Consider the following 86,044-nt stretch of genomic DNA (forward strand, 5'->3'; position numbering starts at 1 on the left):
GGCGCCCTGCTGGTCGCCGTCACCGGCTATGGCCAGGACAGCGAACGCCAGCAGATCATGGCCGCCGGCTTCGACCACCACCTGGTCAAGCCGGTGGACATGGAGCGGCTCGGGGCGATCCTGGCCACCGTCTAGCGGAGCAGCTGCGTCGGCCCGTGGCCCAGCCGGGCCGCCAGGGCGCGCGCCTGCAGCTGCCGGTGCGCGGCCGCGCCCGCGGCGTTCGCAAGCGCACCTTGGCCTTGCGCGCCGGGCGTGCCGAGGTCGAGGATCGTGAGCTGCTCGAACAGCTGCGTGGCCTTGCCGGTCGAGTCCCTGACGCGCACGACGATGGTGTAGTCGCCGTTGGACGTGTAGGTATGGCTGGCGCGCACCTCGCCCTTGCCCCGGTATTCGCGCAGGCCCACCACCTGGGGGCCGCTGCCGTCGCCCCAGTCGACCGTCGCGCTGTGGGTGTCGCCCACGTTGCGGTCGCGGAAGGACAGCGTGATCTCGAGCGGCTGGTTCAGGCGCGGCTGTGCGTGCCGGATCGGCCCGAGCACCGGCGCATCGGTGCCGCCGCCGTTGGCGCGCAGGAGCACCACCCCGGCGTTGGAGCTGGCCACGATATCGCCGTTGTTCGAGACCGCAAGCGCCGAGTGCAGCACCAGGCCCGTGGGCGGGTTGAGCAGGCGCGTATTCAGGTCGACCGCGCCGCCGCGGGTCCAGCGATACGCGATATTGTCGCCCGGAGCGCGCTGCCCCAGGCCGACCACCACGCCGCGCTCGTTGGCGGCATTGGCTTCGGAGACCTGGAGCCCGCGCGGGTGCAGGTCGACCAGGCCGCGCGCCCGGGAAAACAGGAAGGCGCGGGGCGCGGGGTCGGAATTCCCGCTGACCCTGCGGCCGACCACTTCGCCGTTGCCGTTCAGCCCATGCGTGATGGTGCGCGCGCCGATACGCACCGCGCCCTTGCCCGGACTCCACAGGAAGGCGCTGAGCTCGGGGCTCAGCGTGTCGAGCATCCCGGCGATCTCCCCGCGGTTGTTGCCCGTCGAAGCGAATGCGAAGCGCTTGCCGAAGGGACCGAGGTCCATCGTCCGGCCGGCGGCGTCCCAGGCCAGCACGTTCGGCGCCCCGCCCGCCGCGTCTCCGGACCCGACGGTGACGTTGCCGTCGTTGATGTGGCTGGCATAGGTCGCGCCGATGCCCGCTGGCGCGGGCAGCTGGATCAGGCGGTTCGCCGCGGTCCAGCGCACGGCCCGGTTGGCGCCGTTCTCGGTCGAGAGCGCGGATCGTCCGACGATCTCCGAGTGATTGTTGATGGCCGTGACGAAGGTGGGACCGTCGCTGCTCAGGCTCGGCAAGGGAAGCAGGCCGCGTGACGCCGACCAGCGGAACGGCCGGAACGGGGTGCCTTCAGGCATCGCCGGCTCGACGATGCTGGCCGAGAAGGCGACTTCGCCCTTGTCGTTGAGATCGCCGAGAAAGGCGGTCCGGTTGTTCGGCGGCGAGATGTCGATCACGCGCGCACCGTCGAAATAGCCCACGTGCAGCAGGCCATCGAGGCCGAAGTACTCGAACGCGGCCTGGCCGCGGGCATTGATGTCGGCAACGAAGCCGAAGGTCCCGCCTGCAAGATTGACGATGCCATAGACGTCCCGGCCCTGGCTCCCGGCCTTGTGCGCTTCCTGCTCCCCTGGCGCGGCAAGAGCCTTGCCGCTGTTCTCGCCGGCACGGCTGCCGGCGGCCACCGCGCTCGCCAGCACCACCATGCCTGTTATCGTGGAAAAACGCCCTATCGAGAAATGTCGCATTGTCTGTCTCCGGTAGTGGTCTCATGCGCCTGCATGCGGCAGGACGAATGTAGAACGCCCACCGGGCGGACAGGACGAACTACCGCAAACGCGTTCGATGGCGCGACAGGAATGGACGCCGGCGTTTACAGCCGCGCCAGGGTGGCATCGTCCGGCTCGCCATCGAAATACTTGTCGATGCAGTCCTGGAAGACCGCTTCGTCCGGCGCGACGTCGGCAAACAGGGTCATCGACGAGCGGAACTTGAGGTCGTCGGGGTGGCCAAATATGTCTTCGGCCGTCAGCCCGTCACGCTTGGCCACGATGCCCGCGCACTCGCGCAGGCGCGCGCCCAGCACCGGATGCGCAAGGTAGGCGGCGGCCTCGTCGCTGGACGCGATCGCGTAGCGCTGCGCCATCTCGCTGCGGCCGAGCCCGGCAATCTGGGGAAAGATGAACCACATCCAGTGGCTGTGCTTGCGGCCGGCGCGCAGTTCGGCGAGCACCGTGGCGTACACCGGTTCCTGGGCCTGGACGAAACGTTCCAGGTCGAATTCATTGTCCATTGCAACACCTCCAGCTCCGACCATGCTACAACTTTGAGATTGTTTGCTAAAGTGCGTTCCATAGGACGCGCCAATGGACACCCATCATCTCTCTCTACTGCTCGTGCGCGACATGCCGTACGGGAAATACAAAGGCCACAAGATTGCCGACCTGCCGGGCCACTACCTGGGCTGGTTTGCCCGCGAAGGCTTTCCACGCGGCGAGCTGGGCCAGTTGCTGGCCCTGATGTACGAGCTCGACCATAATAATCTGCGCAGCCTGCTCGACCCGCTTCGTAGCCGCTAAGCAACAGCGCAGGCACCGCAGCAGTGCTTGTCGGATATACTGGCGGCGCCACCGTCTTATCGGAATTCGATGGAAAACGAACACGCTTCCCCTCCCCTCGTGCTGGTCGTCGAGGACGACGAGCACATCGCCCAGGTCCTGCGCTTCATGCTGGAGCGCCAGGCTTACCGCGTCGTCCACCTGGCCGACGGCCGCGCCGCGAGCGAACATTTCCGCGCTGCAGCCGAGCGGCCCGACCTGGTGCTGCTCGACGTCATGCTGCCCTACGTCGACGGCTTCGAGCTGGTACAGCTGGCGCGCGGACGCAGCGACTGGGCCGGCTTGCCGATCCTGATGCTCACTGCCAAGAATACCGAACGCGACACCGTGCGCGCGCTCGACGCCGGCGCCAACGATTTCGTCATCAAGCCTTTCCAGCCGAATGAACTGCTGGCGCGGGTCCGGCGTTTCCTGAAGACGGGCCCATGACCCCGAGCGCCTTGCCCGCAGGCGCCGGCGACACCTTCATTACCGTCGCGGTCTGGACCGGGACGGTCGCCCTCGTCCTGACCCTGTTGCTGGCCTTGCAGATCGTGCTGCTGCGTATCAGCCTGCGGCGGCGCGAACGCCGCGCGGCGCGCGCCGTCGCCCGCTGGCGCCCGCTGCTGAACCAGGCCATCGTCGGGGAAGAACCCGACTTGCCGACCTTGCGGCCGAACGAGCGCCTGCCCTTCCTGCACCTGTGGGCGCACCTGCAGGGTTCGCTGCGCGGCGAGGCCAACGAAGCGCTCAATGGCGTGGCGCGCCGGCTCGGCGTCGACACCCTGGCGCGCGGCATGCTCGCACGCGGCGCGCGCAATGAACGCCTGCTGGCCACCCTGGTGCTGGGACACCTGCGCGACCGCGCCGCCTGGCCGCAGCTGCTGCCGCTGGCCAGCGCCGCCGACAGCGTGCTCTCGCTGAGCGCGCTGTGGGCGCTGGTGCGGGTCGATCCGGAAGCCGCGGCCGACTACCTGACACCGCTGTTCATCGAGCGCGAAGACTGGGCGCTGTCGCACGTGGCCGGCATCCTGCAGCAGGCCAGCGGCCCGGTGGCGCAGGTGCTGGCGCGCATCCTGCCGGGCTTGCCCGAGGATCGGCTGCCGCGTGCATTGCGGATCGCCGAATCCCTGCGGGTCACCCTCCCGGCCGGGGTGCTCGCCGAGGCCCTGCGCAGCCCGTCAAGTAGCGTGGTGATCGCCGCGCTGCGCGGCGTGCTGACACCTGCCACCTTGTCTGAAGTGCGCACCCTGCTCGGCCATGAAGACTGGCAGGTGCGGGTGCAGGCCGCACGCGCCCTGGGCCGGGTCGGCGAGCGCAGCGACGCCGCCCGCTTGACCCGCCTGCTGGGCGACCCGCAATGGTGGGTGCGCTACCGCGCCGCCCAGGCGCTGCGTGAACTGCCGCTGCTGGCGCAGGCCGACCTGGACGCGGTGCGCGCCTCGCTCACCGACCGCTTCGCGCTCGACATGCTGGACCAGGTACTGGCGGAGGAGCAGGCATGACCGATTTCATCACCTGGTTCGTGTTCTGCTACTTTATCGCGCTCAACGGCGGATACCTGCTGCTGAACGCGATCGCGCTGCGGTCCCTGCGCGTCAAGGGCCAGGAACTGTTCATCGCCGACCTGCCGCGCGCCTATTCCGGCCTGGAGCCGCCGGTGAGCATCCTGGTACCGGCCTATAACGAGGAAGCCACCATCGCCGCCTCGGTCCGCTCGATGCTGCAGCTGACCTACGCCGAGTTCGAGATCATCGTCGTCAACGACGGCTCCAAGGACGGCACGCTGGAGGTGCTCAAGCGCGAGTTCGCCCTGCTGCCCTTCCCGGAAGCCTACCGGCGCCAGATCCCGACCGCCGAGGTGCGCGGCATCTACCGCTCGACGCGCTACCCGAACGTGCGCGTGATCGACAAGCTCAACGGCGGCAAGGCGGATTCCCTGAATGCCGCGATCAATGTCTCGCGCTATCCGCTGGTGTGCGGGGTCGACGCCGATTCGATCCTGCAGCGCGACAGCCTGGCCAAGGTCACCGAGCCCTTCCTGCGCGACCCGACCGTGGTGGCGGCCGGCGGCACGGTGCGGGTGGCCAACGGCTGCACGGTCAGCGGGGGCTTCCTCACCAGCGTCGGGCTGCCGAAAAACATCTGGGCCCTGTTCCAGGTGGTGGAATACCTGCGCGCCTTCCTCTTCGGGCGGCTGGGCTGGTCGTCGATGAACGGCATGCTGATCATCTCCGGCGCCTTCGGCGTGTTCCGCAAGGACGCGGTGGTGCTGGCCGGCGGCTACCGGGTCGATACCATCGGCGAGGACATGGAACTGGTGGTGCGCATGCACCGCCTGCTGCGCGAGAAGCGCCAGCCCTACCGCATCGAATTCGTGCCCGATCCGGTGTGCTGGACCGAGGCGCCCGAGGACTACCGTACCCTGAAGAACCAGCGCATCCGCTGGCAGCGCGGACTGGCCGAGAGCCTGAACGCCAACTGGGGCCTGGTCTTCTCGCGTAACGGCGGCGTGCCGGGCTGGGTGGCCTTCCCCTTCATGCTGCTGTTCGAGTGGCTCGGTCCGCTGGTGGAGATCGGCGGCTATGTGTTCATGATCTGGGCTTACTTCAGCGGCATGATTTCCTGGGAGGCCTTCGGCGCCTTCCTGTTCGTCGCCATCGGCCTGGGCATCCTGCTGTCGGCCTCCGGCCTGCTGCTGGAAGAGATGTCCTTCCACATCTACCCGCGCGGCCGGCAACTCTTGATGCTGGGACTGGTGGTGATCCTGGAGAACTTCGGCTACCGCCAGCTCAATTCCATCTGGCGCCTGACCGGCCTGTGGCGTTGGGCGATGCAGAAGGAGTCGAGCTGGGGCACGATGAAGCGCAAGGGCACTTGGCAAAGCCAGGACGGCCAAACGCCAACCGGCAAATGAGCGCGGCAAGCCGGCCGTCGTCGCTACACTGAAGGCCATGTCACGGCTTGCCTTACTTTTTCTCCTGTCGATGAGCGCTCCCGCCCACGCCGCGTTCCTGCACCTGTGTCCCGCGCAGTCGGCACCCGAGGGCGTCCCGTCCGCCAAGGCCCGTGGGGCCGACGGCAAGGAACTGCGCTTCGTCGTCACCAGCGCAGCAGCGCTGCCCGGCTGCCTCTCGCTCGCACTCGGCGCCGCCCAAGTCGAAACCCTGCACGTGCTGGGCGCGGACGCGACGCCGACGCCCACCATCCTGCTCCAGGGCGAAGCCAGGGACGGAGGCTTCGCTGTCAGCGAACAGACCCTGGTGCCTGACGGCGGCGAGCAGCCATCGAAGCCGGCGCCGATGCCGCTGCGGACCAACCTGCTGGACCGGATGCAGGTCCGTACCTATGGGGTCGAAGAACGGGTCCAGGCGCGCCTCGACCAGGGCCGCCTGCGCATCGACTGCCGCGCCGGCTCGCGCCCGGCGGGCGTGCTGCTCACGGGCCCGTGGACCATCCCGCGCCTGCGCGCGCAGCTGGTGGCCAGGCATTCCGGCAAGGGACAGTTCACCTGGCAGGCTGCGGACGCGGCAGGGGCGGCGCGCGAATCGGCGCTCGACATGGGCCAGCTTTCCGCCAAGGGCGGCGCCGGCAGCACACGCCTGGCCCTGCCGGCCGCCCTCGACCGGGGCAACTGGCGCCACTTCGTGCTCGCCTGCCCGGCCGCCGTCGGCAGCCTGGCGCTGGATTCCCTGGTGCTGGAACCGGATGCCCCGGACGCCGCGCCGCGCTCGACCTGGATCTGGGACCGCAGCGCCTGGCTCGAACGCGGCGAGGAACTGCTCGACTGGGCCGCGCGCGAGCGCATCGGCGAGCTGTTCATCGTGGTGCCGCTGGAACAAGGCCGCATCAAGGATCCGGAGCTTCTCTCCGCCTTCGTGCGCCGCGCCGGGCAAAGGGACGTCAAGATCAGCGCGGTGGAAGGCGACCCGCACATGGTGCTGCCGGGCGAGCGCGCCGCCACCGCCGCGCGCGCCCGCGCCTATGCCGCCTACAATGCCGTGGCCGAACCGGCAGCGCGCTTGAAGAGCATCCAGTTCGACATCGAACCCTACTTGCTGCCCGAGCACGTGCTGCCGGCCGCGCGCCTCGATGCAGAGTATGTGGCCACCCTGGCGGCGCTGCGCGAAGCGGCGGGCGGCATGCCGCTCGAGTTCGTAGTGCCCTTCTGGTGGGGCGAGCGGCAGGCGCTGCTGGACGGCCTGGCGCGGCATGCCGATGCGGTCTCGGTGATGGACTACCGCACCGATCCCGAGCAGATCCTCGCCTTCGCCATCCCCTTCCTGGATTGGGGAGCGGCCAGCGGCAAGCGCGTGCGCATCGCGCTGGAAGCCGGCCCGCTGCCGTTCGAGACCCAGCGCCGCTACCGCCGCGCACCGATTGGCGCCGCGAGCGACATGCTGCTGTTCACGATCGAAGGCCAGCAGGTAGCGGTGCTGCTGCGCCAGCCGCTCGCGCATCCGCGCGCCCTGCCCTACCAGTTAATAGATAGCCGCCCGATCGACGGTTCGGCCACCAGCTTCCACAAGAACAAGGACGCGCTGCGCGCCCTGCTGCCCCGCCTGGAGGCCGATTTCGGCGCCTGGCCAGGGTTCGCCGGGATCGCGCTGCACGAGTGGCGATGACGACGACTGATGTCGATCCCAGCCTGCTCGCCGCGCTGCGCGAGGCGCGCAAGCTCATGGTGCTGACTGGCGCGGGGATGTCCGCCGAAAGCGGCATTCCCACCTTCCGCGACGCCTTGACCGGCCTGTGGCGGCAGTTCGACGCGGCCTCGCTGGCCACGCCGGACGCCTTCCGGCGCGATCCCGCCCTGGTCTGGGGCTGGTACGAATGGCGGCGCATGAAAGCGCTGTCGGCCCGGCCGAACGCGGGACACGTCGCGATCGCGCGGCTCGCCAGCCGCATGGAACACCTGTCCCTGTTCACCCAGAATGTCGACGACCTGCACGAGCGTGCCGGCAGCCATGACGTGCAGCACCTGCACGGCAGTCTCCATCATCCGCGCTGTGCCGACTGTGCCCGTCCCTTCTCCCTGCCGGCGGCCGCGCCCGTGGAGCCCGAAGGCGGCCGGCGCCTGGCGCCGCCAAGCTGCCCGGCATGCGGCGGCCCGGTCAGGCCCGGCGTGGTGTGGTTCAACGAAGCGCTTCCCGAAGACGTCCTCGCGCGTGCATTCGATGCATGCGCCAGCTGCGATCTGCTGATCGTCGTCGGCACCTCGGGCACGGTCTATCCGGTGGCGCAGCTTCCCGAGGTGGCGCGCCGGGCCGGCAGCCGGGTCGTCCAGGTCAATCCGTCTGCCAGCGAGCTGGATCGCGTGTGCACGTGGAATGTGCGGGGAAGCGCCGCACAGGTGCTGCCCGCCTTGCTCGGCGGCGCATGGTGAGCGCCGGTTCCGGAGCCCTTCAGACCAGGCCGAACAGGTAATAGGCGCCGATCGCCACCAGCACGGCCGAGGTGCCGATCAGGACCGTGACGATGAAGATGTCGCGGTAGGCCTGCTTGTGTGTCAATCCGGTCACGGCCAGCAAGGTAATCACGGCCCCGTTGTGCGGCAGCGTGTCCAATCCCCCGCTTGCCATGGAAGCGACGCGATGCAGCACCTCGAGGGCAATGCCGGCGCCGTTCGCGGCGGCGATGAAGGTATCCGACAGGGCCGCGAGCGCGATGCTCATGCCGCCCGATGCCGAGCCTGTGATTCCCGCCAGCGCGCTGACACTGACCGCCTCGTTGAGCAGGGGATCGGGAATACGCTTGAGCAGCCCGGTCACGGCGGCGAATCCCGGCAATGCGGCGATGACGGCGCCGAATCCATATTCGGACGCGGTGTTCAGCGAGGCCAGCAGCGCGCCGCCCACGGCGCTGGTGGAGCCTTCCGCGAAACGCGCCGCGACCGGCCGGAACGCGAACAGCATGACCCACAGGATGCCTGCCGACAAGGCTCCCTCCACGGCCCAGATCGCGGCCAGCGGCGTCACCTGCACGGTCAGCGGCGTACCGGAGACGTCGATGGTAAGGGCGCTGCCGAAGTAGCGCGGAATGAGCTGGGTGAACAGCCAGTTCAGCAGGCCGACCAGAAACAGGGGCGAGACTGCCAGCAGCGGATGCGGCAGGCCCGCGCTGTCGATCGCCTCCGGCTCGTTGCGATGGCCGGCGCCGTAGCCCTCGCCGGCCGCTGCGGCGCTGCGGCGCCGGGCTTCCAGGTAAAAAATGCCCAGGACGACGATGAACACCGAGCCCAGCAGGCCGAGCACGGGCGCGGCCCAGGTCGTGGTGCCGAAGAAGCTGGTGGGAATGATGTTCTGGATCTGGGGCGAACCGGGCATGGCCGTCATGGTGAAGGTGAAGGCGCCCAGCGCGATCGTGGCCGGGATCAGGCGTTTCGGGATGTCGCCCTGCCTGAACATCTCCGCCGCGAACGGGTAGACCGCGAACACGACCACGAACAGGGACACGCCGCCATAGGTCAGCAGCGCGCACACCAGGACGATCGACAGGATGGCGCGCTGTTTCCCGACCAGCTGGATGACCGCGCCGACGATCGCCCTCGAGAATCCGGACAGCTCGATCACCTTGCCGAAGATCGCGCCGAGCACGAACACCGGGAAGTACAACTTGACGAAGGCGACCAGGCTTTCCATGAACACCCCGCTGAACATCGGCAGCACCGCCCCCGGATCGGTCAGCAGCACCCCGAGCAACGCGCACAGCGGAGCGAACAGGATCACGCTATAGCCCCGGTACGCGGTCAGCATGAGCAAGGACAGCGCAGCGAGTACGACGAGGATATCCAACACGGCCTCCCTCAAAAAGGACATCGTTCAGCCGTCCAGTATAGACGAGCCCGGGCACGGGACGGCGCCGTGAGATTTGGTGAACTTGTCCGGCCTGTTCAGGGGTAGAGTCGAGGCTTTGCGGCCACCCGAACGCCCGCGAGGCACCGATGCGTACTCCACCTGCCCATCCCCGCGTGGCCACGCGCGCCACGGCGGTACAACTCATGCGCGCCCGCCTGCTGCGCGAAGGCTTCCCGCGCGTCCAGATGTTCATCCTGGTATCGCTGACCGGGCTGGCCGGTTTCGGCGCCTCGGTGGCGATGCTCGCCGCCGGGGTCGACGCGATGGCGCTGCGCTATACGCTGGCGATGGGCGTGGCCTATATCGTCTTCCTGCTGCTCCTGTGGCTGTGGCTGCGCACCAGTGCGGCGGACTACCTCGACCCCGGATGGGTCGGCAATGCCGACGGCAGCGCGGCGGCGAAGGATGGCGCGGCCGACTTCAGCGGCGGCGGCGGCAGCTTCGATGGCGGCGGCGCCAGCGCCAACGTCGACTTCGGCACGAAGGACAGCGCCATCGGCGCCGTCGCGGACAGCCCGCTCGGGCTCGTGGCCGAGGCCGAGGAAGCCGCGGTTCCGCTGGTCGTGATCCTGCTCGCCGTGGGCATCGCGCTGTCTTCCCTGTTCGTGATCTGGTCGGCGCCGATCCTGTTTGCCGAGATCCTGGTGGACGCCCTGCTGGCCGCGGGCCTGTACCGGCGCCTGCGGGTGCTGGAGCCGCAGCACTGGATGCTCGCCGCCGTGAAGCGCACCATCGTCCCCTTCGTGCTGACCACCCTCACGGTGGCGGTCATCGGATGGGGCATGCAGGCCTATGCGCCCGAGGCCAGGTCGCTGGGCGAGGTTCTGTCCAGCCGCTAGGACGCTGCCGGCAGTTCCACCACGAAGCGCGTGCCGCGATCGGGCGCGGTGGTGAAGCCGATGGTCCCGCCGTGCTCCTCGATGATCGCCTTGCTGATCGCCAGTCCCAGGCCGGTGCCGCCGCGCGTGCGCGAGTCGGCCCCGTCGGCCTGGGCGAAGCGCTGGAACACGCGCTGCTGGAATTCCGGCGCGATGCCGGGGCCTTCATCGAGGACCAGCAGGCGGACCTTGCCGGGGGTGTGCGCCAGGCCCAGCGTGACGGACTTGCCCGCCGGGGTGAACTTGATGGCATTCGACAGCAGGTTGGTCAGCACCTGCTCCATGCGGTCGGCGTCGATGCTGGCCGCGATCCCGGCTGCGCCCGCATCCCAGTCGCTCAGCAAGCGCACCCCGGCCTTGCGGGCATGCCCTTCCATCGCCGCCAGCGCGCGCTCGGCCACCGGCAGCAGCGGCTGCGCTCTGGCCTCGAAGTGCATCTGGCCGGCCTCGATCTTCTGGATGTCGAGCAGGTCGTTGACCATGCGCACCAGCCGCTCGCTGCTCTGGCTGGCGATGGTGGTCAGGCGCAAGGCGTCCGGCGGCAGCTCGCCCGCCATGCCGTCGGCCAGCATCGCCAGCGAGGCCTGGATCGAGGTCAGCGGCGTGCGCAGCTCGTGCGAGACGGTCGAGATGAACTCGTTCTTCATCTGCTCGACCCGCTTACGCTCCGAGATATCGTGCAGGAACACGCTGAAGAAGGCGTCCTCGCCCTGGCCGGCCAGGGCCGCCGTCATCTCGATGGTGAACTCGCGCCCCTGGCGGTCGATGACCTTGCGCTCCAGGCGCTGGTCGAGCATGGCCAGGTGGCCGGTCTGGCGGAAGGCATGCAGGGCCTGCCCCAGGCTGGCGCGGTAGCGCTCCGGCAGCACCAGCTCGGACAGCGGCCAGCCCACGGCCTCGTTGCGGCCCCAGCCGAACATGCGCTCGGCCGCCCCGTTCCAGTCGAGGATGATGCCGCGCTGGTCGACCGCGATGTAGGCATCCTGGGCCGCTTCCACGATCGCATTGATGCGCTGCTCGCTGGCCTGCACCGAGGCCAGCGCGCGCTCCAGTTCGCGGGTGCGTTCCTCGACGCGCTGCTCCAGCGTGGCGTTCAGGTCGCGCAGTTCGGCCTGCTTTCGCACCAGGTCGCCCACCAGCCCGTTCAGGGCGGTCGACAGCGCCTGCACCTCGAAATAGTCGTTCGCGCTCGGCGGCAGCTGGAGTGCCTCGCCGCGTCCCAGGCGTTCGGCCGATTCGGCCAGCGCCCCGAGCGGACGGGTGATGCGGCGCGCCACCAGCAGGCCGGCCACGGAGAACAGCACCGCCAGCGCGGCACCGCTCCACAGCGCCTGCTCGCGCAGGCGGCGCACCGGCGCATAGGCATCCTCCACGTCCTGGCGCACCAGCACGGTCCAGCCGAGCCCGGGGTAGATGCCGCGGCCGACGGTGGCGCCGTAGCCGACCAGGTAGGACAGGCCGTCCGGCCACTCTTCGACCAGGTAGCCGGTGCGCTTCTGCTGCGCCAGCCGCAGGCTCTCCAACGCGATCTTCTTGCCCTGCAGTTCCGCGGGGCCGAGCAGAACCACGCCCTGCGCACTGACGATCAGGGCCTGCACCCGGCCGCGCGCCTGGACCGGCGCGATGATCGAGCGCTCGACGTCGCGCGCCCACTGCCAGGACAGGTGCACGCCCAGCACCCCGGCCGTCTTGCCGGCCAGGTCGGTAAACGGGAAGGCGACATCGACGAAGCGGCGCGGTTCGCCGTTCTCGCTCGGGAGCAGCTTGGCGAGCTTGACCGCCTCGTGCACGTCGCCGACGTTGACGCCCTCGAGGGCATTGCGGAACCACGGGCGCTGCGACACGTCCGCGCCTTCCAGCAGGCCGCGCGCCTCGACGATCACGCGGCCGTCGAGGCCGGTCAAGCCGATCCAGTCGTAGTAGCCGTAGGTCTCGCGCATGTCGGACAGCACCTGGCGCCGCTCGGCCGGCGCGATAGTGGCATCGCGCAGCGCGCGGCGCCGCGTCATCAGACTGACCTCGCGGTAACGCTCGGCCATTCCACGGTCGAGCTTGTCCGCGGTCTGGCGCGCCATCTCGCCCAGGTTGTTGCCGATGCTTTCCTTGACCTGTTCGGTCGATGAGCGCTCGATGACCACGACCAGCAGCAGGGTCAGGATCACGGTCAGAAGCGAAAAGGCCAGCGCCAGCCAGGCGCCGAGGCCGAGCCTGCGGTTTCGGGTGGCGGCGGATGGGGAGGTGTCCATGCTGGTTCGATGCTGAAACAATTGCGTCAGCGTAACATACGTCAACTCAACATACTATGAACAAGACCGTGGGCGTCGCACGGGGGAAACGGATTTCCTGTAAACTAGACCGCTACAGATTCGCACCATGCCGCAACAGCAAGAAATACCAAGAGAAACGCCATGCCGACCCCATCCTCCTCCACCGACCAGCTGCTCGATTACGTCACCTCGTGTGCCCTGCCGACCCCGTGGGCGCAGTTCACGCTGCACGCCTTCATCGAGCACTCCACCGGCAAAGAGCACCTGGCGATGGTACTGGGCGACATCGGCGACGGCGAGCCGGTGCTGGCGCGCGTGCATTCCGAATGCCTGACCGGCGACGTGCTGTTCTCGCAGCGTTGCGACTGCGGCGCCCAGCTCGAGGGCGCGCTGCAGCGGATCGCCGAGGAAGGGCGCGGCATCCTGCTGTACCTGCGCCAGGAAGGCCGCGGCATCGGCCTGGTCAACAAGATCCGCGCCTACCGCCTGCAGGAAGCCGGCGCCGACACGGTCGAGGCCAACCTGCAGCTGGGCTTCCATGCCGACGCCCGCAATTACGAGCTGTGCAAGCCGATGCTGGAACAGTTCGGCGTGCGTTCCCTGCGCCTGATGACCAACAACCCGCGCAAGATCGACGCCCTGACCCGACTCGGGATCGCGGTGGCCGAGCGCGTGCCGCTGCTGGTGAACCGCAACGCCTTCAACAACAGCTACCTGAATACCAAGCAGGCCAAGCTGGGCCACATGATGGGCCCGCTCGAGCCGGTCGCCGCGGCGCTGGCCGAGCCGGGCAACAGCTGAGCCCCCCCCCTGCTTCGCGTGATCGGGTCAACGGACCCGATCCCCATAACGCGCGCGCAGCCCCCGCGTCCGGTGGCAAGATAATGCTTCCTTCTTGCCATGATCGGAATGCATGAAACGGACCGCCGCCGCCCTCCTGCTTCTCTGTCTCGCGGCGGGCGCCGCCACGGCGCCGCCGGAACAGGCCAACCGCCCGCCCCCAACGCGCGCCGCCACGGCGCCTGCGCCGCCCCCGCACCTGTCCCCGAGCGATCCGCCCGGGACCACGCCCCCGGCACCGGCACCGGGCGAGGTCGATGCCCAGGACGCCCTGCCGCCGCCCTCCTCGGCCGCCCAGGACCTGTACTCGTCGGCGCGCGGCGACCTGCTGCAGATCCGCATGCTGCTCAAGAACGGCCGCACCCAGTCCACCGTCGGCTCGGGTTTCCTGGTCGGCACCGGGAACCTGGTGGTCACCAACTACCACGTGGTGTCGCAGATGGCGCTCGACCCCGACGTCTACACCGCCGAATACGTCGACACCGATGGCAACAGCGGTCCGGTCGAGCTGCTGGCGGTCGACGTGCTGCACGACCTGGCCGTCCTGCGCGTCAACCGTGAAGGCAGCGGCTTCTTCAAGGTGCCCGAACGCCCGGTGCGCCTGACCCAGGGGCAGCGCCTGTACTCGCTCGGCAATCCCCTCGACCTGGGCTTTGCGATCTCGGAAGGCGCCTACAACGGCGTTGTCACACGCAGCTTCTACGACCAGCTCATGTTCGGCGGGCCGATCAATTCCGGCATGAGCGGCGGGCCCAGCGTGACCGGCAACGGCACCGTGGCCGGCGTCAACGTATCCAAGCGGCGCGACGGCGAGTCGGTCAGCTTCCTGGTGCCGGTCAAGTACGTGCAGGAGCTGCTGCGCAAGGTCGAGAGCCAGCCGGCGCCGCCGAAGGATTTCAATCCCTTGATCGCCGCCCAGCTCTTGGCGCACCAGCGCGCCATGGTCGACCGCCTGCTGGAGGAGCCGCTGGCCATCAAGAGCATGGGACCCTACCTGGTACCGGTGCGCGAATCCGGCCAGTTGCGCTGCTGGGGGCGCTCGAACGTGAAGGCCGAGACCGCGTACACCTCGGACTCGATGAGCTGCGCGATGGAATCGGCGATCTACGTGTCCTCGACCCAGCAGACCGGCCACGTGGCGATGACCCACCAGTACATCCGGTCCGACAACCTGGCCCGCCTGCCCTTCGCGGCACTGAGCAGCCGCCTGTTCGGCGCGGCCAAGCTGGGCAACGCCGGCGACGCGCGCCTGACCAAGCCGGTGTGCACCGAACGCTTCGTGCACACCCGCACCCTGCCGCTGCGCGCCGTGACCTGCGTGCGCGCCTACCGCAAGTTCGAGGGCCTGTACAACTTCACGCTGCTGACCGCCAGCACCAATGCGGCCGAGTCGAGCCTGCAGAGCCGGCTGGACGTGTCCGGGGTCTCGTATGAAAACGGCATGCGCGTGACCCGCGCCTTCCTCGGCTCCTTCGGACGCAACATCCGGCGCGCGCCCGCCGCACCAGGCACGCCGGGAGGCCAGCGATGAACGGCCCCTGGACCGTCGAGATCCTGGCGCGCAACGGCGAGGTGCTGCACCGGCACCGCGCCGCCAGCCTGCCGATCCGCGTCGGCCGCGCCTACGACAACGACTTCATCCTCGACGACGAGTACGCCGCCGCGCACCACGCCGTCATCGAGCAGGGCCCGGATGGCGCGCTCGTGATGCGCGACCTCGGCACCCGCAATGGCTTGAACACCGGGCGCAAGCGGGTGCAGGAACTCACCCTTACGGGCGACACCGTGGTGCGCATGGGCCATACCTCGCTGCGCGTGCGCGCGGCCGATTTCCCGGTGCCGGCGGAACTGCGCGACCGCACCATGCACGGCTGGGAAGGGCTGGTGCCCGGTATCGTCGGCGTGCTGCTGGCCGGGCTGGTGGCCCTGTTCGTCACCTGGCTGTTCGACGCCGAGCCCTTCGAGCTGCTCAACTATGTGCTGGCTCCCGGCGCGGGGATCGGCGTGGCGCTGCTGTGGAGCAGCCTATGGGCCTTCATGAACCGCCTGTTCGGGCGCTATACGCGGCTGGGGCGGCACCTGTTCATCTTCGGCTGCGGCATGGCGGCGCTGGTGGGCTTCCGCCTGCTGGCGGCAGTCGCCGCCTATGCCTGGTCGCTCGAATGGCTCACCCGCTACGGTTCCCACGTGGCGGTGGCCACAAGCGCGGGCATCATCTACTTCCACCTGGCGACCATCAAGCCGCCGCTGCGCCGGCGCCTGCGCGCGATCTGCGCTTGCGCGGCGGTGCTGGCGTCGGGGCTGGTGCTGATCGTGAACCAGCAGCAGCACGGCCGGGTTGCGGACGAACTGTACATGGCGGTGCTGCTGCCGCCGGAGCTGCGCGCCAGTCCCGATGCGACGGTGGCGGAGTACATGGTCGACGTCGAGGCGATGCGCACGCAGCTGGAGGAAGAACGCGGGACTGCGCCTGCGGCGGGCGGAAACTGAGCAAGGCTTTGCAGCTTTGACAAGCAGCGGCGAATGCTGGATCATCGGGCATCTTCAGCCCGGCCAGCCCATGAAACCGACCCGCAGCGCCATCACCGCCGTCATCGCCTGGTTCCTGTTCTGGGCGCTGATGGTGCTGGTCGCCGTCGAGGACTACCGGCGCGACGGCGGCACGGCCTACTGGCAACCGGTGCTCTGGGAGACCTCCTCGGCCTGCGTCGCCACTTTCCTGCTGCTGCTCCAGCGCCGCGCCACCCGGCGCCATGACCACCTGATCGCCACGCCCTGGCGCTGGTTCGCCCTGCAGGCACGCATGCTGCCGCTGTTCTGGCTCGCCTTCGTGCCGCTGGTCTTCGGCGTACGCCATATCGTGTATGCGCTGGCCGGCACCGGTTACGAGCACGAGCCCTGGCTGCAGGTCTTCGTCTACGAGTCGCTCAAGCTCACCGTGTTCATCGGCCTGTTCATCGTGATCGGCTTCGGCCTGCTGTCCTACCGCGAACTGCTCGGCGCGCGTTTGCGGGCCGAACAGGCCAACGCCCTGCTGCGCGAGGCGCAGCTGCAGTCGCTGGCGCGCCAGATGCAGCCGCACTTCCTGTTCAACGCGCTCAATACCATTTCCTCGCTGATGCATACCGACGTGGCGCGCGCCGACGCCACCCTGGTGCAGCTGGCGGACCTGCTGCGCGCCGCCCTGGCGCTGGGCGAACGGCCGCAGGCCACGCTCGAGGAAGAATTACGGCTGGCGCGCGCCTATGCCGGGGTGATGGAAGGACGCTTCGATGGACGCGCCCGGGTCGACTGGCGCATCGACAGTGCGGTGCTGGACGTGCCGCTACCGGCAATGAGCGTGCAACCGCTGCTGGAGAACGTGTTCAAGCACACGGTCGAACGGCGGCGCGCTCCCACCCGCATCACGGTCAGCGCCGCACGCGATGGCGACGATTTCGTCCTGCGCGTCGAGGACGACGGCGGCATGCTCGGCAAGGATGCCGACTGCGGCGCGCCGGGCATCGGCCTGGCCAACCTGCGCGCACGCCTGGCGGGCCTGCACGGCGACGGCGCCCGCGTGACGCTGGCCCAGCTGCTGCCTTGCGGCGTACGGACCGAACTGAGGCTGCCATGCGCATCCTGATCGTCGACGACGAGCGCCCGGCGCGCGAACGGCTGCGCCGCATGCTGGCGCTGGAAGCCGGCATCGAGGCCATTGGCGAGGCTTCCGACGGCATCGAGGCGCTGCGGCAGCTGGCACAGTTCCGGCCCGATGCGCTGCTGCTCGACGTCGAGATGCCGGAGCTGTCGGGCATCGACCTGGCGGCCTCGCTGCCGGCCCCTGCGCCCCTGGTGGTGTTCGTCACCGCCTACGACGAATACGCGCTGCGCGCTTTTGACGCGAATGCCATCGATTACCTGCTCAAGCCCTTCGACCAGGCGCGCCTGCGGCGCTCGCTCGAGCGCCTGCGCGCGCGCCTTGCGGTGCAGTCCCTGGCTGTAGCGGCGGCGCCCGGCCTGCCGCCGCGCCAGCTCCTGGTGTCGGAGCGCGGCGCCACGCGCGTGGTGCAGGTGGCGGAGATCGAATGGCTGGAGACCGCCGACAACTACGTCGTCCTGCACACCCCCGACGGAGCGCCGCTGCTGCGCCAGACCCTGTCCGGGCTGCTGGCGCAGCTGGGCAGCGGCTTCGTGCGCTGCCACCGGCGCGCGGCGGTGCGTCCCGGCGCCGTCCAGCGCGTCAATCCGCTCGACAAGGGCGACTGCGAACTGGTGCTGCGCAGCGGCGCGCTGGTGCCCTGCAGCCGCCAGTACCGGGCCGCGCTCATGGAAGCACTCCAGGCCTGCTAGCCTGGCCCCCTCGGGTCCGATCCGCCCCATCCCGGACCCGCCTCGCCACAAAACGCTCGCCGCCGGCGGGTCGACACGCCATGCTCGCGCCATCACTTCAACAAGAGCGAGCCATGAACCCTCACCTTCCTCCATCCGCCACCCGCCTGTACTTCCTCGACTGGGTGCGCATCCTTGCCTTCTTCGTCCTGATCGTCTACCACGTCGGCATGTACTACGTGAGCTGGGACTGGCACGTGAAGAGTCCCTTTGCCGGCACCGGTCCCGAAGCCTTCATGAAGCTGTCCTCCCCGTGGCGCCTGAGCCTGCTGTTCTTCGTGGCCGGCGTCGGCGCCAGCCTGATGCTGCGCAAGCTCGGCAGCGCGTCCTTCGTGCGCCGGCGCAGCCTGCGCCTCCTGGCGCCGCTGGTGTTCGGCATGCTAATGATCGTGCCGCCCCAGCCCTATCTCGAAGTGGTCGAGAAGCTCGGCTATGCGGACGGCTATGGCGCCTTCATGGGACTGTACCTGCAGGCCTACAACGGTTTCTGCCGCGAGGATTGCCTGGTCCTGCCGACCTGGAACCACCTGTGGTTCGTGGCCTACCTGTGGATTTATACCGTGCTGCTCGGCGGCCTCGTTGCCGTGCTCGGAAGTCGCTTCGACCGCATCGCCGCGCATGCCGGAGCCCTGCTCCACGGCTGGAAACTGATCGCATTGCCGGCCGCACTGCTGGCCCTGGCGCGCATCAACCTGGTCGAGCACTTCCCGACCAATCACGCCGTGGTCGGCGACTGGTACAACCACGCGATGTCCTTCCTGTGCTTCCTGTTCGGGGCGCTGGTGGCCCGGGTGCCGGGATTCTGGACGCGTCCAGCGCTGCTGCGCTGGCAGGCGCTCGGCATCGCCGCCTTCGGGTGGGCGGCGCTGGTGACCTGGAGCGCGGCCTACGAGCTGCTTGCACCGCAGGCGAGAGAGACGCTCCGGCCCCTGATGTATGCGCTGTACGCCGTGCTGGCCTGGAGCGCGATCATCGCCGCCTGCGGTTTCGCCGCGCGCCACCTCGACCGTGACGGCCCTGCGCGGCGTTACCTGAACGAGGCGGTGTTCCCGGTCTATATCCTGCACCAGACGCTCATCGTCGTGCTGGCGCACGGCATGCAGCCGCTACGGATCGCGCCGGGCCTGGAAGCCCTCCTGTTGATCGTGCTGACCCTGACCCTCAGCTTCGGCGCATTCGAACTGATCAGGCGCGTGCGCTGGTTGCGCCCACTCTTCGGGCTGGCGCCCCGCACCCTAGGGACCGCGCCGGCAGCGGCCCCGGCGCCGGCGCAGCCCGCCCATGCGCAGGCCGCCGCCGGCTAGCGTAGAAGCCGGGAGCGTTCAATGGGTCTGGGCGCCCTCCGGTCGGCCGCCCTGGCTGCTGCGGGCTTGCTGCCCGCCTTGCCCCGCGCCCTGCTGCCCGCGCTGTGGCTCGCTGTTGCCGCCCGCCGTGGCGCGCGCCTCGCCGTTGGGCCGTGCAAACGGATCGGCGACGTTGCGCATCGCCTCCTGCTGGTTGCGGATATTGCGCTCGGTTTCCTCGGCGGTGCTGCGCGCCACCTCGTCGACCAGGGCACGCGCGGTGCGCGAGGTGTTCTGCACGTGCTGCTCGGTCACGCGCGCCAGCTCGACCTGGGAGTCGGCGGCCAGGCGCGAGATGTGCTGCTGGTAGGCGCGCAGCTTCTCGGTGGTGGGCTGAGCCCGGGCCGAGGCGGCGCTGAACAGCTCGGTCTGGCGGTCGGTGCTCAGCACCTGCTGGCTCGCCAGGGTGCCCTCCTCGACCAGGGTCTGGACCAGCTGGATGTTCAGGTCGCACATCTGCTGGAAAGAGCGGAACATCGATTTGGACATATCGTTGAGAAACGCGGTCTGCGCCTCCACGTGGGAGCGCACGGCCGGGGTGTGCGGAAAGAAGTACATGCGTTGACCTCCGTATGTGCTTGCAAGGAAAGGCACGCCACGGCCGGCAAAGCGGTCCGTGGCACGAAGGTAGAAGGCTAAAGAGGGGGCCAGGTGCGCGTTTGATGTAAACCAAACGTGCGCTGGCCAGACTTCATCGCCGGGCCGGCGCGGCGGGCAGTTCGGCGCCGCAATCCTTGCAGAAGTGCGCACCGCCCTCATGACCGGTACTGCCGCAGGCCGCGCAGGCGCGCTCGAGGCGCGCCGGACCGTGGCGGCGGTCGACCCGGCGCGCCGTCATCTCGGCGGTGACGATGCCGGTCGGCACTGCCAGGATGCCCCAACCGAGCAGCATCATGAAGGAGGCGATGCCCTTGCCGAGCGTCGTGTGCGGCGTGATGTCGCCGTAGCCGACCGTCGTCATGGTGACGATGGCCCAGTACATGGCGGTCGGGATGCTGGTATAGCCGTGCGCCGGCCCTTCGACCACGTACATTACGGTTCCCATGATCAGCACCACCATCAGCACCACCGACAGGAAGACCATGATCTTGCGCCGGCTGGCCGCGAGCGCCTCGCCCAGGCGGGTGTATTCCTCGATGTACAGGGTCAGCTTGAAGATGCGGAATATGCGCAGCAGGCGCAGGATGCGGATGTCGAGCAGCGCCTGGCTGCCCGGCACCAGCAGCGAGACGTAGGTAGGCAGCACCGACAGCAGGTCGACCAGGCCGAAGAAACTGGTGGCATAGCGCAGCGGATGGCGCACGCACAGCAGGCGTGCGAGGTACTCGGCGCTGAACAGCAGCGTGAAGAACCATTCGAGCACGCGCATGGTCGGCGCGTAAGGCACGCCGATCGCGGGCACGCTCTCGAGCACCACCACCAGGATGCTGAGCAGGATCGCGGCGATCAGCACGATGTCGAAGCGGCGCCCGGAAGGCGAATCGCTGAGGAAGATCAGGTCGTACATGCGCCCGCGCCAGCCGTCCGCGCGGCCGTAGCGCAGCAGCGCCTTGTCGGGGCGGCGAGCCGGCCCCGCCCCGGCTCCTCCGTTCCTTCCCGCTTTCATCGCGCTTGCGGCGCTGCGCCCGTCCCCGGTTCGGCGACATGGTAGGCCGCACCCTTGAGCTCGACGGTATTGCGCTCGGGGTCGAGCAGGTAGATCGAGGGACCGTCGCCTTCGGCGCCGTAGCGCGTTTCGACCGGACCGGCAGCGACCCCGTGCGCCTCCAGGTGGCGCCGGATCGCCGCTTCGTCGAAGGGCTCGACGCGCAGGCACAGATGGTCCAGGTTGCGTCCGCCCACGCCCGGCGCCGCGCCGCCTTCGCGCCCGAGCCGGCTCTCCACCGGCACCAGGTCGATCAGGGAATGGCCAGCGCGCAGCTGGACCAGGCCGATGTCGTCGAGGCGGCGCTCGACCCGGCAGCCCAGCACCTCGCCATAGAAGGCGATCATGGCCTCCAGGTCGGTCACGCGCAGCACGATGTGGTCGAGCCCGCGTACCGGGATCGGGTGATCACTTGGCATGGCGCTCGACCCAGGCGGCGAAGGTGTCGATGAAGGTCTGGAAGAAGGCGCGGCTGGAATCGTCGATGAGCCGCTCGCCCTCGTATTTGCCCGCCACCTGCCCGACATAGGCTTCCGGCGCCGGCATGCAGGGCATGTCCAGGAAAGGCAGCATCTGGCGCAGGTGATGATTGGCGCCGAAGCCGCCGAGTGCGCCGGGCGAGACGCTGACGATCGCGCAGGGTTTGCCGGTCCAGGCCGCCTTGCCGTAGGGGCGCGAGCCGACGTCGACCGCATTCTTCAGGGCGCCCGGCACCGAGCGGTTGTATTCCGGGGTGCAGAACAGGATGCCGTCGGCCTGCCGGATGCGGTCGCGGAAGGCGGTAAAGGCGGCAGGCGGGTTGTCGGTCTCGTCGTCCTGGTTGTAGAGCGGCAGGTCGCGGATGTCGACGATCTCCATGTTCAGGCTGCCTGGGGCCAGCTCGATCATCGATTGCGCTACCTTGCGGGTGAACGAGTCCTTGCGCAGGCTGCCGACGATGATGGCGATGTTCCGTGTGCTCATGTTCTTCCTTTCGGGTTCGGTCACAAAACCTGATGTTAACCAGTTTTGCACGATCCCGCAGAGCGAGCCGCCTGGGTATTAGATACGCAGGCGCCTGCGCTCTTCCAGGAAGCGCTTGAGCTGGGCCGGTTTCATCACGACCACCGGATCGCCATGCCATACGAACAGGAAAGGCTCGCCGCCCAGGCGGTCGGTGAGCTTGGCCGACACCAGGAAGTGCGTGCCGACCGGATAGCGTTCAGGATCGCTGAGCGCGCGCGCGCATTGCACGCGCAGGGAGGTCGCGTAGGCCTGCCCCGAAACCGGACGGATGCGTACCCGGCCGCTGCGCGGATCGACAGCCGACTCGACGGCCACCTCGCGATAGGTCCAGGCTTCGCGCGCCATCCGCTCAGCCTTTCGCGGCCGCCGGCGCCGGGCGTACTAGCTTCGCCTCGCGGATCGGCAGGTTGATGAGCGCGGCCGCCAGCGCCAGCAGGATGTCGGCGTACCACATCCAGGTGTAGTCGCCGAAGCGCACGAACGACAGGCCGCCCAGCCAGGCGCCGAAGAAGCCGCCGATCTGGTGCGACAGCAGGGTCATGCCGAACAGCGTCGCCAGGTAGCGCATGCCGAACAGCTTGCCCACCAGGCCGGCGGTGGGCGGCACGGTGGCCAGCCAGGTGAAGCCGAGGGCGCCGGCGAACAGGTAGAAGGTCGGCGCCGTCTTCGGGGCCAGCAGGTAGAGCACGATCAGCACGGCGCGGCTGGCATAGATGATGGCCAGCAGCGACTTCATGCGATAGCGGCTGGCGAGTATGCCGGCGGCGAGGCTGCCGCCAATGTTGAACAGGCCGATCAGGGCCAGCGCGGTAGCCGAAACGCCCGCGGGCAGGCCGCACAGCGCGACTTCCTGCGGCAGGTGGGTGACCAGGAAGGCGATGTGGAAGCCGCAGGTGAAGAAACCCAGGTGCAGGCACAGGTAGCTGCGGTCGGCCATGGCCTGGCGCAGCTGCTGGCCGAGCGTGATGCCCGGGGCCGACGGGGCGGCCGCTGCGGCGGCGTGGCCGGCAGCCGGCAGCGCAAGCGCGGGCTTGCGGCGCATGCCGAGCGCAAGGGGAATCGTCAGCAGGGTCGCCGCCGCCATCGTCAGCATCGCCATCACCCAGCCGGCGCCGGCGATGATCGCCCCCATCAGCGGCGCGAACACGAACTGGCCGAAGGAGCCGCCCGCATTGATGAAGCCGGACGCGAAGGCGCGGCGCTGCGCCGGCAGGCGCTGGGCGGTGGCGCCGATCAGGATCGAGAAGCTCCCTGCCCCTGCCCCGGCGGCGGACAGGATGCCCATGGTGAGCAGCAGGCCCCACTCGGAATCCATGAAAGGCGTGGCGGCGGTGCCCGCGGCGAGCATGATGCCGCCGACGACGATGACCCTGGCTGCGCCGTACTTGTCGGCGATGGCGCCGAACACGGGCTGGGAAGCGCCCCACATGAGCTGGGCCACGGCCATCGCGAAGCTGATGCTGGCCACGCCGAGGCCGGTGGAAGTGTTGATCGGCGACAGGAACAGGCCCGTGGTCAGGCGGGCGCCCATCGTGATCATCAGGATGGTGCTGGCGGCCAGGATCAGCATCCAGGCCGCGCGCGGCGTCATCGTCTCTTGGTTCATGTGCGCCTCCTCGGCCGGGCGAAATGCCCACCGAAAGGATTATAGTGCATATGCACGCACATGTCAGAGATGCATTAGATCAACCCGGTTCGACGGCGCGGATCAGCATCGCGACCGCCTCGGCCGCCATGCCCTCCTCGCGCCCGAGGAAGCCCAGCTTCTCGTTGGTCTTGGCCTTGATGTTGACCTGCTGCGGCGACACACCCAGGTCTTCGGCGATACGCGAGACCATTTGCGGGATGTGCGGCGCCATCTTCGGCTGCTGGGCGATGATGGTGGCGTCGATGTTGCCGATCGTGTAGCCGGTGGCCACCACGCGGTGCGCCACTTCGCGCAGCAGCGTGCGCGAGTCGGCGCCGGCGAACATCGGGTCGGTGTCCGGGAAATGCTTGCCGATGTCGCCCAGGGCCGCCGCGCCGAGCAGCGAATCGATGATCGCGTGCAGCAGGACGTCGGCGTCGGAATGGCCGAGCAGGCCGAGGCGGTGCGGGATGGTCACGCCGCCGACGATGAGCTTGCGCCCTTCGACCAGCGCGTGGCAGTCGTAGCCGGTTCCGATGCGGAACGGCGGGGTGGGATTCCAGGATGCTTGTGTCATGGTCGTTCAGTTCGCTTCGTTGTTTGGATCGGTTCGGTAGGCTGCCAGGTACATCTCGGCGATCCGGATATCGGCAGGCAGCGTGACCTTCAGGTTGCGGGGATGTCCTTCCACCAACTTGGGGGCCAGTCCCAGCGCTTCAACCGCGCTGGCGTCATCGGTAATCGCCGACGGGTCGGTCGCCGCATCGAGCGCCCGCAGCAGCAGCTGGTAGCGGAACATCTGCGGCGTCTGCGCCAGCCAGAGTCCGTCGCGCGAGACCGTCGCAAGGGATGAAGCCCCCGCGCCCGCGCTGCTGCGCTTGACCGTGTCGACCACGGGCAGGGCCAGCAGTCCGCCGGCCGGATGTTCACCCGTTTCGACGATCAGGCGCTCGATCAGTTCCGCATCCAGGCCGGGCCTGGCCGCGTCGTGCACCAGGATCCAGTCGTCGAGCCCGATGCTGCCGTGCAGTGCGCGCAGGCCGTTGCGGATCGACTCCATGCGGGTGGCGCCGCCGCAGCGCAGGACGGTCACGCCGTCCTGCGGCACGACCGCATCGATGAACGGGTCGTCGGCGCTCACGACCACATAGGTATGCGCGATCAGGGGACTCGAGCGGAAGGCGTCGAGCGTGTGGCGCAGCATCGGCTTGCCGCCGATCTGCAAGTATTGCTTGGGACTGTTCGCGCCCATGCGTGCGCCGACCCCGGCCGCGGGGAGCAAGGCGAAATAGCGTTGCGGATACTCTGACGGTGTTGCTACTGCCGGGTTTGTCATTTTTGCTTGCTTCGTTGTAAAGGGCCAAGCAAAGACTGTACCTCACCTCCGCAAACCTTGCCGAGACGGGCATATTCCTGCGGCGAGTCGATTGCCGCCTGCAAGGCCTCGACCTTCGCCATCTCGCTTTTAATATAGGGCATCCAGCCGCGGTCGATTTCGCGCTGGAGCAGGCTTTTTGCCTGGCCGATGCGCGCATACAGGGGCTTGTCCTCGAAACGCCGCGCCAGCGCCAGGCGCACCCGGGCCTCGGCCTTGGGCAGGTAGTCGAGGTAGGCGTTCAGGTGGCGCATCTCGTGCGCCAGCACTTCTTCGTAGGCGCAGGAGCCGGGCCGGAACTCGCGGCTGATGTAGACCACGATCGGCGGGTAGTAGAGCTTGATGTCGATGTGCGGCGCGATGCATTCGTAACCGCTGGCCTCGTCGGCCAGCAGGCGCCCGCCGACATGGATGCTCACGCGCGACTCGGTGCGGGTCAGGCCCAGCACCAGCTGCCCGGGTCGCGCCCGGCCCTTCATCGCCGTCAGCGCACGCGCGCCGACGGTGTTGTCGATCCGAAAACCGTTCTGGGTGCCGGTCAGCACCGACAGGCTTTCCCCGATCGTGTCCTCGCAGCGCGCCTGGAACTCGGTACGCGCCGCGGCCGTGGCCGCCAGCGCCCAGCACCACAGCACCAGCGCCAGCAGAGCTCGCATATCTCAGGCGGGACTCCAGGTGCCGGACAGGATCTTCTCGAGCCAGAAGCTGCCGATGATGGTCTTCACGTCGGTGATCTCGCCGCGCCTGACCATCTCGAGCAGCTCGGGCACGGTGACGCTGAAGGTTTCGAGGAACTCGCCCTCGTCCAGCTTCTGTTCCCCGGCGCTCAGGTCTTCGGCCAGGAACAGCTCGAGGTGCTCGTCCGAATAGGCGATGGCGTTGTGGATGGTGCAGACGAAGCGCCATTTGGCGGCCGTGTAGCCGGTTTCTTCTTCGAGCTCGCGCTTGGCGCAGGCCAGGTGGTCCTCGCCCGGGTCGATCTTACCGGCCGGGAATTCGATGAAGACCTGGGAGTTCGGATAACGGAACTGGCGCTCCAGCAGCACGCGGCCGTCGGGCAGCAGCGGCAGGATGACCACTGCGCCGGGATGGCGGATGAATTCGCGCTGGGTGATGGAACCGTCGGGGAGCTTGATGCGGTCGTTCTCGACCTTCAGGAAGTGGCCGTCGTAGACGACGCCGCCGTCGATGCGGGTCTCGCGTAAATCTGACACCATGCGGTCTCCAGTCTGGTACTGCGGTACGGGAAATCAGGCGCGGCGTTTGCGCAGGTAACGGAAGACGAAACCGGGGAACGCCAGCACCAGGAACAGGCAGCCGGTGATCGCATAGAACTCCCAGTTCTGCGCGAACACGCCGCCGATCCGGGATTCCAGCATGCGAGCCAGGAAGCCGACGACGAAGTATAAAACAATTAACTCTAACAGGCGCAGCGGGAAGGACTTCGTGCGCGGGCCGTCACCGGCGGTGCTGGTCTTCAGGGGTACAAGACCGAACACGCGCTCGGTGAGGAAAGGCAGGTTGGCGGCCGCGAGCGAGATCGCGACCACCAGCCAGGCAGCGAGGGAGGAATCCACCCGGCTTGCCTGATTACTTGGCGAGGGTTGCCTGCATCGCGGTGTAGCACACCGCCAGCAGCCAGCCCGGGACGATACCCAGCACCACCACGGCCACGCCGTTGATCGACATCACGGCGCGCATGTCGGCCGAGGTGTTGATCGGGGCGGTGTCCGCTGCCTCGTCGAACCAGATGGTCTTGACGATGCGCAGGTAGTAGAAGGCGCCGATCAGCGAGAACAGCACGGCCACGACCGACAGCCACACCATGCCCGCGTTCACGACAGCCTGCAGGACCGCCCACTTGGCCATGAAGCCGACCATCGGCGGCACGCCGGCCAGGGAGAACATCAGGACGGTCATCACGACCGCGAACCATGGCGAACGCTTGCCCAGGCCCTTGAAGTCGGCGATGGTCTCGGCCTCATGGCCGGCACGCGCCAGCATCATGATCAGGCCGAAGCTGCCGACCGTGGTCAGGACGTAGGTGATGGTGTAGTACATCGCGGCGCTGTACGAGGCGGCGGCATTGCTGCTGTCGCCGTCGACGATGCCGGTCATCATGGCCAGCACCACGAAGCCCATCTGGGCGATGGTCGAGTAGGCCAGCATGCGCTTGATGTTGGTCTGCGCGATCGCGGTGATGTTACCCACGGCCAGCGACAGCACGGCCAGCACCAGGAGCATCTGCTGCCAGTCGAAGGCCATGCTTGGGAGGCCTTCGACCAGGATGCGAATCACCATGGCGAAGGTCGCCAGCTTCGGTGCGCCGCCCAGCAGCAGGGTGACGGCGGTCGGGGCGCCCTGCACCACGTCCGGGACCCACATGTGGAACGGGACCACGCCGAGCTTGAAGGCCAGGCCGGCAACGACGAACACCAGGCCGAACACCAGGATGTTGCGGTTCGCATCGACCGCGGCGCTGGCCTGGTTGATGGCGGTCAGGTCGAGCGAGCCGGTGGCGCCGTAGATCATCGACATGCCGTACAGCAGGAAGCCCGAGGACAGCGCGCCCAGGATGAAGTACTTCATCGCGGCTTCGGTCGAGATCGCGTGGTCGCGGCGCAGTGCCACCAGCGCGTACAGCGACAGCGACATCAGTTCCACGCCCAGGTAGATCGACAGCATGCTGTTGCCCGAGATCATGATCATCTGGCCAAGCATCGAGAACAGCGCGAGCACGTAGAACTCGCCGCCCAGGTTACCGGACATCATGGCGCGGTCTTCCGCGTACTGGCGCGAATACACCAGGGTCATCGCGGTGGCCACGTAGGTCACCAGCTTGAGCAGGTTGGACATCGGGTCCGACACGTACATGCCGTTGAAGGTGTACACGGTCGCGCCGGTACCCATGTTGGCGAAGGTCAGCACGCCACAGCCGGCGATGGCCATCAGGCTGAGCGCATACGTCAGGTTGCGCTTGCCCGCCTTCATGTACATGTCGATCAGCAGGATCGCGGAAGCCGCGATCAGCAGGAAGATTTCGGCATAGACCGGCGCCAGGTTGGCGTCGGTTGCCGCTAACATTGTGGAGTTCATTTCGTTCATGTCAGTTTATTGAGGCAGTTTGCCGGCTGCGACGTGCTGCAGCAGGTCGGTGACCGACACCTGCAGCGTCTCGGCGATCGGCGCCGGATACAGGCCCATCACCAGGGTAGCGATGGCCAGCACGCCGAGGATGGCGAACTCGCGGCCGTTCAGGTCGGTCAGCTCGGCCACGTGCTTGTGCACGATGGGGCCGAACACGACGCGCTTGACCATCCACAGCGAGTAGGCGGCGCCCAGGATCAGGGCGGTGCCCGAGGCCACGCCGGTCCAGAAGTTGAACTCGACGGCGCCCAGGATGACCATGAATTCGCCGATGAAGCCGGAGGTGGCCGGCAGGCCGGCGTTGGCCATCGAGAACAGCACGACGAAGGCGGCGAACTTCGGCATGGTGTTGACCACCCCACCGTAGTCGGCGATTTCACGCGAGTGGACGCGGTCGTACAGCACGCCGATGCACAGGAACATCGCGCCCGACACGAAGCCGTGCGAGATCGACTGCATCAGGCCGCCCTGCACGCCAAGGTCGTTGAACATGAAGAAGCCCAGGGTGACGAAGCCCATGTGGGCGATCGACGAGTACGCGACCAGTTTCTTCATGTCCTTCTGCACCATCGCCACCAGGCCGATGTAGATCACGGCGACCAGGGACAAAGCGATGACGACCGGCGCCAGGTACTGCGAGGCGTCCGGGGTGATCGGCAGCGAGAAACGCAGGAAGCCGTAGGCGCCCAGTTTCAGCATGATCGCGGCCAGCACCACGGAACCGCCGGTCGGCGCTTCCACGTGGGCATCCGGCAGCCAGGTGTGCACCGGCCACATCGGAACCTTCACGGCGAAGGCCATGAAGAAGGCGATGAAGATCAGGATCTGCTCGTTCATCGTCAGCGGCAGGCGGTGCCACTCGAGGATGTCGAAGCTGCCCGACTGGTTGTACAGGTAGATGATCGCGACCAGGGTCAGCAGCGAGCCGAAGAACGTGTACAGGAAGAACTTGAATGCCGCGTACACGCGGTTCGGGCCGCCGAACACGCCGATGATGATGTACATCGGGATCAGGGTGGCTTCGAAGAAGAAGTAGAACAGCAGGCCGTCCAGCGAGGCGAACACGCCGATCATCAGGCCCGACAGGATCAGGAAGGAACCCATGTACTGCGCCACGCGCTCTTCGATCACCTGCCATGCCGCCAGCACCACGATGATGCTGATGAAGGCGGTCAGCGGGATGAACCACAGCGACAGGCCGTCAACGCCCAGCTTGTAGAACACGTTGAAGCGTTCGATCCAGGCGGCCGACTCATAGAACTGCATGCCGTGGGTGGCATTGTCGAAGTTCATGATCAGCGGCAGCGTCGGCAGGAAGCTGACGACCGCGCCGACCAGGGACAGCAGGCGTACGAAACCGGCGTTCTTGTCACGGCCGACCGCCAGCACGATCATGCCGAACAGGATCGGGAGCCAGATCGACAGGCTCAGGTAAGGAGGAAATGTAGAAATTGACTGCATCATTTTTCGCTTTTCGCTTTTTCTCTTATCTGTGCCTGCATTAAGCGCGCCAGAACGGGAAGAACCACAGCAACGTTGCCAGCACGCCGACGATCATCACGAATGCATAGTGATAGATATAGCCCGTCTGGAAGGTACGGGTGATCGTCGAGAACCAGCCCACCAGTTTGGCCGAACCGTTGACCAGCAGGCCGTCGATCAGGCCGCGGTCGCCCACTTTCCACAGGCCGCCACCGACGGCGCGCGCGCCACCGGCGAACACGACTTCGTTGAACTTGTCCATGTAGTACTTGTTGTCCAGCAGGGTGTGCAGGAACTTGAACTTGGCATAGAACCAGGCCGGAACGCGCGGGTTGACCATGTAGCAGTAGTAGGCAGCAACGACGCCCGCCAGTGCCAGCCAGAACGGTGCGGTCTGCAGGCCGTGGATTGCCATCGCGCCGGCGCCATGGAACATTTCGTTCAGCTCGGCCATGGCCGGATGGCTCGGGTTGACGTAGATCACGTCCTTGAAGAAGTCGCCATGCAGCATCGGGCCGATGGCCAGGTAGCCGATGATGACCGACGGGATCGCCAGCAGGATCAGCGGCAGGGTCACGACCAGCGGCGACTCGTGCGGCTTGTCGCCCGGCTGCAGCCCGTGGTGATGGTGGTCGTCACCATGCTCGTCTTCCTCGTGGTGCGCATCCGAATCGTGGCCTTCGCTATGCGGTTTCGGGTTGTTCCAGCGCGATTCGCCATGGAACACCAGGAAGTACATGCGGAACGAGTAGAAGGCGGTCACGAACACGCCGGCCAGCACGGCGAAGTTGGCGAAGCCGGCGCCCGGCAGGTTCGAGGCGTGCACCGCTTCGATGATCGAGTCCTTCGAGTAGAAGCCCGAGAAGAACGGGGTACCGATCAGGGCCAGCGAGCCCAGCAGCGAGGTGATCCAGGTGATCGGCATGTACTTGCGCAGGCCGCCCATGTTGCGCATGTCCTGGTCGTGGTGCATGCCGATGATGACCGAACCCGCGCCGAGGAACAGCAGCGCCTTGAAGAAGGCGTGGGTCATCAGGTGGAACACGGCCACCGAGTAGGCCGACACGCCCAGGGCGACGGTCATGTAGCCCAGCTGCGAAAGCGTGGAATAAGCAACAACGCGCTTGATGTCATTTTGAATGATGCCCAGGAAGCCCATGAACAGCGCGGTGATCGAGCCGATCACGATGATGAACGAGAGTGCGCCGTCCGACAGTTCGAACAGCGGCGACATGCGCGACACCATGAAGATGCCGGCGGTAACCATGGTTGCCGCGTGGATCAGCGCCGAGATCGGGGTCGGGCCTTCCATCGAGTCCGGCAGCCAGACGTGCAGCGGGAACTGCGCCGATTTACCCATCGCGCCGATGAACAGGCAGATGCAGGCGGCCGTCAAGAGAGGCCAGCCGATGCCCGGAACCGTCATGCCGGCCAGCTTGTCGGCCTGGGCGAACACCTCGGTGTACTGCATGGTGCCGGAAGCGGCCAGCAGCAGGCCGATGCCCAGGATGAAGCCGAAGTCGCCCACGCGGTTGACCAGGAAGGCCTTCATGTTGGCGAAGATCGCGGTCGGACGGGTATACCAGAAGCCGATCAGGAGGTACGAGACCAGGCCCACCGCTTCCCAGCCGAAGAACAGCTGCAAGAAGTTGTTGGACATGACCAGCATCAGCATCGAGAAGGTGAACAGCGAGATGTACGAGAAGAAGCGGTTGTAGCCTTCGTCCTCGGCCATGTAGCCGATCGTGTAGATGTGCACCATCAGCGAGACGGAGGTCACCACGCACATCATCATTGCCGACAGCGTGTCGATCTGGAAGCCGACGGCCAGCTTGAGCGTGCCGACGGTCATCCAGGTGTAGATGTCTTCATTGAAGGTCGCGCCATCGAGCACGGCCATCAGGGTCTGGACCGAGATGATCAGCGCGATCAGCACGCCCAGGATGGTCGCCGTATGCGACACCTTGCGGCCGACCACATTGCCGAAGAACTTGGTGCCGAGCAGGCCGGCGATCGCCGAGCCCGCCAGCGGCGCCAGAGGCACCGCCAGTAACATTGAGGAAGAGAGTTGCCCCGCCATTGTTGAACCTTAATCGTTATTGTTAATCAGCCGAGACCATCAGCCCTTCAGGCTGTCGAGGTCTTCCACATTGATCGTGTCCAGGTTACGGAACAGGACCACCAGGATCGCCAGGCCGATTGCCGATTCGGCGGCCGCGACGGTCAGAATGAAGAACACGAAGATCTGCCCCGCCGCGTCTCCGAGGTAATGCGAGAACGCGACGAAGTTCAGGTTCACCGCCAGCAGCATCAGTTCGACGGCCATCAGCAGGATGATGATGTTCTTCCGGTTCAGGAAGATGCCGATCACCGAGATCGCGAACAGGATCGCGCCCAGGATCAGGTAATGTGCGAGCGACAAAGTCATGGTGCCTCCTTCGGTGCAGCTGCTGCCGCTGCTGCCGCTGCTTTTTCCGCGGCGGCTGCATCGATGGCGCGCTGGTTGACCGCATCCATCTTGACGATGCGCAGGCGGTCGTTACGCTTGACGCGGACGGCGGCGCCCGGGTCGATTGCTTTGGTGTCCTTGCGCTTGCGCAGGGTCAGGGCGACTGCGGCGATGATCGCCACCAGCAGGATCACGGCGGCGATCTCGAAGCCGTAGATGTACTTGGTGTAGATCAGGAGGCCCAGTTCCTTGGTGCCGCCGATGTTCAGGGCGGCAGCCTCGGCCGACAGGTCGGTCTGGCTGTACGAACGGTACAGCACGGCAGCCATCTCGAGCACGATCAGGGCGCCGATACCCGACGCCAGCGGCAGGTAACCCCAGAAGCCCTCTCGCATGCGGTCGATATTAATGTCGAGCATCATCACGACGAAGAGGAACAGCACCATCACGGCGCCGACGTAGACCAGCACCAGCACGATGGCCAGGAACTCGGCCTTCAGCAGCAGCCAGATGCCGGCCACGTTGAAGAAGGCCAGCACCAGGAACAGCGCGGCGTGGACCGGGTTCTTGGTGGTGATGACGCGCAGTGCGGCCAGCACCGTGATGGCCGCGAACGCGTAGAACAGGAAAGTGGTGAATTCCATGAATTGACAGCCTCTTCTTATCGGTACTTCGCGTCCGCTTCGCGGGCGGCGGCGATGTCGTTTTCGTAGCGGTCACCGACGGCCAGCAGCATCTCTTTGGTGTAGTAGAGATCGCCGCGCTTCTCGCCGTGGTATTCCAGCACGTGGGTTTCCACGATCGAGTCGACCGGGCAGGACTCTTCGCAGAAACCGCAGAAGATGCACTTGGTCAGGTCGATGTCGTAGCGCGTGGTGCGGCGGGTGCCGTCCTCGCGCTGCGCCGATTCGATCGTGATCGCCATCGCCGGGCACACTGCCTCGCACAGCTTGCACGCGATGCAGCGCTCTTCCCCGTTGGGGTAGCGGCGCAGGGCGTGCAGGCCGCGGAAGCGGTTCGACATCGGCGTCTTCTCTTCCGGGTACTGGACCGTGATCTTGCGCGACAGCGCGTACTTGCCGGTCAGGGCCAGGCCCTTGAAGAGCTCGGACAGCATCAGGCTGCCGACAATTTCTTTAATCCGATTCATTTTCGTTTGATTCCTTACTTCACAGGCATCCAGATGTTCCACGGCGAGTGCATCCAGATCGCGACCACCACCAGCCAGAGCAGGGTCAGCGGGATGAACACTTTCCAGCCCAGGCGCATGATCTGGTCATAGCGGTAGCGCGGGAAGGTGCCGCGGACCCAGACCATGGTCGATACCAGCATGAACATCTTCAGGAACAGCCAGAAGAAGCCGCCGATGGCGCCGAATTCCAGGAAACCGAACGGTGCCGACCAGCCGCCCAGGAACAGGATCGCTGCCAGGGTCGAGATCAGGATCATGTTCGAATATTCGGCCAGCATGAACATCGCATAGGACATGCCCGAGTACTCGACCATGTGACCGGCGACGATCTCCGACTCCCCTTCCACCACGTCGAACGGGTGGCGGTTGCACTCGGCCAGGCCGGACACGAAATAGATCACGAACAGCGGCAGCAGCGGCAGCCAGTTCCACGACAGGAAGTTCAGGCCCATGTCGGCGAAGCTGCCCATCTGCTGGCTGATGACGATGTCCGTCATGTTCAGGCTGCCGGTCACCATCAGCACCACGACCAGCACGAAGCCGATCGGGATTTCATAGGAGATCATCTGTGCCGAGGCGCGCATCGCACCCAGGAACGAGTACTTCGAGTTCGAAGCCCAGCCCGCGATGATGATGCCGTAGACTTCCATCGAGGTGATCGCCATCAGGAACAGCAGGCCGGCGTTGACGTTGGCCAGCGCGGCTTGCGGACCGAAGGGCACCACCGCCCAGGCGGCCAGCGCCGGCATGATGGTCATGATCGGGCCGATCACGAACAGGCTGCGGTTGGCCTTGGTCGGGATGACGATTTCCTTGAGCAGCAGCTTGACCGCATCGGCGATCGGCTGCAGCAGGCCACCTGGGCCGACGCGGTTCGGGCCCTGGCGGATGTGGATCCAGCCGATCAGGCGGCGTTCCCACAGCGTCGCGTAGGCGACCAGGCCCATCAGCGGCAGGAGCACGCACAGGATCTTGATCAGGTTCCAGACCAGCGGCCAGACCGGGCCGAGCAGGTCAGCTCCGCCGGCGTTCAGCGTATCGATAAAACCGGGCGTTGCCATTATTTGCCCTCTCCTGCTTTCTCAACATTGATCGAACCGAACATCGCGCCGAGCGTAGCGACGGCCGGGTGGCCGGCGGCCACGCGCACTGCGTTCGACGGCAGGCGTGCGTCCACGTTGGCGACCAGCACGGCGCTGCCCGAACCCTGCGACACGCGCACCGAGTCGCCGGCGTTCACGCCGATCTGCTCGGCCACGGCCTTGGACAGGGTCACCAGCGGCGCATTCGCGTCGGCGGTGCGCTGCAGCGGTTCCGAACGGCGCGCCAGCGCGTCGGTGAAGTAGATGCCGACGTCGGCGACGCGCTCGATCTGGCCGGCCGGGGCATACGAACCAGCGGCCGGCGCCAGGCGCGCGACGTTGTTCAGCTTGGCGGACAGGTCGGTGACGCCCTTGCCGATGGCTTCGTCGCGGATCGATTCCGAGGTCTCGTAGTCGAAGCCCGACAGGCCCAGCAGGTTGCCCAGCACGCGCAGCACTTTCCAGGCGGGACGGGTCTCGCCCAGCGGCTTGACGGTGCCGTTGAAGCTCTGTGCGCGGCCTTCGCAGTTGACGAAGGTGCCGGCGGTCTCGCTGAACGGCGAGATCGGCAGCAGCACGTCGGCGAAGTCCATGCCGTGCTTGAAGGCCGACATGGCGACGACCATTTCGGCGCCGTCGAGGGCGGCCCTAGCCTGCTGCGGGTTGGCCGCATCCAGTTCCGGTTCCGCGTTCAGCAGCACGTAGGCCTTCTTCGGCGATGCGAAGACGGCTTCGCCCTTGCCCGTCGCGCCGACGATGTGGCCGCCGACGGTGTTGGCGGCGTCGACCAGGTAGCCGAAGGAGCAGCCGGTCTGCTCGGCGATCCACTGCGCGGCGGCGTGGATCTTCGAGGCTTGCGGGTGGTAGGAAGCAGCGTTACCCAGCAGGACGGCGCCCGGGGTATCGACGCCGACCAGGGTCGCGGCGATGGCCTTGCCGCCTTCGCTCGGTTCGACATTCCCGAAGCCGGCCGGGGCGGCGACGTCCTTGGCCAGGGCCACGGCAACGACGACTTCCGACAGCGCGGCCAGCCAGTCGCTCGGTGCGGCAACCATCTTGTTCGCCACCGGCATCAACAGGTCGTCGTCGCTCGCGCCCAGCAGCGACAGCTTGGCGCCGCCCTTGGTGGCGGTACGCAGGCGGGTCGCGACCAGCGGATGGTCCTTGCGCAGGTTGGAGCCGATGATGAAGGCGCGCTTCAGCTGCGAGAAGTTCGCGATCGGCATGCCCAGCCATGGGGTGACCTGGCCGTCCAGGGCGAAATCGGTCTGGCGCAGGCGGAACTCGATGTTGTCCGAGCCAATGCCGCGGGTCATCTTGTTCAGCAGGTACAGTTCTTCCAGGGTCGAGTGCGGAGTCGCGACGGCGGCGATGCTGTCGGCGCCATGCTCGTGGCGGATGTTACGCAGGCCGTGGGCCACGTATTCCAGCGCGGTCTGCCAGTCGGTTTCCTGCCACACGCCACCCTGCTTGATCATCGGTTGGGTCAAACGGTCGGCATTGTCCAGCGCCTCGTAGGAGAAGCGGTCCTTGTCCGACAGCCAGCATTCGTTGATGGCTTCGTTCTCCAGCGGCAGCACGCGCATGACCTTGCCGCCCTTGACCTGGACGATCAGGTTCGAGCCGAGCGAGTCGTGCGGTGCGATCGACTTGCGGCGCTGCAGTTCCCACGGACGGGCCGAGTAGCGGAACGGCTTGCTGGTCAGGGCGCCGACCGGGCACAGGTCGATCATGTTGCCCGAGACTTCCGAGTCCACGGTCTTGCCGACGAAGGTGGTGATCTCCGAGTGCTCGCCGCGGCCGACCATGCCGAATTCCATTACGCCGGCCACTTCCTGGCCGAAGCGCACGCAGCGGGTGCACTGGATGCAGCGCGCCATCTCTTCCATCGAGATCAGCGGGCCGGCCTCTTTCGGGGCCACCACGCGCTTCTCTTCTTCGTAGCGCGAGTTGCTCTTGCCGTAGCCGACGGCCAGATCCTGCAGCTGGCATTCGCCGCCCTGGTCGCAGATCGGGCAATCCAGCGGGTGGTTAATGAGGAGGAACTCCATCACCGACTTCTGTGCCTGCACTGCCTTGTCGCTGTGGGTGCGCACGATCATGCCCGGCGAGACCGGGGTGGCGCAGGCCGGCAAGGGCTTGGGCGCCTTCTCGACTTCGACCAGGCACATGCGGCAGTTCGCTGCGATCGACAATTTCTTGTGATAGCAGAAGTGCGGGATGTAGGTCCCGAGTTTGTTTGCGGCGTCCATCACCATGGAACCTGGTGCGACTTCGACTTTTTTGCCGTCTAATTCAATTTCAACCATTTGATCGTTACCTGACCTGGTTTAAAGGTATGCGGGCACGAGGCAGTGCTTGTGCTCGATGTGATATTCGAATTCCTCGCGGAAGTTCTTGATCATCGCTTCCACCGGCATCGCGGCGGCGTCGCCCAGCGCGCAGATGGTGCGGCCCTTGATGTTGCCCGCGATGTTGTTCAGCAGGTCCATGTCTTCCGGACGACCCTTGCCGTTCTCGATGCGGTGGACCATGCGGTACATCCAGCCGGTGCCTTCACGGCACGGGGTGCACTGGCCGCAGGATTCTTCGTAGTAGAAGTACGAGAGGCGCAGCAGCGACTTCACCATGCAGCGGGTCTCGTCCATGACGATCACGGCGCCCGAACCCAGCATCGAGCCGGCCTTGGCGATCGAATCGTAGTCGAGGTCGGTATCCATCATGACCTCGCCGCGGATCACCGGCGCCGACGAACCGCCCGGGATGACCGCCTTGATCTTCTTGCCGCCGCGCATGCCGCCGGCCAGCTCCATCAGCTTGGCGAACGGGGTGCCCAGCGGAACCTCGTAGTTGCCCGGACGCTCGACGTCGCCCGAGATCGAGAAGATCTTGGTGCCGCCGTTGTTCGGCTTGCCGAGGGCCATGTAGTTTTCCGGGCCCATGTTCAGCAGGAACGGAACCGCAGCGAAGGTCTCGGTGTTGTTGATCGTGGTCGGCTTGCCGTACAGGCCGAACGAGGCCGGGAACGGCGGCTTGAAGCGCGGCTGGCCCTTCTTGCCTTCGAGCGACTCGAGCAGCGCGGTTTCTTCGCCGCAGATGTAGGCGCCGTAGCCGTGGTGGGCATGCAGCTGGAACGAGAAGTTCGAGCCCATGATGTTATCGCCCAGGAAGCCGGCGGCGCGCGCCTCTTCCAGCGCTTCCTCGAAGCGCAGGTATTCCTGGAAGATCTCGCCGTGGATGTAGTTGTAGCCCACGGTGATGCCCATCGCGTAGGCGCCGATGGCCATGCCTTCGATCAGCGCGTGCGGGTTGTAGCGGATGATGTCGCGGTCCTTGAAGGTACCCGGCTCGCCTTCGTCGGTATTGCAGACGAGGTATTTCTGGCCAGGGAACTGGCGCGGCATGAAGCTCCACTTCAGGCCAGTCGGGAAACCGGCGCCGCCGCGGCCGCGCAGGCCCGATGCCTTCAGGTCGGCGATGACCTGTTCCTGGGTGACGCCGCCTTCGAGGATCTTGCGCAGGGCCGAATAGCCGCCGCGCTTGACGTAGTCTTCCAGATGCCAGTTTTCGCCGTTCAGATCCTTGAGGATCAGCGGATTGATGTGACGGTCGTGCAGGCTGGTCATTTGTTCAGTTCCTCAAGCAGGGCGTCGATCTTCTCGTCGCTCATGAACGAGCACATGCGGTGGTTATTCACCAGCATCACCGGTGCGTCGCCGCAGGCGCCCATGCACTCGCCTTCCAGCAGCGTGAACTTGCCGTCGGCGGTGGTTTCGCGGTAGTCGATGCCGAGCGCGTCCTTGATGCGCTGGCCGGCGCGCTCGCCGCCCGACAGGGCGCACGGCAGGTTGGTGCAGACCGTGATCTTGGCCTTGCCGACCGGCTTCAGGTTGTACATGTTGTAGAAGGTCGCGACTTCCTGCACGGCGATGGCCGGCATGCGGATGTAGTCGGCGATTTCCTGCATGGTTTCCGGCGACAGCCAGCCCAGTTCGACCTGGGCGTGGGCCAGCGAGGCCATCACGGCCGACTGGCGTTGATCGGCTGGGTACTTGGCCAGCTCGCGATCGATTTTCTTGTAGGTTTCCTGCGATAACATAATTCTTTCCTACCCTCTTAGCGGTCGATACTGCCGAACACGATGTCCTGGGTGCCGATGATGGCCACGGCGTCGGCGATCATGTGGCCGCGCGACATCTCGTCGAGGCTCTGCAGGTGGACGTAGTCCGGGGTGCGGATCTTCAGGCGGTACGGCTTGTTGGCGCCGTCCGACACGATGTAGATGCCGAACTCGCCCTTCGGGTGCTCGATCGCCGCAAACGCCTCGCCTTCCGGCACGTGGAAGCCTTCGGTGAACAGCTTGAAGTGGTGGATCAGCGATTCCATGTTGGACTTCATGTCCATGCGGTTCGGCGGCACGATCTTGTGGTTGTCGATCATGACCGGACCCTGGTTCACGCGCAGCCAGGCGATGCACTGCTTGATGATGCGGTTCGCCTGGCGCATTTCCTCGATGCGCACCAGGTAGCGGTCGTAGGAGTCGCCGTTGGTGCCGACCGGGATGTCGAACTCGACCTTGTCGTAGGCCGCGTAGGGCTGCTTCTTGCGCAGGTCCCAGGCGATGCCCGAGCCGCGCAGCATCGGGCCGGTAAAGCCCATGGCCAGTGCGTCTTCCGGCGAGACCACGCCGATGCCGACGGTACGCTGCTTCCAGATACGGTTGTCGGTCAGCAGGGTTTCGTATTCGTCGACATAGCCGTCGAAGCGCTTGGTGAAGGCTTCGATGAAGTCGAGTACCGAACCCTGGCGGTCGCGGTTCAGCTCGTCGATCGCCTTCTTCGAGCGGATCGGCGATTCGCGGTGCTGCGGCATGCGGTCCGGCAGGTCGCGGTACACGCCGCCCGGACGGTAGTAGGCCGCGTGCATGCGCGCGCCCGAGACCGCCTCGTACACGTCGAACAGGTCTTCGCGGTCACGGAAGGCGTACAGGAAGGGACCCATGGCGCCGATGTCGAGCGCGTGCGCGCCCAGCCACATCAGGTGGTTCAGGATACGGGTGATCTCGTCGAACATCGTGCGGATGTACTGCGCGCGGATCGGCGCTTCGACGCCCAGCAGCTTTTCCACTGCCAGCACGTAGCCGTGCTCGTTGCACATCATCGACACGTAGTCCAGGCGGTCCATGTACGGGACCGACTGCAGGTAGGTGCGGGTCTCGGCCAGCTTCTCGGTGCCGCGGTGCAGCAGGCCGATATGCGGGTCGGCGCGCTGGATCACTTCGCCGTCCAGCTCCAGCACGAGGCGCAGCACGCCGTGCGCTGCCGGGTGCTGCGGACCAAAGTTCAGGGTGTAATTCTTAAGCTCAGCCATTATTTCGATGTCCCGTAGGTTTCTTCACGGATCACGCGCGGGATGTTCTCGCGCGGCTCGATCGTCACCGGTTGGTAGATCACGCGTTTCTGTTCAGGGTCGTAGCGCATTTCGACGTAGCCCGTGATCGGGAAGTCCTTGCGGAACGGGTGGCCGATGAAGCCGTAGTCGGTCAGGATCCGGCGCAGGTCGCCGTGGCCGTCGAACAGGATGCCGAACAGGTCGAAGGCTTCGCGCTCGAACCAGTTGGCGGCGCGCCAGATCGGCGTGATCGACTCGACCATCGGCATGTCGTCGTCCGCGCAGAAGGTGCGCACGCGCACGCGCCAGTTGTTGGAAACCGACAGCAGGTGGACGACCACCGCGAAGCGCGGACCGTCCCAGGTGCCTTCGCCGTACTGGGAATAGTCGACGCCGCACAGGTCGATCATTTGTTCGAAGCGGAGCGCCGGGTCGTCGCGCAGCGCCTTCATCGTCTTGATGTAGTCGGCGGCCTTGACCACCACAGTCACTTCGCCCAGCGCCTGCTTGATGGCAGCGCCCTCGCCCAGTGCATTTTTCAGGGCGAGTTCAAGGGTTTCGAGTTTCGTCGTCATGGTGTTTCGCTGTTCTTAGCGCGCGATGGTGTTGGTGCGCTTGATCTTGTTTTGCAGCTGCATGATGCCGTACAGCAGTGCTTCCGCGGTCGGCGGGCAACCCGGCACGTACACGTCGACCGGCACGATGCGGTCGCAGCCGCGCACCACCGAGTACGAGTAGTGGTAGTAGCCGCCGCCGTTGGCGCAGGACCCCATCGAGATCACCCAGCGCGGTTCGGCCATCTGGTCGTACACCTTGCGCAGGGCGGGAGCCATCTTGTTGCACAGCGTGCCGGCGACGATCATCACGTCGGACTGGCGCGGCGACGGGCGGAACACAATGCCAAAACGGTCGAGATCGTAGCGGGCAGCGCCCACATGCATCATCTCGACCGCGCAGCATGCCAGGCCAAACGTCATCGGGAACATCGATCCCGTGCGGGCCCAGTTGATCAGCTTGTCGGCTGTGGTGGTAATGAAACCTTCGTTTAATACGCCTTCAATTGCCATGGCTTATTCCCAATCAAGGGCACCTTTCTTCCAGATGTACCAGAAGCCCACGATGAATTCGGCGATGAACACCATCATCGTGATGAAACCGGTCCAGCCCAGTTCGCGCATCGAGACGCCCCATGGGAAGAAGAATGCCGTTTCCAGATCAAACAAAATAAACAGGATCGCCACCAGGTAGTAGCGAACGTCGAACTTCATGCGCGCATCTTCGAAGGCTTCGAAGCCGCATTCATACGGGGACAGCTTGGCTGCGTCGGGACGGTGCGGACCAAGGATGCGGCCGAGCACCTGCGGAGCGACACCGACGCCGATGCCAACCAGGATAAAGAGAAGAACGGGGAGATAATTTTCGAGGTTCACGTGAAGCCTATTTGAACGATCGGTTAATGAAACACTGCAGGGCTGCAGCGCCGAGTCGCGCGAACCTGGCCGGAGGGGAACTCCGTTGAATGCCACCAGGACCGTACAACTGATCCTCGTGAAAAAGCCAGCTCAGGCAGGAGAGCGATCGCTCATGCGCCCTTGCTGGCTCTTTCGTATATTGGTGCCGACGGCGAGACTCGAACTCGCACAGCTTGCGCCACTACCCCCTCAAGATAGCGTGTCTACCAATTTCACCACGTCGGCTGGAGACCAGTATTTTACCCTGCTTTAGCACTACTTTTCAATGCACAAATTGCGCTATCACAAGGAAATTACGCAATTACTCAACATTTCTTTTGATGCTAGCCATCTTACGGCAGGGTTGGCAGCATAGAGGGCTACCCATCCTTTACAACAATGCGTCCCTGCCCGATAGCGAGGCGCATTCTACTCCTAATCTGAAACGGGCGTGCGGCCCGTATCCGGATTACTTGGTCGGAGCCGGTGCAGGTGCGGCAGGCGCAGCTGCGGCCGGGGCCGGAGCGGCTTCGCCCGGCGCCGCAGGAACGGCAACGCCCGGGGTCTGCGGGATGTCGTTGGCCGGAACGGCGGTGGTCGGGCCCGCGTTCGGGCCTGCGCCCGGGACGTCGCTCGGAATGCCGGTGGCCGGCGCCTGCGAGGAAGGCACGGTGACGCGCTCCATCACGCCGCCATCGGTGCCGGCGGCGGTGCTGCCATTGCTGTGCCAGGCCAGCGCCAGGGTCGATGCGAAGAACACGGCGGCCGCGACGGCGGTCGACTTCGACAGGAAGTTCGACGAGCCCGAGGCACCGAACAGGCTGCCCGAGGCGCCCGAGCCGAAGGCCGCGCCCATGTCGGCGCCCTTGCCGTGCTGGACCAGCACCAGGCCGATGATGGCCAGGGCAGAAATAACCTGCACAACAATAATCAGATTGAACACGGTGTTCATTGCAATTCCATTTCCAAGTTAAACGACGTCGATTGACTGCTTTGTGAATGCTTTATCTCTAAAGCTTTTACTTCTTTTGAAACTGTGAATCTCTCAATTCGCTGAGCGAATGATGCCGAGGAAGTCTTGCGCTTTCAGCGCCGCACCACCGATCAGCCCGCCGTCGATGTCCGGCTGCGCCATCAGGTCCGCAGCATTATCCGGCTTCATGCTGCCGCCGTACAGCACCAGCGTGCGTTGCGCGGCGTCGGCGTTGCAAGCGCGCAGTTTTTCGCGCACGGCTGCGTGGACTTCCTGGGCCATTTCCGGGGTGGCAGTCTTGCCGGTGCCGATCGCCCACACCGGCTCGTAGGCCAGCACGAACTTGTCGACAGCATCGGCGCCGACCGCTTCCAGCACGGCTTCCAGCTGAGCATTGACCACGTCCATGGTCTGCCCCGCTTCGCGCTGCTCCAGGGTTTCGCCGATGCAGACGATCGGGGTCAGGCCGGCTTCCAGCGCAGCCTTGGTCTTTTTCGCCACCAGCTCGTCCGTCTCGCCGTGATAGGCGCGACGCTCCGAGTGGCCGACAATCACGTATCGGCTGCCGAAATCCTGCAGCATCGACATGCACACTTCGCCGGTATAGGCCCCGACCGGATGGCAGGACACGTCCTGCGCACCCCAGGCGATCGGGGAATCCTTGAGAATTTCTTCGCACTGGAACAGGTAAGGCGCCGGCACACAGACCGCGACCTGGGCCTTGGCATTGCCGAGACCTTCGAGGATGCCGGTCAGGAGCGCGGCATTGGCAGCGCGGCTGCCGTTCATTTTCCAGTTACCTACGACGAGCTTGGGACGCATAGAACCCCATCTTTTAATTTAACCCGCTATTCTAGCGGTCGAATATGTGGCGGTCAAACAATGGCTGAGCCATTCTTCGAACGCCTCTTCCCTTTTTGATTCAATCTCTTAGATCACTTCGAGGACGATCTTGCCCACGTGCGTGCTCGACTCCATCAAAGCGTGTGCCTCGGCCGCCTGGGCCAGCCGGAAGGTCTTGTAAATGACCGGCTTGAGTTTGCCCTGTTCGAACAGCGGCCACACGCGCTCGCGCAAGCTGCGCGCGATCGCGGCCTTGAAGGCGACCGGACGCGGGCGCAGCGTGGAGCCGCTGATCGAGAGGCGGCGGCGCAGCACCTGGCCCAGGTCGATCTCGGCCTTGGCGCCGCCCAGCAACGCGATCAGGGCAATGCGGCCGTCGTCGGCCAGGCAATCGATCTCGCGCGGGATGTAGTCGCCGGCGACCATGTCGAGGATCACGTCGACGCCCTTCCCGCCCGTCAGCTCTTTCACTACGGAGGCAAAGTCTTCGCTCCGGTAATTGATGCCGCGTTCGGCGCCGAGCTGCTCGCAGGCGCGGCATTTCTCGCTTGAGCCTGCGGTGGCGAACACGCGGTGCCCCAGGGCCGCGGCCAGCTGGATCGCGGTGACGCCGATGCCCGAGCTGCCGCCCTGCACCAGCAGCGACTCACCCGGCGCCAGTCGCGCGCGGTCGAACACATTTGACCAAACGGTAAAAAAAGTCTCTGGCAGCGACGCCGCTTCCAAGAGGCTCAGGCCTTTCGGGACCGGCAGGCATTGCTCGGCGGGCGCGGTGCAATATTCGGCATAGCCGCCGCCCTGCACCAGCGCACAGACCATGTCGCCCTTGGCAAAACCGGCGGCCGCGTAGTCGCCGTCGACGATCTCGCCGGCCACTTCCAGGCCCGGCAGATCGGAGGCGCCCGGCGGCACCGGATATTTACCGAGCCGCTGCAGCACGTCGGGACGGTTGATGCCCGCCGCGTGCACCTTGATCAACACCTCGCCGGCCCTCAAGACCGGCACAGGCCGCTCGCACAGTTGCAGGACGTCCGGCTTGCCGGGCTGCGTGATTTCGATGGCGCGCATGGGAACTCCCGTGTTGAAAAAACCACAATTGTAAGGGAGCCGGGGAAAAGCTGCGCGCCTCGCCTCGCGTCACCCGGCGCGTCGCGTGCTGCGCGTACCCCGGAATTCTTCGTGCGGCGTACAGTAGCCGCGATCCTGGCGGACGAACACGCGGCCATCGCGGGACTGCAGGCGCAGGCTAGCCCGGAAGTCGGCGCCGTACTTGTGGTCGGAGGGGTAACTGGGAAGTTTCGGCATCGGCGCCAGTCCGAATTCGAGGGACAGCGTCACTGCCGTCAGCGCGTCCGGCGCAATGCCATGCCGGCCAAGCGCTTCGCGCAGGTTCGGCACCCAGGCCTGCGCCACGCTGGTGCATGCAGGGAGATCCGGCTGTGCCACGCCGTGAAGCGTATCGATCTCGACCCGGCTGCCGGAAGCACGCGTTTCCGTATACATCACACCGAGGGCCCAGTAGCCGTCGATGTCGTTGTAGCGGGTGAGAAACTTGGAGAGAAGCCCTGCGGTGATGTGATTGAACTTGCGTCTGGCAATCATGCCCATGCCCCTATCGATCGCCGGATGCCTGGCATCACGCGGCAGATCGACCAAGATGGAAGGGCCAGGGAGTCAGATTAGCACAGTTACGAACTCAGGCGCGCGTGCGCCGCTCCGGCTCCTGCATGACGCTGACACCCACCAGGGTATCGCGCCGCAGGCGCACGCGGGTATGCGGGGTGCGGATCCCGGCGCACATGCCCCAGGCCGCGGCCCAGCGCAGCGCCCGGTCCGTTTCCGGTCCGAAAGGCCGCGCTGCCGAGGCCCGGTTCAGCGCGGCCGACATACGCTGCATCGCGTAAAGCTTTTTCATCGAAACAATCTTGGCCATGGGACCAAGATAAAGTTTCAGGCCGGGACTGACCGTTCCCTACCTAACTCAATGGCGATGCCGATGGCGATGGTGATGGCAATTCGCGCGGCACGAACAGCGGACTCAGGCCGGCGTCCACGGCCTGCAGCGCCTGCAGCGCCATCGCATACGCGCCCTCGTAGGATTTTGCCGCGGCAATGAAGCGCCCGTTGTGGCAGAACTTCGCATCGGGCACGCCGGTCACCGCCGCCAGGTCGGCGTCGCGCAGGCCGGCCCAGCTTTCCGGCAGGTCGGCGCGGGCATCGAAGGTGTCGGTCGTGGCCGGCACGGTATGCAGCATGTAGCGGTCTTCCGACAGGCTGTGGCTGAGCACGAAGAGCACCTTCGGCATTTCCTTGCGCACCACCGAGCTCCACGGCAGCGCGGCATTCTTCAGGAACAGCAGGCGGCCATTCTCCAGCACCTGCGCCTGGCGCACCTGGGCCAGCGCCAGGATGGCGCCGACACGGTACTTGACCGAATTGACGATCACCTCGGTGAGGAAGTCCATCGCCTTGCGGAACTGGGCCAGGCGGTAGGCATCGGCCCGCTCGCCGTAGCCCAGGCGCTGCTCGTCCATCCAGTTCGGGTTGAAGCCGGACACCACGGCCGACATGCCGTAACCGCCCGGCGCGTTCTTGGCCGCGCCCACGTCCGACAGGTCGAGGTACTGGACGATGTCGGCATCGATGGCATAGGCCATCTGCTGCGCCGTGTCCTCATCGAGCCCGTAGCCGGTGTGCTGCATGGCCAGATGGGCGACGCAGCGCGCGCCGTACTCGCGCCAGACCAGGCCGGCGCTGGCATAAGGCACGCCGCTCGTGCGGGCGCCGTCGAAGCCCTTCTGGTGATGGTCGAAGCGGCCCGCAGCCGGATCCCAGATGCCGCCGACGTCGACCACGAAATCGGCGGCCTCGATGATGGCGGGCTCGCGCGTCCTGACGATGTCGGCGTCAGGAAACAGGATGTGCAGGACGGCCACCGCCCATGCGTCGTCCGCATGGAACTTGCCGTTGTGGGTCACGATGACCATTGTCGCTCCAATACTTGAAAATCAGGAGCGCATCATACAGGGTTCACCCCGGCGGCTTCACACCGCTTCCGGCGCGAGCCGTTGCGGATGGCTGTACAGCACATGGCGCCCTCCCCGCACGAAACCGGCCAGCGTCAGCCCTGCCCGCTCGGCCACCTGCACCGCCAGCGCGGTCGGCGCCGAGACCGCGGCCAGCAGCCCAAAGCCCGCGCGCGCGGCCTTCTGCACCATCTCGAAGCTGGCGCGGCTGGTCACCACCGCGAAGCCGCTTCCCGTATCGGCCCTGGCGCGCGCCAGCGCGCCGACCAGCTTGTCGAGCGCATTGTGGCGGCCGATGTCTTCGCGCACGCACGACAGCTCACCGCTGCGATCGGCCCAGCCGGCCGCGTGCACGGCGCCGGTCGCATGGTGCAGGTCCTGGCGCGCCGCCATCGCCGCCATCGCGCGGTGCAGGGCGTCGGGTGCGAAGCTCACCTGGGTGCTGCCTCGCAGGTCGGCGAAGGCTTCGTCGTCGAAGCAGTCCAGGCTTTCGACACCGCACAGGCCGCAGCCTGTTTTCCCGGTGCGGGCGCGGCGCGTCTGCTTCAGCCGCATCATGGCGCCGGCCGCGATGCGCATCTCGATGGCGATGCCGTGCGGCGCCTCTTCCACCTCGATGTCGTGGATGTCGCGCGCGTCGCGCACGATGCGCTCGCCCAGCGAAAAGCCGAGCGCGAAATCTTCCAGGTCCCGGGGCGAGGCCAGCATCACCGCATGGCTGATGCCGTTGTAGCTGAGTGCCACCGGCACCTCGTCCGCCACCAGCTCGGTCGCGCTTTCCAGGTGCCCGTCGCGCCAGCGCCCGGCCGGCAGCCAGGAGGCACCTTGCGGCGCGAAGAAGCCTTCGCCCGCGTTCACGATGGCCTCCCGCCGCGCTCGAGGATCACATCGATCGCCTTGGCCGCCGGCACCTTGCTTTCCTTGGCGTGGTGCCACAAGGGGATCAGGGCATTGAGCTCGGGGTAGTAGCCGGCGATGCAGCCCTCGGGCACGTCGTAGGGCACCACCGCCAGCCCGCCGACGCGGCGTTCGACGCCATCGTCCGCCGCGGTGCGCAGGCCCACCAGTTCCCCTTCCGCCAGCGCGTGCTTCGCCATGTCGGCGCGCGCCATGAACAGCACCATGCGGCTGCCCTCCACGCCGCGGAAGTGGTCGTCGTAGTTGTAGATCGTCGTGTTGAACTGGCCGTCGCTGCGCACCGTGAACAGGCGCAGCTTGCCGGGGCCGCCCTCGAGGTCGGGATTGCCTTCCAGCGCCGACGGCGCGGTGAACGCGGCCTTGCCCGTGTCGGTTTTCCAGACCCGGTGCGCCGCGCCCAGGGGACGCCGGAAGCCGCCCGGTGTCCACATGCGCGCATTGAAGTCGTGGAAGATGTCGGGATAGGTCTCGGCGATGGCCTCGCGCACCAATCCGTAGTCGGCCACCCAGCGGTCCCAGTCGACGCGCGGATTTGGGTCCAGCGTGGCCTTGGCGATGCCGGCCACGATGGCCGGCTCCGACAGCAGCGTCGCCGCCACCGGCTCGGCCCTGCCGCGCGAGCCGTGCATGCAGCCGGTGCTGTCCTCGATCGTGACATCCTGCTCTCCCCCGCGCTGGCGGTCGATCTCGATCCGGCCCAGGCAGGGCAGGATGTAGGAAGCCTTGCCGTGGATGACGTGGTTGCGATTGAGCTTGGTGGCGATCTGCACCGTCAGCGGCAGCTCGCCCCAGGCCGCTTCCATGAGGGTGCGTTCCGGCACCGCCCGGACGAAATTGCCGCCTAGGCCAATGAATGCCTGCAGCTTGCCCGCCAGGATCGCCTCGCAGGCTTCCACCGTGTTCATGCCGGTCTTGCGCGGCGGCTCGAAGCCATACTGCTCCTTCAGCTTGTCGAGCGGCGCCAGCTCCGGCTTCTCGGTAATGCCGACGGTGCGCTGGCCCTGCACGTTGGAATGACCGCGCACCGGGCACACGCCGGCGCCCGGCTTGCCGATGTTCCCGCGCAGGAGCAGCAGGTTGACGACCATGGTCACGTTCTGCACGCCTTCGCGGTGCTGGGTCAGGCCCATGCCGTAGATGGCCATCACGGCCGATGACTTGCAGTACACGTCGGCAGCCAGTTCGAGCGCGGCACGCGCCAGGCCCGACTCGCGTTCGATCGCCGGCCAGTCGCAAGCGCGCACCGCGGCTTCGAAGTCCTCGAAGCCATGGGTGTGTTCCTGGATGAAGGCGAGGTCGAGGATGCGCTGTTCGCCGGCGGCCAGCGCCGCGTCATCGAACGCGAAGATCGCCTTGCACAGGCCCATGATCGCGGCGGTGTCGCCGCCGGGCTTGACTTGCAGGTACTGCGTGCTGATCGGCGTTTCGTGCCCGGTCAGCATCTCCACCGGGGATTGCGGGTTGGTGAAGCTGACCAGGCCGCGCTCGCGCAAGGGATTGAAGGTGATGATCGGCACCCCGCGCATGCGCGCTTCGCGCAGCTGGTGCAGCATGCGCGGACTGTTGGTGCCGACGTTCTGGCCGAAGAAGAAGATGCAATCGGTCTGCTCGAAGTCCTGCAGCACCACGGTGCCGACCGGCACGCCGAGGGTTTTCTGTAATCCGACCGAGGTACTCTCGTGGCACATGTTGGAGCTGTCCGGCAGGTTGTTATTGCCGTACATGCGCGCCAGCAGCTGGTACATGTAGGAGGTTTCCAGCGAGGCGCGGCCGGAGGCATAGAACACCACCTGCTCGCGCTGTTCGCCATCCAGAGAGCGCAGCGCGGCGCCGATTTCGGCGAAGGCCTTGTCCCAACCGATCTCGCGGTATTTGTCGGTGCCGGGGTCGTAGCGCAACGGCACGGTCAGGCGGCCCTGGTCTTCCAGCGTGTGGTCGTCCCAGGCTTCCAGTTCGGTGACGGTGTGGCGATCGAAGAAATCGGCGCCGATCGTCTTGCTGGTCGTTTCCCAGGCGGTGGCCTTGGCGCCGCTCTCGCAAAATTCGAAAGGGTGCGGATTGGCCGGCTTGGCCCAGGCACAGCTCACACAGGCGAAGCCGTCCGGCTTGTTCTGCTTGAGCAGCAGGCGGCTGTCCTTGATGGGCACCCGCTGGCCCAGCAGAGCCGTGGATACCTTGGCCAGGGATCCCCAGCCACCCGCCGGCATGGTCGCCTTGCCGATCTTAACATTTCCCGCACGCTTGCTCATGGCCGCTCCTCCCAGATAGAGCCGTCAACGCTAGTCCGTTTTTCGGCGTCGTTCGGTGCGCCTTCCCACAATGGCGCCACATGGACGGGTCAGCTGCGAGACAAGCTTGCTTCCGACAATCGGTAAGTTCTTGCAGGAATTTCAATCTTTCTCACCTTCGACTTCGCGCAAGCTTCGCGATTCTTGCCTTCTTGTCCACGCTCCCCGGGCTCGCTACAGTGGTCAGACGAGCTCATGCATATCGCATGGCACCCTCCAAGGAGCCGACCATGAAACGCTTCCTTCCCCTTCTTTTCGATGCCGCCCGGCGCTTCAAGAACGGCATCGCCCTCTCCACCGCAGGCATGAATCCGCCGCGCCGGCGCCTGCTGCTGGGCAGCGCCATGCTGGCCGCGGCGATCGCCCTGCCGCAGCCGGGCGCCGCCCAGCCCTGGACCACGGAAAACTGGACCGGCACCTGGGGCACGGCCCCGGCCGGTCCGCCGCCGGTCGGCCTACCGCCCGACCCCAGCGTGCAGACCTTCACCGACCAGACCCTGCGCCTGATCGTCAACACCAGCACCGGCGGCAACCGCGTGCGCATCCGGCTGTCCAACGAGCTGGGGGCGACACCTTTGACGATCGGCGCCGCCCGCATCGGCCTGCGCGCCGGGGGCTCGGACGTCGCCGCCGGCACCGACCGCGCGCTCACCTTCGGCGGACGCAGCTTTGTCACCATCCCGCCCGGCGCACCGGCGCTCTCCGATCCGGTGGAGCTGAACGTGCCGCCGTTATCAAGCCTGGCGGTGAGCCTCTACCTGCCCGGCACGGTACAGGCGACCACCGTGCACCAGCTGGCCCTGCAGACCAACTACGTGTCGCTGCCCGGCAACTTCACGGCCGCCGCCACCCTGCCGGTGCAGCGCACGATCCAGGTCTGGCCCTTCCTGACCGAGGTCGATGTCGACACCAGCGGCCCCACCATCGTCACCCTGGGCGACTCGATCACCGACGGCACCCGCAGCACGCCCGACACCAACAACCGCTGGCCCGACTGGCTGGCGCGCCGCCTGCAGACCGAGCGCGACCCGGTCCTCGGCATCAACGCGCGCTTCGGCGTGGTCAACCGCGGCATCAGCGGCAACCGCCTGCTGGGCAATTCGCCGAACACCCTGGCCGGGCGCAGCGCGCAGGAGCGCTTCGACCGCGACGTGCTGGCCACCGCGGGCGTGCGCTACCTGGTGGTCCTGATCGGCATCAACGACATCGGCAACAGTTCGGCCACCAGCCCGGTGACGGCCGAGGACCTGATCGCCGCCTACCGCCAGCTGATCCAGCGCGCGCATGCCAAGGGCATCAGCGTGATCGGCGCCACCCTCACGCCCTTCGAAGGCGCGGCCTATTACTCGCCCGAGAAGGAAGTCGTGCGGCAGGCGGTGAACAACTGGATCCGCAATAACGACGAGTTCGACGCCGTGATCGACTTCGACCGCGTCACGCGCGATCCGGCGCGGCCGAGCCGCTTCCTGCCGGCCTACGACAGCGGCGACCACCTGCATCCGAACGACCTGGGCTACCAGGCGATGGGCAATGCGGTGCCGCTGAGCTTGTTCCGTAGCGCCGCGAAGGCGCCGGTCATCGCCAAGTGATGTAAAAAACCGCCGGTCGAGGCCGGCGGTGTTTGATCAGGAATTGTTCCCCGTGCGCGAACTCGTCGGCAGCGGCCGGCCCGGCCGCCAGGTGCGCGACATCGCCTGCGCCTCCTCGATCTGCTCCTGCGTCATCTGGCGCGAGATGGCCGCGCGCTGCTCGACCGCATTATGGTTGCCGCCGGCTGCCGCCAGGTTCCACAGCATATAGGCCAGCACCTTGTCTTGCGGCATGCCTGCCTGGTGGTAGCGGTACATCAGCCCGAGCGCGTGCTGGGCCTCGGCATGGCCCTGCTCGGCCGCCTTGCGGAACCAGCCCACGGCATGGCGCTGGTCCTGCGGCACGGCGTTGCCGGTGTAGTACATGGCGCCGACCACGTACTGGGCGTCGGCCTTGCCCTGCTGGGCCGCCTTGTAGTGCCAGGCGAAAGCCTGCTTGTAGTCGCGCGCGACGCCGCGGCCCATGTAATACATCAGGCCCAGCAAATGCTGGGCATCCGCATGGCCGGCCTTGGCGAGCGGGACGATCTCTTTCAGTGCCAGCGCGTAGTTGCGCGCGTTATACGCGCTGGCCCCTTCCGCGAAGCCCGCATGCGCACTGGCCTGCAGGCCCAGCACGAATGCGATCGCTATCAATAGTTTTTTCATGTCTCGACCATGGAATCAGGGTCTCTGCGTACCCTTGGTCCTCGTGATGGACTCAATGTTGGTTCGTGTCGTTGTTCTTGTTCTGGTCCTGCTTATTTCCAGTTGACCTTGCCCAGGCCGTCGACGCTCACTTTGCGGTTCTGCGGCTTGCCGTGCACCGTCACCGAGCCAAGGCCCGACAGCGTCAGGTTGGCGCTGTCCTTGGCGGTCACGGTCGCGTTGCCCAGGCCCGACAGCTCGAGGGTCACGTTCTCGGCCGAGAATGCCTGGGCGTCCAGGCCGCCCAGTCCGCCCAGCTCGGCCTTCAGCATGCGGCTGCGGCCCGACAGGGTCACGTAGCCGGCGCCGCTGAGGTTCAGCTCGACGCTCTCGCTGTTGATGCTATGTATCTTCATGCTGCCGACACCGCCCAGGTTGGCGGTCATCACCTTGTAGTTACATGATACATTCATTGAGCCGGCCCCATCGAGGTTGAGCTCGAGCTCGTCACCCGAGAAACCGGTAATGGCCGTGCCTCCAACGCTTTCGGAACTGACTTCACGCAGGTTTGGCAGCGTCAGCTCGGCATGCAGGCCCATGCTGCGGCCGAGGTTGATGCTGACGCCCTTGGTCTCGGTGCCGATGCTGATGGTGTCGCCGCTTTGCAGCGTGGTGGTCTTGCCGAGCAGGCGCGGGTCGCCGCTCAAGACCAGCAGCGGCGTGCTGCCCTGGCGGATCTTCAGGTCCACCACCCCGTCGAGCTTGACCCGCACCACGCGCGCATCGACCTGGCGCGTCTCGGTCGCCACGTCCGGCGCCGCCCTGGCCATGCCCATGCAGGTCAACAGCCAGGTACACAGTGCGGCGACAGCGAAGCCGGCCTTGGAAAGCTGATTCATACCATTCTCCGAATACATGTTCGTGTTGTCCGTGGGCCGCCTTGTGGGTGAACCAGTGTGCAACAGCTCAAAATTATCATGTTGCAACTATATCCGTTCGGGTCGCCATCGCCCACCAATCTGCGATGAACTGCAAAAATGGCACCCTGGAGCGGCGTATGCACCGATGGCTGGACTGTGGCGCAAGGTGGACATGAGGCCGGGCTTCCCGATAAAAAGATTACTTATTGGCATGCCATTGAGCTAAGATGCAGCGCATGACGGCCCCGCCGTCAGTACAGTTCCTTTCCGTACTTTTTCGAGGTCAACCAATGCGCATGCGCCAATTACCAGTATTGCTGGCCGGGCTCACGTTCTCGCTGTCGGCGTTCGCCGCCTCCGCGGACCAGTGGACCCTGCCGATCGCCGTCAAGAAGCTCGACAACGGCCTGACGGTCATCGTCACCGAAGACCGCAGCTCGCCCACCGTGGGCGTGTCGGTCGTCTACAAAGTGGGCATGCGCCTGGAGCCGAAGAACCGCACCGGTTTCGCCCACCTGTTCGAACACCTGATGTTCCAGGGCACGCCGAACGCCAAGAAGGGCGTGTTCGACACCACCATCACCGCCGGCGGCGGCCGCAACAACGGCTCGACCCGCGCCGACTACACCAACTACATCGAGACCGCGCCGCGCTCGGCGCTCGAGCCGATCCTGTGGCTGGAAGCGGACCGCATGAAGACGCTCGACTTCAACCCGGCCACGCTGAAGAACCAGCAGGACGTGGTGAAGGAAGAGATCCGCGTGAACGTGAAGAACCAGCCTTACGGCGGCTTCATGTGGATCGACATCGGCCAGCACGCCTTCCAGAAGTGGGAGAACAACCATGACGGCTACGGCAGCTTCGAAGACCTCGAGAACGCCAGCCTCGACGACGTGCGCGCCTTCCACCGCGACTACTACGGCCCGAACAACGCCGTGATCGCGATCGCCGGCGACATTACCCCGGCCCAGGGCTTCGCGCTGGCCGAGAAATACTTCGGCAAGATCCCGGCCCGCCCCACCCCGAAGCCGACCGACTTCAGCGAAGGCCTCAACACCCAGGAAAAACGCCTGGTGCAGAGCGACGCCCTGGCCCAGGTGCCGGCGATCGCCGCAGCCTGGAAGATGCCGCCGCGCGGCCACCGCGACCAGGCCGCGATGGCCGTGCTGGGCGAACTGCTGGCCGGCGGCGACGCCTCGCTGTTCTACCAGGGCCTGGTGAAGGGCCGCGAGATCGCGCTCAACGTCGATTCCCTGTTCGGCCTGACCGGTCCCTTCGAATACGACGGCCCGACCCTCCTGACCGTGTTCGCCCTGTACAAGCCGAACAGCAGCGCCGACGCCATGCTCAAGGCCATCGACGAGGAACTCGCCAAGGTCGCGCAGAACGGAGTGGACGACGCGACGCTGGGGCGCGTCAAGACCCGCATGCTGGCCAACTGGAACAACCAGCTGGAAAGCTTCATCAACCGCGCCGACATGATGGCCAAGATGCAGGTGATGTGGGGCGACGCCAACGTGGTCAACAAGGTCCCGGGCCTGATCGAAGGCGTGACGTCGGAAGACATCCAGCGCGCGGTGCGCACCTACATGGTGCCGACCAACCGTACCGTCATCGACCGCAAGCCGGCCGCGATGCTCGCCGCCCCAGCCACCCCCGCTGCCGCAGCCGCACCGGCCGCCGGCGCAAACAAATAAGGAGCGCATCGATGAAAAAACTGATGCTCGCATTCGCCGTCTCGGTCGCCTTTGCGCCGATGGCCGCCTTTTCCGCCACCTCCGCGCCCGCCGCGGACAACCTGCCGATGCCGGCCTACGGCAAGGACAATCCGATCCCGGTGCCGAAGATCACCAAGAAAACCCTGGGCAACGGCCTGACCGTCTGGGTCGTGCCGCGCAAGGGCCTGCCGCGCGTGGACTACGTGCTGGCGGTACGCGGCGCCGGCTTCGCGGCCGACGCGCCGCAGTCCCCGGCCTTCGCCAACATGCTGGCCGGCCTGCTCAACGAAGGCACCGCCAAGCGCGACTCGCGCGCGATCGCCGAAGCGGCCCAGGGCATGGGCGGCGAAGTCGGCGCCAGCGCCACCTCGGACGGCATCGTGGTGTCGGCCAATGCGCTGGTCTCGCAGGCCGCGCCGATGATGCAGCTGCTGGCCGAAGTGGCGCGTACCCCGTCCTTCCCGGAAAGCGAAGTGGCGCTGGCCAAGGCCAATGCGCTGCAGTCGCTGCGCGTGTCCGAGACCCAGCCGGGTTTCCGCGCCGAACGCGCCATCAGCCGCGCGGTCTACGGCGACCATCCTTACTCGCGCACCACCCCGACGGTGGAAGCCATCAACGCGGTGACCCAGGACATGCTGCGCCTTGAGCACGGCAAGCGCCTGCGCCCGGACCGCGCCTTGCTCGTGATCACCGGCCCGGTCAAGGAAGCGGACGCGCTCAAGCTGGCCGAACAGGCCTTCGGCGATTGGAAGGCCAGCGGCCCGGCCCTGCCGGAAACCGCCGCCGCCCCGGCCAATGCCAAGCCGGCGCGCATCCTGCTGAACCGCGACAAGAGCGTGCAGTCGGCGGTGCGCCTGGGCAGCCCGGGCATCGCGGCGAGCGCGCAGGACCAGATCCCGCTGCGCCTGGCCAGCACCATCCTCGGCGGCGGCTTCTCGAGCCGCGTCAACATCAAGCTGCGCGAGGAAAAGGGCTATACCTACGGCGCCTCGGCCGGTGCGCGCATGAACCGTGCGGGCGGCGCGATCGTCGGCGGCGCCGACGTGCGCAACGAAGTGACCGGCGCGGCGCTGAACGAATTCTTCTCGGAGTACAAGCGCATCGGCACCGAACCCGTGCCGGCCAAGGAAATGGAAATGAACAAGCGCTACGTGGCGGGCGGCTACATGATCAGCAACCAGCTGCAGCGCTCGGTCGCCGCGACCCTGGCGCAGAACTGGCTGGTCGGCCTGCCGGCCGAGTTCCTGGGCGAGTACGTGCCGCGCATCCAGAAGGTCACGCCGGAACAGGTGCGTGAGGTGGCGAAGAAGTACTTCAATCCGGAGAACCAGTCGATCGTGGTGGTCGGCGATCCGAAGGCGGTGGGCGAGCAGCTCAAGGCCTTCGGCGAGTTCACGGTCACCGACAAGTGATCCTGCTTGCTTGATGTGGAAAGCCCCGCTGACGCGGGGCTTTTTTCAATCTCCAGCCATCTTCATCAACACCAGCCCCGACACGATCAGCACCGCCGCCACCACGCGCATGGTGTTGAGCTGCTCCCCGAGCACCGCGACCCCGACCACGAAGGCGCCGACGGCGCCGATCCCGGTCCAGATGGTATAGGCGGTGCCCAGGGGAATGCTGCGCATTGCCCAGGACAGCAGCAGGAAACTGGCGATGCTGCCGACCAGGGTGATGATGCTGGGCCAGAGCCGGGTGAAGCCATGCGACTGCTTCATGGCCACCGCCCACACCACTTCGAAGAGTCCCGCCAACAACAACAATATCCAAGCCATTCGGCCATCCTCTCAAAAAGCCGGGCCGGCCCGGTCGTAGCCCTCCCACGACGGGGAAGGCAGTTTCTCAAAAGGGCGCTATTCTACCCTTTCAGCGCTTTTTCCAGGTCCGGCAGCTCGGCCGGCTTGACCAGGTGGGCGTCGAAGCCGGCCTCCATCGCGCGCCGGCGGTCTTCCGGCGAGCCGTAGCCGGTGTGGGCCACCAGGCGGATGTTCGACAGCGCCGAATTCTTCTTGATGCGGCGCGCCACTTCGTAGCCGTCGATGCCCGGCAGGCCGATGTCGAGCACGATCACCTGCGGCTTGTGGCGCAGCGCCAGCCCCTCGATCTCGGCGGCGTCCGAGGTGGTGCAGGTCTCGTAGCCCATCTCGGCCAGCAGGAAGCCCATCATCTCCATGGCGTCGACGTTGTCGTCCACCAGCAGCACGCGCATGCCGCTGCCGCCCTGCTTGGAGGCCTCGGAATGATCCAGGCCCGCCGCGCCTGCGCTGACGCGCAGCAGCGGCAGCTCGACCGTGAAGGTGCTGCCCATGCCGATGCCCGGGCTCTGGGCCGACAGGCGCCCGCCATGCAGCTCGATCAGGTGCGACACCAAGGACAGACCGATGCCCAGGCCTTCCGGGGCGCGGTCCGGCGGCACGTCCACCTGGGCGAACATGCCGAAGATGCGCGGCAGGTTGTCCTCGGCGATGCCGATGCCGTTGTCGCGCACCGCGATCTGCACCCGTTCGTTCTCGAGCAGGGAAACGCGCACCGACAGCTCGCCGCCCTTCGGCGTGAACTTGGCCGCATTGTGCAGCAGGTTGCCCACCGACTGGGCCAGGCGCACCGGGTCGCCCATCACCCACACCTGCTGCTCCGGCAGTTGCACGTCCAGGTGGTGGCCGCGCGCCGCGATCAGGGGGCCGGCGGTCTCGATCGCTTGGGCGACCACGGCGCCCAGGTCCACCTCTTCGGTGCGCAGCACGATCTTGCCTTCGGAAATGCGGGCGACGTCGAGCAGATCGTCGACCAGGTGGGCCAGGTGGTCGACCTGGCGCGTGATGACTTCGCGCGCGCGCGCCTGGCGCTCGGTATTGCCGTCGCTGTTCGCTCCCAGCAGCGCGGCCGCGTTGCGGATCGGGCTGAGCGGGTTGCGCAGCTCGTGGGCCAGCGTGGCCAGGAACTGGTTCTTGTTGCGGTCGGCCGCGCGCAGCAGCGCTTCCATCTCCTTGCGCGCGGTGATGTCGCTGGTCACGCGCGCCACCCGGTACACTTCGCCACGCGCATTGCGGACCGCAAACAGACGGTCGCGCACCCAGTGCGTGCGCCCGTCCGGTCCGAGGATGCGGAACTCGTCGTCGTAGTGCGGCGCCTGCTCCAGCTGGCGCCAGCGCTGCGCGATGCGCTCGCGGTCCTCCGGATGCACGGCGTCCAGCCAGCTCCCGGGCCGCTGGCGCAGCGCATCCAGGCTGCCGCCCCAGACGTCCGAATACGCCGGACTGACGTACTCCAGGTCGCCTTCCGGCACGGCGAACATCCAGAACACGTCGTCGATGTTGTCGGTGATCTGGCGAAAACGCTCTTCGCTGTCGCGCAGCTGGACCTGGGTCTGGTGCATGCGCAGCAGCGCATTCACGTTGGCAATCAGCTCGTCGGCCTCGATCGGCGCCGCCAGGTAGTTGTCGGCGCCCCCTTCCAGCCCGCGGATCTTGTCGGCGCGACCGGTCAGCGCCGCCGATGTCTGCAGCACCAGCACCATGGCGCTTTCGGGATTGGCCTTGATGCGGCGGCAGACTTCGATGCCGTTGATGTCCGGGAGCTTCACGTCGAGCAGCACCAGCGCCGGGTTCAAGCGCTTGACGATCTCCAGCGCGTCGGTGCCGTTGGTCGCCTCTACCACCTCGAATCCCGCTCCCTGCAGGATGCGGTTCTTGGCGTAGCGGGCGCCGTCGTTATCGTCAACGTTGAGGATCAGGGTGGAATTGGCTTTCATGATTCGGTTCCATCGTGGCTGGGCTGCGGAAAGCGCCGCGGCAAGGTCAGCGTGAAGGTCGAGCCTTCTCCGACCGTGCTCTGCACGTCGACGCGCCCATGCAGCAGTTCGGCCAGCTTGCGGCACAGCGGCAGGCCCAGGCCCGTGCCCTTGCTGCGCCGCTGGAGCGGATGCTCGATCTGGCTGAACTCTTCAAAAATCAGTTGCAGGTTGTCCGGGCTGATGCCGATCCCGGTGTCGGCGACCGCAAAAGCGATCGTATCGAGCTGTGCGTCGTAGGTGGCGGACACCCGTACGGCGCCATGCTCGGTGAACTTGAGCGCATTCGAAATGAAGTTGCGCAGGATCTGGGAGATCTTGCCCTCGTCCGAATCGAAGGGCTGGGTGAAGTCGCTCGGCTCGAAGATCAGTTCGACCCGCCCTTCGTCGACCAGCGGCCGCATCATGCCCTTCAGTGCACGGAACAGGTTGTCGACCACCACAGGCGCCAGCTGGACCTCGACCTTGCCGGCCTCGATCTTGGCCAGGTCGAGCAGGTCGTTGACCAGCTCGGACAGATCATTGGCGGCCTTGGCGATGAACTGCACCTGGCGCTCCTGCTCCGTGGTCAGGTCGCCGTCCATGCGGTCCAGCAGCAGCTGGGCCAGGGCGCGGATCGAGGACAGCGGGGTGCGCAGTTCGTGACTGGTATTCGACAGGAAGCGCGACTTCATCTCGTCGGCGCGGCGCAGGCGTTCGGCCTTGTCCTCGATCTCGGCGTACAGCGCGACGATGCCGCGGTTGGTGTCTTCCAGCTCGCGCGTCAGCGACAGCAGGTCTTCCTGGCGCTCTCGCAGCTCGGCCAGGGTGCCCAGCAGCTCGTGGTTCTGCAGCTGCAGTTCCTGCAGCATGTTCGAGACCGGGCTGCCGGCCAGGCGGTTGCTGATCTCGGCCAGGCGCGCGCTGTCGACGATGGCTTGCGGCGGCAGCGTCTTGCGCATGGTGACCGCGGTGACCATGCCATCCTCCGGCTCGACCTCGCAGGAATCCATGAGGCGGTGCGCGCTGATCACGGCCAGTTCCGGCAGCGTTCTGCTGAAGCCCGCGTCGCGTGCCGCCGGCGTGGCGGAGCGGCGCTCGCCGGTGCCGGGATTGATCGTGACCTCCAGGTACTGGCGCCCGAAGTTCCGGCCCAGCAGGAAGGCGGCGCGTCCTCCCGAGCCCAGGTGGCACGCGGCCCGGGCGATTTCGGACACCGCGGTGGCCACGCGCACCTGGTCCTGCTGCGAGAACCCGAGCAGCTCCGATACCTGGCGCGCGCGCTGGCGCACCACGACCACGTCCTGGTCGCTGTCCAGCGCCACGTTGAGGATGCGGTGCAGGCTCATGTCAGCTCCCATGCCGGCGCACGACCAGCACCATGGCGTCGTCGCGGCGACGGATGAAATCGCGCATCAGGATGGCCGCGATCAGCACCGGGCTGCGCCCGGCCAGTCCCGGGTACTTGTCCAGGTCCCACTGCGTCTGGATGCCGTCCGAGTGCATGATGCACGTCGCCCCCGGCGGGAAGGGCTGCGCGAACTCCTGCACCTTGCGCATGTTGTGCCCGACGATGCCGTTGTGCGACACCAGCGCGCGCCGGCTGCCGTCGATCACGCAGCCGGCGATGTTGCCCACGCCGGCAAAGCGCAGCTCGCCGGCGTCGAAATCGATGCGGGCGGTCGCCAGCGCCGCGCCGCGCGTCGGGCGCAGGGCGTCGTGGGCAGCCTGCATCAGCTCCCCTGCCCCTACGCCCTTGCGCGCTTCCAGTGTGCGAACCGCGGCGGCGGCGGCGCGCGCCGCCTCCGGACCGTGGCCCAGGCCGTCGGCAGCCAGCAGGGTCGCGCCCCTGCCGTCGCAGCGCACCGCCCAGCCGTCGCCGCATTCCTCCTCGCCGGCCATCGGCGCCCACAGGGCGCCGATCTCGACGCCGCAGGGTTCGGGCGCCGGCACATCGCGCCAGATGCGCATGAAGAAGGCCGTGCCGCCGCCGGGCTTGGTGTACACATCGAACTCGTCGGACAGGCGGCGCAACGCGCCCAGTCCGGTGCCGGCCGTGCCCGTGGTGGACATGCCGTCGACCAGGCTGGCGTTCAGGTCGAGAATGCCCGGGCCGTTGTCGACCGCGAGCACGTCGACGCCCACGCCGGCGCTCGATTGCGCCGGCCCGACGTGCATCTCGCCCTCGCCCGCATGCTTGAGGATGTTGGTGGCGGCCTCGGTGATGATCAGCGCCAGCTGGCCGGCGCGGGTCTCGCTGAAGCCGAGCGCATCGGCCAGTTTCTGGCCGCTGCGCCGTACCGCCGCCACGTCGCTCGCGTGGGTGATCGCGAAGACTTCCTGCTGCGTGAGTGAACTGATCAGCGCTTCCATTTCACCACCAGCACGGCAGTGCCCTCTCCGGGACGGCTTTCGATGTCGAATTCATCCGCGAGGCGCCTGGAGCCGCCTAGGCCGAGGCCAAGGCCTCCGCCGGTGGTGAAGCCGTCGCGCAGCGCGGTATCGATGTCCGGGATACCCGGACCGGCATCGACGAACAGCAGCCCGATGCCCTTGCGGATGCCGTCGGTCAGGCTGTCGAGGTGGACTTCGCCGCCTCCGCCGTATTTGATCGTGTTACGTGCCAGCTCGCTCGCGGCTGTGACCAGCTTGGTCTGGTCGACCAGGGACAAGGCAATGGCCACCGCCCGCTCGCGCACCTGCTTGCGCAGGCCTACAACGTCCTCATCCGACTGCAGGCGCAAGGTCACGCGTGCGGTGCGATGCTGGCGGTGGCGGTCCAGCAGCGCGGTCTCGAACAGGACTGCGTCGGTTTGCGCGCCGTTCATTATTTATAGCTCTTTCCCAACAGGGCCATGCCCTTTTCAACGTTGAGAGCGGTCTTCACGCCATGCAGCGTCAGGCCCAGCTCCACCAGGGTGATCGCCACCGCCGGCTGCATGCCGACCACCACGGTGCGCGCATCGAGCACGCGTGCCATGGCGGCGGTATTGCTGATCATGCGGCCGATGAAGGAGTCGACCAGGTCGAGTGCGGAGATATCGATCAGGACGCCCTTGGCGCCATCGCTCACGATGCGTTCGGTCAGGTCGTCCTGCAGCTGCATGGCGAGGCGGTCGTGCATGTCGACCTGGATCGTGACGAGCAGCAGGTCGCCCATGCGCAGGATAGGAATGCGTTCCATGGTCTCTGCTTACGCCTTCTGCACGACGGCGGTGCCGGTGCGCTCGAGCGCGACCAGGAAGGCGTCGGCCAGGGTGGCCTTGGTGATCACGTCTTCCAGGTTCACGCCGAGGTGCACGATGGTCTGGGCGATCTGCGGGCGGATGCCGCTGATGATGCAGTCGGCGCCCATCAGGCGGGCGGCGGCGATGGTCTTCATCAGGTGCTGGGCCACCAGGGTGTCGACGGTCGGCACGCCGGTGATGTCGATGATGGCGATGATGGCGCCGGTGTCGACGATCTTCTGCAGGATGTTCTCCATCACCACCTGGGTGCGCGCCGAGTCCAGGGTGCCGATCAGCGGCAGCGCCAGGATGCCGTTCCACAGCTTGACGACCGGGGTCGACAGCTCGAGCAGTTCCTGCTGCTGGCGCACGATGATCTGGTCCTTGGTCTTCTGGAATACCTCGATGGTGTACAGGCCCAGCTTGTCGAGCAGGGTGCTGATGGTCCAGGAGGCGGCAGCGACGCCTTCGGGATCGCCCTCGAAGCCCTGGCGCAGGTGACCGAACAGCGGCTGCTTCAGCGAGAAGACGAAGGTCGCGGTTTCGCTCGGGGTGGAGCCGGCCTTGGCGCGGGTCGAGGAGATCTCGGCCAGCAGGTCACGCACTTCGTCCCAGGAACGGTGCTCGATGTTCTCCAGTTCGCCGCCGCGGCTCGCGCTGGCCAGCGCTGCAATGAATTGCTGGCAGTGGCTGCGCAACTGCTCTCTCGAGCTCGAGGTTCCGCGCACGGTCAGGGCTTCCAGCTGCGCGATCCACTCCGCGCCAATCTCGGCTTGGTGTTCCTGGATGAGCTGGCTGATACGGGCGGCGTAATCCTTCGTGGTCATCTGTCGATTCCTAGATTTGGATGGTTGAAATCAGTGGGGGCTACGCGGAACACGGGCGTGCGATCCCATGGTTAAGTAAATAAATAACTATAACACTTATTGCATTATGGTCACGACACAGTTGTGCAGTGCGCACAAAGGCAAGCCTGCCAATTTTTCAAAGTTGCAATGTTAATTGCATACTCGAAATGTGTCGAATGTGACATATGCATCTCGGCTAGAATGCGGCCCCTTTGTCGGAGAAACCTGGGTCGCGTGATAAGAGAAGCATTGGGCAAGATGCCCGCGGAGAATCGAGAACGCAGCAAGCAGTTTGTCCTCATCGATCTGCTCAAAGGCGGCGCAGCCCAGCTGATCGTCCTGCACCACCTGGCCTTCTATGGACCGATGTCCGACCACGCCCGGCGCATCCTGCCCTCGCTGGTCGACTGGCTCTACGACCACGCCCGGATCGCGGTCCAGGTCTTCCTGGTCATTGGCGGCTTCCTGGCTGCGAAATCGCTGTCGCCCGACGGCCTGCCGGGAACGAAGCATCCCCTGCAGCTGATCCAGCGCCGCTACCTGAAACTGGCTCCGCCCTTCATTGCGGCGATGCTGCTGGCCGTCCTCGCATCCGCCTGGGCCGGCAGCTGGATGCACCACGACTCGATCTCGCCGCCGCCGACCCTGGTCCAGCTGGGCGCGCATGCGTTGCTGCTGCACGGGGCATTCGGCATTGAATCACTGTCCGCGGGCGCCTGGTATGTCGCGATCGATTTCCAGTTGTATGCCTTGCTGACGCTGCTGGCCTGGTTCTCGGGTCGCCTGGGAGGACAGCCGCGGCCGTGGTTGATGCCGGGCCTGGTGGCGGTGGGCGTCGCGGCCTCGCTGCTGCACTTCAACCGCGACGCGGATTGGGACGTGTGGGCGCCCTACTTCTTCGGCAGCTACGGCCTGGGGGCGCTCGCATGGTGGGCGAGCGCCCCTGGCCGCCGGCCGCGCTCCCTCGCCCTGTTGCTGGCCGCGCTGCTGCTTCTGCCCGGCATTGCGCTGCTGCTGGACTTCCGCAGCCGCATCGCGCTGGCGCTGGCCGTGGCTTGCCTGCTATTCCTGTTCGGCCGCCGTCGGCCCGCTTCGCGTGCCGGCAATGGGCTGGCTGTCATCCATTACGCCAGCAAGATCTCGTTTTCGGTCTTCCTGGTCCACTTCCCGGTTTGCCTGCTCGTGAATGCCGCGTTTGCCCGCTTCGTGCCGGAGCAGGCGCATGCGCAGGCCGTCGGGATGCTGGTCGCGTGGATCGCCAGCCTGCTGGCAGGTAGCGTATTCTTCCGGTGGGTGGAGACGCCGCTGGGCGATGTGTTCTCGCGGCCTCGTAGCGTCGTGCATGCTCCGCTTAGTGCGCCGGCCGTAACGCGACCTCGACACAGCGGCCGGTGATCCGGTCGATCCTGAACACCAGCAGCTGTTCCCTGCCTGCGCTGCCGTTCGATCCGGACTGGGCGACCAGGTAGGCCGGGTCCTCGAAGTCGGCATAGGCGCTGGGCTCGCCCAGCCATAATTTGATCTCCAACACGGACATTCCTACCGGATGATACTTGTCGAGGAAGGAGGACATCATGCAGCCGCGTCCGATCCGGTCCGCCTGCTCCCAGCGCTGACGGTCGAAGTCGCAGGAACCCCATTCGAAATAGAGGGCGACGGAGGTGTTGCCGCCGCAGGCGTGCAGGCAGAGCGACAGGGAGATGGCAGGAATCAGGGAACGCATGCTTGGCCCGCTCAATAGGACACTAGCTTACGATTGTCGGATTATGCTTCCGGCACTCGTTGTGCCGCCGCAAACCGGGGTACGGTAAGCGCTCCTATCTTGTGACTTCAGGCACTAGCCGGGCCTTTACAACCCGGCCAGCACGCTTATCCGTCACGAATATCAACAAGTAACCTTTTCCGTATTCGCTCTGGACAGTTGGCGGCCCAAGCACATAGGCCGGGTCCTCATCGTAGTCGGCGTAGCCGGTAGGTGGGCCGAGCAGTTGCTTCACGTCTGAGGCTGTGAGCTGATCGACTGGATGCTTGGCAAGGAACGAGGCCAGCATTTCGCCGCGCTCGATCTGCGACGCCGCCGCCCAAGCCTGTGGCGAGAATTCCCGGTCTCCCAGCATGCGTGCCTGCTCGGTCAAGGAAGGACGACTACACCCACAGACAAGGCACAGCAGGATGAGAGAGATAAATGAGCGGCGCATCGTCACTGGGCTATGACCTGCAGCTTTCCTGCGCGAAGTGCAGACATGCATCTGTCACTCAGCGTGCTATTTGACCCACCCTGGCGTCCGATATTCAAGCCTACCCGATTGTTGTGCAAATCCATGCGTTTCTCGTCCATTTTGTTCCCTGAGAATGACTCATGCGCCGTCGTGAATGCAAGTCCGTTATTGAAGCCCACATCACGTGCAAGGAGTGCAGACCAGAAGCAATGGCGAAATGCGTCTGACTGATCGTTATGCCCATTTTTGCCAAAGCGCCGCACGGTCTCCGCAAACGCTGCCGTGCGCGCATCATTGATTGTGAGTACATGATGCGGATGGCGCCGCAAGTATGCCTGTTCAGACTCAGTTAGTTGCTCGTATTGATCGTAGACTGTGGTCATTCGCGCTCCTCACAAGTTCCAATTCCTCACGTGGCTTGGTCACGACAGATGCGCTGCAATCATTAAGGCTAGAGCACAGGCATCAGTTGGCGCAGCGCAAGCAATATCCACGGAACCTGGCTAACCTTGACCTCGTCGAAATCGGACGGCCATAACAAAAAACCGCCAGGCTCACGCACTGGCGGTTTTCGTAGGCTTAAAGCCGCGATGCTTACTGCGCCGCGCCTTCCACCGGATCAGCAGCCTTCATCGACAGCTTCAGGCGGCCGCGCTCGTCGGTCTCGAGGACCTTCACGCGCACTTGCTGGCCTTCCTTCAGGTAGTCGGCCACGGCGTTGACGCGCTCGTTGGCGATCTGCGAGATGTGCAGCAGGCCATCCTTGCCCGGCATGACCTGGACGATGGCGCCGAAGTCCAGCAGCTTGAGCACGGTGCCGTCGTAGGTCTTGCCCACTTCGACCGATGCGGTCAGCTCTTCGATGCGGCGCTTGGCTTCCTGGCCGGCGGCGGCATCGACCGACGCGATGGTCACGACGCCTTCGTCGGTGATGTCGATCTGGGTGCCGGTTTCTTCGGTCAGCGCGCGGATGACGGCGCCGCCCTTGCCGATCACGTCACGGATCTTTTCCGGGTTGATGCGGATGGTGATCAGGCGCGGTGCGAAGTCCGACAGCTCGGTCTTCACGCTTGGCACGGCCTTCTGCATCTCGGCCAGGATGTGCTGGCGGGCTTCCTTGGCTTGCGCCAGCGCCACCTGCATGATTTCCTTGGTGATGCCTTGGATCTTGATGTCCATCTGCAACGCGGTGATGCCTGCCGGGGTACCGGCGACCTTGAAGTCCATGTCGCCCAGGTGGTCTTCGTCACCCAGGATGTCGGTCAGGACGGCGAACTTGCCGCCTTCCTTGATCAGGCCCATGGCGATGCCGGCGACATGCGCCTTCATCGGCACGCCGGCGTCCATCAGTGCCAGGCAGCCGCCGCACACCGATGCCATCGACGAGGAACCGTTCGACTCGGTGATTTCGGAAACCAGGCGCACCGAGTAGCTAAACTCGTCCGCCGACGGCAGCGCAGCGACCAGCGCGCGCTTGGCCAGGCGGCCGTGGCCGACTTCGCGGCGCTTCGGGGTGCCCACGCGACCGGTTTCGCCGGTGGCGAACGGAGGCATGTTGTAGTGCATCATGAAGTCGTCGGTGTACTCGCCCATCAGCGCGTCGATCTTCTGGCTGTCGCGCGCGGTGCCGAGGGTAGCCACCACGAGTGCCTGGGTTTCGCCGCGGGTGAACAGGGCCGAACCGTGGGTACGCGGCAGCACGCCGGTGCGGATCGCGATCGGACGCACAGTGCGAGTGTCGCGGCCGTCGATACGCGGCTCGCCGTCCAGGATCTGGGTGCGCACGACCTTGGCTTCCATGTCGAACAGGATGTTGCCGACTTCGGCCGCATCGGCTTCGACGCCCTGGGTTGCCAGGCCGGCCATCACTTCAGCCGAGATCGACTTCAGCTTCTGCTGGCGCAGCGACTTTTCGCGGGTCTGGTAAGCGTCGCGGATGCTTGCTGCGGCCAGGTCGCTCACGCGGGCGATCAGTTCTTCGTTCTTCGGCGCCGGGCTCCACTCGACTTCCGGCTTGCCGCCCTCGGCCACCAGGTCGTGGATCGCGTCGATGACGGCACGCATCTGGTCGTGGCCGAAGACGACCGCGCCCAGCATGACTTCTTCCGACAGCTGCTGCGCTTCCGATTCCACCATCAGCACGGCGGTTTCGGTGCCTGCCACGACCAGGTCCATCTGCGAGGTCTTGAGCTGGGTGGTGGTCGGGTTCAGGATGTACTGGCCGTTCGCGTAGCCGACGCGCGCTGCGCCGATCGGGCCGTTGAACGGGATGCCGGCGATGCACAGCGCAGCCGAGGCGCCGATCATGGCCGGGATGTCCGGGTCGATTTCAGGGTTGACCGACAGGACGTGGATGATGACCTGGACTTCGTTCAGGTAGCCTTCCGGGAACAGCGGGCGGATCGGACGGTCGATCAGGCGCGAGGTCAGGGTTTCCTTTTCCGAAGGACGGCCTTCGCGCTTGAAGAAGCCGCCCGGGATCTTGCCGGCTGCGTAGGTTTTCTCCATGTAGTCGACGGTCAGCGGGAAGAAGTCCTGGCCCGGCTTGGCGTCCTTCTTGGCGACCACGGTGGCCAGGATGACGGTGTCTTCGACCGACACGACGACGGCGCCGCTTGCCTGGCGCGCGATTTCACCCGTCTCCAGGGTGACCGTGTGTTGACCGTACTGGAAGGTTTTCGAAACTTTATTAAACATGGGTAATCCCTTTCTATTTGCCGACAGATTTTCAGGAGCTGTCGTTCACCTCACCACGGGTGGTTCGTCAGAACCACCATTACTCAACAACAACGAACAACAGAAACAAAAAATGCCCGCGACAGGTATCTGGCGCAGGCATTTCGTGACTAAATCGTCTTGACCAACGATTACTTACGCAGGCCGAGCTTGGCGATCAGGTCGCGATAACGGTTTGCGTCCTTGCGCTTCAGGTAAGCCAGCAGGCTCTTGCGACGGTTGACCATCATGATCAGGCCACGACGCGAGTGGTGATCTTTCTGGTGTGCCTTGAAGTGGCCGTTCAGCTCGTTGATGCGTGCGGTCAGCAGTGCGACCTGGACTTCCGGCGAACCGGTATCGTTCTGGCCACGTGCGTTGTCCGCGATGATCGCGGCTTTGTTGATGTTTTCTACGGTCATGATGTTACCTTTCACATGCGGTGCATGAGTCGAAACCCAGCGCACCGTGATTGACGAATCGCCTGCCCAAAATGGACAGACCCGCCAGTATAGGGGAAAACGGGGCATGGGGCCACTGTTTGCATCGTCCGGAAGGCAGATTTTGGAGATGTTGGCGCGTTTGGAGGGCCAAATGATGAACAAATTGATCAGATTTACAACATTCGTGGCGCTCGTCTTGCTCGGCGGCTGTGCCGGGATGCTGCGCGAGGCGCCCACCATCGGCGACCCGGAAGACCTGGTGCAGAAGAAGATGGGGCCGCCCACCAGCATCTATGGCGCCGGCAACGACCGCATCTTCGAGTACGCAACCGGGCCGATGGGCCAGTTCACCTGGATGGCGCGCATCGGGGCGGATGGGCGGCTGGCGTCCTACGAGCAGGTGCTCACTGGAGAGAAGTTCGCCACCATCAAGATCGATGGGGCGGACAAGGAAGAGGTGTTGCGCACGATCGGGCGGCCGGCCGAGAAGTCCACCGTGGCGATGAGGGGCTACGAGGTGTGGTCGTACCGGTACAAGGAGGCAGGTGTGTGGAATTCCATGATGCACGTGCACTTCGACCAGCAAGGGATCGTGCGGCAGATGCTCAATGGACCCGATCCGATGTACGAGCCGCGGGACAGGATGGGGTGGTGAGGCCGATCCCGGCGAAGACGGGACCGCCCCGGGCAGGCGCGCTTATACGCCCTGCGGATTGACGCGTTCGACCTTCGAATGCAGCTTGTTCAGCCCGGAGAGGTAGGCCTTGGCCGAGGCCACGATGATGTCCGGGTCCGCCCCCACGCCATTGACGATGCGCCCCGAGTGCGACAGGCGGATGGTGACCTCGCCCTGCGATTGCGGCCCGTTGCTGATCGCATTGATCGAAAACAGCACCTGCTCCGCCCCGCTTTTCACCACGCTCTCGATCGCAGTGATCACCGCATCCACCGGTCCGTCGCCCGAGGACTCGGCCGATACTTCCTTGCCGTCCACCGCGAACACCACCTTCGCATGCGGCAGCGCGCCGGTCTCGGAGCGCTGCGACAGCGACACCAGGCGGTAGATCTCGCCGGCCTGCTCATGGTCCGCGCTGGATGCCAGCGCCATGATGTCCTCGTCAAAAATCTCGGCCTTGCGGTCCGCCAGCTCCTTGAAGCGGGCGAAGGCGGCGTTCACTTCAAGCTCCGATTCCAGCTCGATGCCCAGTTCCTGCAGGCGCGACTTGAAGGCGTTGCGGCCCGACAGCTTGCCCAGCACGATCTTGTTGGTGGTCCAGCCCACGTCTTCGGCGCGCATGATCTCGTAGGTTTCGCGCGCCTTCAGGATGCCGTCCTGGTGGATGCCGGAGGCGTGGGCAAACGCGTTCGCACCCACCACCGCCTTGTTCGGCTGCACCGCGAAGCCGGTGATCTGCGAGACCATTTTCGAGCTTGGGACGATCTGCGTGGTGTCCACACCCACAGTCAAGTTGAAGTAGTCCTGGCGGGTGCGTAGCGCCATCACGACTTCTTCCAGCGAGGTGTTCCCGGCCCGCTCGCCCAGGCCGTTGATGGTGCATTCGATCTGGCGCGCGCCGCCGATGGTGACGCCGGCCAGCGAGTTCGCCACGGCCAGGCCCAGGTCGTTATGGCAGTGCACCGACCAGATGGCCTTGTCGGAATTGGGCACGCGCTCGCGCAGGCGCAGGATGCGGCGGCCGAATTCCTCGGGCACGGCGTAGCCGACCGTGTCGGGGAAGTTGATGGTGGTCGCGCCTTCGGCGATCACGGCCTCCAGCACGCGGCACAGGAAATCCTCTTCCGAGCGGCTGCCGTCTTCGGGCGAGAACTCGATGTCGTCGGTATGGTTGCGCGCGTAGCGAATGGCGAGCTTGGCCTGTTCCAGCACCTGCTCCGGCTCCATGCGCAGCTTGACCTGCATGTGCAGGGGCGACGTGGCGATGAAGGTGTGGATGCGCTTGCGCGCGGCAGGCGCCAGCGCCTCGGCGGCGCGGGCGATGTCGCGGTCGTTGGCGCGCGACAGGGAGCAGATGGTGGATTCGCGCACCGCGCTCGAGATCGCGCGGATGGCTTCGAAGTCGCCCGGCGAGGCAGCAGCAAAGCCGGCTTCGATGACGTCCACCCGCAGGCGCTCGAGCTGGCGCGCGATGCGCACCTTCTCATCCCTGGTCATGGATGCGCCGGGCGATTGCTCGCCGTCGCGCAGGGTGGTGTCGAAAATGATGAGGCGGTTCGGGTCAGGCATTGCAGGCTCCGTATGCTAATTGAATTAGCGGGCGCCCTGCCCGACCCGAAGGTCCGCGCTAGCGGCGCACGCCGTCGTCCGGCTCGTCGTCGAGCGGGATGATGCTCACCGGCTTGCCCTTGGCTGCGCGCCAGGCGAACACGGCATATCCCGACAAGCCGTAAATCACAAAAATCGGCCACAGGACTTTCGGTGGGTCGATCGCCAGCAGCGCGAAGCCGAGGGCAATCAGGAACACCACGATGAACGGGACCGACTTGCGGAAGTTCACGTCCTTGAAGCTGTAAAACGGTATGTTCGACACCATCGTCAGGCCGGCAAACACCGCCAGGCCCCAGCTCACCCAGTCCACCTGGCGCGAGCTGACGTTGATGTCCGGGTCGGTCATCATCATGATGAAGCCGACGATCAGCGCCGCAGCTGCCGGACTCGGCAGCCCCTGGAAGAAGCGCTTGTCCACCACCTCGATGTTGGTGTTGAAGCGCGCCAGGCGCAGCGCGGCCCCCGCGCAATAAATGAAGGCCGCGATCCAGCCCAGCTTGCCCAGCCCGCGCAGCGACCATTCATAGATCACCAGCGCCGGCGCCGCCCCGAAGGACACCATGTCCGACAGCGAGTCGTACTGCGCACCGAACTCCGACTGGGTGTTGGTCAGGCGCGCAATGCGCCCGTCCAGCCCGTCGAGGACCATGGCGATGAACACCGCCCAGCAGGCGTGCTCGAAGCGCTGGTTCATCGCCATGACGATCGCATAGAAGCCGCAGAACAGCGCGCCGGTCGTGAACGCGTTCGGCAGCAGGTAGATGCCGCGGCCGCGCTCGCCCTGGACACGGTCTTCCGTCCTGCGCCCGAAGCGTTTCAAACGGGAAAATCGTGGCGCCTTGGGCGCGGCTCCAGGTACTCGGCGTCGTGGGAAATTGGGCATAGTGGTCCGTCAAAAAATAATGCTGTTGTCAGCATTATAAAGGCGTGAACCCCTGCTTAGCGAATGATCACTGTTGTGTGAGCATTCATTTAAAGCGAACCTTTCCCACAAGACGCATCTGGAGCGTGGTTTCTCCCGGTTCAAAGCTTGGTTCCGGCATCTGGTCAGCCGCTTCCTTCATGGCGCTGGACCGCATCATCATTGGCGCCGGCGCCCCCTGGCCATCGCCCGCATAGTTGCCCGAGCCCTCGAAATCGACAGTGTCGAGCATGGCCTCGGCCGGCTTGCGGCCCATCGCATTGGCGATCGACGCGATGCGTTCGTTCAGGTTGCGGTAGGTGGCGGCGATGCGCTGGTCATCGAGGCGCTTTTCCAGTTCCGGACTGAGTCCGAAGCTCACATTGTTGATTTGCAGAACTTTCTGGGCTGCGGCGGCGGTCTTCGGCAGGTCTGCCAAGTTGGTGGTCTTCACCTCCAGGTACTGGCCGACGCGCCAGGCGATCGGCACCGGTTTCACGGGCGTGCGCAAGGCCGGTTGCGGCATCGGTGGCACTTCCGGATAGACCGGATAGGTGTAGTAGCCCATCGTCTTCAGCTCGGCCTTCGGATCGGCGCGGCGCACGACCTCGGTTCCCTCCTTCATCTTGCGGTTCACGCGTGCCGCGGCGGCATTCTTGTCCTTGTCATGCTCTTCGACAGCGAAGGTGACGGTGGCCTGGTCGTTGGCATGCTTCACTTCGCCGAAGGCCGGGACCACGACCAGCGTGCCGGCGGTGGACGGGGCGGTCTGCGCCTGGGCCTGGGTGTGGAAGGCCAGCACCAGTGCGGCGGCGACGAGCGATTTGGAAAGTTTCATTGTTGTTCTCCAGTAGTTGCGACGGATGTCTGCGTCACTTATACGATACTGGCTTCACAACTTCCTTCGTAGTTTTGTAATGAACCGTTGCAACTGTCTTTAATTGTCGTGTGGGCGGCTTAGCCGCCCACACGACGTAACGCTTAGTTCTTCGACTGGTCGACCAGCTTGTTCTTGGCGATCCACGGCATCATCGCGCGCAGCTTGGCGCCGACTTCCTCGATCTGGTGCTCCGAGGTCAGGCGGCGGCGCGAGATCAGGGTCGGGGCGCCGGCCTTGTTCTCGAGGATGAAGCTCTTCGCGTATTCGCCGGTCTGGATGTCCTTCAGGCACTGGCGCATCGCGTCCTTGGTCGCCGAGGTGACGACTTTCGGGCCGGTGACGTACTCGCCGTATTCCGCGTTGTTCGAGATCGAGTAGTTCATGTTGGCGATGCCGCCTTCGTAGATCAGGTCGACGATCAGCTTCAGTTCGTGCAGGCACTCGAAGTAAGCCATCTCCGGTGCGTAACCCGCCTCCACCAGGGTCTCGAAGCCGGCCTTGATCAGCTCGACGGTACCGCCGCACAGCACGGCCTGCTCGCCGAACAGGTCGGTCTCGGTCTCTTCGCGGAAGTTGGTTTCGATGATGCCGGCGCGGCCGCCGCCGTTGGCCATGGCGTAGGACAGCGCGATGTCGCGTGCCGAGCCGGATTTGTCCTGGTAGACCGCGACCAGGTGCGGCACGCCGCCACCCTGGCGGTAGGTGCCGCGCACGGTGTGGCCCGGGGCCTTCGGCGCCACCATGATCACGTCGAGGTCGGCGCGCGGCACCACCTGCCCATAATGCACGTTGAAGCCGTGGGCGAAGGCCAGCACCGCGCCCTGCTTGGCGTTCGGCTCGACGCTGTTCTTGTAGACCTCGGCGATGTTCTCGTCCGGCAGCAGGATCATGATGACGTCGGCGTTCTTGACCGCTTCATCGACCTCGGCGACCTTCAGGCCGGCCGCTTCCACCTTGTTCCAGGAAGCGCCGCCGCGGCGCAGGCCGACGGTGACGTTGACGCCGGATTCGCTCAGGTTCTGGGCGTGTGCATGGCCCTGCGAGCCGTAGCCGATGATGGCAACGTTCTTGCCTTTGATGAGGGAGAGGTCGCAGTCTTTGTCGTAGAAAACTTTCATGGTCATTCCTTAATAATTTTTAAATGTGTGAATACGCTTGTGTCGTTGAGCTACGACTTCAGACTTTGAGGATGCGTTCGCCGCGGCCGATGCCCGAGCCGCCGGTACGGACGGTTTCCAGGATCGAGGCACGGTCGATGGCGTCGATGAAGGCGTCGAGCTTGCTTTTGGCGCCGGTCAATTCGATCGTGTAGGTCTTCTCGGTCACGTCGATGATCCGGCCGCGGAAGATGTCGGCGGTGCGCTTCATCTCTTCGCGCTCCTTGCCGACCGCGCGCACTTTAATCAACATCAGCTCGCGCTCGATGTGATGGCCTTCGGTGAGGTCGACCACCTTCACCACCTCGATCAGGCGATTCAGGTGCTTGGTGATCTGCTCGATGATGTCGTCCGAGCCGCTGGTGACGATGGTCATGCGCGACAGGGTCGCGTCTTCGGTCGGCGCCACGGTCAGGGTTTCGATGTTGTAGCCGCGCGCCGAGAACAGCCCGACCACGCGCGACAGCGCGCCGGCTTCGTTCTCGAGGAGGACGGAAATGATGTGTCGCATTACAGGTCCTCCGAGCCGAGCAGCATTTCATTCAGGCCCTTGCCGGCCTTGACCATCGGCCAGACGTTCTCGCTCTGGTCGGTGATGAAGTTCATGAACACCAGGCGATCCTTCATGGCGAAGGCTTCGCGCAGCGAGCCCTCGACGTCGCCCGGCTTCTCGATGCGCATGCCGACGTGGCCGTAGGCCTCGGCCAGCTTCTCGAAGTCCGGCAACGAATCCATGTAGGACTCGGAGTAGCGCGAACCGTAGTCGATCTGCTGCCACTGGCGGACCATGCCGAGGAAGCGGTTGTTCAGCAGGATGATCTTCGGCGTCAGGTGGTACTGCTTGCAGGTGGCGAGCTCCTGGATGCACATCTGGATCGAGCCTTCGCCGGTGACGCAGGCGACGGTCGCATCCGGGTTGGCCATCTGCACGCCCATCGCGTACGGCAGGCCGACGCCCATGGTGCCCAGGCCGCCCGAGTTGATCCAGCGGCGCGGCTTGTCGAAGCCGTAGTACTGCGCGGCCCACATCTGGTGCTGGCCGACGTCCGAGGTGATGAAGGCGTCGCCGTCCGTGACCTTGTACAACTGCTCGATGACCGATTGCGGCTTGATCAGTTCGTTCGAGGGCGCATAGGCCAGGCAATCCTTGCCGCGCCATTCGGCGATCTGCTTCCACCATGCCTGCAGCGCATTGGTATTGGTCGCGGCCTGGCTGGCGTCCAGCTGCGAGAGCAGCTCGACCAGCACGTCCTTGACGTTGCCGACGATCGGGATGTCGACTTTGACGCGCTTCGAGATCGACGAGGGGTCGATGTCGATATGGATGATCTTGCGCGGGTGGGTGGCGAAGTGCTTGGGGTTGCCGATCACGCGGTCGTCGAAACGCGCGCCGATCGCGATCAGGACGTCGCAGTGCTGCATCGCCATGTTGGCTTCGTAGGTGCCGTGCATGCCCGGCATGCCCACGAAATGCGGGCTCGAGGAGCGCGAGGCGCCCAGGCCCATCAGCGTGTTGGTGACCGGAAAGCCGGTCTTGTCGACCAGGCGGTTCAGTTCGTTCGATGCATTGGCCAGGATGACGCCGCCGCCCGCATAGATCATCGGGCGCTCGGCGCCCTGCAGGAGCTGGACGGCCTTGCGGATCTGGCCGGTGTGGCCCTTGTCCACCGGCTTGTACGAGCGCATCTCGATCTCGCGGGGATACTCGAAGGCGCACTTGTGCATCGTGATGTCCTTCGGGATATCGACCAGCACGGGACCGGGACGGCCGGTACGGGCGATGAAGAAGGCTTTCTTGATGGTCGATGCCAGTTCGCGGACGTCCTTGACGAGGAAATTGTGCTTGACCACCGGGCGGGTGATGCCGACGGTGTCGCATTCCTGGAAGGCATCCTGGCCGATCGCATGGCTCGGCACCTGGCCGGAAATGACGACCATCGGGATCGAATCCATGTAGGCCGTGGACAGGCCAGTGACGGCATTGGTCACGCCCGGACCGGAGGTCACGAGGGCAACGCCGACGGTATTGGAGCTGCGCGAATAGGCGTCTGCGGCGTGGACCGCGGCCTGTTCGTGGCGGACGAGGACGTGCTGGAACTTGTCCTGCTTGAAGATGGCGTCGTAGATGTAGAGGACTGCCCCGCCGGGATATCCGAAGACGTGCTTGACGCCCTCTTCCGCGAGACAACGCACCACTATTTCAGCACCCGTGATCGGGGCCGATGTTTCGTTACTCATGTACATTCCTTTCAAGACCCAATGGGAGTTTGATCGGATGCCCGTTCCTAACGAAATGCGATGTGCGCAACGACCCTCATGCTTCCCTTCTCTCTGCGGTCGCGACTGTGGTTCGGGACACCGTAGGGTCCTTACGCACGGGCGCTGGGCGCAACTCGTTCGGCTTGAGTGTCTGTAGCGTTTATACGCATCTCTCGCGCTTGTGGCGCGGGTCGGAGCAAACTGCCTACAAATGAAAGCGCGTCAATCCGGAGATGGCTTGTGGGCCTTCACCGGGTGACCGGAGAGCTTCGGGGGTGCAAAGCGTTCAAACACATTACTGCGTTGCACCATTTTGGTCAAGCCAAAAGCGTGATTATTTTTGCTCGACCAGAATGGTGCACCTGGATGGTGCGATGCGGATGGTTTTACCGCTGCATGCCCCAGCGTCGCACAGTCACCCGTTCGAGGGTTTGGAACACGAGGTGTTCTACAGCCAGGCCGATGAGGATGACGGCGGCCAGGCCGGCGAAGACCTTGTCGGTGAAGAGTTCGTTGCGGCTCTGGAAGATATACCAGCCCAGTCCGCCCTGCCCCGAGGTGCTGCCGAACACCAGCTCGGCGGCGATCAGGGTGCGCCATGCAAAAGCCCAGCCGATTTTCAGTCCCGACAGGATGGCGGGCAGCGCGGCCGGGATCAGGATCTGCAGCACCATGCGCAAGCCGCCCAGGCCGTAGTTACGGCCAGCCATGCGCAGCGTGTCCGGCACCGAGCGAAACCCGGCGGTGGCGCTCAGGGTCAGCGGCCACAGTACGGAATGGACCAGCACCATCAAGAGGCTGCCCTTGCCCAGGCCGAACCACAGCAAGGCGAGGGGCAGCAGCGCGATCGCCGGCAGCGGATTGAACATCGAAGCCAGCGTATCGATCAGCTCGCGCCCGACCTTGCTCGACACCGCGAGCCAGGTCAGCAGGAAGGCGCCAAAGACGCCCAGGGTGAAGCCCTGGGTCAGCACCCGCAGCGAGACGCTCACATAGCCCCACAGTTCGCCCGAGGCCAGGCCCGCCGCGAAGGCTTTACCCGCCTGGATGGCGCCAGGCAGCAGCAGGTCGTTGTCGAACCAGCGCGCCAGGGCTTCCCAGATCAGGGCGATGACCAGCAGCATGCCGAGTTTGCGCAGCCAGCCGAGGTCCGGCAGCGAAAGTTTTACCGATTGGTCAAAAACCGTCGGCGCCGTGGCTTCCAGCACGTATTCAGGCCGGATCGGCGGATTAACCATGGACGACCTCCGTAGGGTGGACGGCTCTGCCTTCCGCGCGTTCAACCGGCTCCTGCGCGCCGAATAACAAACCATGAATCCGCTGCGTCGCCGCCTGGAACTCGCTGCTCCCCGCGCTGGCCAGACTGAACTGATGACTGTTCAATTCCGCCCTCACCCGCCCCGGGTGCGGCGACAGCAGCAGGATGCGATTACCCACCACCAGCGCCTCTTCGATCGAGTGCGTCACGAACAGCATCGTGAAGCCGATCTCGTCCCACAGCGCCTGCAGCTCTTCCTGCATGGTCCGGCGCGTGAGCGCATCGAGCGCCGCAAAAGGCTCGTCCATCAGCAGGATGGCCGGCTGCATCGCCAGCGCCCGCGCGATCGCCACGCGCGCCTTCATCCCGCCCGACAGCGTGTGCGGATAGGCATCGGTAAAGCGCGCCAGCCCGACCTTGCCGAGCCAGTGGCGGGCCCGAAGGTCTGCTTCCTTGCGCTTGACGCCATTGGCGAGCATCGGGAACATCACGTTCTCGCGCACCGTCTTCCAGGGCGGCAGCTGGTCGAACTCCTGGAACACGACGATACGGTCCGGCCCGGGCTTGGTGATCGCCTTGCCTGCCAACGTGAGGCTGCCCGCCTGCGGCGCGATGAAGCCGCCCACCGCCTTCAGCAGGGTCGACTTGCCGCAGCCCGAAGGCCCCAGCAGCACGAACCGATCGCCCCGGTATACGTCGAAGCTGACGTTCTCGGTAGCGCGCACGATGCCGCGTTCGCCCCGGTATTCGAGCGTAACGTGCTCGGCGCGCAGCAAGGGTTCGGGCGGCGGGACCAGGTTCAGTGGGCTCATGTCAGCTCCCTTTATCCAGCGCCGGGTGCACGAAGAAGTAGTCGCGCCAGCTCGCCGGCCTGGACTTGATGGCGCCGACCTCGTGCAGGAACTGGGCAAGGCCGAGCGTATTCTGCGGCGCCACTTTGAACTGCACCTGCGGATTCTTGATCACCTTGAGCAGCAGCGCGCGGTCGATGTTGCCCTTGTTGACGCGCAGGTAGGCGTCGGCCGCCGCTTCCGGGTTGCTGGAAGCCAGCTGCGCCGCCTCCACCAGCGCATCGATGAAGGCGCGGTAGGTCTTCGGGTTCTCCTTGACGTACTTTTCGGTCGCATACAGCACGGTGGCCGAGCTCGGCCCGCCGAGCACGTCGTAGGAATTCAGCACGACGTGCGCCTGCGGATTGCCGGCCAGTTCCTGGTCCTGGAAGGGCGGGTTGCCGAAGTGGGCGTTCAATTCCGTCTTGCCGGCGATGATGGCGGCCGCGGCATCCGGGTGCGGCACGGTCTGGGTGATCGGGTCGAGCTTCTTGAATTCGGCCTTGCCCCACTGCTTGGCGGCGGCCATCTGCAGGATGCGCGCCTGCACCGACACGGTGACGGCCGGCAGCGCGATCCGGTCCTTCTGGCTGAAGTCGGCGATGGTCTTCACCGCCGGGTTGGTGCTCACCAGATAGTACGGGAAGTTGCCGAGCGAGGCGACGGCGCGCACGTTCTGACGCCCGCTGGTGCGGTCCCAGATGGTAAACAGCGGCCCGAGGCCGGCGCCGGCCACGTCGATGGAGCCCGAGAGCAGCGCATCGTTGACCGCCGATCCGCCCGACAGCTTGACCCAGTCGACGTCGATATCGACGCCCTGCTTCTTGCCGTGCTTCTCGATCAGCTTCTGGTCCTGGGCCACGTTCAGCAGCATGTAGACGATGCCGAACTGCTCGGCGATGCGGATCTTGCCTTCGGCCTGCGCCGTCGAGGACGCGCCCAGGGCCAGCGCGGCGGCCGCGGCCACGAGTTTCATCTTCAGTAACATGGTTTTCCTTGGTTCAGAACGGGACATCGCCCTCGATGGTGGTGCGGTACAGCTTGCGGTGCTGGTCTTGCGGGAAAGGCGTGGCCAGGTGCATCACGGAGCGGTTGTCCCAGAACACCATGTCCTTGGGTTTCCACTGGTGGCGGTAGACGAATTCCGGCCGGGTGCTGTGCTCGAACAGCCCGCCCAGCAGCTCGCGGCTGCGCGCTTCCGGGAGGTCGAGGATGCGGGTGGTGAAATGCTCGCTGACGAACAGGGCGCGGCGCGCCGTCTCCGGATGGGTGCGCACCACCGGGTGCACGGCCGGCACCACTTCATCGATCTGCTCCTGGGTCAGCTTCGGGCGCCAGGGGTTGCGCTGGCGCAGCTCCTCGTACTTGGCCAGGTAGCTGTGCTCGGCGCGCAGGCCGGCGATCTCGCGCTTGAGCTTGCCCGGCAGCGCGTCGTAGGCGGCGTGCTGGTTGGCGAACAGGGTGTCGCCGCCCTCCGAGGGCAGCTCCTGCGCATGCAGCATCGAACCCAGGCTCGGCACTTCCTTGTACGACAGGTCCGAGTGCCAGAAATGGCCGGCGTCGCCCAGGCCGATCGGCTGGCCGTTCTCGCGGATGTTCGAGATCACCATGACTTCCGGGTGCCCGCTGAGTGCGAACTGGCGCAGCACGTGGATCTGCAGGCGGCCGAAGCGGCGGCTGAACTCCACCTGCTGCTGCGGGGTGAAGGTCTGGTCGCGGAACACCAGCACGTGGTGCTCGAGGTGGGCAAGGTAGAGGCGGTCGAAGTCGTCGATGCTGAGCGGGCGGGCAAGGTCGAGGCCGAGCACTTCCGCGCCGAGCGGCTGGTTGACGAAGGGGCGGATGTCGAAATCTTGGCGGGTCGAGTCGAGCGGCATGATGAACCAGTAATGTTGAGTGAACCTGATTCCAGAATAGCCACGCACGACAGGCCCAACAACGAATCATTTCGACTAACTTCATGCAGTTTTTGTCATCGAGGGGGCCTGCACAATAAGTGGGCACTGCGCGATTTCGATGCGTTGAACATGGTTTTTTGCTAGGATTCGATAGTTTTCCTTACGGCATTCGCACCAAACGCCCTTTCAAGCACGCATGGCCACAGACAAAGAACTCAACGACTTCCTCGAGAATGTCGAACGGCGTGCGTTCAAGCAGGCGGTATATGCGGTTCGCAAGGACGAATCGGCGCTCGACATCGTGCAGGATGCGATGATCAAGCTGGCCGAGAAATACGGCGACAAGCCGGCCGCCGAGCTGCCGATGCTGTTCCAGCGCATCCTGCAGACGACCATCCTCGATTACTTCCGCCGCGAAAAGGTCCGGAACACCTGGGTCAGCCTGTTCTCCGGCTTCAGCCGGCAGGATGGGGACGATGAAGAATTTGATATACTTTCTTCCTATGAAGCGGAGGAAGGAACGGCCGCTGCGGAGTCGAGCGCCGACCAGTATGAGCGCACACAAACGCTGCGCATCATCGAAGAAGCGGTAGAAAAGCTCCCACCGCGTCAACGGGAAGCCTTCCTCATGCGTTACTGGCAGGACATGGACGTGGCAGAGACGGCCGAAGCGATGGGTTGCTCCGAGGGAAGCGTCAAGACGCACTGCTCGCGCGCCACCCACGCCCTCGCCGAGGCGCTCAAGGCCAAGGGAATCAAGCTATGAACACGGACGACATCAACCTCGCGTACAAGATACGCCATGCCCTGACCGAGAACCTCGACGCGCTGCCGGCCTCGACGACCGACCGGCTGGCCGTCGCGCGCGCGCGCGCCTTGTCGCGCAAGAAGCCCGACGCGTCGCGCCAGGTCCAGGCCGCCCCGCGTCCGCTGTTCGACCTCAAGGGCCTGTTTAGCGGCCCGGCCCTGGCGCGCTTTGCCGTCGCGGCGCCGATGCTGGCGCTGGTCATCGGCATGGGCGGCGTCTACCAGTACGAGCAGCAGCAGCGCCTGGCCGCCCTGGCCGAGGTCGACGCCGCCGTGCTCGCCGACGAGCTGCCGCTGACCGCCTACCTCGACCAAGGTTTCAACGCCTACGTGGAGTCGCAACAGCGCCAGCAATGACGAAAACCGCGCCGAAGCCCCGCATCGCCGTTGTTGCAACTGCGGCAGCGGTCTTGATTGCCGGGGCCGCGACCTGGGCGGTCTACAACAAATCCGAATCGACGGCGCCGGCCGCGCGCGGCGCAGGCAATCCCCCGACGGTCGCCGCCGGCGCCAAGCCGCCTGCCAAGACCCTCGACAGACCGCTCTGGCGCGAACTGACGCGCAGCCAACGCACCGCGCTCCAGCCCCTGCAGCCCGAATGGGACGCCATGGACGGCGTCCGCAAGCGCCGCTGGCTCGAACTGTCGGCCCGCTTCGCCTCGATGAGCCCGGACGAGCAGGCACGCGTGCACGAGCGCATGCGCCAGTGGATGCGCCTGACCCCGGCCCAGCGCAACCTGGCGCGCGAAAACTTCAGCAAGACCCGCAAGCTCGACCCCGGCAAGAAGGCGGCGACCTGGGAAAGCTACAAGCAGCTGTCCGAGGAAGAAAAGCGCCGGCTGGCGCGCTCGGGCAACAAGCCGCAGGGCGTGCCCTCGCTACCGCATTCGCCGATCATCGACACGCCGACCAGCTGCCCACCGGGCGCCACGCGCCGCGGCACCTCCTGCATCATGCCGCCGACGGCGCCTGCGGTGGCAACGGGCACCGCGACGGCGCCGGCCACCGTGACGCCGACGCCGCCCGCCGCCGCACCGGCGCAGGCGCCTGTCGCACCCTCACCCGCTGCCCCAACCGCTCCGAGTGCAAACAATGCAAGCAATGCAAGCAACATCGGCACCGCCAGCAACTAAGCCGGCGCCGGTCGCTACCCCGACCATCCTGCGCCGCGTGACCGTGATGCTGTACGAAGCGCTGCTCCTGTTCTCGGTCGAGATGCTGGCGATCGCCTTCTACATGCTGGTGACGCTGAACAGCCAGCATCCGGTGGCCAAGGAAGGCATGAAGGCCTGGCTGTTCCTGGTGACGGCCGCCTACTTCATGTGGTCCTGGATTAACACCGGCAACACGCTGGCCATGAAGACCTGGCGCATCAAGGTCGTCAAGCTGGGCCATCACAAACTGCCCTTCGGGACGGCCGCCCTGCGCTTCCTGCTGGCCTGGGGCTGGTTCCTGCCGGCCCTGCTGGTGTGCTGGGCCTTCGGGCTGCACGGCAAGGGGCAGATCGCGATCGCCCTGCTGGTCGGGGTTGCGGCCTGGGCGATGACGGCGCTGTTCGACAAGGACCGCCAGTTCCTGCACGACCGACTGGCCGGCACCCGGCTGATCGCCCTGCCGAAGGTCAAGCGCTAGGACAGCTTGCTTGCCTTGCGGCATTCGAACGCGGCAAGAATCCAAACAGCGGAATAATCGACAGCTTCACATCTCGTCTTTCCAGAAAGGTGGACCATGAAGCTTTCGAACATGCGCGTCGTCATCATGGGCGCATCGAGCGGTATCGGCGCCGCCACGGCCCTCGCTTTTGCCCGCGAGGGCGCGCAGCTGGTGCTGGGCGCGCGCGGCAAGGAGGGGCTCGACGACATCGCCCGGCGCTGCCGGCAGGCCGGCGGCAGCGCCGAGACCCTGGTCGTGGATGCGATCGATGCCGACGCGGTCGCGGCCTTCGCGCAGCGGGCGCGTGCGATCCTGGGCCGGATCGACCTGTGGTTCAGCAACATCGGCGCCGGCGTGGTCGGCAAGTATGCCGAGGTGCCGATGAGCGACCACCGGCGCATCATCGAGACCAACCTCCTCACCCACATGAACGACGCCCATGCCGTCGTGCCGATCTTCCTCGAGCAGGACCACGGCATCTGGGTCAACATGATCTCGGCCGGCGGCTTCGTCGCCTCGCCCTACGCCGCGGCCTACGCGGCCAGTAAATATGGCCTGCGCGGCTTCAGCGAAGCCCTGCGCGCGGAGCTGGTCAAGCGGCCGCGCATCCGCGTCTGCGACGTGTATCCTACTTTCGTGGACACGCCGGGCATGCGCCACGCGGCCAATTACACCGGCGCCAGGCTGTCCATCCCGCCCGGCGCGCTCACGCCTGAAAAGGTCGCCGCGGCCATCGTCGACCTGGCGCGGCATCCGCGCGACTCGACCGCCGTCGGCGCACCGGCCTCCCTGTTCAGGCTGAGCAATGCGCTCGCGCCCAACCTGCTCGCTGCCGGCATGAACCGCTTCCTGGATGGGTGGGCGAAGCGCGGGGAGCGCGCGCCGGATACGGTGGGGACGCTGTATGCGCCGCAGCATGGCGCCAGCGGGATCCACAGCGGGGAACGCCGGCCGCAGCAGACAGGCAACAAGGCGCTGGCGCTCGGGGCCGCGGCGCTCCTTGCCGCCGTCGGCGTGCAGCTATTGCGGCGCCGCGGAGGCTAGAAGCGCTCGTAGTCGAGCAGGTAGCGCCACTGTCCGGCCTGCAGGCCGGCCATCGGCACGCGCCCGATGCGGATGCGGCGCATCTCGACGATCTCCAGGCCCACTTCGCGGCACATGTGGTCGATCAAGCCCGGGCGCACGTCCTTCAGTGCGAAGCGCAGCCGGTGCTCGCTCTGCCAGCTCACCTTCATCGGCGCCAGCGGCTTGCCGTTGAAGTTCAAGCCGTGGTTCAGCAGCGCCAGTCCGCCTTCCTTGATCGATCCGGCGACGTCGACGATGTATTCCTGCTCGACGCGCGCGGCATCGTCCACCAGCTTGCGCGCCACCCGGAAGTCCTGCGTATAGACCACCAGCCCGCTCGCATCCGTCTCCAGCGGCGAAGTCAGGGTGAGCTTGTGCAGGTGGCGCTTGAGGAAGCGCGGCTGGCCGTGTCCCTGCGCCAGGGATTCCGGCAGCAGGCAGCCCAGGGCCGGTTCGCCACGGGCGCCGACACCGGAATTCAAGCCGGCCGGCTTGTGCAGCAGGATGGTGACCGGCGGCGCTTCTTCGCTCGATGCACCCGGCAGCAGGCGCACATCCTGCGAAGGCAGGACCCGGCTGGCGGGATCTTCGACGACGGCGCCGTCTACCTTGACGCCGCCGCCGGCGATGTAGCGCTCCGCCTCGGCGCGCGAGCAGCCGAGCTGCGCGGCGACGCGCTTGGCCAGGCGGATGCCCTCCTCGCTCATCTTGTCGCTCATTGGCTGCGCCAGTCGGCGAAGAAGGCCTGGAACACCTCGACGGTGCGGGCCACGTCCGCAGCGCTCACGTCCAGGTGCGTCACCAGACGGGTACGCGGACCGATCGAGGCGCGGATCTGCGCACGCGCCAGGTACTGGCGCAGCGGTTCGCAGGCGGCCGCCGGCATGTCGAGCCAGAAGATGTTGGTCTGCGGGGTGCCCACGTTCAGCTGTTCGATCTGCGCCAGGCCCTGCGCCAGCGCGGCGGCGTTGTCGTGGTCATCAAGCAGGCGCTGCACGTTGTGCTCCAGCGCGTACTGCGCCGCTGCCGCCAGCACGCCGGCCTGGCGCATGCCGCCGCCCAGCATCTTGCGCCAGCGCTTGCCCTGCTCGATGAAGGCCTTCGGCCCCAGCAGCACGGAGCCGACCGGCGCGCCCAGGCCCTTCGACAGGCAGACCGAGACGGTATCGAAGCCTTGCACCACCTCGCGCAGGCTGATGCCCTGCTTCACCGCCGCGTTGGCGATGCGGGCGCCGTCGAGGTGGGTGGCCAGGCCGCGGCTATGCGCGAGATCGGTGGCAGCTTTCACGTAGTCCTGCGGCAGCACGCGGCCGCCGATGGTGTTTTCCAGCGCCAGCAGGCGGGTACGGGCGAAGTGCATGTCGTCGGGCTTGATGTAGGCCTCGATGTCCGACAGCAGGATCGAGCCGTCCGGCTGGTTGACGATCGGCTGCGGCTGGATCGAGCCCAGCACCGCGGCGCCGCCGCCTTCGTACTTGTAGGTGTGCGCTTCCTGGCCGACCAGGTACTCGTCGCCGCGGCCGCAGTGGGTCATCAGCGCGATCAGGTTGGTCTGGGTGCCCGAGGGGGCGAACATGCCGGCTTCAAAGCCGAACAGCTCGGCCGCATACTCCTGCAGGCGGTTGACCGAGGGGTCGTCGGCGTACACGTCGTCGCCGACCTCGGCCGCCGCCATCGCGGCGCGCATCGCCCTTGAGGGCTGGGTGACGGTGTCGCTGCGCAGGTCGATCCAGTTCTGGTTGGTGTCGCTCATCTCGTTCTCAGTCTGCTGTGACAGGTGTATAAAAGCGCTGCTTCATTTCGTCGAGCCCCAGTTCGGCCATCACTTCCTGAAGGCGTTCGGACGGCCGGCGGCGCGGCAGGTTCTTGTAGGTAGCGACGATGAGTTCATTCTTCATCGAGTGCTCCCAGCCCACCAGCTCGGTCACGGTCACCTGGTAGCCGTGCGCTTCCAGCTGCAGGCAGCGCATGACATTGGTGATCTGGCTGCCGAACTCGCGGGTGTGGATCGGGTGGCGCCAGATCTCGGTCAGCGCGCTGCGGCCCAGGTCCTTGCCCTTGTTCTTGCGCAGCACGCTCGCCACTTCGGCCTGGCAGCACGGCACCAGCACCATGTGCCTGGCCTTCTTCTTGAGGGCGAAGTCGATGGCGTCGTCGGTCGCCGTGTTACAGGCATGCAGTGCGGTGACGATGTCGATGGTGGGCGGCAGTTGGCTGGACGTTGTCGATTCCGCCACCGACAGCGGCAGGAAGGACATGCCCGTGAAGCCCAGGCGCGCGGCCAGCTCGGTCGATTTGCTTACCAGCTCGTCGCGGGTCTCGATGCCGTAGATGTGCGAGCCCGCTTCGAGTCCCTTGAAGAACAGGTCGTACAGGATGAAGCCGAGGTAGGACTTGCCGGCGCCGTGGTCGACCAGGGAGACGCTTTGCTTCTCCTCGAGCACGCTCTTCAGCAAGGGCTCGATGAAGTTGTACAGGTGGTAGACCTGCTTGAGCTTGCGGCGGCTGTCCTGGTTCAGCTTGCCGTCGCGCGTGAGGATGTGGAGTTCCTTCAGCAGCTCGACCGACTGGCCGGGACGGACTTCCGGCGGCAGCGCCGCCGGGATGTGGTTGGTTTGCTTAGCGTGCTTCATCGATCCATGCCGCCTGAATGGCTTCCAGTACGCGTTCCCCGCCGCGCGCACGGTCGTCGTCGAAGCCTTCGAGGGCGACGACCCAGTTGTGCAGGTCGACGAAGCGCACGGTGACGGGGTCGACCTCGGGGTACTTCTCGTACAACGCCTCGGCAATGGCCGAGACCTCAGTCCACTTCATGGCAGCCTCCGTTCAGTGGCTTTCTCAGTGACTCTTCTCTGCGGCGTGGTTGATCGTGTACTTCGGGATCTCCACGACCAGGTCTTCCTCGGCGACGATGGCCTGGCAGGACAGGCGCGAATTCGGCTCCAGGCCCCAGGCCTTGTCGAGCATGTCTTCTTCTTTTTCTTCCTGTTCGTTCAGCGAGTCGAAGCCTTCGCGCACGATCACGTGGCAGGTGGTGCAGGCGCAGACGCGGTCGCAGGCGTGTTCGATCTCGATGTCGTTTTCCAGCAGGACGTCGCAGATCGACTTGCCGGCCGGGGATTCCAGCACGGCGCCGTCAGGGCAGAAGACTGGGTGGGGGAGGATGACGATTTGTGGCATTTTAATAATCTCGTGTGTGTTTTTCGTAGGGTGGGCGTCTCGTAAATCGGGCCACTGGCCCGATTTACCCCACGCGTTCAATTATCGGAAGCGTCGTCGCAAATCATGCCGGAGCTGAACGCGGGGGGGGGGGGGCCCCCCCCCCCCCCCCTAAAAAAAGGTCCCAACCCCCCCCCCCCCCTTTTTTTTTTTTTTTTTTTTAGAAACGCCCCCCCCCCCCCCGCCAACAGCAACCCCCCCCCCCCCCCCGCCCCCCCCCCCCCCCCCGGCGCGAGGGGCTGGGTGTCGGCGTGGCCGGCCTCCCACGTCGCGGCGAGGGAGCGGATTCGCATCCTCCCGACCGCGGCCACTAGGATGGGGGGTACCACCGCTGTGTCATGTGCCTCGTCAGGACTCCGAGTCGCGTCGCGTCTCGGGTTTCGAGCAGTGTCTCGAGACGGCAGGGCAGGGCGGCGGTGGAATTCGCGTGTCCCATGCCGGCCCGCCTCGCACCCTCCCTGGGTCGATGCGCCAGCCGGGGTACGTCGCCGAGGTCCGCTCCGTCCCGGGGCGGTGGTGACGACCGGGGCACCAGGCGCTCCACCCGCATTCCCGCGGCGGGGCGATGAACCGGAACGAACGAGAAGGAGACCTCGGCATGGCCGTCGTCACCATGCGCCAGCTCCTCGAGAGCGGCGTCCACTTCGGGCACCAGACCCGTCG

The 86,044-nt window shown here is 65.9% G+C and carries 89 protein-coding genes and 1 tRNA gene; 23 read left to right on the top strand and 67 right to left on the bottom strand.

Annotated features, from left to right (window positions below; all coding sequences use genetic code 11):
- Positions 1-131 precede the first annotated feature (131 nt).
- On the bottom strand, positions 132-1,793 hold the full coding sequence (locus B2R83_RS14875; protein ID WP_292042763.1) for a PKD domain-containing protein: 1,662 nt from the start codon (positions 1,791-1,793) through the stop codon (positions 132-134).
- A 125-nt stretch (positions 1,794-1,918) separates the two neighbouring features.
- Complete coding sequence (locus B2R83_RS14880) at positions 1,919-2,338, bottom strand: DUF1810 domain-containing protein (RefSeq protein ID WP_209586005.1); 420 nt, start codon at positions 2,336-2,338, stop codon at positions 1,919-1,921.
- A 73-nt stretch (positions 2,339-2,411) separates the two neighbouring features.
- Between B2R83_RS14880 and B2R83_RS14885 the strand changes: the two genes are divergently transcribed.
- From B2R83_RS14885 to B2R83_RS14910, 6 genes are all read left to right on the top strand, one after another.
- Positions 2,412-2,624 carry a DUF3820 family protein gene (locus B2R83_RS14885; RefSeq protein ID WP_027863848.1) on the top strand — a complete coding sequence of 71 codons (213 nt, stop codon included), beginning with the start codon at positions 2,412-2,414 and terminating at the stop codon, positions 2,622-2,624.
- Positions 2,625-2,693: 69 nt separating this feature from the next.
- Positions 2,694-3,092, top strand: coding sequence for a response regulator transcription factor (locus B2R83_RS14890; protein WP_292042769.1), 399 nt, complete (start codon positions 2,694-2,696; stop codon positions 3,090-3,092).
- The gene (locus B2R83_RS14895; protein ID WP_292042770.1) at positions 3,089-4,147 is read left to right on the top strand and encodes a HEAT repeat domain-containing protein; all 1,059 of its coding nucleotides are present in this window, start codon (positions 3,089-3,091) and stop codon (positions 4,145-4,147) included. The genes B2R83_RS14890 and B2R83_RS14895 overlap by 4 nt, the downstream gene beginning before the upstream one ends.
- Entirely contained in the window at positions 4,144-5,559 is a 1,416-nt protein-coding gene (locus tag B2R83_RS14900; protein WP_292042772.1) for a glycosyltransferase family 2 protein, read from the top strand. The genes B2R83_RS14895 and B2R83_RS14900 overlap by 4 nt, the downstream gene beginning before the upstream one ends.
- A gap of 37 nt (positions 5,560-5,596) precedes the next feature.
- The gene (locus B2R83_RS14905; protein ID WP_292042774.1) at positions 5,597-7,267 is read left to right on the top strand and encodes a hypothetical protein; all 1,671 of its coding nucleotides are present in this window, start codon (positions 5,597-5,599) and stop codon (positions 7,265-7,267) included.
- Complete coding sequence (locus B2R83_RS14910) at positions 7,264-8,028, top strand: SIR2 family NAD-dependent protein deacylase (protein WP_292042775.1); 765 nt, start codon at positions 7,264-7,266, stop codon at positions 8,026-8,028. Before B2R83_RS14905 ends, B2R83_RS14910 begins: the two co-directional genes overlap by 4 nt.
- Before the next feature lie 19 nt (positions 8,029-8,047).
- Here the strand turns inward: B2R83_RS14910 and B2R83_RS14915 are convergent, their stop codons facing one another.
- Complete coding sequence (locus B2R83_RS14915) at positions 8,048-9,436, bottom strand: GntP family permease (protein ID WP_292042777.1); 1,389 nt, start codon at positions 9,434-9,436, stop codon at positions 8,048-8,050.
- A gap of 149 nt (positions 9,437-9,585) precedes the next feature.
- On the opposite strand from B2R83_RS14915, the gene B2R83_RS14920 reads away from it, so the two are divergent.
- Complete coding sequence (locus B2R83_RS14920; protein WP_292042778.1) at positions 9,586-10,338, top strand: hypothetical protein; 753 nt, start codon at positions 9,586-9,588, stop codon at positions 10,336-10,338.
- Here B2R83_RS14920 and B2R83_RS14925 read toward each other — a convergent pair.
- Positions 10,335-12,623, bottom strand: coding sequence for a sensor histidine kinase (locus B2R83_RS14925; protein ID WP_292042779.1), 2,289 nt, complete (start codon positions 12,621-12,623; stop codon positions 10,335-10,337). The two genes, B2R83_RS14920 and B2R83_RS14925, sit on opposite strands and share 4 nt — an antisense overlap.
- Before the next feature lie 162 nt (positions 12,624-12,785).
- On the opposite strand from B2R83_RS14925, the gene ribA reads away from it, so the two are divergent.
- The 6 genes from ribA to B2R83_RS14955 all read left to right on the top strand — a co-directional run bounded on the left by ribA (position 12,786) and on the right by B2R83_RS14955 (position 19,159).
- Positions 12,786-13,445, top strand: a complete 660-nt coding sequence (gene ribA, locus B2R83_RS14930; protein ID WP_292042782.1) for a GTP cyclohydrolase II — start codon at positions 12,786-12,788, stop codon at positions 13,443-13,445.
- Positions 13,446-13,557: 112 nt separating this feature from the next.
- Positions 13,558-15,015, top strand: a complete 1,458-nt coding sequence (locus B2R83_RS14935; RefSeq protein ID WP_292042783.1) for a S1 family peptidase — start codon at positions 13,558-13,560, stop codon at positions 15,013-15,015.
- Positions 15,012-15,974, top strand: coding sequence for an FHA domain-containing protein (locus tag B2R83_RS14940; protein WP_292042785.1), 963 nt, complete (start codon positions 15,012-15,014; stop codon positions 15,972-15,974). Before B2R83_RS14935 ends, B2R83_RS14940 begins: the two co-directional genes overlap by 4 nt.
- Before the next feature lie 70 nt (positions 15,975-16,044).
- The gene (locus B2R83_RS14945; protein WP_292042788.1) at positions 16,045-17,109 is read left to right on the top strand and encodes a sensor histidine kinase; all 1,065 of its coding nucleotides are present in this window, start codon (positions 16,045-16,047) and stop codon (positions 17,107-17,109) included.
- Positions 17,097-17,816 carry a LytR/AlgR family response regulator transcription factor gene (locus B2R83_RS14950; protein ID WP_292042790.1) on the top strand — a complete coding sequence of 240 codons (720 nt, stop codon included), beginning with the start codon at positions 17,097-17,099 and terminating at the stop codon, positions 17,814-17,816. The genes B2R83_RS14945 and B2R83_RS14950 overlap by 13 nt, the downstream gene beginning before the upstream one ends.
- A 113-nt stretch (positions 17,817-17,929) precedes the next feature.
- The gene (locus B2R83_RS14955) at positions 17,930-19,159 is read left to right on the top strand and encodes an acyltransferase family protein (RefSeq protein WP_292042792.1); all 1,230 of its coding nucleotides are present in this window, start codon (positions 17,930-17,932) and stop codon (positions 19,157-19,159) included.
- An 18-nt stretch (positions 19,160-19,177) separates the two neighbouring features.
- Here B2R83_RS14955 and B2R83_RS14960 read toward each other — a convergent pair whose 3' ends face one another.
- From B2R83_RS14960 to B2R83_RS15125, 34 genes are all read right to left on the bottom strand, one after another.
- Positions 19,178-19,756, bottom strand: coding sequence for a phasin family protein (locus B2R83_RS14960; protein ID WP_292042794.1), 579 nt, complete (start codon positions 19,754-19,756; stop codon positions 19,178-19,180).
- A gap of 133 nt (positions 19,757-19,889) precedes the next feature.
- Positions 19,890-20,804 (bottom strand): ion transporter, encoded by a 915-nt coding sequence (locus tag B2R83_RS14965; RefSeq protein ID WP_414674431.1) that lies wholly within the window; start codon positions 20,802-20,804, stop codon positions 19,890-19,892.
- Complete coding sequence (locus B2R83_RS14970; RefSeq protein WP_292042797.1) at positions 20,801-21,262, bottom strand: VOC family protein; 462 nt, start codon at positions 21,260-21,262, stop codon at positions 20,801-20,803. Before B2R83_RS14970 ends, B2R83_RS14965 begins: the two co-directional genes overlap by 4 nt.
- Positions 21,252-21,806 carry an NADPH-dependent FMN reductase gene (locus tag B2R83_RS14975; RefSeq protein WP_292042800.1) on the bottom strand — a complete coding sequence of 185 codons (555 nt, stop codon included), beginning with the start codon at positions 21,804-21,806 and terminating at the stop codon, positions 21,252-21,254. Before B2R83_RS14975 ends, B2R83_RS14970 begins: the two co-directional genes overlap by 11 nt.
- Positions 21,807-21,884: 78 nt before the next feature.
- Positions 21,885-22,193, bottom strand: a complete 309-nt coding sequence (locus B2R83_RS14980; RefSeq protein ID WP_292042802.1) for a hypothetical protein — start codon at positions 22,191-22,193, stop codon at positions 21,885-21,887.
- A gap of 4 nt (positions 22,194-22,197) precedes the next feature.
- Positions 22,198-23,454: an MFS transporter gene (locus B2R83_RS14985; protein ID WP_292042805.1), complete on the bottom strand. Its 1,257-nt coding sequence runs from the start codon at positions 23,452-23,454 to the stop codon at positions 22,198-22,200.
- 79 nt (positions 23,455-23,533) lie between these two features.
- The gene (ispF, locus tag B2R83_RS14990; RefSeq protein WP_292042810.1) at positions 23,534-24,052 is read right to left on the bottom strand and encodes a 2-C-methyl-D-erythritol 2,4-cyclodiphosphate synthase; all 519 of its coding nucleotides are present in this window, start codon (positions 24,050-24,052) and stop codon (positions 23,534-23,536) included.
- Between the two features lie 6 nt (positions 24,053-24,058).
- Positions 24,059-24,811, bottom strand: coding sequence for a 2-C-methyl-D-erythritol 4-phosphate cytidylyltransferase (gene ispD, locus B2R83_RS14995; RefSeq protein WP_292042812.1), 753 nt, complete (start codon positions 24,809-24,811; stop codon positions 24,059-24,061).
- Positions 24,808-25,506: a hypothetical protein gene (locus B2R83_RS15000; protein WP_292042814.1), complete on the bottom strand. Its 699-nt coding sequence runs from the start codon at positions 25,504-25,506 to the stop codon at positions 24,808-24,810. The genes ispD and B2R83_RS15000 overlap by 4 nt, the downstream gene beginning before the upstream one ends.
- A 3-nt stretch (positions 25,507-25,509) precedes the next feature.
- A complete protein-coding gene (locus B2R83_RS15005; protein ID WP_292042817.1) occupies positions 25,510-26,067 on the bottom strand; it encodes an NUDIX domain-containing protein in 558 nt (185 codons plus the stop codon).
- Positions 26,068-26,100: 33 nt separating this feature from the next.
- Positions 26,101-26,427 carry a DUF2818 family protein gene (locus B2R83_RS15010; RefSeq protein WP_036205815.1) on the bottom strand — a complete coding sequence of 109 codons (327 nt, stop codon included), beginning with the start codon at positions 26,425-26,427 and terminating at the stop codon, positions 26,101-26,103.
- A gap of 13 nt (positions 26,428-26,440) precedes the next feature.
- Entirely contained in the window at positions 26,441-27,934 is a 1,494-nt protein-coding gene (nuoN, locus tag B2R83_RS15015) for an NADH-quinone oxidoreductase subunit NuoN (RefSeq protein WP_292042824.1), read from the bottom strand.
- 27 nt (positions 27,935-27,961) lie between these two features.
- On the bottom strand, positions 27,962-29,461 hold the full coding sequence (locus B2R83_RS15020) for an NADH-quinone oxidoreductase subunit M (protein WP_292042827.1): 1,500 nt from the start codon (positions 29,459-29,461) through the stop codon (positions 27,962-27,964).
- A gap of 37 nt (positions 29,462-29,498) precedes the next feature.
- The gene (nuoL, locus tag B2R83_RS15025; RefSeq protein WP_292042830.1) at positions 29,499-31,559 is read right to left on the bottom strand and encodes an NADH-quinone oxidoreductase subunit L; all 2,061 of its coding nucleotides are present in this window, start codon (positions 31,557-31,559) and stop codon (positions 29,499-29,501) included.
- Between the two features lie 39 nt (positions 31,560-31,598).
- A complete protein-coding gene (gene nuoK / locus B2R83_RS15030; protein WP_027863874.1) occupies positions 31,599-31,907 on the bottom strand; it encodes an NADH-quinone oxidoreductase subunit NuoK in 309 nt (102 codons plus the stop codon).
- Positions 31,904-32,572 carry an NADH-quinone oxidoreductase subunit J gene (locus B2R83_RS15035; RefSeq protein ID WP_036205808.1) on the bottom strand — a complete coding sequence of 223 codons (669 nt, stop codon included), beginning with the start codon at positions 32,570-32,572 and terminating at the stop codon, positions 31,904-31,906. The genes nuoK and B2R83_RS15035 overlap by 4 nt, the downstream gene beginning before the upstream one ends.
- Before the next feature lie 17 nt (positions 32,573-32,589).
- Entirely contained in the window at positions 32,590-33,078 is a 489-nt protein-coding gene (nuoI, locus tag B2R83_RS15040; protein WP_027863876.1) for an NADH-quinone oxidoreductase subunit NuoI, read from the bottom strand.
- 14 nt (positions 33,079-33,092) lie between these two features.
- Positions 33,093-34,181: an NADH-quinone oxidoreductase subunit NuoH gene (nuoH, locus tag B2R83_RS15045; protein WP_036205805.1), complete on the bottom strand. Its 1,089-nt coding sequence runs from the start codon at positions 34,179-34,181 to the stop codon at positions 33,093-33,095.
- A complete protein-coding gene (nuoG, locus tag B2R83_RS15050) occupies positions 34,181-36,511 on the bottom strand; it encodes an NADH-quinone oxidoreductase subunit NuoG (RefSeq protein WP_292042838.1) in 2,331 nt (776 codons plus the stop codon). The genes nuoH and nuoG overlap by 1 nt, the downstream gene beginning before the upstream one ends.
- 21 nt (positions 36,512-36,532) lie before the next feature.
- Positions 36,533-37,828 (bottom strand): NADH-quinone oxidoreductase subunit NuoF, encoded by a 1,296-nt coding sequence (gene nuoF / locus B2R83_RS15055; RefSeq protein ID WP_036205801.1) that lies wholly within the window; start codon positions 37,826-37,828, stop codon positions 36,533-36,535.
- Positions 37,825-38,301, bottom strand: coding sequence for an NADH-quinone oxidoreductase subunit NuoE (gene nuoE / locus B2R83_RS15060; RefSeq protein ID WP_036205799.1), 477 nt, complete (start codon positions 38,299-38,301; stop codon positions 37,825-37,827). Before nuoE ends, nuoF begins: the two co-directional genes overlap by 4 nt.
- Positions 38,302-38,318: 17 nt before the next feature.
- Entirely contained in the window at positions 38,319-39,572 is a 1,254-nt protein-coding gene (locus B2R83_RS15065) for an NADH-quinone oxidoreductase subunit D (RefSeq protein ID WP_036205797.1), read from the bottom strand.
- Positions 39,572-40,168 carry an NADH-quinone oxidoreductase subunit C gene (locus B2R83_RS15070; RefSeq protein WP_292042845.1) on the bottom strand — a complete coding sequence of 199 codons (597 nt, stop codon included), beginning with the start codon at positions 40,166-40,168 and terminating at the stop codon, positions 39,572-39,574. The genes B2R83_RS15065 and B2R83_RS15070 overlap by 1 nt, the downstream gene beginning before the upstream one ends.
- Before the next feature lie 15 nt (positions 40,169-40,183).
- Positions 40,184-40,660, bottom strand: coding sequence for a NuoB/complex I 20 kDa subunit family protein (locus B2R83_RS15075; RefSeq protein ID WP_020654624.1), 477 nt, complete (start codon positions 40,658-40,660; stop codon positions 40,184-40,186).
- Positions 40,661-40,663: 3 nt separating this feature from the next.
- Positions 40,664-41,023 carry an NADH-quinone oxidoreductase subunit A gene (locus B2R83_RS15080; protein WP_027863883.1) on the bottom strand — a complete coding sequence of 120 codons (360 nt, stop codon included), beginning with the start codon at positions 41,021-41,023 and terminating at the stop codon, positions 40,664-40,666.
- A gap of 182 nt (positions 41,024-41,205) precedes the next feature.
- Positions 41,206-41,290: transfer RNA gene (locus B2R83_RS15085), tRNA-Leu, on the bottom strand.
- A 223-nt stretch (positions 41,291-41,513) separates the two neighbouring features.
- Positions 41,514-41,996, bottom strand: coding sequence for a preprotein translocase subunit SecG (gene secG / locus B2R83_RS15090; RefSeq protein ID WP_292042857.1), 483 nt, complete (start codon positions 41,994-41,996; stop codon positions 41,514-41,516).
- 93 nt (positions 41,997-42,089) lie between these two features.
- Positions 42,090-42,839 carry a triose-phosphate isomerase gene (gene tpiA, locus B2R83_RS15095; RefSeq protein WP_292042860.1) on the bottom strand — a complete coding sequence of 250 codons (750 nt, stop codon included), beginning with the start codon at positions 42,837-42,839 and terminating at the stop codon, positions 42,090-42,092.
- Between the two features lie 108 nt (positions 42,840-42,947).
- Entirely contained in the window at positions 42,948-43,928 is a 981-nt protein-coding gene (locus B2R83_RS15100; RefSeq protein ID WP_292042863.1) for an NAD(P)H-quinone oxidoreductase, read from the bottom strand.
- A 69-nt stretch (positions 43,929-43,997) separates the two neighbouring features.
- Positions 43,998-44,468: a hypothetical protein gene (locus B2R83_RS15105; protein ID WP_292042865.1), complete on the bottom strand. Its 471-nt coding sequence runs from the start codon at positions 44,466-44,468 to the stop codon at positions 43,998-44,000.
- Between the two features lie 88 nt (positions 44,469-44,556).
- The gene (locus B2R83_RS15110; protein ID WP_152570790.1) at positions 44,557-44,775 is read right to left on the bottom strand and encodes a hypothetical protein; all 219 of its coding nucleotides are present in this window, start codon (positions 44,773-44,775) and stop codon (positions 44,557-44,559) included.
- Between the two features lie 61 nt (positions 44,776-44,836).
- The gene (locus B2R83_RS15115; RefSeq protein ID WP_292042872.1) at positions 44,837-45,847 is read right to left on the bottom strand and encodes an MYG1 family protein; all 1,011 of its coding nucleotides are present in this window, start codon (positions 45,845-45,847) and stop codon (positions 44,837-44,839) included.
- A gap of 57 nt (positions 45,848-45,904) precedes the next feature.
- Positions 45,905-46,744, bottom strand: coding sequence for a formate dehydrogenase accessory sulfurtransferase FdhD (gene fdhD, locus B2R83_RS15120; RefSeq protein WP_292042874.1), 840 nt, complete (start codon positions 46,742-46,744; stop codon positions 45,905-45,907).
- On the bottom strand, positions 46,741-49,053 hold the full coding sequence (locus tag B2R83_RS15125) for an FdhF/YdeP family oxidoreductase (RefSeq protein WP_292042878.1): 2,313 nt from the start codon (positions 49,051-49,053) through the stop codon (positions 46,741-46,743). Before B2R83_RS15125 ends, fdhD begins: the two co-directional genes overlap by 4 nt.
- A 269-nt stretch (positions 49,054-49,322) precedes the next feature.
- Between B2R83_RS15125 and B2R83_RS15130 the strand changes: the two genes are divergently transcribed.
- Complete coding sequence (locus B2R83_RS15130) at positions 49,323-50,681, top strand: SGNH/GDSL hydrolase family protein (RefSeq protein WP_292042879.1); 1,359 nt, start codon at positions 49,323-49,325, stop codon at positions 50,679-50,681.
- A gap of 36 nt (positions 50,682-50,717) precedes the next feature.
- On the opposite strand, the gene B2R83_RS15135 is transcribed toward B2R83_RS15130, so the two are convergent.
- Complete coding sequence (locus B2R83_RS15135; protein WP_036205779.1) at positions 50,718-51,329, bottom strand: tetratricopeptide repeat protein; 612 nt, start codon at positions 51,327-51,329, stop codon at positions 50,718-50,720.
- A gap of 92 nt (positions 51,330-51,421) precedes the next feature.
- Positions 51,422-52,207 (bottom strand): GIN domain-containing protein, encoded by a 786-nt coding sequence (locus B2R83_RS15140; protein ID WP_292042882.1) that lies wholly within the window; start codon positions 52,205-52,207, stop codon positions 51,422-51,424.
- A 317-nt stretch (positions 52,208-52,524) separates the two neighbouring features.
- Here B2R83_RS15140 and B2R83_RS15145 point away from each other — a divergent pair, with 317 nt between their 5' ends.
- Together B2R83_RS15145 and B2R83_RS15150 are read left to right on the top strand one after the other, a co-directional pair.
- On the top strand, positions 52,525-53,925 hold the full coding sequence (locus B2R83_RS15145) for a M16 family metallopeptidase (RefSeq protein ID WP_292042884.1): 1,401 nt from the start codon (positions 52,525-52,527) through the stop codon (positions 53,923-53,925).
- A gap of 11 nt (positions 53,926-53,936) precedes the next feature.
- Positions 53,937-55,358: a M16 family metallopeptidase gene (locus B2R83_RS15150; RefSeq protein WP_292042887.1), complete on the top strand. Its 1,422-nt coding sequence runs from the start codon at positions 53,937-53,939 to the stop codon at positions 55,356-55,358.
- A 45-nt stretch (positions 55,359-55,403) separates the two neighbouring features.
- Here the strand turns inward: B2R83_RS15150 and B2R83_RS15155 are convergent, their stop codons facing one another.
- The 7 genes from B2R83_RS15155 to B2R83_RS15185 all read right to left on the bottom strand — a co-directional run bounded on the left by B2R83_RS15155 (position 55,404) and on the right by B2R83_RS15185 (position 61,769).
- The gene (locus B2R83_RS15155) at positions 55,404-55,721 is read right to left on the bottom strand and encodes a DMT family transporter (RefSeq protein WP_036213926.1); all 318 of its coding nucleotides are present in this window, start codon (positions 55,719-55,721) and stop codon (positions 55,404-55,406) included.
- Between the two features lie 83 nt (positions 55,722-55,804).
- Positions 55,805-57,697 (bottom strand): response regulator, encoded by a 1,893-nt coding sequence (locus tag B2R83_RS15160; RefSeq protein WP_292042891.1) that lies wholly within the window; start codon positions 57,695-57,697, stop codon positions 55,805-55,807.
- Positions 57,694-59,064 carry a sensor histidine kinase gene (locus B2R83_RS15165; RefSeq protein WP_292042894.1) on the bottom strand — a complete coding sequence of 457 codons (1,371 nt, stop codon included), beginning with the start codon at positions 59,062-59,064 and terminating at the stop codon, positions 57,694-57,696. The genes B2R83_RS15160 and B2R83_RS15165 overlap by 4 nt, the downstream gene beginning before the upstream one ends.
- 1 nt (position 59,065) lies before the next feature.
- On the bottom strand, positions 59,066-60,088 hold the full coding sequence (locus tag B2R83_RS15170) for an ATP-binding protein (protein ID WP_292042897.1): 1,023 nt from the start codon (positions 60,086-60,088) through the stop codon (positions 59,066-59,068).
- Complete coding sequence (locus tag B2R83_RS15175) at positions 60,076-60,543, bottom strand: anti-sigma regulatory factor (RefSeq protein ID WP_081926036.1); 468 nt, start codon at positions 60,541-60,543, stop codon at positions 60,076-60,078. The genes B2R83_RS15170 and B2R83_RS15175 overlap by 13 nt, the downstream gene beginning before the upstream one ends.
- Positions 60,543-60,899 (bottom strand): STAS domain-containing protein, encoded by a 357-nt coding sequence (locus B2R83_RS15180; RefSeq protein WP_027867697.1) that lies wholly within the window; start codon positions 60,897-60,899, stop codon positions 60,543-60,545. Before B2R83_RS15180 ends, B2R83_RS15175 begins: the two co-directional genes overlap by 1 nt.
- 9 nt (positions 60,900-60,908) lie before the next feature.
- A complete protein-coding gene (locus tag B2R83_RS15185) occupies positions 60,909-61,769 on the bottom strand; it encodes an STAS domain-containing protein (RefSeq protein WP_036213917.1) in 861 nt (286 codons plus the stop codon).
- A 279-nt stretch (positions 61,770-62,048) separates the two neighbouring features.
- Here B2R83_RS15185 and B2R83_RS15190 point away from each other — a divergent pair, with 279 nt between their 5' ends.
- Entirely contained in the window at positions 62,049-63,185 is a 1,137-nt protein-coding gene (locus B2R83_RS15190; RefSeq protein WP_292042968.1) for an acyltransferase family protein, read from the top strand.
- Here B2R83_RS15190 and B2R83_RS15195 read toward each other — a convergent pair.
- The 5 genes from B2R83_RS15195 to rpsO form a co-directional block, all read right to left on the bottom strand.
- Positions 63,142-63,513, bottom strand: coding sequence for a hypothetical protein (locus B2R83_RS15195; protein WP_292042904.1), 372 nt, complete (start codon positions 63,511-63,513; stop codon positions 63,142-63,144). The two genes, B2R83_RS15190 and B2R83_RS15195, sit on opposite strands and share 44 nt — an antisense overlap.
- A 94-nt stretch (positions 63,514-63,607) precedes the next feature.
- Positions 63,608-63,907: a hypothetical protein gene (locus B2R83_RS15200; protein ID WP_292042907.1), complete on the bottom strand. Its 300-nt coding sequence runs from the start codon at positions 63,905-63,907 to the stop codon at positions 63,608-63,610.
- Between the two features lie 83 nt (positions 63,908-63,990).
- Positions 63,991-64,392, bottom strand: coding sequence for a DUF6973 domain-containing protein (locus B2R83_RS15205; protein ID WP_292042909.1), 402 nt, complete (start codon positions 64,390-64,392; stop codon positions 63,991-63,993).
- Positions 64,393-64,603: 211 nt separating this feature from the next.
- Positions 64,604-66,706: a polyribonucleotide nucleotidyltransferase gene (gene pnp / locus B2R83_RS15210; protein WP_036213911.1), complete on the bottom strand. Its 2,103-nt coding sequence runs from the start codon at positions 66,704-66,706 to the stop codon at positions 64,604-64,606.
- Between the two features lie 170 nt (positions 66,707-66,876).
- On the bottom strand, positions 66,877-67,146 hold the full coding sequence (rpsO, locus tag B2R83_RS15215; RefSeq protein ID WP_027867691.1) for a 30S ribosomal protein S15: 270 nt from the start codon (positions 67,144-67,146) through the stop codon (positions 66,877-66,879).
- Between the two features lie 175 nt (positions 67,147-67,321).
- On the opposite strand from rpsO, the gene B2R83_RS15220 reads away from it, so the two are divergent.
- A complete protein-coding gene (locus B2R83_RS15220) occupies positions 67,322-67,822 on the top strand; it encodes a hypothetical protein (RefSeq protein WP_292042913.1) in 501 nt (166 codons plus the stop codon).
- A 42-nt stretch (positions 67,823-67,864) separates the two neighbouring features.
- Here the strand turns inward: B2R83_RS15220 and B2R83_RS15225 are convergent, their stop codons facing one another.
- From B2R83_RS15225 to B2R83_RS15270, 10 genes are all read right to left on the bottom strand, one after another.
- Complete coding sequence (locus B2R83_RS15225) at positions 67,865-69,412, bottom strand: 2-isopropylmalate synthase (protein ID WP_292042916.1); 1,548 nt, start codon at positions 69,410-69,412, stop codon at positions 67,865-67,867.
- A 58-nt stretch (positions 69,413-69,470) separates the two neighbouring features.
- Positions 69,471-70,337: a CDP-diacylglycerol--serine O-phosphatidyltransferase gene (pssA, locus tag B2R83_RS15230; RefSeq protein WP_292042925.1), complete on the bottom strand. Its 867-nt coding sequence runs from the start codon at positions 70,335-70,337 to the stop codon at positions 69,471-69,473.
- Positions 70,338-70,422: 85 nt separating this feature from the next.
- Positions 70,423-71,193, bottom strand: a complete 771-nt coding sequence (locus B2R83_RS15235; protein WP_292042927.1) for an SIMPL domain-containing protein — start codon at positions 71,191-71,193, stop codon at positions 70,423-70,425.
- Between the two features lie 143 nt (positions 71,194-71,336).
- Complete coding sequence (gene ilvC, locus B2R83_RS15240) at positions 71,337-72,353, bottom strand: ketol-acid reductoisomerase (protein ID WP_036213902.1); 1,017 nt, start codon at positions 72,351-72,353, stop codon at positions 71,337-71,339.
- A gap of 58 nt (positions 72,354-72,411) precedes the next feature.
- Positions 72,412-72,903, bottom strand: coding sequence for an acetolactate synthase small subunit (gene ilvN, locus B2R83_RS15245; RefSeq protein ID WP_292042930.1), 492 nt, complete (start codon positions 72,901-72,903; stop codon positions 72,412-72,414).
- The gene (locus B2R83_RS15250) at positions 72,903-74,630 is read right to left on the bottom strand and encodes an acetolactate synthase 3 catalytic subunit (RefSeq protein ID WP_292042932.1); all 1,728 of its coding nucleotides are present in this window, start codon (positions 74,628-74,630) and stop codon (positions 72,903-72,905) included. Before B2R83_RS15250 ends, ilvN begins: the two co-directional genes overlap by 1 nt.
- Positions 74,631-75,037: 407 nt before the next feature.
- On the bottom strand, positions 75,038-75,889 hold the full coding sequence (locus B2R83_RS15255; RefSeq protein WP_292042935.1) for an ABC transporter permease: 852 nt from the start codon (positions 75,887-75,889) through the stop codon (positions 75,038-75,040).
- Positions 75,882-76,721 (bottom strand): ABC transporter ATP-binding protein, encoded by an 840-nt coding sequence (locus B2R83_RS15260; RefSeq protein WP_292042942.1) that lies wholly within the window; start codon positions 76,719-76,721, stop codon positions 75,882-75,884. Before B2R83_RS15260 ends, B2R83_RS15255 begins: the two co-directional genes overlap by 8 nt.
- Position 76,722: 1 nt before the next feature.
- Positions 76,723-77,727 carry an ABC transporter substrate-binding protein gene (locus B2R83_RS15265; RefSeq protein WP_209585951.1) on the bottom strand — a complete coding sequence of 335 codons (1,005 nt, stop codon included), beginning with the start codon at positions 77,725-77,727 and terminating at the stop codon, positions 76,723-76,725.
- A gap of 13 nt (positions 77,728-77,740) precedes the next feature.
- A complete protein-coding gene (locus B2R83_RS15270) occupies positions 77,741-78,616 on the bottom strand; it encodes a TauD/TfdA dioxygenase family protein (protein WP_292042944.1) in 876 nt (291 codons plus the stop codon).
- 217 nt (positions 78,617-78,833) lie between these two features.
- Here B2R83_RS15270 and B2R83_RS15275 point away from each other — a divergent pair, with 217 nt between their 5' ends.
- The 5 genes from B2R83_RS15275 to B2R83_RS15295 all read left to right on the top strand — a co-directional run bounded on the left by B2R83_RS15275 (position 78,834) and on the right by B2R83_RS15295 (position 82,141).
- On the top strand, positions 78,834-79,403 hold the full coding sequence (locus B2R83_RS15275; RefSeq protein WP_027867680.1) for an RNA polymerase sigma factor: 570 nt from the start codon (positions 78,834-78,836) through the stop codon (positions 79,401-79,403).
- Positions 79,400-79,801: a DUF3619 family protein gene (locus B2R83_RS15280; protein ID WP_292042945.1), complete on the top strand. Its 402-nt coding sequence runs from the start codon at positions 79,400-79,402 to the stop codon at positions 79,799-79,801. The genes B2R83_RS15275 and B2R83_RS15280 overlap by 4 nt, the downstream gene beginning before the upstream one ends.
- The gene (locus B2R83_RS15285) at positions 79,798-80,577 is read left to right on the top strand and encodes a DUF3106 domain-containing protein (RefSeq protein ID WP_292042947.1); all 780 of its coding nucleotides are present in this window, start codon (positions 79,798-79,800) and stop codon (positions 80,575-80,577) included. The genes B2R83_RS15280 and B2R83_RS15285 overlap by 4 nt, the downstream gene beginning before the upstream one ends.
- On the top strand, positions 80,546-81,076 hold the full coding sequence (locus B2R83_RS15290) for an RDD family protein (protein WP_292042948.1): 531 nt from the start codon (positions 80,546-80,548) through the stop codon (positions 81,074-81,076). Before B2R83_RS15285 ends, B2R83_RS15290 begins: the two co-directional genes overlap by 32 nt.
- Before the next feature lie 96 nt (positions 81,077-81,172).
- Positions 81,173-82,141 carry an SDR family oxidoreductase gene (locus B2R83_RS15295; protein ID WP_292042950.1) on the top strand — a complete coding sequence of 323 codons (969 nt, stop codon included), beginning with the start codon at positions 81,173-81,175 and terminating at the stop codon, positions 82,139-82,141.
- On the opposite strand, the gene B2R83_RS15300 is transcribed toward B2R83_RS15295, so the two are convergent.
- From B2R83_RS15300 to fdx, 5 genes are read right to left on the bottom strand one after another with little or no spacing between them, the layout of a single operon-like run.
- The gene (locus B2R83_RS15300) at positions 82,138-82,881 is read right to left on the bottom strand and encodes an rRNA pseudouridine synthase (RefSeq protein WP_292042951.1); all 744 of its coding nucleotides are present in this window, start codon (positions 82,879-82,881) and stop codon (positions 82,138-82,140) included. The genes B2R83_RS15295 and B2R83_RS15300 overlap by 4 nt on opposite strands.
- The gene (gene ltaE, locus B2R83_RS15305; protein WP_292042952.1) at positions 82,878-83,915 is read right to left on the bottom strand and encodes a low-specificity L-threonine aldolase; all 1,038 of its coding nucleotides are present in this window, start codon (positions 83,913-83,915) and stop codon (positions 82,878-82,880) included. Before ltaE ends, B2R83_RS15300 begins: the two co-directional genes overlap by 4 nt.
- Positions 83,916-83,922: 7 nt before the next feature.
- Positions 83,923-84,795, bottom strand: coding sequence for a class I SAM-dependent methyltransferase (locus B2R83_RS15310; protein ID WP_209585941.1), 873 nt, complete (start codon positions 84,793-84,795; stop codon positions 83,923-83,925).
- Positions 84,782-84,976, bottom strand: coding sequence for a Fe-S cluster assembly protein IscX (gene iscX / locus B2R83_RS15315; protein WP_292042953.1), 195 nt, complete (start codon positions 84,974-84,976; stop codon positions 84,782-84,784). Before iscX ends, B2R83_RS15310 begins: the two co-directional genes overlap by 14 nt.
- Before the next feature lie 24 nt (positions 84,977-85,000).
- Positions 85,001-85,342, bottom strand: coding sequence for an ISC system 2Fe-2S type ferredoxin (fdx, locus tag B2R83_RS15320; protein ID WP_027867671.1), 342 nt, complete (start codon positions 85,340-85,342; stop codon positions 85,001-85,003).
- Positions 85,343-86,044 lie beyond the last annotated feature (702 nt).

This window comes from Massilia sp. UBA6681, assembly GCF_002454935.1.
Lineage (GTDB): Bacteria > Pseudomonadota > Gammaproteobacteria > Burkholderiales > Burkholderiaceae_D > Telluria > Telluria varians.

What these genes read in the sequence shown, in the direction of transcription:
- B2R83_RS14875 (WP_292042763.1), bottom strand. Translation starts at nt 1,793, where the DNA reads ATGCGACATTTCTCGATAGGGCGTTTTTCCACGATAACAGGCATGGTG.
- B2R83_RS14880 (WP_209586005.1), bottom strand. Translation starts at nt 2,338, where the DNA reads ATGGACAATGAATTCGACCTGGAACGTTTCGTCCAGGCCCAGGAACCG.
- B2R83_RS14885 (WP_027863848.1), top strand. Translation starts at nt 2,412, where the DNA reads ATGGACACCCATCATCTCTCTCTACTGCTCGTGCGCGACATGCCGTAC.
- B2R83_RS14890 (WP_292042769.1), top strand. Translation starts at nt 2,694, where the DNA reads ATGGAAAACGAACACGCTTCCCCTCCCCTCGTGCTGGTCGTCGAGGAC.
- B2R83_RS14895 (WP_292042770.1), top strand. Translation starts at nt 3,089, where the DNA reads ATGACCCCGAGCGCCTTGCCCGCAGGCGCCGGCGACACCTTCATTACC.
- B2R83_RS14900 (WP_292042772.1), top strand. Translation starts at nt 4,144, where the DNA reads ATGACCGATTTCATCACCTGGTTCGTGTTCTGCTACTTTATCGCGCTC.
- B2R83_RS14905 (WP_292042774.1), top strand. Translation starts at nt 5,597, where the DNA reads ATGTCACGGCTTGCCTTACTTTTTCTCCTGTCGATGAGCGCTCCCGCC.
- B2R83_RS14910 (WP_292042775.1), top strand. Translation starts at nt 7,264, where the DNA reads ATGACGACGACTGATGTCGATCCCAGCCTGCTCGCCGCGCTGCGCGAG.
- B2R83_RS14920 (WP_292042778.1), top strand. Translation starts at nt 9,586, where the DNA reads ATGCGTACTCCACCTGCCCATCCCCGCGTGGCCACGCGCGCCACGGCG.
- B2R83_RS14925 (WP_292042779.1), bottom strand. Translation starts at nt 12,623, where the DNA reads ATGGACACCTCCCCATCCGCCGCCACCCGAAACCGCAGGCTCGGCCTC.
- ribA (WP_292042782.1), top strand. Translation starts at nt 12,786, where the DNA reads ATGCCGACCCCATCCTCCTCCACCGACCAGCTGCTCGATTACGTCACC.
- B2R83_RS14935 (WP_292042783.1), top strand. Translation starts at nt 13,558, where the DNA reads ATGAAACGGACCGCCGCCGCCCTCCTGCTTCTCTGTCTCGCGGCGGGC.
- B2R83_RS14940 (WP_292042785.1), top strand. Translation starts at nt 15,012, where the DNA reads ATGAACGGCCCCTGGACCGTCGAGATCCTGGCGCGCAACGGCGAGGTG.
- B2R83_RS14945 (WP_292042788.1), top strand. Translation starts at nt 16,045, where the DNA reads ATGAAACCGACCCGCAGCGCCATCACCGCCGTCATCGCCTGGTTCCTG.
- B2R83_RS14950 (WP_292042790.1), top strand. Translation starts at nt 17,097, where the DNA reads ATGCGCATCCTGATCGTCGACGACGAGCGCCCGGCGCGCGAACGGCTG.
- B2R83_RS14955 (WP_292042792.1), top strand. Translation starts at nt 17,930, where the DNA reads ATGAACCCTCACCTTCCTCCATCCGCCACCCGCCTGTACTTCCTCGAC.
- B2R83_RS14960 (WP_292042794.1), bottom strand. Translation starts at nt 19,756, where the DNA reads ATGTACTTCTTTCCGCACACCCCGGCCGTGCGCTCCCACGTGGAGGCG.
- B2R83_RS14965 (WP_414674431.1), bottom strand. Translation starts at nt 20,804, where the DNA reads ATGAAAGCGGGAAGGAACGGAGGAGCCGGGGCGGGGCCGGCTCGCCGC.
- B2R83_RS14970 (WP_292042797.1), bottom strand. Translation starts at nt 21,262, where the DNA reads ATGCCAAGTGATCACCCGATCCCGGTACGCGGGCTCGACCACATCGTG.
- B2R83_RS14975 (WP_292042800.1), bottom strand. Translation starts at nt 21,806, where the DNA reads ATGAGCACACGGAACATCGCCATCATCGTCGGCAGCCTGCGCAAGGAC.
- B2R83_RS14980 (WP_292042802.1), bottom strand. Translation starts at nt 22,193, where the DNA reads ATGGCGCGCGAAGCCTGGACCTATCGCGAGGTGGCCGTCGAGTCGGCT.
- B2R83_RS14985 (WP_292042805.1), bottom strand. Translation starts at nt 23,454, where the DNA reads ATGAACCAAGAGACGATGACGCCGCGCGCGGCCTGGATGCTGATCCTG.
- ispF (WP_292042810.1), bottom strand. Translation starts at nt 24,052, where the DNA reads ATGACACAAGCATCCTGGAATCCCACCCCGCCGTTCCGCATCGGAACC.
- ispD (WP_292042812.1), bottom strand. Translation starts at nt 24,811, where the DNA reads ATGACAAACCCGGCAGTAGCAACACCGTCAGAGTATCCGCAACGCTAT.
- B2R83_RS15000 (WP_292042814.1), bottom strand. Translation starts at nt 25,506, where the DNA reads ATGCGAGCTCTGCTGGCGCTGGTGCTGTGGTGCTGGGCGCTGGCGGCC.
- B2R83_RS15005 (WP_292042817.1), bottom strand. Translation starts at nt 26,067, where the DNA reads ATGGTGTCAGATTTACGCGAGACCCGCATCGACGGCGGCGTCGTCTAC.
- nuoN (WP_292042824.1), bottom strand. Translation starts at nt 27,934, where the DNA reads ATGTTAGCGGCAACCGACGCCAACCTGGCGCCGGTCTATGCCGAAATC.
- B2R83_RS15020 (WP_292042827.1), bottom strand. Translation starts at nt 29,461, where the DNA reads ATGATGCAGTCAATTTCTACATTTCCTCCTTACCTGAGCCTGTCGATC.
- nuoL (WP_292042830.1), bottom strand. Translation starts at nt 31,559, where the DNA reads ATGGCGGGGCAACTCTCTTCCTCAATGTTACTGGCGGTGCCTCTGGCG.
- nuoK (WP_027863874.1), bottom strand. Translation starts at nt 31,907, where the DNA reads ATGACTTTGTCGCTCGCACATTACCTGATCCTGGGCGCGATCCTGTTC.
- B2R83_RS15035 (WP_036205808.1), bottom strand. Translation starts at nt 32,572, where the DNA reads ATGGAATTCACCACTTTCCTGTTCTACGCGTTCGCGGCCATCACGGTG.
- nuoI (WP_027863876.1), bottom strand. Translation starts at nt 33,078, where the DNA reads ATGAATCGGATTAAAGAAATTGTCGGCAGCCTGATGCTGTCCGAGCTC.
- nuoH (WP_036205805.1), bottom strand. Translation starts at nt 34,181, where the DNA reads ATGGCAACGCCCGGTTTTATCGATACGCTGAACGCCGGCGGAGCTGAC.
- nuoG (WP_292042838.1), bottom strand. Translation starts at nt 36,511, where the DNA reads ATGGTTGAAATTGAATTAGACGGCAAAAAAGTCGAAGTCGCACCAGGT.
- nuoF (WP_036205801.1), bottom strand. Translation starts at nt 37,828, where the DNA reads ATGACCAGCCTGCACGACCGTCACATCAATCCGCTGATCCTCAAGGAT.
- nuoE (WP_036205799.1), bottom strand. Translation starts at nt 38,301, where the DNA reads ATGTTATCGCAGGAAACCTACAAGAAAATCGATCGCGAGCTGGCCAAG.
- B2R83_RS15065 (WP_036205797.1), bottom strand. Translation starts at nt 39,572, where the DNA reads ATGGCTGAGCTTAAGAATTACACCCTGAACTTTGGTCCGCAGCACCCG.
- B2R83_RS15070 (WP_292042845.1), bottom strand. Translation starts at nt 40,168, where the DNA reads ATGACGACGAAACTCGAAACCCTTGAACTCGCCCTGAAAAATGCACTG.
- B2R83_RS15075 (WP_020654624.1), bottom strand. Translation starts at nt 40,660, where the DNA reads ATGGCAATTGAAGGCGTATTAAACGAAGGTTTCATTACCACCACAGCC.
- secG (WP_292042857.1), bottom strand. Translation starts at nt 41,996, where the DNA reads ATGAACACCGTGTTCAATCTGATTATTGTTGTGCAGGTTATTTCTGCC.
- tpiA (WP_292042860.1), bottom strand. Translation starts at nt 42,839, where the DNA reads ATGCGTCCCAAGCTCGTCGTAGGTAACTGGAAAATGAACGGCAGCCGC.
- B2R83_RS15100 (WP_292042863.1), bottom strand. Translation starts at nt 43,928, where the DNA reads ATGCGCGCCATCGAAATCACGCAGCCCGGCAAGCCGGACGTCCTGCAA.
- B2R83_RS15105 (WP_292042865.1), bottom strand. Translation starts at nt 44,468, where the DNA reads ATGGGCATGATTGCCAGACGCAAGTTCAATCACATCACCGCAGGGCTT.
- B2R83_RS15110 (WP_152570790.1), bottom strand. Translation starts at nt 44,775, where the DNA reads ATGAAAAAGCTTTACGCGATGCAGCGTATGTCGGCCGCGCTGAACCGG.
- B2R83_RS15115 (WP_292042872.1), bottom strand. Translation starts at nt 45,847, where the DNA reads ATGGTCATCGTGACCCACAACGGCAAGTTCCATGCGGACGACGCATGG.
- B2R83_RS15125 (WP_292042878.1), bottom strand. Translation starts at nt 49,053, where the DNA reads ATGAGCAAGCGTGCGGGAAATGTTAAGATCGGCAAGGCGACCATGCCG.
- B2R83_RS15130 (WP_292042879.1), top strand. Translation starts at nt 49,323, where the DNA reads ATGAAACGCTTCCTTCCCCTTCTTTTCGATGCCGCCCGGCGCTTCAAG.
- B2R83_RS15135 (WP_036205779.1), bottom strand. Translation starts at nt 51,329, where the DNA reads ATGAAAAAACTATTGATAGCGATCGCATTCGTGCTGGGCCTGCAGGCC.
- B2R83_RS15140 (WP_292042882.1), bottom strand. Translation starts at nt 52,207, where the DNA reads ATGAATCAGCTTTCCAAGGCCGGCTTCGCTGTCGCCGCACTGTGTACC.
- B2R83_RS15145 (WP_292042884.1), top strand. Translation starts at nt 52,525, where the DNA reads ATGCGCCAATTACCAGTATTGCTGGCCGGGCTCACGTTCTCGCTGTCG.
- B2R83_RS15150 (WP_292042887.1), top strand. Translation starts at nt 53,937, where the DNA reads ATGAAAAAACTGATGCTCGCATTCGCCGTCTCGGTCGCCTTTGCGCCG.
- B2R83_RS15155 (WP_036213926.1), bottom strand. Translation starts at nt 55,721, where the DNA reads ATGGCTTGGATATTGTTGTTGTTGGCGGGACTCTTCGAAGTGGTGTGG.
- B2R83_RS15160 (WP_292042891.1), bottom strand. Translation starts at nt 57,697, where the DNA reads ATGAAAGCCAATTCCACCCTGATCCTCAACGTTGACGATAACGACGGC.
- B2R83_RS15165 (WP_292042894.1), bottom strand. Translation starts at nt 59,064, where the DNA reads ATGAGCCTGCACCGCATCCTCAACGTGGCGCTGGACAGCGACCAGGAC.
- B2R83_RS15170 (WP_292042897.1), bottom strand. Translation starts at nt 60,088, where the DNA reads ATGGAAGCGCTGATCAGTTCACTCACGCAGCAGGAAGTCTTCGCGATC.
- B2R83_RS15175 (WP_081926036.1), bottom strand. Translation starts at nt 60,543, where the DNA reads ATGAACGGCGCGCAAACCGACGCAGTCCTGTTCGAGACCGCGCTGCTG.
- B2R83_RS15180 (WP_027867697.1), bottom strand. Translation starts at nt 60,899, where the DNA reads ATGGAACGCATTCCTATCCTGCGCATGGGCGACCTGCTGCTCGTCACG.
- B2R83_RS15185 (WP_036213917.1), bottom strand. Translation starts at nt 61,769, where the DNA reads ATGACCACGAAGGATTACGCCGCCCGTATCAGCCAGCTCATCCAGGAA.
- B2R83_RS15190 (WP_292042968.1), top strand. Translation starts at nt 62,049, where the DNA reads ATGCCCGCGGAGAATCGAGAACGCAGCAAGCAGTTTGTCCTCATCGAT.
- B2R83_RS15195 (WP_292042904.1), bottom strand. Translation starts at nt 63,513, where the DNA reads ATGCGTTCCCTGATTCCTGCCATCTCCCTGTCGCTCTGCCTGCACGCC.
- B2R83_RS15200 (WP_292042907.1), bottom strand. Translation starts at nt 63,907, where the DNA reads ATGCTGGGAGACCGGGAATTCTCGCCACAGGCTTGGGCGGCGGCGTCG.
- B2R83_RS15205 (WP_292042909.1), bottom strand. Translation starts at nt 64,392, where the DNA reads ATGACCACAGTCTACGATCAATACGAGCAACTAACTGAGTCTGAACAG.
- pnp (WP_036213911.1), bottom strand. Translation starts at nt 66,706, where the DNA reads ATGTTTAATAAAGTTTCGAAAACCTTCCAGTACGGTCAACACACGGTC.
- rpsO (WP_027867691.1), bottom strand. Translation starts at nt 67,146, where the DNA reads ATGACCGTAGAAAACATCAACAAAGCCGCGATCATCGCGGACAACGCA.
- B2R83_RS15220 (WP_292042913.1), top strand. Translation starts at nt 67,322, where the DNA reads ATGAACAAATTGATCAGATTTACAACATTCGTGGCGCTCGTCTTGCTC.
- B2R83_RS15225 (WP_292042916.1), bottom strand. Translation starts at nt 69,412, where the DNA reads ATGCCTGACCCGAACCGCCTCATCATTTTCGACACCACCCTGCGCGAC.
- pssA (WP_292042925.1), bottom strand. Translation starts at nt 70,337, where the DNA reads ATGCCCAATTTCCCACGACGCCGAGTACCTGGAGCCGCGCCCAAGGCG.
- B2R83_RS15235 (WP_292042927.1), bottom strand. Translation starts at nt 71,193, where the DNA reads ATGAAACTTTCCAAATCGCTCGTCGCCGCCGCACTGGTGCTGGCCTTC.
- ilvC (WP_036213902.1), bottom strand. Translation starts at nt 72,353, where the DNA reads ATGAAAGTTTTCTACGACAAAGACTGCGACCTCTCCCTCATCAAAGGC.
- ilvN (WP_292042930.1), bottom strand. Translation starts at nt 72,903, where the DNA reads ATGCGACACATCATTTCCGTCCTCCTCGAGAACGAAGCCGGCGCGCTG.
- B2R83_RS15250 (WP_292042932.1), bottom strand. Translation starts at nt 74,630, where the DNA reads ATGAGTAACGAAACATCGGCCCCGATCACGGGTGCTGAAATAGTGGTG.
- B2R83_RS15255 (WP_292042935.1), bottom strand. Translation starts at nt 75,889, where the DNA reads ATGGTTAATCCGCCGATCCGGCCTGAATACGTGCTGGAAGCCACGGCG.
- B2R83_RS15260 (WP_292042942.1), bottom strand. Translation starts at nt 76,721, where the DNA reads ATGAGCCCACTGAACCTGGTCCCGCCGCCCGAACCCTTGCTGCGCGCC.
- B2R83_RS15265 (WP_209585951.1), bottom strand. Translation starts at nt 77,727, where the DNA reads ATGTTACTGAAGATGAAACTCGTGGCCGCGGCCGCCGCGCTGGCCCTG.
- B2R83_RS15270 (WP_292042944.1), bottom strand. Translation starts at nt 78,616, where the DNA reads ATGCCGCTCGACTCGACCCGCCAAGATTTCGACATCCGCCCCTTCGTC.
- B2R83_RS15275 (WP_027867680.1), top strand. Translation starts at nt 78,834, where the DNA reads ATGGCCACAGACAAAGAACTCAACGACTTCCTCGAGAATGTCGAACGG.
- B2R83_RS15280 (WP_292042945.1), top strand. Translation starts at nt 79,400, where the DNA reads ATGAACACGGACGACATCAACCTCGCGTACAAGATACGCCATGCCCTG.
- B2R83_RS15285 (WP_292042947.1), top strand. Translation starts at nt 79,798, where the DNA reads ATGACGAAAACCGCGCCGAAGCCCCGCATCGCCGTTGTTGCAACTGCG.
- B2R83_RS15290 (WP_292042948.1), top strand. Translation starts at nt 80,546, where the DNA reads ATGCAAGCAACATCGGCACCGCCAGCAACTAAGCCGGCGCCGGTCGCT.
- B2R83_RS15295 (WP_292042950.1), top strand. Translation starts at nt 81,173, where the DNA reads ATGAAGCTTTCGAACATGCGCGTCGTCATCATGGGCGCATCGAGCGGT.
- B2R83_RS15300 (WP_292042951.1), bottom strand. Translation starts at nt 82,881, where the DNA reads ATGAGCGACAAGATGAGCGAGGAGGGCATCCGCCTGGCCAAGCGCGTC.
- ltaE (WP_292042952.1), bottom strand. Translation starts at nt 83,915, where the DNA reads ATGAGCGACACCAACCAGAACTGGATCGACCTGCGCAGCGACACCGTC.
- B2R83_RS15310 (WP_209585941.1), bottom strand. Translation starts at nt 84,795, where the DNA reads ATGAAGCACGCTAAGCAAACCAACCACATCCCGGCGGCGCTGCCGCCG.
- iscX (WP_292042953.1), bottom strand. Translation starts at nt 84,976, where the DNA reads ATGAAGTGGACTGAGGTCTCGGCCATTGCCGAGGCGTTGTACGAGAAG.
- fdx (WP_027867671.1), bottom strand. Translation starts at nt 85,342, where the DNA reads ATGCCACAAATCGTCATCCTCCCCCACCCAGTCTTCTGCCCTGACGGC.